Annotated in this window: 103 protein-coding genes and 1 pseudogene (2 of these 104 cut by a window edge); 22 read left to right on the top strand and 82 right to left on the bottom strand. The window is 45.1% G+C overall.

The window, feature by feature from the left end; all coding sequences use genetic code 11:
* The 9 genes from FS818_RS15430 to FS818_RS15390 form a co-directional block, all read right to left on the bottom strand.
* Positions 1 to 800: the 5' portion of a cysteine protease StiP family protein gene (locus tag FS818_RS15430; protein WP_145333052.1), read on the bottom strand. The gene continues 352 nt to the left of window position 1, outside the view; 800 of the gene's 1,152 nt are visible here — the first part of the coding sequence; the start codon lies at positions 798 to 800; its stop codon lies off the left edge, out of view.
* An 11-nt stretch (positions 801 to 811) separates the two neighbouring features.
* Positions 812 to 2,212 (bottom strand): phosphoribosyltransferase family protein, encoded by a 1,401-nt coding sequence (locus FS818_RS15425; protein WP_145333051.1) that lies wholly within the window; start codon positions 2,210 to 2,212, stop codon positions 812 to 814.
* On the bottom strand, positions 2,148 to 3,344 hold the full coding sequence (locus FS818_RS15420; RefSeq protein ID WP_260984855.1) for an HpcH/HpaI aldolase/citrate lyase family protein: 1,197 nt from the start codon (positions 3,342 to 3,344) through the stop codon (positions 2,148 to 2,150). Before FS818_RS15420 ends, FS818_RS15425 begins: the two co-directional genes overlap by 65 nt.
* 144 nt (positions 3,345 to 3,488) lie before the next feature.
* Positions 3,489 to 4,223, bottom strand: a complete 735-nt coding sequence (locus FS818_RS15415; protein ID WP_145333050.1) for a TerC family protein — start codon at positions 4,221 to 4,223, stop codon at positions 3,489 to 3,491.
* A gap of 29 nt (positions 4,224 to 4,252) precedes the next feature.
* Positions 4,253 to 5,503, bottom strand: coding sequence for a TerD family protein (locus FS818_RS15410; protein WP_145333049.1), 1,251 nt, complete (start codon positions 5,501 to 5,503; stop codon positions 4,253 to 4,255).
* 22 nt (positions 5,504 to 5,525) lie between these two features.
* The gene (locus FS818_RS15405; RefSeq protein WP_145333048.1) at positions 5,526 to 6,107 is read right to left on the bottom strand and encodes a TerD family protein; all 582 of its coding nucleotides are present in this window, start codon (positions 6,105 to 6,107) and stop codon (positions 5,526 to 5,528) included.
* Between the two features lie 120 nt (positions 6,108 to 6,227).
* The gene (locus FS818_RS15400) at positions 6,228 to 6,803 is read right to left on the bottom strand and encodes a TerD family protein (protein ID WP_090917591.1); all 576 of its coding nucleotides are present in this window, start codon (positions 6,801 to 6,803) and stop codon (positions 6,228 to 6,230) included.
* A 62-nt stretch (positions 6,804 to 6,865) separates the two neighbouring features.
* The gene (locus FS818_RS15395; RefSeq protein ID WP_145333047.1) at positions 6,866 to 7,459 is read right to left on the bottom strand and encodes a TerD family protein; all 594 of its coding nucleotides are present in this window, start codon (positions 7,457 to 7,459) and stop codon (positions 6,866 to 6,868) included.
* 39 nt (positions 7,460 to 7,498) lie between these two features.
* Positions 7,499 to 7,945, bottom strand: a complete 447-nt coding sequence (locus tag FS818_RS15390) for a tellurite resistance TerB family protein (RefSeq protein WP_090917587.1) — start codon at positions 7,943 to 7,945, stop codon at positions 7,499 to 7,501.
* 438 nt (positions 7,946 to 8,383) lie between these two features.
* Here FS818_RS15390 and FS818_RS15385 point away from each other — a divergent pair, with 438 nt between their 5' ends.
* The 4 genes from FS818_RS15385 to FS818_RS15370 all read left to right on the top strand — a co-directional run bounded on the left by FS818_RS15385 (position 8,384) and on the right by FS818_RS15370 (position 12,821).
* Entirely contained in the window at positions 8,384 to 9,673 is a 1,290-nt protein-coding gene (locus tag FS818_RS15385) for an MFS transporter (RefSeq protein ID WP_186375502.1), read from the top strand.
* 495 nt (positions 9,674 to 10,168) lie between these two features.
* Positions 10,169 to 11,011, top strand: a complete 843-nt coding sequence (gene mle, locus FS818_RS15380) for an alpha/beta fold macrolide esterase (protein WP_145333045.1) — start codon at positions 10,169 to 10,171, stop codon at positions 11,009 to 11,011.
* Positions 11,012 to 11,164: 153 nt separating this feature from the next.
* Positions 11,165 to 12,091 (top strand): DUF2268 domain-containing putative Zn-dependent protease, encoded by a 927-nt coding sequence (locus FS818_RS15375; protein WP_145333473.1) that lies wholly within the window; start codon positions 11,165 to 11,167, stop codon positions 12,089 to 12,091.
* The gene (locus FS818_RS15370) at positions 12,066 to 12,821 is read left to right on the top strand and encodes a MerR family transcriptional regulator (RefSeq protein ID WP_145333044.1); all 756 of its coding nucleotides are present in this window, start codon (positions 12,066 to 12,068) and stop codon (positions 12,819 to 12,821) included. Before FS818_RS15375 ends, FS818_RS15370 begins: the two co-directional genes overlap by 26 nt.
* 93 nt (positions 12,822 to 12,914) lie before the next feature.
* On the opposite strand, the gene FS818_RS15365 is transcribed toward FS818_RS15370, so the two are convergent.
* From FS818_RS15365 to FS818_RS15340, 6 genes are all read right to left on the bottom strand, one after another.
* Entirely contained in the window at positions 12,915 to 14,204 is a 1,290-nt protein-coding gene (locus FS818_RS15365) for a galactokinase (protein ID WP_145333043.1), read from the bottom strand.
* A gap of 506 nt (positions 14,205 to 14,710) precedes the next feature.
* Positions 14,711 to 15,199, bottom strand: coding sequence for a copper amine oxidase N-terminal domain-containing protein (locus tag FS818_RS15360; RefSeq protein ID WP_145333042.1), 489 nt, complete (start codon positions 15,197 to 15,199; stop codon positions 14,711 to 14,713).
* Between the two features lie 211 nt (positions 15,200 to 15,410).
* Positions 15,411 to 15,662, bottom strand: coding sequence for a helix-turn-helix domain-containing protein (locus tag FS818_RS15355; protein WP_145333041.1), 252 nt, complete (start codon positions 15,660 to 15,662; stop codon positions 15,411 to 15,413).
* Entirely contained in the window at positions 15,649 to 15,822 is a 174-nt protein-coding gene (locus tag FS818_RS15350; RefSeq protein ID WP_186375501.1) for a YvrJ family protein, read from the bottom strand. The genes FS818_RS15355 and FS818_RS15350 overlap by 14 nt, the downstream gene beginning before the upstream one ends.
* Complete coding sequence (locus FS818_RS15345) at positions 15,823 to 16,452, bottom strand: sigma-70 family RNA polymerase sigma factor (RefSeq protein ID WP_186375500.1); 630 nt, start codon at positions 16,450 to 16,452, stop codon at positions 15,823 to 15,825.
* Positions 16,453 to 16,709: 257 nt separating this feature from the next.
* Entirely contained in the window at positions 16,710 to 17,471 is a 762-nt protein-coding gene (locus tag FS818_RS15340) for a hypothetical protein (protein WP_145333039.1), read from the bottom strand.
* 83 nt (positions 17,472 to 17,554) lie between these two features.
* On the opposite strand from FS818_RS15340, the gene FS818_RS15335 reads away from it, so the two are divergent.
* Positions 17,555 to 18,274: a hypothetical protein gene (locus FS818_RS15335; RefSeq protein WP_145333038.1), complete on the top strand. Its 720-nt coding sequence runs from the start codon at positions 17,555 to 17,557 to the stop codon at positions 18,272 to 18,274.
* A gap of 273 nt (positions 18,275 to 18,547) precedes the next feature.
* Here FS818_RS15335 and FS818_RS15330 read toward each other — a convergent pair whose 3' ends face one another.
* The 12 genes from FS818_RS15330 to FS818_RS15270 all read right to left on the bottom strand — a co-directional run bounded on the left by FS818_RS15330 (position 18,548) and on the right by FS818_RS15270 (position 27,355).
* Positions 18,548 to 18,976: a hypothetical protein gene (locus tag FS818_RS15330; RefSeq protein ID WP_145333037.1), complete on the bottom strand. Its 429-nt coding sequence runs from the start codon at positions 18,974 to 18,976 to the stop codon at positions 18,548 to 18,550.
* A gap of 170 nt (positions 18,977 to 19,146) precedes the next feature.
* On the bottom strand, positions 19,147 to 19,632 hold the full coding sequence (locus FS818_RS15320) for a hypothetical protein (protein WP_145333036.1): 486 nt from the start codon (positions 19,630 to 19,632) through the stop codon (positions 19,147 to 19,149).
* Positions 19,633 to 19,708: 76 nt separating this feature from the next.
* Positions 19,709 to 20,083, bottom strand: a complete 375-nt coding sequence (locus FS818_RS15315) for a hypothetical protein (RefSeq protein ID WP_145333035.1) — start codon at positions 20,081 to 20,083, stop codon at positions 19,709 to 19,711.
* Between the two features lie 102 nt (positions 20,084 to 20,185).
* Positions 20,186 to 20,515 (bottom strand): hypothetical protein, encoded by a 330-nt coding sequence (locus FS818_RS15310; protein WP_145333034.1) that lies wholly within the window; start codon positions 20,513 to 20,515, stop codon positions 20,186 to 20,188.
* A gap of 19 nt (positions 20,516 to 20,534) precedes the next feature.
* Positions 20,535 to 20,897 carry a hypothetical protein gene (locus tag FS818_RS15305; RefSeq protein WP_145333033.1) on the bottom strand — a complete coding sequence of 121 codons (363 nt, stop codon included), beginning with the start codon at positions 20,895 to 20,897 and terminating at the stop codon, positions 20,535 to 20,537.
* A gap of 162 nt (positions 20,898 to 21,059) precedes the next feature.
* Entirely contained in the window at positions 21,060 to 21,695 is a 636-nt protein-coding gene (locus tag FS818_RS15300; RefSeq protein ID WP_145333032.1) for a hypothetical protein, read from the bottom strand.
* A gap of 17 nt (positions 21,696 to 21,712) precedes the next feature.
* On the bottom strand, positions 21,713 to 22,024 hold the full coding sequence (locus tag FS818_RS15295) for a hypothetical protein (protein ID WP_145333031.1): 312 nt from the start codon (positions 22,022 to 22,024) through the stop codon (positions 21,713 to 21,715).
* Between the two features lie 167 nt (positions 22,025 to 22,191).
* Entirely contained in the window at positions 22,192 to 24,630 is a 2,439-nt protein-coding gene (locus FS818_RS15290) for a DEAD/DEAH box helicase family protein (protein ID WP_145333030.1), read from the bottom strand.
* Positions 24,614 to 24,940, bottom strand: coding sequence for a nucleoside triphosphate pyrophosphohydrolase (locus tag FS818_RS15285; RefSeq protein WP_145333029.1), 327 nt, complete (start codon positions 24,938 to 24,940; stop codon positions 24,614 to 24,616). Before FS818_RS15285 ends, FS818_RS15290 begins: the two co-directional genes overlap by 17 nt.
* Positions 24,941 to 25,126: 186 nt before the next feature.
* On the bottom strand, positions 25,127 to 25,504 hold the full coding sequence (locus tag FS818_RS15280; protein ID WP_145333028.1) for a hypothetical protein: 378 nt from the start codon (positions 25,502 to 25,504) through the stop codon (positions 25,127 to 25,129).
* A 1-nt stretch (position 25,505) separates the two neighbouring features.
* A complete protein-coding gene (locus FS818_RS15275; protein WP_145333027.1) occupies positions 25,506 to 26,660 on the bottom strand; it encodes a WXG100 family type VII secretion target in 1,155 nt (384 codons plus the stop codon).
* A 176-nt stretch (positions 26,661 to 26,836) separates the two neighbouring features.
* Positions 26,837 to 27,355 carry a hypothetical protein gene (locus tag FS818_RS15270; protein WP_145333026.1) on the bottom strand — a complete coding sequence of 173 codons (519 nt, stop codon included), beginning with the start codon at positions 27,353 to 27,355 and terminating at the stop codon, positions 26,837 to 26,839.
* A 144-nt stretch (positions 27,356 to 27,499) separates the two neighbouring features.
* Here FS818_RS15270 and FS818_RS15265 point away from each other — a divergent pair, with 144 nt between their 5' ends.
* Together FS818_RS15265 and FS818_RS15260 are read left to right on the top strand one after the other, a co-directional pair.
* Positions 27,500 to 27,868, top strand: a complete 369-nt coding sequence (locus FS818_RS15265) for a helix-turn-helix domain-containing protein (RefSeq protein WP_145333025.1) — start codon at positions 27,500 to 27,502, stop codon at positions 27,866 to 27,868.
* A gap of 320 nt (positions 27,869 to 28,188) precedes the next feature.
* Entirely contained in the window at positions 28,189 to 28,632 is a 444-nt protein-coding gene (locus FS818_RS15260; protein ID WP_145333024.1) for a very short patch repair endonuclease, read from the top strand.
* A 16-nt stretch (positions 28,633 to 28,648) separates the two neighbouring features.
* Here the strand turns inward: FS818_RS15260 and FS818_RS15255 are convergent, their stop codons facing one another.
* The 5 genes and pseudogenes from FS818_RS15255 to FS818_RS15235 form a co-directional block, all read right to left on the bottom strand.
* Positions 28,649 to 29,746, bottom strand: coding sequence for a DNA cytosine methyltransferase (locus FS818_RS15255; protein WP_145333023.1), 1,098 nt, complete (start codon positions 29,744 to 29,746; stop codon positions 28,649 to 28,651).
* Positions 29,747 to 29,887: 141 nt separating this feature from the next.
* Entirely contained in the window at positions 29,888 to 30,616 is a 729-nt protein-coding gene (locus FS818_RS15250) for a hypothetical protein (RefSeq protein WP_145333022.1), read from the bottom strand.
* Positions 30,617 to 30,659: 43 nt separating this feature from the next.
* A complete protein-coding gene (locus tag FS818_RS15245; protein WP_145333021.1) occupies positions 30,660 to 32,624 on the bottom strand; it encodes a Z1 domain-containing protein in 1,965 nt (654 codons plus the stop codon).
* Positions 32,625 to 32,626: 2 nt separating this feature from the next.
* Positions 32,627 to 33,574, bottom strand: coding sequence for a restriction endonuclease PLD domain-containing protein (locus tag FS818_RS15240; protein WP_186375499.1), 948 nt, complete (start codon positions 33,572 to 33,574; stop codon positions 32,627 to 32,629).
* 165 nt (positions 33,575 to 33,739) lie between these two features.
* Positions 33,740 to 34,732 (bottom strand): annotated as a pseudogene (locus FS818_RS15235) (phospholipase D-like domain-containing protein); the annotation flags it as partial.
* A gap of 382 nt (positions 34,733 to 35,114) precedes the next feature.
* On the opposite strand from FS818_RS15235, the gene FS818_RS15230 reads away from it, so the two are divergent.
* Positions 35,115 to 35,579, top strand: coding sequence for a hypothetical protein (locus FS818_RS15230; protein WP_145333019.1), 465 nt, complete (start codon positions 35,115 to 35,117; stop codon positions 35,577 to 35,579).
* A 143-nt stretch (positions 35,580 to 35,722) separates the two neighbouring features.
* Here FS818_RS15230 and FS818_RS15225 read toward each other — a convergent pair whose 3' ends face one another.
* The 14 genes from FS818_RS15225 to FS818_RS15160 form a co-directional block, all read right to left on the bottom strand.
* Complete coding sequence (locus FS818_RS15225) at positions 35,723 to 36,007, bottom strand: DUF4183 domain-containing protein (protein WP_145333018.1); 285 nt, start codon at positions 36,005 to 36,007, stop codon at positions 35,723 to 35,725.
* 82 nt (positions 36,008 to 36,089) lie between these two features.
* Entirely contained in the window at positions 36,090 to 36,890 is an 801-nt protein-coding gene (locus FS818_RS15220) for a DUF4183 domain-containing protein (RefSeq protein ID WP_145333017.1), read from the bottom strand.
* A gap of 422 nt (positions 36,891 to 37,312) precedes the next feature.
* Complete coding sequence (locus FS818_RS15215) at positions 37,313 to 37,975, bottom strand: hypothetical protein (RefSeq protein WP_145333016.1); 663 nt, start codon at positions 37,973 to 37,975, stop codon at positions 37,313 to 37,315.
* 133 nt (positions 37,976 to 38,108) lie between these two features.
* Positions 38,109 to 39,353, bottom strand: coding sequence for a hypothetical protein (locus tag FS818_RS15210; protein WP_145333015.1), 1,245 nt, complete (start codon positions 39,351 to 39,353; stop codon positions 38,109 to 38,111).
* Positions 39,343 to 39,747, bottom strand: a complete 405-nt coding sequence (locus tag FS818_RS15205; RefSeq protein ID WP_145333014.1) for a hypothetical protein — start codon at positions 39,745 to 39,747, stop codon at positions 39,343 to 39,345. The genes FS818_RS15210 and FS818_RS15205 overlap by 11 nt, the downstream gene beginning before the upstream one ends.
* Before the next feature lie 189 nt (positions 39,748 to 39,936).
* Positions 39,937 to 40,440 (bottom strand): hypothetical protein, encoded by a 504-nt coding sequence (locus tag FS818_RS15200; RefSeq protein WP_145333013.1) that lies wholly within the window; start codon positions 40,438 to 40,440, stop codon positions 39,937 to 39,939.
* A 5-nt stretch (positions 40,441 to 40,445) separates the two neighbouring features.
* On the bottom strand, positions 40,446 to 41,636 hold the full coding sequence (locus tag FS818_RS15195) for a WXG100 family type VII secretion target (protein WP_145333012.1): 1,191 nt from the start codon (positions 41,634 to 41,636) through the stop codon (positions 40,446 to 40,448).
* A 322-nt stretch (positions 41,637 to 41,958) separates the two neighbouring features.
* Positions 41,959 to 42,435, bottom strand: a complete 477-nt coding sequence (locus FS818_RS15190) for a hypothetical protein (RefSeq protein ID WP_145333011.1) — start codon at positions 42,433 to 42,435, stop codon at positions 41,959 to 41,961.
* An 18-nt stretch (positions 42,436 to 42,453) separates the two neighbouring features.
* Complete coding sequence (locus FS818_RS15185) at positions 42,454 to 42,939, bottom strand: hypothetical protein (protein ID WP_145333010.1); 486 nt, start codon at positions 42,937 to 42,939, stop codon at positions 42,454 to 42,456.
* A 54-nt stretch (positions 42,940 to 42,993) separates the two neighbouring features.
* Complete coding sequence (locus FS818_RS15180) at positions 42,994 to 43,458, bottom strand: hypothetical protein (RefSeq protein ID WP_145333009.1); 465 nt, start codon at positions 43,456 to 43,458, stop codon at positions 42,994 to 42,996.
* A 180-nt stretch (positions 43,459 to 43,638) separates the two neighbouring features.
* Positions 43,639 to 43,878, bottom strand: a complete 240-nt coding sequence (locus FS818_RS15175) for a hypothetical protein (RefSeq protein WP_090917538.1) — start codon at positions 43,876 to 43,878, stop codon at positions 43,639 to 43,641.
* Positions 43,879 to 43,896: 18 nt separating this feature from the next.
* Positions 43,897 to 45,126: a WXG100 family type VII secretion target gene (locus tag FS818_RS15170; protein ID WP_145333008.1), complete on the bottom strand. Its 1,230-nt coding sequence runs from the start codon at positions 45,124 to 45,126 to the stop codon at positions 43,897 to 43,899.
* A gap of 219 nt (positions 45,127 to 45,345) precedes the next feature.
* Positions 45,346 to 46,800 (bottom strand): DUF2207 family protein, encoded by a 1,455-nt coding sequence (locus FS818_RS15165; protein WP_145333007.1) that lies wholly within the window; start codon positions 46,798 to 46,800, stop codon positions 45,346 to 45,348.
* A gap of 169 nt (positions 46,801 to 46,969) precedes the next feature.
* Positions 46,970 to 47,470 carry a DUF4362 domain-containing protein gene (locus FS818_RS15160; protein ID WP_145333006.1) on the bottom strand — a complete coding sequence of 167 codons (501 nt, stop codon included), beginning with the start codon at positions 47,468 to 47,470 and terminating at the stop codon, positions 46,970 to 46,972.
* A 196-nt stretch (positions 47,471 to 47,666) separates the two neighbouring features.
* On the opposite strand from FS818_RS15160, the gene FS818_RS15155 reads away from it, so the two are divergent.
* Positions 47,667 to 49,286 carry a stalk domain-containing protein gene (locus tag FS818_RS15155; RefSeq protein ID WP_186375497.1) on the top strand — a complete coding sequence of 540 codons (1,620 nt, stop codon included), beginning with the start codon at positions 47,667 to 47,669 and terminating at the stop codon, positions 49,284 to 49,286.
* A 249-nt stretch (positions 49,287 to 49,535) separates the two neighbouring features.
* Here FS818_RS15155 and FS818_RS15150 read toward each other — a convergent pair whose 3' ends face one another.
* The 13 genes from FS818_RS15150 to FS818_RS15090 form a co-directional block, all read right to left on the bottom strand.
* Positions 49,536 to 53,357: a glycoside hydrolase family 2 TIM barrel-domain containing protein gene (locus FS818_RS15150; RefSeq protein ID WP_260989884.1), complete on the bottom strand. Its 3,822-nt coding sequence runs from the start codon at positions 53,355 to 53,357 to the stop codon at positions 49,536 to 49,538.
* Positions 53,358 to 54,028: 671 nt separating this feature from the next.
* Positions 54,029 to 56,125 carry an IucA/IucC family protein gene (locus FS818_RS15145; protein ID WP_260989883.1) on the bottom strand — a complete coding sequence of 699 codons (2,097 nt, stop codon included), beginning with the start codon at positions 56,123 to 56,125 and terminating at the stop codon, positions 54,029 to 54,031.
* Complete coding sequence (locus FS818_RS15140) at positions 56,085 to 57,341, bottom strand: type III PLP-dependent enzyme (protein WP_145333004.1); 1,257 nt, start codon at positions 57,339 to 57,341, stop codon at positions 56,085 to 56,087. Before FS818_RS15140 ends, FS818_RS15145 begins: the two co-directional genes overlap by 41 nt.
* Positions 57,338 to 58,114 (bottom strand): HpcH/HpaI aldolase family protein, encoded by a 777-nt coding sequence (locus FS818_RS15135; RefSeq protein ID WP_145333003.1) that lies wholly within the window; start codon positions 58,112 to 58,114, stop codon positions 57,338 to 57,340. Before FS818_RS15135 ends, FS818_RS15140 begins: the two co-directional genes overlap by 4 nt.
* Positions 58,111 to 60,108, bottom strand: a complete 1,998-nt coding sequence (locus FS818_RS15130; protein ID WP_260989882.1) for an IucA/IucC family protein — start codon at positions 60,106 to 60,108, stop codon at positions 58,111 to 58,113. Before FS818_RS15130 ends, FS818_RS15135 begins: the two co-directional genes overlap by 4 nt.
* Entirely contained in the window at positions 60,083 to 61,816 is a 1,734-nt protein-coding gene (locus tag FS818_RS15125; protein WP_260989881.1) for an IucA/IucC family protein, read from the bottom strand. The genes FS818_RS15130 and FS818_RS15125 overlap by 26 nt, the downstream gene beginning before the upstream one ends.
* Entirely contained in the window at positions 61,773 to 63,227 is a 1,455-nt protein-coding gene (locus FS818_RS15120; protein WP_145333002.1) for an MFS transporter, read from the bottom strand. The genes FS818_RS15125 and FS818_RS15120 overlap by 44 nt, the downstream gene beginning before the upstream one ends.
* Positions 63,221 to 64,576 carry a diaminobutyrate--2-oxoglutarate transaminase gene (locus FS818_RS15115; protein ID WP_145333001.1) on the bottom strand — a complete coding sequence of 452 codons (1,356 nt, stop codon included), beginning with the start codon at positions 64,574 to 64,576 and terminating at the stop codon, positions 63,221 to 63,223. Before FS818_RS15115 ends, FS818_RS15120 begins: the two co-directional genes overlap by 7 nt.
* 72 nt (positions 64,577 to 64,648) lie before the next feature.
* On the bottom strand, positions 64,649 to 65,671 hold the full coding sequence (locus tag FS818_RS15110) for an ATP-grasp domain-containing protein (protein WP_145333000.1): 1,023 nt from the start codon (positions 65,669 to 65,671) through the stop codon (positions 64,649 to 64,651).
* A 397-nt stretch (positions 65,672 to 66,068) separates the two neighbouring features.
* Positions 66,069 to 66,893 carry an ABC transporter ATP-binding protein gene (locus tag FS818_RS15105; protein WP_145332999.1) on the bottom strand — a complete coding sequence of 275 codons (825 nt, stop codon included), beginning with the start codon at positions 66,891 to 66,893 and terminating at the stop codon, positions 66,069 to 66,071.
* A 13-nt stretch (positions 66,894 to 66,906) separates the two neighbouring features.
* Positions 66,907 to 67,950: a FecCD family ABC transporter permease gene (locus FS818_RS15100; protein ID WP_145332998.1), complete on the bottom strand. Its 1,044-nt coding sequence runs from the start codon at positions 67,948 to 67,950 to the stop codon at positions 66,907 to 66,909.
* On the bottom strand, positions 67,947 to 68,960 hold the full coding sequence (locus tag FS818_RS15095; RefSeq protein WP_145332997.1) for a FecCD family ABC transporter permease: 1,014 nt from the start codon (positions 68,958 to 68,960) through the stop codon (positions 67,947 to 67,949). The genes FS818_RS15100 and FS818_RS15095 overlap by 4 nt, the downstream gene beginning before the upstream one ends.
* A 96-nt stretch (positions 68,961 to 69,056) precedes the next feature.
* Positions 69,057 to 70,076: an ABC transporter substrate-binding protein gene (locus FS818_RS15090; RefSeq protein WP_145332996.1), complete on the bottom strand. Its 1,020-nt coding sequence runs from the start codon at positions 70,074 to 70,076 to the stop codon at positions 69,057 to 69,059.
* 478 nt (positions 70,077 to 70,554) lie between these two features.
* Between FS818_RS15090 and FS818_RS15085 the strand changes: the two genes are divergently transcribed.
* Together FS818_RS15085 and FS818_RS15080 are read left to right on the top strand one after the other, a co-directional pair.
* Entirely contained in the window at positions 70,555 to 71,130 is a 576-nt protein-coding gene (locus tag FS818_RS15085; protein ID WP_145332995.1) for a hypothetical protein, read from the top strand.
* Between the two features lie 217 nt (positions 71,131 to 71,347).
* Entirely contained in the window at positions 71,348 to 73,120 is a 1,773-nt protein-coding gene (locus FS818_RS15080) for a glycoside hydrolase family 13 protein (protein ID WP_145332994.1), read from the top strand.
* 857 nt (positions 73,121 to 73,977) lie between these two features.
* On the opposite strand, the gene FS818_RS15070 is transcribed toward FS818_RS15080, so the two are convergent.
* Genes FS818_RS15070 through FS818_RS15060 form a run of 3 tightly spaced genes read right to left on the bottom strand, consistent with a single transcriptional unit; the run spans position 73,978 to position 78,166 of the window.
* Complete coding sequence (locus FS818_RS15070; protein WP_145332992.1) at positions 73,978 to 75,351, bottom strand: class I adenylate-forming enzyme family protein; 1,374 nt, start codon at positions 75,349 to 75,351, stop codon at positions 73,978 to 73,980.
* Positions 75,348 to 76,772, bottom strand: a complete 1,425-nt coding sequence (locus tag FS818_RS15065; RefSeq protein WP_145332991.1) for a cysteine peptidase family C39 domain-containing protein — start codon at positions 76,770 to 76,772, stop codon at positions 75,348 to 75,350. The genes FS818_RS15070 and FS818_RS15065 overlap by 4 nt, the downstream gene beginning before the upstream one ends.
* Positions 76,769 to 78,166, bottom strand: a complete 1,398-nt coding sequence (locus FS818_RS15060) for an alpha/beta hydrolase (RefSeq protein WP_260984841.1) — start codon at positions 78,164 to 78,166, stop codon at positions 76,769 to 76,771. Before FS818_RS15060 ends, FS818_RS15065 begins: the two co-directional genes overlap by 4 nt.
* A 500-nt stretch (positions 78,167 to 78,666) precedes the next feature.
* Between FS818_RS15060 and FS818_RS15055 the strand changes: the two genes are divergently transcribed.
* A complete protein-coding gene (locus FS818_RS15055) occupies positions 78,667 to 80,823 on the top strand; it encodes an alpha-amylase family glycosyl hydrolase (RefSeq protein WP_145332990.1) in 2,157 nt (718 codons plus the stop codon).
* A gap of 149 nt (positions 80,824 to 80,972) precedes the next feature.
* Here FS818_RS15055 and FS818_RS15050 read toward each other — a convergent pair whose 3' ends face one another.
* The 4 genes from FS818_RS15050 to FS818_RS15035 all read right to left on the bottom strand — a co-directional run bounded on the left by FS818_RS15050 (position 80,973) and on the right by FS818_RS15035 (position 86,022).
* The gene (locus FS818_RS15050; protein WP_145332989.1) at positions 80,973 to 82,259 is read right to left on the bottom strand and encodes an MFS transporter; all 1,287 of its coding nucleotides are present in this window, start codon (positions 82,257 to 82,259) and stop codon (positions 80,973 to 80,975) included.
* A gap of 224 nt (positions 82,260 to 82,483) precedes the next feature.
* On the bottom strand, positions 82,484 to 83,320 hold the full coding sequence (locus tag FS818_RS15045) for a sugar ABC transporter permease (protein WP_145332988.1): 837 nt from the start codon (positions 83,318 to 83,320) through the stop codon (positions 82,484 to 82,486).
* The gene (locus FS818_RS15040) at positions 83,317 to 84,672 is read right to left on the bottom strand and encodes a carbohydrate ABC transporter permease (protein ID WP_145332987.1); all 1,356 of its coding nucleotides are present in this window, start codon (positions 84,670 to 84,672) and stop codon (positions 83,317 to 83,319) included. The genes FS818_RS15045 and FS818_RS15040 overlap by 4 nt, the downstream gene beginning before the upstream one ends.
* 60 nt (positions 84,673 to 84,732) lie before the next feature.
* Positions 84,733 to 86,022, bottom strand: a complete 1,290-nt coding sequence (locus FS818_RS15035) for a sugar ABC transporter substrate-binding protein (RefSeq protein WP_145332986.1) — start codon at positions 86,020 to 86,022, stop codon at positions 84,733 to 84,735.
* A gap of 449 nt (positions 86,023 to 86,471) precedes the next feature.
* Between FS818_RS15035 and FS818_RS15030 the strand changes: the two genes are divergently transcribed.
* A complete protein-coding gene (locus FS818_RS15030) occupies positions 86,472 to 87,506 on the top strand; it encodes a LacI family DNA-binding transcriptional regulator (protein ID WP_145333466.1) in 1,035 nt (344 codons plus the stop codon).
* Between the two features lie 232 nt (positions 87,507 to 87,738).
* Here the strand turns inward: FS818_RS15030 and FS818_RS15025 are convergent, their stop codons facing one another.
* Entirely contained in the window at positions 87,739 to 88,497 is a 759-nt protein-coding gene (locus tag FS818_RS15025; protein ID WP_145332985.1) for an SDR family oxidoreductase, read from the bottom strand.
* Between the two features lie 193 nt (positions 88,498 to 88,690).
* Here FS818_RS15025 and FS818_RS15020 point away from each other — a divergent pair, with 193 nt between their 5' ends.
* The 3 genes from FS818_RS15020 (at position 88,691) to FS818_RS15010 (ending at position 91,261) form a co-directional block, all read left to right on the top strand.
* The gene (locus FS818_RS15020) at positions 88,691 to 89,281 is read left to right on the top strand and encodes a TetR/AcrR family transcriptional regulator (protein WP_145332984.1); all 591 of its coding nucleotides are present in this window, start codon (positions 88,691 to 88,693) and stop codon (positions 89,279 to 89,281) included.
* 93 nt (positions 89,282 to 89,374) lie between these two features.
* A complete protein-coding gene (locus FS818_RS15015) occupies positions 89,375 to 90,412 on the top strand; it encodes a cupin domain-containing protein (RefSeq protein ID WP_145332983.1) in 1,038 nt (345 codons plus the stop codon).
* Positions 90,413 to 90,541: 129 nt separating this feature from the next.
* The gene (locus FS818_RS15010; RefSeq protein WP_186331884.1) at positions 90,542 to 91,261 is read left to right on the top strand and encodes a YoaK family protein; all 720 of its coding nucleotides are present in this window, start codon (positions 90,542 to 90,544) and stop codon (positions 91,259 to 91,261) included.
* 51 nt (positions 91,262 to 91,312) lie between these two features.
* Here FS818_RS15010 and FS818_RS15005 read toward each other — a convergent pair whose 3' ends face one another.
* The 3 genes from FS818_RS15005 to FS818_RS14995 all read right to left on the bottom strand — a co-directional run bounded on the left by FS818_RS15005 (position 91,313) and on the right by FS818_RS14995 (position 94,963).
* Entirely contained in the window at positions 91,313 to 92,452 is a 1,140-nt protein-coding gene (locus tag FS818_RS15005; protein WP_145332981.1) for a toxic anion resistance protein, read from the bottom strand.
* Positions 92,453 to 92,530: 78 nt separating this feature from the next.
* On the bottom strand, positions 92,531 to 94,219 hold the full coding sequence (locus tag FS818_RS15000; protein ID WP_145332980.1) for a vWA domain-containing protein: 1,689 nt from the start codon (positions 94,217 to 94,219) through the stop codon (positions 92,531 to 92,533).
* Positions 94,220 to 94,231: 12 nt separating this feature from the next.
* A complete protein-coding gene (locus tag FS818_RS14995; protein WP_145332979.1) occupies positions 94,232 to 94,963 on the bottom strand; it encodes a hypothetical protein in 732 nt (243 codons plus the stop codon).
* A 340-nt stretch (positions 94,964 to 95,303) separates the two neighbouring features.
* Here FS818_RS14995 and FS818_RS14990 point away from each other — a divergent pair, with 340 nt between their 5' ends.
* Positions 95,304 to 95,588, top strand: coding sequence for a hypothetical protein (locus FS818_RS14990; RefSeq protein WP_145332978.1), 285 nt, complete (start codon positions 95,304 to 95,306; stop codon positions 95,586 to 95,588).
* 286 nt (positions 95,589 to 95,874) lie between these two features.
* Here the strand turns inward: FS818_RS14990 and FS818_RS14985 are convergent, their stop codons facing one another.
* Entirely contained in the window at positions 95,875 to 98,193 is a 2,319-nt protein-coding gene (locus tag FS818_RS14985; protein WP_145332977.1) for a beta-L-arabinofuranosidase domain-containing protein, read from the bottom strand.
* A gap of 212 nt (positions 98,194 to 98,405) precedes the next feature.
* Here FS818_RS14985 and FS818_RS14980 point away from each other — a divergent pair, with 212 nt between their 5' ends.
* On the top strand, positions 98,406 to 99,173 hold the full coding sequence (locus FS818_RS14980; protein ID WP_145332976.1) for a helix-turn-helix transcriptional regulator: 768 nt from the start codon (positions 98,406 to 98,408) through the stop codon (positions 99,171 to 99,173).
* Positions 99,174 to 99,644: 471 nt separating this feature from the next.
* Entirely contained in the window at positions 99,645 to 100,160 is a 516-nt protein-coding gene (locus FS818_RS14975) for a GNAT family N-acetyltransferase (RefSeq protein WP_145332975.1), read from the top strand.
* A gap of 202 nt (positions 100,161 to 100,362) precedes the next feature.
* Here the strand turns inward: FS818_RS14975 and FS818_RS14970 are convergent, their stop codons facing one another.
* Positions 100,363 to 101,406 carry a 2,3-butanediol dehydrogenase gene (locus FS818_RS14970; RefSeq protein WP_145332974.1) on the bottom strand — a complete coding sequence of 348 codons (1,044 nt, stop codon included), beginning with the start codon at positions 101,404 to 101,406 and terminating at the stop codon, positions 100,363 to 100,365.
* A gap of 140 nt (positions 101,407 to 101,546) precedes the next feature.
* Between FS818_RS14970 and FS818_RS14965 the strand changes: the two genes are divergently transcribed.
* The gene (locus FS818_RS14965; RefSeq protein ID WP_145332973.1) at positions 101,547 to 102,452 is read left to right on the top strand and encodes a LysR family transcriptional regulator; all 906 of its coding nucleotides are present in this window, start codon (positions 101,547 to 101,549) and stop codon (positions 102,450 to 102,452) included.
* A gap of 157 nt (positions 102,453 to 102,609) precedes the next feature.
* On the opposite strand, the gene FS818_RS14960 is transcribed toward FS818_RS14965, so the two are convergent.
* The 4 genes from FS818_RS14960 to FS818_RS14945 form a co-directional block, all read right to left on the bottom strand.
* A complete protein-coding gene (locus FS818_RS14960; protein WP_145332972.1) occupies positions 102,610 to 104,364 on the bottom strand; it encodes a methyl-accepting chemotaxis protein in 1,755 nt (584 codons plus the stop codon).
* A 270-nt stretch (positions 104,365 to 104,634) separates the two neighbouring features.
* A complete protein-coding gene (locus FS818_RS14955; RefSeq protein WP_145332971.1) occupies positions 104,635 to 104,889 on the bottom strand; it encodes a hypothetical protein in 255 nt (84 codons plus the stop codon).
* Positions 104,890 to 104,903: 14 nt separating this feature from the next.
* The gene (locus FS818_RS14950; RefSeq protein WP_145332970.1) at positions 104,904 to 105,425 is read right to left on the bottom strand and encodes a hypothetical protein; all 522 of its coding nucleotides are present in this window, start codon (positions 105,423 to 105,425) and stop codon (positions 104,904 to 104,906) included.
* A 14-nt stretch (positions 105,426 to 105,439) separates the two neighbouring features.
* Positions 105,440 to 106,795, bottom strand: a complete 1,356-nt coding sequence (locus FS818_RS14945) for a WXG100 family type VII secretion target (RefSeq protein ID WP_145332969.1) — start codon at positions 106,793 to 106,795, stop codon at positions 105,440 to 105,442.
* A gap of 323 nt (positions 106,796 to 107,118) precedes the next feature.
* On the opposite strand from FS818_RS14945, the gene FS818_RS14940 reads away from it, so the two are divergent.
* Positions 107,119 to 107,733: a TetR/AcrR family transcriptional regulator gene (locus FS818_RS14940; protein WP_145332968.1), complete on the top strand. Its 615-nt coding sequence runs from the start codon at positions 107,119 to 107,121 to the stop codon at positions 107,731 to 107,733.
* 16 nt (positions 107,734 to 107,749) lie between these two features.
* Complete coding sequence (locus tag FS818_RS14935) at positions 107,750 to 108,733, top strand: alpha/beta hydrolase (RefSeq protein WP_145332967.1); 984 nt, start codon at positions 107,750 to 107,752, stop codon at positions 108,731 to 108,733.
* Between the two features lie 131 nt (positions 108,734 to 108,864).
* Here the strand turns inward: FS818_RS14935 and FS818_RS14930 are convergent, their stop codons facing one another.
* The 6 genes from FS818_RS14930 to FS818_RS14905 form a co-directional block, all read right to left on the bottom strand.
* Positions 108,865 to 110,223, bottom strand: coding sequence for an amino acid permease (locus FS818_RS14930; RefSeq protein WP_260989880.1), 1,359 nt, complete (start codon positions 110,221 to 110,223; stop codon positions 108,865 to 108,867).
* Positions 110,224 to 110,360: 137 nt separating this feature from the next.
* Positions 110,361 to 110,642 (bottom strand): hypothetical protein, encoded by a 282-nt coding sequence (locus FS818_RS14925; RefSeq protein WP_145332965.1) that lies wholly within the window; start codon positions 110,640 to 110,642, stop codon positions 110,361 to 110,363.
* Between the two features lie 199 nt (positions 110,643 to 110,841).
* Positions 110,842 to 111,300, bottom strand: coding sequence for a GNAT family N-acetyltransferase (locus tag FS818_RS14920; protein WP_145332964.1), 459 nt, complete (start codon positions 111,298 to 111,300; stop codon positions 110,842 to 110,844).
* A 154-nt stretch (positions 111,301 to 111,454) separates the two neighbouring features.
* Entirely contained in the window at positions 111,455 to 112,843 is a 1,389-nt protein-coding gene (locus FS818_RS14915; RefSeq protein WP_145332963.1) for a DUF1963 domain-containing protein, read from the bottom strand.
* 20 nt (positions 112,844 to 112,863) lie between these two features.
* A complete protein-coding gene (locus FS818_RS14910; RefSeq protein WP_145332962.1) occupies positions 112,864 to 114,045 on the bottom strand; it encodes an alanyl-tRNA editing protein in 1,182 nt (393 codons plus the stop codon).
* Positions 114,046 to 114,546: 501 nt separating this feature from the next.
* Positions 114,547 to 115,343 carry the 3' end of an alpha/beta hydrolase family protein gene (locus FS818_RS14905; protein ID WP_145332961.1) on the bottom strand. 1,351 nt of this gene lie beyond the right edge of the window, so the window shows 797 of its 2,148 coding nt (coding positions 1,352-2,148); its start codon lies beyond the right edge, outside the window — the gene reads right to left on this strand; the stop codon is at positions 114,547 to 114,549.

The raw sequence follows: 115,343 nt of genomic DNA, 5'->3' as shown, positions 1-115,343 counted from the left end.
ACATACATCGTCGACTGATCAGAAGAAGCCCACTCCTTGTACCATTTGGCTCCATGGAAGTCATTCGGTCCAATAAGATCATCCCGTAGCACAGTCCGACTCATCAAGCCCGATACGGTCGAGTTGAGACAGGCACTTGGAATCAAATAATCTTCTCGGGTGCCATAGGTATCTGAGCAATGACCGGGGTCAGCGAGTACGGCCAGATTATCATTCAACCGAATGCCATAACGTTGATCCAGGCTGTCGCAGGCATCGACCAGCACCTTGCGAATGGCACCTTTGCCTGTCCATCCGTCGATGAATTGGATTGGCATATCTACCCCATGCTGTTGCCAAATATATAAAATGGCATTCTCATCTATTCCTTTGCCACGGATAATCGAAATGCTGTAATGAGGCAAGTCCACATTATATTTCATGGAAATATAACGTTTCACCAGAATGCCAATGGGCGTTCCTGCACGAGCCAGCGAGACAAGAACGGTGTTCAATCCCCGCTTGCGTACAATAATCTCCGCTACCGTTGCGGCAGCTCTGGCTACTTTTTCCGCGGATTGTGCTAATGTCTCGTGAAATAGCTCAATATATTCATCCGAAGGGTGGTACTCCACAGGCAACATCTCTGAATAATGCACGCCCGACTGAATTGCATGTTCACGCTCTCCGGTCTCTTTTTCTAATGAAATATTACTTAGATCCTTCAACAAAAATATAACATCGGACGGGTCATAACTCCCCATGGGTTCAGGAGGTTTAATCTGCTTCTTGATTATGCTTTCCATTGCAGGTAAGTTCATCGCTTGTCTTCTCAGCCTTCCTGTGGAGCACCGCAGTACACCACATGTATTTGCTTACATCCGAGTTGTAACAACACATCAAGCATAGGCCGCATGCGTTCCTCCGGCATATGTCTTTCCATCAAAACAAAGATCTCATCATATTGCCCAGGCAATATATTGTAAATATAATTTCGGACAGCCGGATCTTCTGGAGAAGCATATCCTTCACCTGCAACAACAGCATATCCCGGGCGATTCACCGTATAGATCGGACTACGAGTCGTAGACTGATATAGAACACCGTCGCCCATTTCAGCCGCAATCCGCATCGGGATATGCATAAACTCCCCCGTTCCCATGACAAGGGTTCGTTGTCCTTTTCTTTTTTCACGTAAGATGGATGCAATCCTTGAGATGCCTTCATTCAGTATTGAATTGAGGCCGGAATGAATGCCGAATCGTCCCGAATATCTCAGGTAGGGCAGTGAACAGCGATTCCCTTCGGAATCTGCGGACACCATAGCCCAAGGCTCCAGTTCCCCTGCTACAGATATAACACTTATCAGAGATGTGGATTCAGGGATTTTCTTTTCCCCAGAGATATCAATGGTTGGCTCACCCGTGACCTGAATTTTTCCTTTTAACAAAGAGAGAGCCGTGATGGTTATTCCGAGTTCATCTTCTAATGAAGAAAATTTTTGCTCATCTGCATCCGTACGCCAATCCAGTAATGACGCAATGTAATAATGTTTACGCGGATAATTACGCTGAATATCCCGAATGATGTTTAACGTGGTGTTGCCTGTTGTAATCTCATCATCCACGAGGACTAACGGCCCACCCTCGGCAAGGGCGGAAGAGTCCATTGCATAACAGCGATGAGACATCGCATGGGAATGCTCCTCCTCGAACTGGATATCCGGCTCGATCTCGGGAAGGTATTCTCTCGTAGAGTGAATGTACGTTGCACGGTTAGCAAATAGCTCGTACATGCTGTGTCCCAAAGCTGTGGCCGTCTCGGCAAAACCAACAAAGCGAACCTCTTCAGGCAAACTCATCTGCACACCCATTAGATATTCATAAGCCTCACGGGCCTGCTCCGGATCGATTAGTCCACGGACCATTTGTTGCTTCCAATCTATAATACGCTTGTCTTCTCCGTGCGTTACATCCTCATACAATAGAACGGCCAGAGCAGCGCCGCTTAGGAGTGAAGTATATGGATTAACGGCAATATGCTTGCCCAGCAGCTTGCTGACAAAGAGAAAAGATCTCTTTTTATTCAGGCGTGCCGCCATAGAGAACAGATTTTCCAACGGGATTGCAAGCGGATTATGTGTAGCTTCAACAGAGACTTCAAACTGATCAAGAATAGGAAACGTAAGTCTGTTCGTGTTTGGGCAGGAGCCCGACAAAATGCTGCTGTTCATGTAACACCCCATATATTTGTGATCGGATCAAGATTCGTTTAGCCCAGCTTAAATGCGGTTTAATTTCGTTCATTTTATTGGTATACGTGCTTTTAAAAACACCCAGGCTCCCATCATTTCGAGCGATAATCCCCTGTGCATCCATGAATTCCTCATGCGTAACCACATACATCGCCTGAACAGGCTTGATCTGTGTCGGATGGATGATCGTTTTACCTACGATGCCGTTCTCCTTATCCATCATCACTTCACGCATAAGCCCGTCCATGGAGTTCGTAATATATTTCATTCTGAGGTTCCGACCTGTCTTGCCCAGGGATTCCTCGAATGGCGTCTGTCTTAATTGGGGTTTGAATACACGTTCACGCTGGCTAAAATACTCCCAGACCGGCCCAGATATCACATATCCCTGATCTGCACGCCCGAATAAATTGACAATATCAGCTATGCAATCACGTATCGTTGCAATGTCGTAAATCGTAAGCTCCGGGCTTCTTCTCAGTCCGAACAGGCTTGAGAAATCTGTAGCTCCGATTCGGATATTCAGCACGTATGGTGCATATTCATCCACAATCTGTTTCAGATCAATTAATGTCTGCCAACGTGTCTCACGGTAAATGACCTCCGCCGTCTCCAAAATGGGCATCGCATATAAGAGTGGATGTGAGCGATCTTTCTGCTGATTATACTGGTGAACAAGCTGCAAATAAGCGCGTCCATTCTCACAGCTAAACTTCGGCAGAACAACACCTGTTAATAACGAGATTCGTTCTCCCAACATTTCGATAAGGTGTTCCAACTGTTTAGGGGATCTCATCCGGATGAATAATAAAGGCATGTCATTGGTGTTCAATTTCCCTGCCTCCATGTAATCCGCGATAAGTCCAAGTTGCTGAGACAAACATTGTTCCGCAAATTCGACTTGCTCGTCGCCTACCGCATCTTCCAGATCAATAACGATTGTTGTGAGTCCTTCATGTTTACGTTGTAAAATATCGTCCGCGATATGCGGACGTGTGGCCGGCATGTACAAAGCAGCCCCAACAGCGTATGCCAGTATTTCTTTGGAGGTCCGGTGACTAAACGATATGGGCGAAGAAAAAAATAAAGCTTCTTCTTCCTCTGCATTCAAAAAACTAAAATATTTCAGGTTATTCTCCTCCTTGCACTTCTGACTTGAAGTCAGTCTGCATCATAAAATGAATGCTGTCGGGGTATAAAAACCAATCCCTCCAAGGTGCGGAGGGATTGGTAGTAGATGTGGCGAATTTTAAAACTAAGCCTGGCCTTGATTTTCTTTTTTCTTTCTTGCGGAACTTATCAGCATAGCTCCAACAAAGACAACAATCAGTAATGAGAAGAAGAGTACGTTAGGGATATGGAAGCCAAAAGCACTCAACATCATTTTTACAGAAATGATCGCAATAAGAATAAATGCCGCTTTTTCCAATTCAGGAAATTTGTCAATGAGTTTGAGGAACACTTGTGCAACTCCACGCATCATGAGTACCCCGATAATACCTCCGAGGAACAACACCCAAATCTGCTCACTGATACCAAATGCAGCAATAACACTATCGATACTGAAGGCAATGTCCATCAGTTCGACCATAAGTACGGTTTTCCAGAACGAGTATTGCTTTCCTTCCTGATTCTCCTCTTCCTGAGGCTTGAATAGTCCCTTGTAAGCAATGTAGAGAAGGTACAACGCCCCGAGGACCTTGACCAAGGTAATCTTGACAAGGAATGTTCCGAGCCCAATGGCAATAAACCTGAAAATATACGCACCTAAAATACCATAGAACAATGCTCGTTTCTGTTGCTCCTTAGGCAAGTGCTTAACCATTACGGCAAGTACAAGCGCGTTATCTGCGGACAAAAGCCCTTCCAGCAAGATCAAACTGCCGATAATTCCCCAACTTACGGGGTCGGAGAGTGTGGCTACGATTTCGGTCCAAGAGAAAAAATGACCGTAATTCTCACTAATACTTCTAAAGAAATCACTAAACATGAACAGAGAGCCTCCGCTAACTCAAATTGTTATTTACTGCCGGCAGTCCAGCGCATGCCCCATCCATGGGCTTCATCCAGAGCGAGGTGTCCATTATAGAACTGAACAATCCTCTCAATACTAAATGTTTCATCATTCACGTTGCTGAACATAGCGATTCCGCACATCCCTAAGGAACTTCCATATTCATTCATGCGCACGATAATATCCGGGCCGTCTTTCTGGTTAATGGTGACGACGCCATCCGCCTGTGACCAATTCGTAACCCCTTCATAAATGTAGGTGAATACGAGGAGTCGTTTGATTTCGGAAATACGTGCACCGTTAATACGCAGATTCTCTCCCGTCTTCACGGAACCTGTCCGGTCATCGCCATCCAAAGCAATATAAGGATATCGATTCAAAGAACCAAACGATTCACCTAACGCCTGGATTACCCCTTTGCTACCATCCTTCATTTCGAAAAGGCAACCCAGATCCAGATCCACGCTTTTGTTTCGCCCGAACAATCCCTTGCTCGTCTGTTGATTCCAATTCAGATTAATTAGAATCTCACCAAGTCCACCTGCATTTTTCTTCAGGTTGATGGTATCGCCCTTTTTCTTCAGCTCAATCTTGCTCAGGTTCAACTCGATCTTGGGTTGAGGCGTCGGCGGTGGAACTGGTGGAGCAGGAGGTTTAGGCACAGGCGGCTGAGGCACCGGAGGGACAGGCTGTGAAGAGGATGTGTCGTTCTCCACACTCACGCCAAAGTTACTGCATAATGCATTCAGTCCACCGGAAAAACCAGCACCTACAGCGTTGAATTTCCATTCTCCGTTATGTCGGTATAACTCGCCAATAACGATCGCCGTTTCCACGGTAAAACCACTCGCTAAATCATACCGTAACGCTTCCTGTCCGCTATTCGCATGACCAAAACGAATATAGGTGTTCTGAACTTGGCTAAAACTCTGGTTTTTGGACTCCCCTTCATAGATCGTTAGACTGAACGCAATCTTTTCAATACGGGCAGGAATTTGGCTCAGATCAAGTTCAAACTGCTTTTTATCCGATTGTTGCGGTGTATCCTTGTAGGTAATAAAACCGCCTGTTGGCTGGTTATAGAAGATAAAGTCTTCATCACCCGATACCTTTCCGCTAGCACCAAGAAGAAAAGCTGATGTGTCTAGATCAAGCGCAGGAGAAGAATCCCAGCCAATGCCCACCGTCAGCCGGGTCAGCCCGGGATTCGTTTTAGTGAGGTCCGTTTTTTGCCCTTTGACGACTGTTACAGCCATAACAGATTCACCTATCCTTCTCTTATTTCGCGTCTAGTCCATAATTCTGGCATAACGCGGCGAGACCGCCTGCAAAACCACTGCCGATCGCCTGGAATTTCCAATCTGCACCCGACCGATAAAATTCACAGAAAACGACAGCTGTCTCAGTGGAGAAGTCTTCGCCCAGGTCGTAACGTAATACCTCGCGGTCACTAGAAGCATCTACAACCCGAACAAAGGCGTTGGATACCTGACCAAAATTTTGTGCGCGTGCTTCATAATCGTAGATCGTTACTGTAATACCGATTCTCGTGATGTTTGCAGGAACCTTGCTGAAATCCACGATGATCTGCTCATCATCCCCGTCTCCCTCACCCGTACGGTTGTCTCCTGTGTGAGTCAGTGATCCTGCGCCGCCTGTTGGGTTGTTATAAAAGACAAAATCATCTGTTCCTTTGGCTTTGCCATCCTCATGAAGCAGGAAAGCGGAAGCATCCAGGTCGAAATCGACTCCGCCACTATATTTGTTGGTATCCCATCCCAGGCCCACCACAACTTTAGTCAGACCAGGGTTTGTTTTTGTAAGGTCAATCCGCTGTCCTTTAGCCAAGCTAATTGTCATCTATTCGTCCGCCCTTCTTTTCAGCAAAAGATTTTAAAAGATCTCATTGTAATGAAAAGGAAAACCGTCAGATCGACGGCTTTCCGGTATTGCTATACATGTACAGCTTGATTAACAATTCTATTGCAAGCCATAATCCCGAGTCAGTCCAACCAGACCGTCTTGGTAACCACTACCGATTGCGCTGAATTTCCACTCACCGCTATGACGGTACAACTCTCCAACGACAACACCTGTCTCGATAGAGAAATCTTCGCCCAAGTCAAAACGGATCAATTCTTCGGAATTTGCTTCGTTTACAATACGCACGTAAGCGCGTGATACTTGTCCAAAGTTCTGGCTGCGCTCCTGCGCTTCATAGATCGTAATGGTAAATGCAATTTTCTCAACATCAGCCGGAACGTTAGGCAGGTCGATTTTCACTTGCTCATCATCGCCGTCCCCTTCTCCAGTGCGGTTGTCACCTGTGTGCACAACAGAACCGTTCTCATTTTGAGGATTGTTGAAGAAAATAAAGTTTTTCTCCCCGTTTACTTTACCGTCAGCGTTAGCACAGAATACGGAGACATCGAGGTCGAAATCTTTACCGCCATCATATTTGTTTGTATCCCAGCCCAAACCTACAGTGATTTTAGCCAGTCCCGGGTTCGTTTTTGTTAAATCAATCTTTTGACCTTTAGACAAATTAATAGCCATTCAAGATTCATCTCCGCTCACTATAATTTTAGTTGCTGCATTCATTTCAGGTAATACTATTTTTACGTATAACGACGAGCAAGCTCATCGATATGTACAGCATGAGCACCTTCACCAATAGCTGAGAATTTCCATTCGCCGCCATGTCGGTACAGTTCACCACAGATGAGGGCTGTCATACCCGCATAGCTATCGGAGAGGTTAAAACGAACCAATTCTTGCGAATTGCTACCATCCAGAATACGAATATAAGCACGTTCAATCATTCCAAAATCCTGTTTACGATTAACACAATCATATATGTTCACGACGATCAGAATTTTATGAACATCAGCAGGTACGACGGAGAGGTTAATTTTGATTTGCTCATCGTCCCCTTCACCTTCGCCCGTCAAATTATCTCCGGAATGAACGACAGATCTACATAAACTCGTTTTATTATGAAAACAAACCAGATTTGTTTCTTTGGTTAACTTTCCATTTTCACCTAATAGCAAAGCTGAAGCATCACAATCGATATTGGCTTGTTTTTTTCTCCCGAAAAACCCTTTGGAGGCTACAGGGTCCCAACCCAAACCGGCGATCACATGGGTTAATCCAGCTTTACCTTTGGTTAAATCAATTTTCTGTCCCTTTACCAAGCTAATACCGGCCACTAATATTCACCTCCTTTCAACTTCTCTATCAAACAGACTCTAGAGACTAAACTCACCTGGATTCAGGCCCAGAACAGTACAAATTTCCGCCACTACTCTGCGCTCCTGATCATCAAAGTTACCATCAGCAGCACCAATGGCACTGCATACACCTACAATGACACGCCCTACTTCAGGTTTGGACTTGAACTTGGCAATCGCCTTCAATGCTTCCTGCTTCCCGATCTCAGGGGAAAATTCGAAATTATTCACATAATGATTGAATCTTTCAATCACGGTTGTCATATCAAAAACTTTCAATTCCTGACTCAGGTTAATGTAACCCGCCATTTTGTTCTTCTCCGAGGCATCGACGGACCCATCTGCAAAAGCAACCAGGGCACAACCAGCCACTACGGCATCCATGAAATCTTTGTTCTTAAATCGCTTGACTTGATCCTCTAATCCTTGCTTGGTTGAATTGAGCCAATTCTTAAAAGCACTCATATGTACCCTCCGTTAACTTCATAATAAATGCATTTATTCTAGTCAATACACTGTAAAATTCCAGTATACTGTTTACAACCTAAATGTCAGAAATCAACAGTTAAATTCTTCCTCAACTATACTCTTTTCTGTGCCAATTTTCTACAATAAAAAACAAAAACCAATCTTTTATACCAATCCATATTTTTTTCTAATATAATTCGTAATTCATTCATTTTATATACAATTTATTACAATATTCGACATCATTATTCGACAATAAATGCGCATATGAACAATATCTTTTGAAGAAAACAGGAATCATATAATCTCCAAAATTTGCAGATTTCTATCAAATAACATAAATTGGTACTAGAGAAAATCTTTAATTTAATCTATTACATGAGAATCCTATCTACACGCTACATACCAGTACCATATCTACGAACGGAGGAATATATGAAATCAAAATCAAACTACTCCAAGCTGTTCGGTGCCTTTTCCCTTACTTTTCTAGGCGATGGATTAACTCTCGCTGCCGTACCCTGGCTTGTCTCCACCCTAACAACGGATACGTTATATGCATCCATTACGATGACTGCCCTGCGGTTACCCTGGCTGATCTTTAGCCTGCCGGTTGGCGTATTGATCGACCGATATTCACGCAAACATATGCTGGTTGGAGCCAGCTTTACCCGGATGATATTTCTATTGTTCCTAACGATCTGTATCTGGGGAGGCTGGATCAGCATACCTCTGCTTGCCTTGTTTATGTTCGGGATTGGTCTAAGCCGCGTTGTCTTTGACAGCACCGTGCAGACGATCATTCCTCAGGTTGTGGAGGAGAAGAAACTGGAAAAAGCCAACGGCCAATTTACTGCCGGGCAACTGATCACCAGTGATATTCTGGGCGTAGCGTTAGGCGGCTTCATTATTACGATGCACATCGTCTACCCTTTTGCCATTGACACCGTGACGGCTATACTCTCGTTGTTACTCATTAGTGGTCTGCGCGGCAGCTTTCATCCCGCGAAATCAAACGAATCCCAAGCTCAGGAAGCATCAACGGAAACTTCTAAGCAAACGACTCAGGATAAATCGGAGCAGAAAGCTCGCCCGATGAAAAATTGGAAACGCGAGATGTGGTCCGGCATTCAGTACGTGTTTCAAGACCGTTTTCTTCGCGGCCTGGCCATCTTGTCGGTGACTATTACGTTAATGTTCTCGATGATTCTGGTGACTCAAATTTTCTTTGTACGTGAAGTATTACAGCTGGAAGCGTATGCCTTCGGCATTCTGATTTCCATTGCGACCATCGGCAGTATTCTGGGCAGTCAGGCTGTAGCTTATATGCGGAAACGCTGGAGCTCCATGCAACTCATTCTGCTCTCCATTCTGTCGATGGGCCTGCTCTATGGAGCTGTTGGTCTGACGTCCAATGCGTACGTGGTCGGTGGTCTATACTTCTGCGCAGCCTTCTTCATTGTTGTCTATAACGTAGTCCGTTCGTCGATTCTGCAGCGCTCCGTTCCAAATGAACTGCTCGGACGGGTAGGCAGTGTGTTCCGTTTCCTCTCGTTTGGTATCAGCGCCATCGGCACCTTGCTTGGCGGATTGCTCGTTCGCGTGAGCGAAACCTTTTTCGACCGTCTGTTCTCGCTGCAATTGCCTTATCTGTTACTTAGTGCGGTTTACATTCTGGCTTGCTTTCTGTTTGCTTCCAAAATGCGCAATGTACCTGAGCAGTAAAGGTTCTCCCCTAGTAATCAGAACGATACGAAGGGCACAACTGGCTGAATCGTCGGCTGTCTTTCCGTTAGGATATTGACATATTTTCGAGCAATTGACATTGGCGTTTATCCTATGCTAGTATCGCTTTAACTTATACGAACGGAGGGGTTACGTGTGTTAAACTAATTCTTCGATATTCTTTGCGCAATGAATCAAATAGTGGTTTCAGGCTATTTTGGTGTGCTCAGTAATCGAAGAATGGTTTACCAACGCGGTAACCTATCGTTTAGCTATATGTGATAGGAACAAGGGTAACTTGATTCTGATCTCGCGTAGACTGAATATGAAGAATAAGAGATGAACCTTATAATGATCTGCTTACTACCTGGATTTTAAGTCTAGTCTTCAGGTCACATGTATAGCGTTCATTCTCATTTTCTTTTTCGATTACGGTATGCACACAGGCCTATAGCCTGTGTTTTTTTATTTTATTAAAGTGTGGGAGGAATCGACATGAATGAGCGATTACTAAACATAGATGGAATTAAATTATGTTCAGAGCATTTCGGAAAACCCGGTGCCCCCGTAATTTTGTTGATTATGAGTGCCCAATCTTCCTTGATTTGGTGGGAGGACGAATTTTGCCAGCGTTTAGCAGATGCAGGACGTTTTGTCATTCGTTATGATCACCGTGATGTCGGGCGTTCAACAACGTATGAACCGGGTCAACCGGGTTACACATTCGAGGATATGGCAGATGATGCCGTGAGAGTTTTGGATGCTTACAAGGTTGAGCAGGCACATATTGTAGGAATGTCCATGGGCGGTATGTTAACTCAAATGGTTGCTCTGCGGCATCCGGAGAGAGTCCTCACCGTTACGCTTCTAGCCACGTCCAATTTTGCACCGCATCTTCCCCCGATGGAAGAAAAGATTATGGACTTTTTCTCGAATATGGGCATGATCGACTGGACTAACGAAGAATCGGTCATCCAGTTTGCCATTGAAAGATCAAGACTCCTGGTCGGTTCTAAGCATGTTTTTGATGAGGAAAACGTTAAATCGCTGGCTAAAAAAGAATTTGCGAGAAGTGATAATTCAGCGAGTATGAGCAATCACGCATTGGTGTCAGGGGGAGAATCCTATCTGGTTAGGACGAAGGAAATAAATGTACCCACTTTGATCATACATGGAACAGAAGATCCCATTATCCCTTATGAACATGGAGAGAATCTCGCCAAGGAAATTCCCGGCTCGGCTTTGCTAACCTTGTCAGGTACGGGACATGAACTTCACTATGATGATTGGAATTTAATCATGGATGCTATCTTAAAACACACTTCGACGGAGGCATAAATCTGTGCTTCGCTAAAAATGGTCATCCTCTCTTATAGACTACCTTGCAGACAAATAGAAATAAGAAGTCTTTTGGTGATCCCCTTGACTGTAACGTTACGTTATCCCGGATAATGAGTCAATCCTAATACGAAGGAGCAATGTAACATGTCCATAAACATCACTGCGTTACGTTCAGATCAGATCTACCGAAACATCATACAAGCTGCGCCATCGGAAAAATTAGAACTGTACCGTCAGGAGATGCTCAGCCCTTTTATGGCAAAATGGAACATCCAGCATATCCCTTTCCAGTCTCAAGAGCCTGGCGGATTCGATGTGATCACCATGAACAACTGGATGAATGTCGCACCTGAGGCGATTACATCTGACATAGACGAGTCTTTGACTGCCATCTCTTCGGATGTATTCTGGCAACAATGTCAGGAAGCGGTTGAGACAAGTCTGGGTTCATTTATTAAGGATGGCGTCACCCTGAAAGTCTCGGACTATCTATTTACCATTTTATTGGGTAATCCGGACAGCCCGGTGCTGCAAATAAATGAAGGCATTAGTGGAGATGGCGGCATTCCGGGTTATATTATTGCCAACCTGGTGCCAAACACCTATACCCTACCTCGTATTCCATCCGTTCTTGCCCATGAGTGCAATCATAATGTAAGATACCAGCATATCCAGTGGAATCCGGGGATCACGCTCGGAGAGATGATTGTGAGCGAGGGGCTGGCCGAGAATTTTGCCACTTCCCTATATGGGGAGGAGCTGCTTAGGCCATGGGTGACCAAAACAGATACGAACACCTTAAACACCGTCATCAAACCCAAGTTCAAAAAACAGTTAAATGTGACGGGATTTGATCATATCCATCCGTATCTTTACGGTGATGAGCTCGCAAAGATGCAGAACTTTACACCCGTGGGTGTGCCTTATGCCGCCGGTTACGCCTGCGGGTATCATCTGATTCAATATTACCTGAATAAAACAGGCCGGCCGATTACGGAAGCCACCATTACACCGGCAAGTGTTATCCTTGCCGAGACAAAGGATTTTTGGCATGAAGAAACGATATTTCACCCTTAAAGAGATCATGCGTATTACCGGCATTACCAAACGTACCTTGCACTATTACGACCAGATCCATCTGCTCAAACCGGGTAAAGTGGAGGCTAACGGCTATCGGCTCTACGATCAGGAAGCACTCGGGAAGCTACAAATGATCCTGTTGTTCAAAGAAATGAATTTTACGCTGCAGGATATCGCGTCTGTGCTGGAATTATCTATAGATGAACAGAAGGAAATGCTGAGAACCCATCGGATGACACTCGTTGAGCGAAAAGAAAAACTCGAAGCGACCATACGTCAACTCGACCAGTATGTAGATGGAACAAATATATCCCAACTGGAGCTGTTCAGCGACTCCCCTATTCAATCGATTCAGGCCCAATATGAATCCGAGGCGAGGGTGATCTACGGAGGAACACAGCAGTTCCAGGAATACGAAGCTCATATAGCAGCACTTTCTCCAGCCGAGAAGAAACAGGGCAATCAGCAATTTTCAGCAGATATGGAAGAGGTATTTCGAAAACTGGCCGCACGTCAGAGTTTGTCTCCTGCTACGGAAGAAGTACAAGACTTAGTGAGAAAATGGAAAGGTATTCTCTCTCGTTTCATGACCTGTGATGCCGAAATTCTCCGCTGTATTGCCGAGGTCTATATGACCGATCCACGATATATTGCGTATTTTCGCCAGTTCGGGGATGAGATGTTTTTGCCATTTCTTCATGAGGCCATTTGCATATCTTTGTCCTAAGAAAAAAAGCGGGCTACGTGGGATTTCTCCCCCGAGTCCGCTTTCTCTATCTTCAATCATTCGCTTAAGGCAATGCTTGATACCTGATTAAGATTAATTCAGTTCCGCATTCAAGCAGATCGAACCGTGCTGACGCACGTTAACGACAATGACTGGCGTGTCCAGCATACCGCGCATCCAGTTCATATACTCTTCTGCCTTCTCGTTTGGTACAATCGCCAGAATAACACCTGCGAATCCACCACCATGCACACGACATGCGCCATCGCCAAGGTTGCTCAGGTAATTCTCAGTCAAGGCAAGCGCCACGGAGATCTCCTGTTCACGGGAAGCCCCGCCTTGATACACGTTTTGTAACCATTTCCATGAAGAGTTACCCGATGCAGTGATCAGTGACAAGAAATCAGCAAAACGTCCTTCGCGTAAAGCGGACACCTGTCCATCCACACGTTTGTTCTCAGCCAGAAAGTGCAATGCACGTAATACCGCACGGTCTCCGGCCGCTTCACGAATCTCAGGCAATTTGGCATAAATATCTTCTTCTGAGATTTCACGCACGTATTCAGCGCCAAGTGCTTTCGCAACAGCTCTCATCTCGTTAGGTACAGAAGCATAATCTTCTGTCAGATCGGCATGGTTGCCACCTGTATTCACGATGACCAGGGAATATCCGTTTTCTTGGAAATTCCACTCCACAGGCTCAATCACAGGTTCAGCCGGATTCGCAAAATCAATCGAGATCAAACCGCCATATGCACAAGCCATCTGGTCCAGCAGGCCGGACGGTTTGTTCCAGTAGTGATTTTCCGCATATTGTCCGATTTTGGCCAGCGTTACGACATCCAGCTTGCCATCGTTATAGAAATGGTTCAGGATCGTGCAGATCAACATTTCGAAGGATGCAGAAGAACTCACACCCGAAGCCGCAAATACGTTACTGGAGATGTCCGCTTGGAATCCACCAATGTTGAACCCAAGCTCTACAAAGCCCGCCGCCATCCCACGAATCAATCCGGTAGTACCGTCATCTTCTGTGTTAGGTTTCAAGTCCGCAAGGTTGATAACATACTTTTTGTCGTATCCCTCGGAGTAAAACGTAATGACGTTGTCGCCTGTCGGCACAGCCACGGCAATGGTGTCCAGCGTAATGCTTCCCGCGAGCACTTTACCATGGTTATGATCCGTATGATTACCGCCGATCTCACTGCGGCCCGGGGAACTGAACAGATGCATATGCTCCTGCTCGCCAAAGTGCTCGCGGAACGAAGCGTCCAGCTTTTCGTAACGGGCACCCTGCTCCTCTACGTGCTGCGGTCCGTACATTTGCGCAAGCAACGCCTGTCCCTGTTTTGATTGAATGAGTTCTGTTACCTGTGTGGTCATCTCTATTCCTCCCATTTCATATGCAAGCGGCATGTAACCGCTATCCCTTATGTCGTCTAAAATCCTTCATCGGATTAGCCATCCCCATTATCTCAGCTTCTGAGCCGAAAAGGTAGGGCAGAATTGAAATTTTGGAAGCGTTTTTTGAAACATGTGTCCATTTGTAAAAATGCGTTATCCCTAACTTGAACGAGATTATGGAATATGAATCTTGATGGTGTATTTTCTTCCATATTTTCGTTGAAAAGGAGCGGATATATACATGCCGATTACAGTATGTTACTTGAGTAATATACGGGCTGAAATGCTTTAGTCTGTTTCGTTGTGTGATAAGGTGCGGTGGATTCTTCTTGCTAAAAAGAAACAAACCTTCAAGACCCTTGTTCCATAAAGGAAGAAGGCCTTCAAAGGTTTGGATTCGAATGATCGGGGTTTAATGAACAGCCGCTGTTTGCATGCATCACCCCATACGTATCTAAATTACATATATTGTCGCTGGCTTAAACTTATTGAATGCTCGACATCTGTGCCGAGATAGACACGCTTCCCTCTTTTACAACTACCTCGTTGAAAAAAGGTTCGAAGAATGAAGCAGGCACATACGTTACGCCTTTCTTAGATAGAACGGGTACAGGCAACTCCACATCTTGAGTCAGATTGATGACTTTCAGTTTTCCCGTAAACTTGGCCAGCGTACTGCCATCCTTCACGATAACGGATTGGATACGGTCTTCCACACGAATAGCTTTATCCGCTGCGATCCAGCTTACCTCATATCCCAAAGACTCTGCCGTCGCACGCAAAGGCACCAAGACGGTTCCTTTATGCTCGAAAGGCATCAGTTCCGTTTTACTCGTCTGTATCTCTTTGCCGTTCACGGTTAAGGTGTAGGCCGGTGCGGACGCCGCTGCACTGACTTTGGTTGCTGAAGCATACAGTGCTCCGGCTACGGTGACAACGCAAAGTGCGGTAGCGAACAATATCCATTTTTTCATAGCATGTCATCCCTTCTGTTTCGAGTGTCAACCTCTCTATTGTGGTTAACGTGATTGCAACAGGTTTAGTTTCATAGAAAAAATATTGTTTTGCTGATAGTCATACCACTATAACAGGGAGTAGTCCCGGTGATATGCCTTCCTTGCTATGCAGATCTCGAACCTGAAGGGCAGTCCATAATCCTTTTAATCAGATATGCTTCTACACCTTTCACTCGTTACCCAGTAGCTGTCTGCAGAACTCTGTATATGTAGGCATATCCTTCAACTTATAATTCATAATTTTGATCATTAATCCTTCAACAATGCTCTGTGACAGGTCATCACGTTCTTGAGGGCTGACCTGGTACCTCATCCGCTGGATGATTGGTTGAAAAGCATTAATAATACGAAGCAAACTTTCCTTGTCCCCACTTTGCGCTCTTTGAACTGCATCATAGAAATTAAGCTTATCTTGATTCATCTTTAATCACCGCTTTAATAACTTCTATTAGTGTACCGATGTTTGCTGAAAGCTGGTCCAGTTTTTTCTCGAAACGGGTAAATAAATATAATGTAATCATAATAGGAAATCCAACCTGACCAATGCCAGCTATGAAAGTTGCAATTAAACTACTTTCCATTTATGATCCCTCCCCCAACATAGTCGTTTTCATTTTTTTCAAAGCGGTATTTCTTGTCTTCGCTACAGCCTGCTGACTGACCTGAAGTTTAGTAGCAATTTCGTGATCTCGGTAGCCAAAACCATAATATAACGTTGTTACATGCTTTTGTTTATCCGTTAATTTCTGGTAGGCAGACTCCACATGTTCATCTGTAAAATTTCCCTTTAGAAACATCGAATACTCATCTGGCTGGGCAGTATCAGGAGAACTCTGGTAGGTACTCTTTATCTCACCGATACACACACTTGAATCATCAGAGGAAGGTTTATCATAGATCAGTACGTTTCGAGCAGCATAGCGTTGATTACGTCGCATCTGATCAATACTCATAAATTGCAACGAAGAAGTGACATAGGCAACAAACCGAATCTGAAAAAAGTACCTGCGGAAAGACTCATTCAGCGCCTCTTCTTTGTCATTCTCTCCCTTCATAGAACCCAACAATAATTTCTGGTTATTCTCCTGCTTAAAAAAATTCACGATAACCTGGTTACAAAATAATTCAGGATTTTGATTTCTGTACTCCTCAAATTTCAAATGGACTCTATCTACTGTATAATCATACGCCGCTTTCTCTAGAGTACTCATCTTGTGTGCCTCCTTTACTCTTGATATATAAGAAGGCGTGTTTAATGGATAAAAACACAACCACAACAGGAACATTTGTTCTTATTTATTATACTATATTTTTTCCCAATGCGTGCATTTGTTTCAAATAAAATAACTTTGTACTCTGATTAAATTAAACAAAAAAGACAACAACCATATGGTTGATGTCTTACTCTACTAAGAACAGCTATCCTCATGTTAGTGATAACTATTCATTTTATTTTCTCAAACATTTGTTACTCTGCGCCAGGATATTCATTAAATTTCTTAGATGTATCCAGCTTGATCGTTACCTTTTTAGTTGTTCGATCATCAGATGAAAACCATTTTTCTAAAGTATTGTACTCATTCGTTTCTAATGCTGCAGTTTCAACTGTAAAGTAATTGTTATCTTTCCAATTATACGAAATGACAGGCCAAGTTGGCATTAACATGAACTGCTCTTCAAGTTTAGGAGATGAATACCCAATCAATGTGAATGAATGAAGATCGATCGCAACAACAATTTGTTTCCTGACCAGTCCTCCCTCATCATAAGCGTAGCGTATCAGTACCTTCGTATTATCGGGAGAAAACTTATAGTCTTGAAATATTCCAGTAGGTAGGTTTAAGCTCTGATTCTTCACACCACTTGATTTCACCAAAATGGTTGAGCACTCTTTGTTTCCACAACTATACTGGAGCAAATTAACCTTTTCCGGAATGGGTACATCCAACGTGGTGAATTGAGTACGAGCGATCTCGGATTGTAGATTTTTTTCATTTAATAAATAATTTTTGTACTGAGGAATATCAGCAAGCGGCAATTTTAGTGACTTCCCCTCACTTTTGATTTCGATTTCATCAGGCAGGGAATACGCAGGAGTCCTGGTGGGTTCCGGTTCATGGCTTGTTAATTCGCTAACCGACTTAGCAGAAACATGATTTAAATAGAGCCATACTAGACTTCCAGATCCAATCATGAGCAAGAGTAAAACAATGGTTACATATTTTTTCATAATCTATTTCCTCATTTCAGGTTGTTTTATAGCCTACTTCATTCGCTTTATGAGTATTCCCAAACATAAGGAGATGAAGTAATATGGCACTTACAGACAGCTTAAAAGACAAATTGTTAAGAAACACAGGTTTTTTCGAAGGAAATAATGATTATTCAAACGTCACAGGTAATTTTGATGGACAGGGTCTATCCTTCGGGATCATTCAGTACAATTTCGGACAAGGCACCCTTCAACCTCTTTTGAAAGAGTACATTCAGAACAACGAAACCGAGTTCAAAGCAGTCTTTGGTGCTTCCAAAGCGGCTACACTAAAAGATGTCGTGAATAACAAAACAAAATCTCAACAAATCGCATGGGGAGATAGCATCTCAACAAGTGGTGGTAATGTAGTGTCTGAATGGAAGACACTGTTTGAAGCCATGGGAACCAAGTCTGCTAATCAGTCACTTCAACGCAAATATGCCCAAAGTTATTTAGATCGTGCAGTTAGCTTCGCTGGAAAATTTGGCATTATAAGCACACAAGGACTGGCTTTTCTGTTCGACCATGCCGTTCAGTCATGGAGCCTTTCTGGAGAAAGTTCGATTATTGCCGAGATTACCTCTCTTGAAAAAGCATGGAGAAATAGTGGTGAAACCACGCGTTATCCTGACAAAGATCGACTGTTTTCCGTATTAAAGGGAGTTAACGGTTCAGACCCTGTTGCTCGCAGAACCGCTATTCGAAATGGATCAGGCACTGTACATGGGAAAAGCTATAACATCTCAACCTTCGGATTATCTTACTCCACCAACTTTTGATATCAAGAACCTGACACCCCACTCGTGGGGTGTTTTTCCAATTAAATGTATTATAACTTGATTAATATGGAGGTTTTGTTTCAGTTTGGTATCAAAATCACATAGAAGAAAAGCAATATTGTAACAAAAGAAAAACGACGACCCTCTCCCGGGTTCATTCCGGAATAAGTCGCCGTTTATTTCAAGTTTATTTAGTTGGAAGAAAACAATAATTATCCCCTTTCCACTTGGACATGGGCATGTCAATGATTAGCTTCTCAATCTCCTTTTCCGTCAGATACGTATAAAAAAATTCAAAAGCTTGTCAGTGGCTTGGAACTGCTGATGCTTCTTACTATGCTGGAGATTGACCGCTGTATTCATTCCATCCATCTTTACTGCTCTATAGTAAATCTCATTATCTTCTACTGCAATATAATCGTTTGTCTCTACATTTTTTACTTTAAATAATTTTGTCCCTTTTTTATACTTGTTGGAGAACAGTTTAGGTAATTTATCACTCTCATTTGTAGAGTGTTTTTTAATTGTTCCAATTTCGATTTCCACATCAGTTGTAGGAACAGTATCAGTTGTCACCTTGTAAACTCCCTTTTGCCAAGTTACGACATCAAATGCCCAACTTTGAAGTTCATTTTGCCCTGAGTTTGAGCATGCCACAAGTAACAACATAGAAGTCAGAATGAATACAAAAGTCCTTCTCATAAAAAATCCTCCCACTACAAACTAGTGTTATCTCTTAATCCGGAAAATTATCATTATGCCAGAAGTATAGTCGTAGGAAACTGCGAAGCGGCGGGATTGAGTGAAAAGTAAAAAGGCTCGTAGCAACTCGCTGAGGAATCAATATGGGCCTACTTCGAAATTCGTGTTACCTAAAAGAAGTTCGGCTTTACATAACACCAATCAGACATTTTTGAAGTTTTCAAAGCTTTCTCCAGGTCAGACAATGTATACACCCAATCTTCCTCTATCCAAACTATCATCTGTCGGTGTCTCTCAAGAAAATGATACAGAAAGTTTAGCGTGACCTCTTCATTTTGATAAACCTCATCGATAATAAGCGTGTTAAAATATACCCGCCCATCCTCCTTCCATTCCAATTCTCTGTATTGATATGGAGCAGGTTCATCATATACATCGACTCTAATCGAATTATTTACCGTATCAAGGTCTGATAATTGTTGCTCTAAAAATGAAATACCAAAAGCACAATGTTTCAAGTTCTGTTCTGAATCTACATCTTGTATTCCAGAAACAATATGTAATCTCGCTTCCCTACAGGCTTGTTTTATATCTCTTACCAAACGATCTATCGGTATATTACTGTTCTCTTCTACTAACACAAAAGCGGATGCCATTCCTTCATTACCTCCAAACGAAAACAGCCCCTCACTCCTCTACTAAAAGTTGAGGCGGGCCTTTGATTATACTTATTTATTTGTTAAACACGATATTCCCCTGTTCACTTTCAAAAACTTTATTCTCATATATCTGCCAGCACCAATGATAATCTCCATCATGATCATCGATCAAAAAATATCCTGTTACATCTTGAATGTTAGCCATCTCAGAAAGCTGTTTCCTCATAAAATCAAGATGATACTCTCTGACATCTGCTCCATAAAATACATAAGCTGTCCAATTAATTTGCTTCTCCGGGAGTGTCCAGCCCGACTGGTACAGTGCCAATTTATCTTCTTCTAGTAAACCCTCATTACTCGCTGTGAAGTCATCCCTTATCTTTTTCACTTCGTCAACTGTATGCTCATCACACTCCAACCAACCTCTAACAGATACATACTTTCCCATGTCCAAAACTCCTTTGGGCAATAAAAATGCAATAAATATCATTACGTCCAGTATAACTCTAGTTAAGTTACGGGGCCTGGATTGAAATTCCGTGTTGTTAGATCAATCTCTCAATATCTCTATCCATTTGAATATTTCATCTTTTAAGGATTCATCACATTGTTTAAGAGCATCTTCTAACAATAGGTTAAACATCTCTTTACGGCTTCCCTTTGTCAGCCACTTATCTAATTCAATATCCTTTAGTCCTGGTGGCAACTCTTCAAAATCACTCCACCACTCCTCCATTGCATGCAATAACCACCCGATTTCGTCAGAAAATTTCGTGGCATTTTGATCTACAACTATAAAAACACACTGAATCACTGCACCTAATTGAGCATCTTGTATATAACGTGTTCGCTGATTATAACGAATTGCACTTTGTGACAAACGAATCTCCCCTTACTCACTAATTCGGTATGGTAGGTGGATAGAGTTGTTTATGCTCCAGCTCAAACCATTGCTCAATATGGTTGCATAATAGAGGAATATCTTGAATCGCCAGTTCACATATGTCCTTATACGACGCTTGAAGCACATCCCGCAGCTCCATATTTACCTGATATGTCTCGGCTTGTTTCGCATAGTATACATCAGCAGGTTCAACAACATAATTTTGATGTCTGGTTACAGGACTTACATGAATTATCCATTTCAAGTTACCTTTGAACTCCTCAATACATGGCTTTAATTGTTCATAAACCTGATCGGCATTGTGAAATCTGAAATAAAAACCAGCTGGACGCTCATACATCCGATTCGGTTTGTACATCTCTGTCCTACTCCATGCGTAAGATCCTAATTTGGCCAATGTATAAGCCATAAGTTCCTCGGGTAATAACTCATCTTTGTTTTTTAGATAAATACTCTTTGACATACTCTCCACCAACCTCTAGCAGATTCACACTTCCCCTATATCCACTTGCCATTTCTGTTATGAAGCAAAGTAATTACTCACAATTTTGGTTAGTTTATCATTTCCAAGTTCAATATTGGTCAAGTAGTCTATAAAAAATGCATGGATATGTTCTTCTTTGAATAAACTCAAATACTCGAATGCAGCTATCAACAAATCTTCCTCTGAATAGTTATGCTCTACCAGCCTTGTTATGGCGAACTGAATTACTTCGTATATGAACGTGTCACACTTCGCGTGTATTAGCATATAAAAAACAAAGTCAATCTCATCTTCGTTGTTACTCTCCAGAATATTTTTTATTTCAGAAACTTCTAATTCTGCGAGATAAAATCTGGCCTTAACTTGTCTGAAAGCGCGGAGAGCCCTTGGATCATCATTATAAAACTCTTCCCAAAATGGGATATAAGCGATCTCTTCGGGAACTCTGGCAGATGATTGATTAGACTTGTTTAAGACCGTCCATTCACCATATAACTTATATGAAACTACATCAAAAAACATCGAATCATACGGAACAACCTGCTTCGCATCATTTTCAATTCTATAGTACGTATTTCCCGAAGCCGTAGATTCTATTTCATATACGATATAGCTTTGATCCAATGATAAATTGGTTTGTAATGTTACTGTATCTTTAAGCTGAACTCTCATCGTCTCACTCCAATCCGTTATTCTTCTATGGATTGAATCGCGTATTCGATATCTTGCTTCATATCCAGGTCGGGATATTTCTTTTGCAGCTCTAGAAGAAAATGTATAAAGGTTTGACTCTGAAATTCGGCAGACAAATCTTCAAATATCTCACATAACCAATACAATTCCGTTTCTTTACTTTGCTCTAACAATGCAATCGCACTTTCCTCATTGCTTTTTAGCAAATTCACCAAGTCATGCCACATTAACTGAATTGCCGGATCATCAGGATGTAAGTTCCCTCTCTTTTGTACTAACGCATTTACTTCTCTAAGGAAATCTGCCAAGTTGCACTCTCCTTAATGGTTGCCTGGAGTTATTGGAGCAATTGTTCAGATATTGACTCAGATCAGTGTTCAATCAAGTCTTCATTATAAAAACATAAGCAGCAACGAAGCCCATTTTGTCCCCGCTTCACTGCCACTTATATCTCATCAATATATCTAATTAAAGTTTATCCCCGCTCAAAATACGCATGCAACCGATACAGACATATTTCCCGTGTCCAGCGATATAATACTTCCTTTTCTTCGGTATCCTGCACTTCTACGTTCAGCGAGAACACGCCATCTTCGAACCGAGTCATACTGCCTTTCATACCGCTCCACCTCAACATGGGCATCTCGATGATCAGCTTCTCAATTCGTTTTGCAGTTATTTCATTCCATTCCACAAGTGAAGCCTTACCTTCGTCCGAGAAGTCCTTTCGTTTCCGATACTCTTTCTCTGTCAGGTACGTATGGAAAAATTCAGCCATTTCACCCGGTGTGATTGGTTCGATCCAGTGCTCTTCGCCTCGCTCCAGCATATAGAGCAGTACGACCATTTTATAGCTTTTGTTCATCAGCGTCTTCTCTACATCCCGCAGCCAAGCCTCGTGCCGAACATAGATTTCCCCCTCAGTCGGGGATAATAATTCCGCCCAGTAAAGGAAACCGACATATGAGCCAAATTCGCTCCGGTATCCGATGCTTTTAGACTGCCCCATAAGATGAAGCTCCAGATAAGTCGGGATGTGACCAAGCTCACGTTTGACAGCCAGAAAATCCTGATGCAATTTCTCGCGGCGTGGCATCCGTTTGCGGCTTAACTCCTGAAGCAGATTCACTACCCGGGTCTCCAAATGAATGCCGCAGTTATCCGGAATCTCCGGTATAGCTACGTCCAGCGCTTTTCCACCGCGTTCCTCTTCTCCCCGTACATCAAACAGGCTAAGCTTCACATCCGCATTGCGATAATTCCCGATCAGGTCGATGATAATACAGTGTGACTTTCCTTCGGCTAACCTCAACCCGCGACCTACCTGCTGAGTAAATACGGTAAGTGACTCGGTTGGACGCACGAAGAGTAGCGTATCTACGCTTGGAATATCCGTTCCTTCATTAAATAGATCTACGGTCAGCACAACTTCGAGTTCTCCCGCACCCAGTCGCCGGATGGCTTCCTCGCGCGACATTTCCGATGTACGTGAATGTAGACTAAGCACCTTCACCCCCTGACTGCGGAAATACGCAGCCAAGTAGTCCGCTTGACGAATGGATGAACAAAAACCGATGGTTCTCGTCTGCTTGTGCCGCATCCATGCCGCATAGATCGTTTCCACATGCTCCTCTTGTAACTGAACGGACATAAGCTGTTCTTCATCATACTTGGTGCCGATTAAGCGAATTTTGGAATAGTCGGTATCATCGAATACACCGTAATACTGAAATGGCGCCAGCCACCCACGCCGGATTGCTTCGATAAAATGCATCTGGTACGCGACGTTCCCGTCACACAGTGCATATACATCCTTACCATCCAGTCGATCCGGGGTTGCCGTAATGCCAAGCAGAAACTGTGGACGGAAATACTCAATGACCTTCATATATGTCTTCGCCGCCGCATGATGGAACTCATCCACCACGATCAGATCAAAGGCATCAGCCGCAAACACATCCCGATGTCGTTGCAAACTCAGTGTATAGATCGAAGCATATACACAGTCTGCCTCTTCGTCCTTATGCTTGCCGTTAAATATCCCATGACTACGTTCTGGCATGGTCTGTTGGAACGATTTTTTCGCCTGATTCAAAATCTCTTCCCGGTGTGCTATGAACAAAATCCGCTGAAACCTTTGGGCGAAAAAGCCCGCCAAATAGGTTTTGCCAAGTCCAGTCGCCATGACCACCATGGCTCTTTCATACTGCTCCTCCATCGTGGCGTTCAATGCTTCGAGCGCATCTAACTGAGCAAATCGCGGCTGAATAGGCAAAAGAGACAAAACAGCAGACTCTTGTTCGGTCTCCTCATCCGGCAGCCTTGTACCGAACTCCGCTTCCTCCATCTCGGTGATCCGCTGGATCATCTCCGGGTTCTTCTGGTGATACTGCCGATACTCTTCTTCATATAGTGCGATGGAATCCGGGGTCACTGGCAAGGTGGTCTCGTGATAGAAACTCTGCATGAACTTCTCCAAAGCCGACTGAAACGTATACGACTCTGCCTCCGCATTCATTGCCAGATTCCATTCATAACCCGTCTTGAGCGCCGTGAATGAAAAGTTCGATGAGCCGACAATCAGCATGCCTTCTCCATGTTCATGATCAAATAAATACGCTTTCGGGTGAAAAGAAGTCCCCATGCTTCGCCAAAGTCTTGCTTCGATTCGTGAATCAACTTCACAGAGCGCCCGTAATCCTTCAGGCTGTGTGATATAAAGATAATCTCCCGCGAGCATGCGCACCTCTGCCCCGCGTTCTGCCGCTCGCTTCAAATGCGGAGCAAGTAGCTTGACGCCAGATTGCATAATAAAAGACGTCATAATATAAATCCCGGACGCATGCTGCATCCGGGTAATAAGTTCATCGGCCAGATTGTCGGTAATCAGTTTTACATTAAGCTTCGTCGACATCGATTAGATACACTCTCTCCTGAAATCCTCCACGCGCCTCGGCTTTATCTGCACGTAGCTTGTCCAGCTGCGCCGCATTAGCTCCATGCACCTCTGCCAACGCCCGGATCACTTCGAGCATATCTGCCAGTTCTTCAAGTGCTTCCTGATCACTTCCTGCACCCATGTATTCTTCCGACTCTTCACTCAGCTTTGTTCTCAATTCTTGCTTATATTCCTCTGGGTCCAGAATGCGCGTCCGACACTCCTTACCGCTGGATGTGATAATATGCGGAATCTTGTCCCGCACCAATTTGTTGTATGTAGGCATGTGGTATATCATCCTCTCTACTGTGAGAACCTTCTAGCTGTGCGCCAGAATCTCCCTTTTTGCCATTATACCATTTGCCATGGATGGTGAACGGTTGATTTTGTAAAGTGGCGGGAGCGGATGAAAAGCAAAAAAGCCCATAGCCACTCGTTTAGAAGTCGATATGGGCCTTCAATTTTAACTTATTTATTTGTTGAACACGATATTTTCCTGTTCACTTTCAATAACTTTATTATCATATATCTGCCAGCACAAATGATAATCTCCATCATGATCATCTATCAAAAAATATCCAGTTATATCCTCAATGTTAGCCATCTCAGAAAGCTGCTTTTTCATAAAATCAAGATGATACTCTCTGATATCTGCCCCGTAAAAAACATAAGCCGTCCAATTAATTTGCTTCTCCGGAAATGTCCAGCCAGACTGATACAGTTCCAATTTATCTTTATCCAGTAAACCTTCATTGTAATTCGCTGTAAAGTCATCCCGTATCTTTTTCACTTCATTAATTGTGCTCTCATCACACTCCAACCAACCTCTAACAGATACATACTTTCCCATTTCAATCCCCCAGTCCTGTTTTCACAACAATTCCCTTGTCTTCTAAATACTTTTGTATTTTGGGATGAACACCATACTTGAACCAATACTCCACTCTCAAACCATTTTCTTCAGCATACTGCATTGTAGCTTGTAGCTGTTTTTTCATTTTTTTATTGAGAAAATTATCTGGTTTATGAATAGCTGATGTCGAACGCTTTGCTTCAATTACAGCATCTGATGTGACACTATCTAACTCTCGTTCTTTCCCCTTTTCACCATATATAACTTCTTTACCACCTGTTTTCTTTCTAATGGTATCCTCATAATGAACATCCAGAGCCTGACTGTGATGACCTTTTTCTTTTAACATCCTTGCCTTATCAGATAATACTAATTTCTCAGAAGCATAACTACTACTTATACTAGCTCCTTCACCTGCACTACCAGGCTGTACTGGTGATGCTTGTATTCGCTTAATTCCTGGATTTTGATTTGAAAACCTCAATCCACTACTCGGAACTTTGTAGCCCCTTTTATACATTCCCGTAAAAGCCATCAACATATTACTGGCTTGCAGACTGGTTATAAGCAACCTGGCCCTATTCTCGGAAACGGGTTCTCCTGAGAATGGGTATACCCCGTTCTTCAATTCATTGACCTGATACTGCATGATATCCTCACCCTCAGGCTCAACATCAGGTGCAGATTTCATGTCCAGTGACCCAGTATCTCTCTCATACGCACGAAGTGTCTCTGGTGTTACATTACCGTCTTTATCCGTTGGCATCATTTTACGGAATTGCGTATTATATACCATCGTATACTCTGTTTTATCCGAATCATGGTTTGAATTAGACTCCGTTTTCTGTAATGCGATCAGCCCAGAAACTGCCCTTATACTCACCTGTTCCTGATCAGCTTGTTGGAATCTCACAGCAATAGCCTTTAGATCTTGAGAGGACTTTACCATACTTTCCAGTGCACGATCCAGTACAGAACGAGATTGCTGAAAATCATGGAAAAACCGTTCCTGTGTGGCTCCCATCCATTGAGACTCGATGAAACCGATCCGTGCGGTCAGATCACTTCGTATAGACTCCAGCTGTTGTCTTCCATGCTCAATCTGTTTGGATACATATAGTAGTTGTTCTGGTGTTACTTTGATTGTAATCATAGGGTTCTCTCCGAAATAAATAAGATTCAACTATGTTAGCAGAAGTACAAGACACATACATCCGTCCAATATCCTGATTTTTCCTTATTATAAAAAGCTTTCACTAAGTACCTGTACTCTTAGAGTCCTATTTTCAAAAAAGCTGACCACGTTACATAACACATTAAATCAATAGTTTATTTTAATTCTATATCATTCTTAAGTCGATTCTTTAACTCCTCTAGTATTTCTTCTGTTCGTTGAAGCAGCTTCTTGATGTTGTTTGGTTGTAGATTCCGATCATGGTTAAACTCTTCTATGCAAGATATATGTTGAATCGTACCGATAAACAAAGCGATATCCAGTCCGGGCGCAGTATCCGTATGCACTATATTCAAAATCTCATTCATGGTAAGCTCCTTCGATGGATGTACTACATGATACTTTTGGATATATAACGCCTTGACCATAGAAGCTAGCGCCCAATCGCAGAGGATCAGACAAGCTTGGAACTGGTTGTGACCATACATGATGTTGGCTAGTTTGATGTGATATTTTGTATGCTGGTGATAGTCCATTATGGTATTACGCACTATATAGTCATCTGGACTACGTCTGGACACAGATTCTATAAAGTCATAAGATCCTTGAAAACGTGGAGTGAAAGCTTCTTGGTGATTACAATGCGCTTCGATAATGGACCAATTTCTTGCCATTTTCATCCCTCCAATGAGTTAATACCAATATTATACAATAAAATAATACTTAAAGATATAATTTAACGATAAATATACGATCCAAATAGTCATGTTTAGCCCCCGAAATCTTGTCTACACTTTTACATAGAGGGGGTGCGTATGGTGGAAGAAAGAGAAATTTTGAATTTAGTCGGCGCTCGAATCAAGGCTCTAAGAAAAGAGAAGGGACTATCCCAGGAGGCACTTGGAGAAAAAGGTGGATTTCATTTTACATACATTGGACAAGTTGAACGTGGGGAAAAGAATGTGTCTTTGGTTAACCTCGCTAAAATCGCAGAAACACTGGAGGTAAATATAACGCAGTTATTTGGTTTCGTAAATGAGGAAATGAAACAGACCGAGTCAGAGCTGATTATACAAGAAGTGGCGGACATGCTCAGAGAAACTACCCCTAGTAATATATTGCTATCCCGCAATATAATAAGAGAGATTTTAAAAGTTTCACATGGGGCTCCATCTAAAGCAAAATAATGGCTTCGTTATTTTGCTCAGGAATTATTTCAAAATTTAGATTCGAGCGAACAATACATCACATCGCGCATCTGATAACGCAATTTGAACATACACTTCCAACGGACTCCTCTTACCATTAGTTCTTGATTTCCCAAGAGTCCCCCAACTTAGATGAACAGGGTTTAATGTTACATTAAATCGGTCTCTAGCGGTTTCCATAAATCCCCCTCTGATCTTTAGCTATCAGAATGTTCCTATGTAATTCACTGAGTTTAATTGACATAATAAGTCTCTTTCCTCCTTAAATAAAGAAATCTTTTTGAAGGGGTTTTGTTAAAATGGTCGATAATTTATCCCCCGAAAACAGAAAAAAGAATATGTCGGCAATACGTTCTACAGGAACAAAACTAGAAGATAAAGTTTCGAGAGAACTATGGAGAAAAGGCTTTCGTTTTCGCAGAAACAACACGAATCTTTATGGTAAACCGGATATCTCCATTAAGAAATACAAAATAGTTATATTTATTGATTCTTGTTTTTGGCATGGATGTGAAATTCATGGAAACATACCGAAAAGCAATCAAGAATATTGGAAAAAAAAACTAGTGCATAACAAACAACGAGATACCCAAGTTAACAGCTACTATGAAAGTATTGGTTGGAGTTTATTAAGAATCTGGGAGCATAAATTAAAAAAAGACGAATTTCAAGATACTATCAACAATATATCTTCATTTATAGAAAGTATAAAAATTAAAACAAAAAAAGATCGAGAGAAATAACTCGACCTTTAATATCCTATTTTAGTTTTAATAGAGGATTCGCTATTGAATCATCAAATGTCCAGTGCGCATCAACAAAATTATACGGAATTCCTGCAAATGTTTTAAGAATTGCCTCTACTATAATTTTAGCTCCTAGAGGAGGTACAGCCATACCAATTTGTTTTCTTACAGCCTCTTTTCCTCCTAAGAACTCATATGTGTCAGGAAATGTTTGAATCCTAGCTCTTTCTCTGTTAGTTAGTGCTCTTGGGCTATCGTAATGATACATATGTGTTCCCCCACCACCACTTCCTGTAACCGTGTAGGCAGGTCTATCTGGATGAAGCCTTTTATATATTTGGCTAATTTTCGTTCCCTTTACATTCAACCTCAAATGTTCTGGTAATCCTTGATACCAAGCATTTTCTCCAGGGGGTATATGGGTTAGCATTTCTACTACCTTAGCTTGATGTTTTGTATACTCCTGATTAGGAGCATCTAGTGGAATCGGTACCTCTTCTAATGCTTGCCTAGAAGTGACATAATTCCCTGGTCCATGAGTTGGTGCAGGAACCTTATATCTTAAGCCTAAATCTTTTCGAATACCAACAATAATAATTCGTTGTCTAGCCTGTGGTACTCCATATTCATGAAACTTATACAAATGAGGTGTAAGATTATATCCTGTTTTTTCTAGATCAGATAGAATTTTTATAAAAGTCTCTCCTTCATTAGCACTTTCAAGTCCTCCAACGTTTTCTGCTATGAACCAAAGTGGTTTATGAGCATTCAGTACCTTCACTCCATATGTGTATAAAGGGCCGAAATCACCGTTAATCCCTTTTTTCTCTCCAACATTACTATAATCATTACATGGGAAACCAAAAGAGAAAGCATCAATACTAGGCAAAGAATCAATATTAATTTCTCTTACGTCACCTTCTATAACTGAATCGGGCTCATCAGGACAAATATTGTGTCTAAACGTCCGGCATGCTTCTGAGTCGTAATCATTAGCCCATCTGTGTTCCACCTTGAATACCTCTCCATCAGGACTGATAATTTCAGCCATTTTGGCACCAAGAGATAACCCTCCAGGCCCACAGAAAAGCTCCCCTTTATTAAATATCATTCATTAAACATCTCCATATATCATAATTTTGAGTTAGTAAATATTATTATCACACGAACTTAGGTTCTACTATACATCAAGCATAGAGATAAAGCAGCCCTAAAGTAAACAGAAAAGGCTGGGAAACCCAGCCTTTTCTGCTTACTTATTTGGTTTTTTCTTAGGGTTACGAGGACTTTGAGGTTTATTTAAACCTAAACTATCTTGAATATTTCTTCTAGTACCAATTTTAATCAATAACTCTGATAGATTGTTAGCCTCTGCAACTTCACCCGTAATTTTTGGGTCTCCGGTATAGCATGGCACAAATAATCTAGTAATAAAATAGCTGAATGTGGTATTGGAATAGTTCTCCAATACATCTTTCTTTATTTTCTCAGCACCGTTTAATTCTATAGCTGGAATCATATCAAACCCGTGAATTGAAGATACCATTACGTAAGAGCAGGGTGAGAAACTAAGCATGTCTTTTACTTGTTTCTTTAATAATTTTGTATCAACTTTAACATCGGTCTTATTTTTGGAGTTAATATTTGAATCAAGCTTGTGCTGAATTAAGAGGCCTTTTTCTACCTTCAAATCTGGAAGGTTTATTGTCAAAGTCACTATTAAGTCAGCACCAATTGTTGATTCTTCAGTCCGAGGACTCAGTAGTCTATGATTAAATTCAAAATCAATTCTAGTATTCTCATCTTCAATTGGACCGAGCAAATATAGATCATTGAATAATCCAAACCATTCAGCAACTGCACCAGAGCCATGTTCCTCTTTAGTTGAAAACGACTTGAAGTTTTTTTTATATCTGCGGATTGCTTGTTCTATGTGCTTTTCAATTTTAATTATCAATGGATTATCAGGATTTAAATTCATAAATCACACCTCAATTAACGTCTGCTATCCTAAGTTTCTTCTATTAGAATACTGTAAACATGAAATATTTTTTACCGTCGGGGAATCTTAAATTTGGAACCCAGAATGGTTCTCCTTCCCATCCATTCTCAACTTTTCCATTAAATCTATACATTGTTAAAGTTGGCCCTGATGGGTCAAATCGATCTGATCCGCCAGAAAGCAACGCTCGGTAACCCCTACTGATGTCCGTTCTTCTCACTTCAATAAATCCTCTGTTATTGAACATTAATTTCATATTTTTCAAACATGTTTTTATGGCTTCATCATCCCATGAACCCACTCCGGTCTCATCAGATGCTGTAAGATTTAAGATATCGATAAGCATATCTATTGGAACCTGCATTAATTGACTAGAACCCATATAAGGTAACAACATACTATCTAAAACTGATACATTTTTTATCAGAGGAGTATAAGGGAAATATCTCTTTCCAGGCATATAGAACGCTAAGGAATCAATATAGACAACACTTGTACGAGTTGCCCTCAATAGGGAGTGAGTGGTTCGAGATAATACAATAGCTTGCATATCTGTTGGCTCAATTTGACGGGCCATTGACCATAATTGCTTATGTGACTCATGTACACCTCTGAAAATTTCTAATAAAGAGCTTGAAATATAAAACCTCATAACATCCATATCGTTCTTCCGGTAACCATACATTCTAGAATGCTGAAGTATAGTATCAACCTGTGGAGATTTACTTGTTCGTCCGTAGTAAGTCACTAACAGTCTCTTAATAGTCACACCACGACCAATTCGGTTTCCTCCAATTAAAATATTGAACGGCGAACTATAAGTAGCTGATCTAGAACCTGAAATAAGCAGTTGAACGCTTGTACTATTTATACATTCATTAATTTCTTTAATCACATCTTGAAAAGACGGCGGGTTAGCATTAGTTAGAATCATATCATCATATGCTTCTCTTAAATACTCGATTATAAGATTGCTATCCTGAGAATCCGGATCAGACATGGATCGAGTAATCCTAGTTACAAAACTATTAACAATCTGACCTATTCTTTTATGAGGGTCTTGACGTTGACTAACATGACAAACACATGAAAAAGAGTTTCCATCCCCTGCTATAAGCTTAGATGATGCAGCTACAAAAAATGAACATAGTGCCTTTCTAAGTCCGGTGGGTACGGCCTCCCAGCTTTCCTCAACATCAAGTAAGTCGGAAGTAATTATATTATCAACTTCGTTATCCGGGAAAAGTCGCATAGGTGAAAGATTTTGCTCTGTTTCAAAAAAATCCTCTCCTCCTACGTATCCATTTCCAGGCTCAAAAGTTACAGTAAATTCCGGTGCAAAATCACTCTCCGAATGTTGAAGGAAGAGGGATTGTGGAGTAGCTGTAACTTGAACGTAAACATGATTTTCAAAGTAACTTCGGATGTTGACGATAGCCTCATTAACGCCACTTAAATCCTCAGTATCGTTATTTAGTAGGGTATTAAGGCTAGCTTGATCCGCTTCATCATCAAAGATGATAGGCCTCATTCCCTCTGAACAATGCATTTCTAAGAAATCTATAAGCGATTGAAGAATGTGAGTATTCTTAGTCGCCATTAGTATTAAGCCACCTGTTTGTAGTGCTGTTTGAATTCGTTCGGGGTGAGCCATCATCCATTGATCCTTACCTAAAGCTTGCATACCTGGCAATGATTGATTAATCCTATCTAATGTTTGATCATATAACCAAACGTTATCTGATGTGAGAATTATGAATAACCTGAAGCCATTGTCTGATGCAAGTGCTGTGGACATTAGCATATTATTTGTTTTCCCACTTTGAATTTGACCAAAAAGCAGCCCCTGACAAGTTGGGGAATTAAGTGTTCCGACTTTGCCGAGTAACTCTATAGCATTATTTTTAATCTTTACGACCTCATATGGATCTAAACCATCCTGCTCTAAAATTCTTGATAGTCTTGTAACCTTTGATCCTAATATCATTTTTATCCCCTTCTCTGACTAAAATCCATATAATAAGTTTCGTCATTCATTTTATAAATGGTCACTGAGTCTCTTCCGTAACGTTCAAGATGCAATGTTTCAACTTTTACTCCCGAAGCTACTCCCAATCTTTTTCTAAAATATCTTCCTAATATACTGTTATCGTGATTAGTATGAATTGCTTTTCTTCCTTGTTGAGCGACTGTACAAACAAAACTTTCTCCATCATCCGTTATAACAGTAAATTCCACAGCCAAATCAGGGAAAAATTCAGGTTCTGCTTTATGTATTTCACTGGAGATAGGAATGTAAGCTTGATTAGGTTCTCTTCCTTCTCTCTGCCCCCAGTTCAATCCACTTCTATCATGCACTTGATTATCTCTTTTTTGGGTTAGTCTTAATATTACACTAGGACAATTTTTAGCTATCGCACCAATGGCTGATGTATCAATATCGGATATCTCAGGTTCTCTCTGATAAAGCATATTAAAATGTTCAAATATGTCGGGGTCAACACAATCCTTCAACATATGATCATCAGGAAAAGCATTCAATATTTCTCTTGGATCTACTGAGATCATTAGCTCTTGATAATCTCTAAAACCATGCCAAGTCAGGTTAGAAGAACCGGCGTAAGCTATTTCGGGTTGATCATGTTCTGCTTTCCATAGAACTGCCTTCATATGGATCGGAGGGGTTCCTTTATAATAACGAACACGTAATCTACCAGTATCTTGTACAAGTCTAATATACTCATTATGATCCCAAATAGTTATAGGTTGTTGCTTCACCATACCCAAAATCAAGTCAATTTTCACCCTGTCATATGCATGTAAAAGATGATGCACAAAAGCAGAGGAACTGTATCCAGTAATCACACAAAGACTTGATCTTCCCTCTTCATAAGGGGTTTTTAAAACTTCAGAATAAATATGAGGCCATTGTGGCATAAAATTTCCTCCTTTTAGCGGCATTAATACTTGAACTAGTATCACTCTTTAAGTATAACAGATAGACATTTTGCTAAATAGAACTTTATCCCTAGATCTTTCCTGCATAATCAAAATAATATTATATAAAAAAGTAAAGATTATTCCTCTTTTCTAACTAAACGATAGCTGTTCCAGCACTTCCTTTTGATAATCGTAAGGCTGGATATCGAGGTGGAAGTGTCCGGATGGGTCTTTTTTGCGATTAAGGGCTGCTCTCAGCTGTGCCTCATGCTCCTGATCCTCGGGGATGTACCTTGTAAATTCGCGTTCATTCCAGTAACTCTCGAAGGTTGCTTCGATCTTGCGTAGGACATCCAGGGAATCCTTCTCGGTCACCTTGAGATTCCACTCCATGCCACTGGTCAGGGCGGGGTTGGAAAGGTTCGAAGAGCCGACATAAGCGGTGGTAAATCCGGTATCGCGATGGAAAATGTACGTTTTGGCGTGCAGCCGGGTGACTTTGGTATCATACGAAATCTGGATTTCGGTGTTCGGTAATTTGCTAAGTTCGGTAATCGCCTTGAGGTCGGTTGCCTCCATATAGGTGGTTGTAATGATCCGCAGCTTGCCCCCACCTGATGTGAATTGCTGAAGTTGTTCCAACAGCAGGCGAAGCCCACTGAATTTGATAAAAGACACCAGCCAATCGATCCGGTCGGCGGTCACGATCTCTTTTTGCAACTCCAGCAGCATACTTGGTTCAGACTTGGCCCCTGTGAATAACGAGCTTTGGGCAATCGGCGTATCCGGGCGAATGATTTTGGTATCCCGAATGGCACGAATGCTGTTTAGCTTGGAATATACATGGGTCAGCACTTCCCCCTGCTCATCCAGTTGCAAGTCGTTATACTCCTCTTCTCCCAACGTGCCTTTCAGGGTCGCAATAATCTCATTGCAGGTTCTAATCTGCTCTAATACGGCCATCTTGTCTTCCGTCTGTTCCCGTATAATCTTAAGCGCTCTCCGGGTCACCGCCGCCAAATACGTGGACAGCAATTTACGCGCTTCCTCTGCGTCTAGTTTCTCGGTCCCAATATGATACACATCCGGGTCAAGTGCTGAAATCTCCTGTCTGGTGATTGTGTTGATAAGCTGTTCATATATGCCTTGTTTCATAAATGTACCTCGCGAAGGTTAGGATGGTTGTGGATATGTAGTTGCACTCTATATGTAATATCTTTAGAGTCTTCTATACTATTATCGACAAATGAAGAGAACTTTTCATTATAGTTTACGATTTTAATAATATCTATCAATATAAGGGAGCATATGGAAGCAAGTTTAAGATAGGGTGTGGATACAGTACAACGATTAAGATGCACAGGATGATATGTCAAAATACACCTATATTCCACATTTTACATGTTCATAATTTGTATATACAATGAACGACTGTTATATCAAATTTATGAATCCGCAAGTTATACCTAAGCATAGTTAGAAATAAAGAGTGCACAGACTCTATATGTCCTTTATTAAAAAAGGAGCACGAAACTTTATGAATAAAAAGAACATAGTCATTGCCCTAATCATTGGTATCCTTATATTCGTTCTTCCAGCTGTCTTTTACTTTTTCACCGGATCATCAGAAGAGTCAGCGCTGCCTGAACCTAATATCCCGACTCAAACCAAAACCGTAAATGGCATCACGGTCACGTTACTCCATGCAACGTATAACAATAGCGAGTTGCAGATTGGATATGAGATAAAGGGAGGCGGACAGTCCGAGAATGATTTGGGATATTCCTTCTATAATGAAGGTGAACCTTTCGCTGAAACTGTAAGTGGAGACATTCTAAAACTCGGAGACAAACATTATTACATTACAACAAGAACGGATCAAGTCCGTGATCTACCAGAAACATTGAATCTTACTTTTGAGATTAAAGCACGTCCGAACTCGGCCGAACAACATAACATTTCTATCCCATTTGAACTTGTGCTAGAGAAAGAAAAGAGTTAATTCATGATCCGGATTCATCCCTCAACTTCTCACGCATCCACGGGATTCTTACACCTCTTTATTCTGATCGTTAAAATAAGAAAAACGGCTCCTATCATAGATAGAAGCCGTACAATGCTTTGTTAAATCACTTTAGCCAATCCTTATGACACTACAAATTGCACGACAATTGGGGTGCCATCGTTCAATACATCACCGCCGGGGATGGTAATTGTAGTGGCGGTAACCGAGGATGTATCTGCTGTTTGCATCAGACCATTGATATACAGGTTGTAGTAATTAAATGTAGTCGGGAATCCTGTAGCAGCAGTACCTGCATCGTCGGTAAAAGTTGTCGCAGCGATTGCAAACGTTGCTCCGGTTCCTGTTCCATCCCCTATAGTCGCAGCGAATCTTAAACTGTTCTGAAATGGTGTAACAAGTGGCATGTTTCTCACCTCCTACCTGACATAGTATATGTAGTAGATTTGAGAGTAGTGAAGGCAGAGGGATGAGATGATATAACCATTTTCAATTGTTTAGGATTACCGCTGTTAATTGAACGATCTCAATGATAACTGGTGTTTCAGCAAACAGGACACCGCTTTGAGATGGAATAAATAAATTATCCGCAGTTAACACATACGAATTGCCAGGTTGTACGATTCCATTAATATAAAGATTGTAGTAACTCGTCATGCCGATCCCTGCAAATTGAGATATACTTCCTCCCTCATCATTAACAAATTCACCAGCAGCAACTGTAACCGAGTTCGACAAATCCAAATCAGTGTCAGGGAAATAAAAGTAGCGGTCGGATGTAGGAATGATCTGAATTCCGGGGACACTGCCCGGCGGGCCTTGCTCACCCGGAGGACCCGTTGGTCCTTGCACTCCGGGAGGCCCCTGCTCACCTGCCACACCCTGAGGACCAACCGGACCTTGAGCTCCCGGACTGCCCGGCTCACCGCGTTCGCCGCGAGAACCAGCAGGTCCCTGCACTCCAGGGGGGCCTTGCTCACCTGCGACACCTTGAGGGCCGACCGGACCTTGGACTCCCGTGCTTCCCTCTTCACCGCGTTCGCCGCGAGAACCAGCAGGTCCCTGCACTCCGGGAGGCCCCTGCTCACCTGCGATACCTTGAGGGCCATTCAGGCCTTGGGCTCCCGAACTCCCCGGTTCACCGCGTTCGCCGCGAGGACCAGCGACACCTTGTACTCCTGAACTGCCTGCTTCACCCTGCTCCCCCCGAGGGCCTGCCAAGCCTTGGGAACCTTGTTGTGCGATCAGTCCCTGCGTTTCAGGAAGAATGACTGTTTTGGTTTCCTCCATTTTAGCTGGGTCCGAATCAATAATGAGCTTAGAACAGGCGGAATTAACATCGCTTCTTTCAGGGATTGCAATATTTCTGTGTCTGCGGGATACTTTCTTTTGTCTAATACGCTGCTTGTAAGCACATCTTTTTCTTCCCAAAGCTTTACGTATGGCATACCTTTTCTTACGTTTTCTCGGAATATTGTTATAGCGTTTCGTTGAAGAATGTCTCTTTCGTAATGAGTGGAGAGTCGTTTTCACCTTGTTCGTATGCTTCAAAGTCGCCACACTCCTTAGGCCAGTAAACACTGTATATATGCCCTATACTATGTCTTCTGCACATGCGGAGAGTGTGCGAATAACTATGACCACAGCCCAATAAAAAAGAACTACAGCTTGTGCTATAGTCCTTCCTCTTACCTGTTTCACCCTTATTTTCTTTAATCGTACCTGGGATTCAACGCATCTCTCCAAACGTCATCTTCCACGAAATCAATATTTTTCTCCTTAAAATAAAACCGTTTCTCTTGCTCCAAATCATATAGGATTTGAGGCCAGTCCTTCTCTTCGATCACTGTCGTTTCAAAGTCTCCGACGATATTCAACCACCACTGATTTAACTCTTGGTAGCCCTGTATTCTGGCTTTTAGTTCAGCGGATACAGGATAATTGCTGATATCCAGCCTTTCGAATGTCATCTGCATCCGGCGAAGCGCCTGCGGCCATATGTCTCCTACTTCTATATGATTGATAAATAACGGCGCAGGTTTAGCGAGCCAATTCGCTTGCTGACTTAGAGTGAGATTCATGAAGTTATATTTATTGATGATCTGCATCATATCTATTAGACCGTAATAGACTTGCCTTGCCTGCTCTCCGTCCTCAACCATCTCGTTTATGATTTTGTCATCCTCCAGTATGCGGTCAAAAATACGATCATTCGTGATGATCGCACTTTTCATATCAACGATATCTTGGCGGATATTCATAGTCAGGTACTGTTCATACATCTTTTTTTCTTTGTAGAAACTGTAAGTTAGAACAAGCAAGATCACAAACGCAAGGCAACAACCGATCTTGAAAATCCGTTTTTTAAGGATCATGGCGAGATATTCTCCTTGGATTTTATAGTAAGAAGCACCTCTACGTTTATGTGGTAGAAGTGCCTTAAGTCTCTCATCGTTTTAGTTGTAAGATTTCATCTAGATCATTCCCCGGCCCATGTAACACGAACGATTACTTCGTTATCTTGTATTTGATCAGATGATATCGGCCGTCGCTAACCACGGTACGATAGACCACATTTTCGGATGCATCATATGTGAAGTTACTCTTATGCACATCATCTAAAACAAAGTATTTACTAAGCAACATTTCTCCATTATCTTTCATTAGTGTATACCGTTCTCCCCATTTGCCATTAATGGTTCCAAAGTCAATGTACTCAATATAGCCATCGTTACGATAGAAGCTCATTAAATAGTTAGCATTAAGCTCTCCTTCGTAATCATGAGAAAAAAGCTTTTTGAAGTTATGGTCGTATACCGTGAAATTGTGTTCAGTTTGGTTTTCAATTAATAGTTTACTTCCGGTTGAATGCGTAGACATGCTCATGTTTCTATCCAGCACGGTGTCCCATTTGAGTTTACCATTCAATCCATAAGCCATTAATTTCTGTCCACCATCTGAATTGGATCTAGCATATTCTATAATCAGTGTGCCGCCACTTAATTGATGATACTTCGTAGCATAGAATCCACTAAACTTTTGAGTGTTTATCGTAAATAATGGCTTTTTCAACGATGTTACATCTTTGAAAACCTCGATTTTATTCTCACCTTTAAAATGAAGTACATAACCAGAATTCAATACCTTCGTATTAAAACCTAATACCGTTTCGCTTGTCACTATCCCATTGGAATTTAATGTAATAAAACGAGATTGATCTTTAAGACTATCCGTTTGTTGCAGAACAATTCCATTTTTATACGGATAGATATTGGAGAAACCTATATCCTTCTTCTCGAATAGACGCTTTCCTTTCGCATCTAAACTGAGAATGTTAAACGTTTTTCCGCGATTCGTAGAATACTGATAGAATATACTGCCGCTTTCGTTATAGAACCAAGTATGATTTAGGGGGTAAAAATTCTTCACTTTATTTTTAATGTCATACGTCCAAGCTAGTTTCCCTGTCTTCTTATTTATCGTGTATAGGCTGAAGTTATTACCAGATACCTTGGCGGGATTTAACATCACAAGCTGAGCAGCACGATTAATAATGTCTAGTGGAGTGTAACCCAGATCAAAGCTCAGATAATTAATTTCTTTCGGAAACGTATGTATCCATTCCTGCTGTAACCCTCCGTGCTCTTCTAAGCTTAATTCGTCAAATTCTGCATACATCTGATTTGTACTGACTAAATACAATGTTAAAACTACGAAAATCGCTATTAATCTTTTGGATACTTTACCTTTCAATACGACACAGCCCTTCTCTTATTTTATGGCTACACCACTTTATATTATACGGCTTTTGACTAAGTCTCAAAATGTCATCAGCCGTGTAATACCATTCGGCATCATCAAACCACAAGTAATCTTCCGGATGATCTTTAAAATACTCCACAACAAACTTGTAAATGAATTCATAATCCTCGTATTTTATATTTTCAATGTCTACTGCCCAAAAATAATTCTCGTCCTGTGTAAGCCATGTAAAACTGTCAAGTGAATCCTCTTCGATCGCATTAACGTTATAAGTGAAATACTTCAAACCTTCTTTATTCTGTATACTTTTAAACGTGGATTCATCTACATCAGAAAGTGTCCCTTCCCCGGATGAAAAGAGTTGCCCATTGTATTTAAGTTTCACTAAAATGCAATACATATTTGCTTGCTTTATCAGCTGCCTTCTGAAAATCTTCAATAGCCTTCTCAGGGAAGTAATGTTCTATGTTTTTCAAAATAATTAAGAACGCACTTTCTCATAACCTCCTCTGATTCAGAAGCGTTAGAAGAAGCATACTATCATATCGTTTGCCTCATTGAATGTAATCAAATTTTAAGATGTTATATTAAAGTCTTCTTTTATATAAGAATGGTTAAGCAATTTGAGCTTTTCTTCTGTAAAATTTTTAAGCTGATCATGATCCAAATTAGAATTAATAAATATCAATCCATCATGTTTTCTTATTAGCGGGAAGGAGCGCTCATCTAGCAGAAGTAAATCTCCTTGATTTACTTCTGCTAATCTACCCACTAACTCAATTAGCTTCAACCAACCTTCACTAAATTTCTGTGAGTACAATTGAATATTAATCAGCATGTTAGTATCTACTTTATAGTACTTAAAATTGATATTTTGATATTCGTCAATATCGTCATTATCTAAATCAAAGTCTAGACTTAGATAATCAGATTCAATATATACATATGGATAACCTAACTTATGTTGCAACTCTTCAAACTTAGCTTTATTTCCTGTAACTTCTTTCATTATTGTAAATAACCTATGACCTAACTCTTTAACCCCGGTACTATTCTTTATATATAGTTCGTAATCCATTTTGTCTACCTCCCGAATACTTTGTTTATTACACCATCTCTTATCACTACAAGCTCATCCAAGTGTTTTAAATTAGCTTGTGGATTTGTCTGTCTTAAAAGAGTTTCTAATAATTCATCTATTTTCGCACTAGGATAGTCGTCCAGATTAAGGACAATCCTCTGCGCCTGACTCTTTGTTTTGTTCTTTATTTTTGCAGAGATACTATCTATAGGAGTATTCGAATCCGGTGAATAACAATCAAAGATTTTCCCTTCAATTATGAAGTCCGGATTCTTTCCTTTTTTGATACCAAACCCATTCCCACCAACAACTTCATCCAACATTTCAATATCATAACCCTGATCTGCTAATAAGTTAGCCGATTCATTTTGTCTTACATTTCCTCTTCCACCTTCATTATTTGCGTAGTTTCCTTTAGGTTTTCCCCCTTTTGGCATTGATGGTTCTATAAGATTATTCATGCTGTAATTTCCCTTAAGGTTACTTTTCCATGCTTCCTTCTTAGCTCCTCCTCCACCCGACCCGTGCTGGTCCTTCGAGTGTAAGGCTTTGCCAAAGATAAAATAAGAGAGAGCTTGACCGACCATCGCACCTTTAACATAACCTGACTCGTCCTCGTCGAGTTGTTTCTTCTTTTCATCCACAAACTGCTCGATGTCAGACCTTGCTGTTCCGTTGCCCCAGGCCGCATCCCAAGCAAACGCGAGTCCACGTCCAGCGTCAACTACCTTACCTAGAGTCATCGCATAAGCCAAACTGCCTAATGTGCTTAACGGATTATAGATGAGTGCTTCGGCTGTCTCGCCCAGACCTGTAACGGTGTCACCAATGGCTTTGTCCACGGCTCCAGTGAAAAAACTTGGTTTCAACTCATTGGGGATGTACAGAGCCACCTCACCTGTGCTGTCTGTCGTCCTGAAATTATTCGCAATGAAGGTAAACTCCTTCTGAATATTATCCAGCATGCCGAGTGTTGACGGGAAAACATGCTTCACCTCCATAAAATCCCAGAAGAACTTTTCTTGTGTAACCCCAGACCATTCGGATTGTAGCATATTCAGAGATTTATCCAGTTCACGGACCATTCGGTCCAAATCCAATTTACATTGCTGAACATAACGTGCCTTGGCATCCAATTCATCGGGGTGTACCTGAATCCGCAACATGCCGTTATCACCACCAAACCTGTTCATAGTCGTTATACCTAAATTTTAACAAATGGAAATTGTCTTTGGAATTGAACAGAAGGATCATTTTCTTCCTCAGCAATTCGGTAATTAGGTAACTACTCTACACAGCCAAGATTGCGCATTCAAACATAGGTTCTATAATAATGAATCACTTCTACGTGTATGTGTAGAAGTGCCTTTGCCCCGTATTATTTCAGTCGGTATTTCAATCCAATTAATGTTTCCTTGGAATGATTAGTTGGATTATGATTCAATTTATTATGGAAATCATTGAGCCTTCATACTACTCTCTCTTAATGCATTAGCAAAATTCAAGTAAGTACTTTTAAAAATCTATGGGATTCTTATAGCACCATTCATTGTCCAATGGCTTATTTTTTATTTTTTCTAAATCCTCTATTGTATAAAACCAGTTATCTTCAATCCATACTTTTGCAGACGGATATATTTTTAAAATTCCATAAAGTATCTTAAATAATAAATCTTCATTCTCATAGAAATCTTCAGATACGAATGCCTTAAAATATTGGCATTTAGAATTATCCCAATTAAAGTCTACAGTTTGAAATTTATAAGGCTCATCATACAAATTCCAAGGTATTTGCCTTGAATAGCTGTCTTCAAACGGAATGTCACTAATATATATTGAGCAAAACTTTAATTTCCCGGTTTCATCATACTTGTCATAATTGTTAGCAAAGTAGAGCCCGCAATTAATAGATATTTCTCTAATATTTTTTAATAAATCGCTTGCCGAGATACTTTCTCCTTGCCTAAATAATACAAAAGTTGAAATTCCCATTATTTCAGCCCTCTTAACTCAAATAACTTTTTCACTACACCACTTAGGGTTATACGGTCTTTGACTTAGATTAAAGATATCATCAGCCGTGTAGTACCACTCAGCATCATCAAACCACAAGTAATCTTCTGGATTATCTTTAAAATACTCCACTACAAACTTGTAAATGAATTCATAATCCTCATATTTTATATTTTCAATGTCTAATGCCCAAAAATAATTTTCGTCCTGTGTAAGCCATGTAAAACTGTCAAGTGAATCCTCTTCGATCCTATTGACGTTAAAAGTGAAGTACTTCAAACCTTCTTTATTCTGTATACTTTTAAACTTGGATTCATCTACATCAGAAAGTATTCCTTCCCCAGATAAAAAGAGCTGTCCATCATATTTAAGTTTTACTAAAATACAATACATATTTGCTTTATCAGCTGTCTTCTGAAAATCTTCAATAGCTTTCTCAGGGACGTAATGTTCTATGTTTTTCAAAATAATTAACGAACTCACTTTCTCATAACCTCCTCTAATTCAGAAGGTAACCAATCATTTGCATCCAATTTTCTAGCTTGATAGCTCCTTTTCAATATAAGGATAATTAAGTATACTCAGCAGGCTTGAAGTAATTTGATACTTATCTAACCGATTATTTACCGTTAAAGAACCATTTTCCATTCTAAGTAACTGGGTAGAACCATCTTCTAAGAATAATAGATTCCCTTCCGTATTCTTCATAAGTTTACTAATCACTTTGAACAGATGCCCGATACCCTCATTAAAAGTACGGCCAAACAATTGAATTCTAATGCATACATTCAAAGCCAGATTATAATGTTTTTGAACAAACGCGATATCAGAAACATCCTCAATCTCAATGAACGATGTAAAAAATTTACAGACAACTACGATTTCATCTTCGTTAATTTGGAGTGAACCGTTCTCCTTAACCGTTTCAGTAACATATTGATTAATCATTTCTCCTAAAGATCTATGATATAAACTGGATTTTACAAACAATTCATAGTTCATAAGCTTGCATCCGAATCAATCAATATTTTAGCAATATACACTGCATCGAAAATATAAATAACTCATACTCCATATTCATCTACCTCTCGAATTGTCCGTTCCCACCGTGTACCTCATCTAACAATTCAATATCGTATTCAAACAGGTCAGTTAGAATGGCTGTTAATGGAGACAAAATGGTTATAATTCTGGATCAAGTATATATCGTTTCTTTAATTTGTTTTGTTCATCAAACACATAGATAGTTTCACAATTAGGACAACGCCATACACTGTTTCTTGGGTTAGGTAAATCTATAATATCTGTAATATCACTTGTGATTTCATCCCACTCACGATCTGTATAAGCCCATATAGTTACATCGTCTGGTGCTTGGCTGTTCGAAAGTACATATCCACATTTGCATTGAAAAGACGCCATTTATTCCATCCCCTTTTATTAATTTTTAATAACAGATCCGTCATTTATCCAAATCTCTGTATTTCCTTTTCCTCCCGTCTTTCTATTGATTATTTCTATAATCCGTTTTGCATCTTCAACTGTATATCCAACTTCTCTACCATCTATTACAACATTTTCTCCCTGTCTATTGATTGCCTCAATGGCTTTTTTAGAAGTGGTATTTATATTTTTACTTTTAGCTGTTTTCGCTTCAATAATTACTTCATCTACATTAAAGTCAGCACCTGGAACTAAGTTCCCATCCTTCCCCTTAACATCAGCTAACTTTTCTACATTTTTCCCCTCTCGGAGCCATCTATCAGCTATTTTAAATTCATCAACGTTCTTAAACTCTTTCACTCCTGATATAGTTCCTGTCCATTTTTCAGGATTAATAACTCCATCACGTGCTCTTTGCATTAGAGTATTTTTTTCAAAATCACTCAAATGTTTAAAAGATTTAATTATTTCCTTTTGTTTCTGAACAGTGCCTGCATTCCCTTCTTTTACATTCCCCTGCTCAGTCTCTTTCTTACCTCCCCCTCCTCCACCCGATTCATGACGTTCCTTCGGGTGTAAGGCTCTGCCGAAGATAAAATAAGAGAGGGCCTGGCCGACCATCGCACCTTTAACATAACCTGACTCGTCCTCGTCGAGTTGCTTTTTCTTCTCATCCACGAACTGCTCGATGTCAGACCTTGCTGTTCCGTTGCCCCAGGCCGCATCCCAAGCAAACGCGAGTCCACGTCCAGCGTCAACTACCTTACCTAGAGTCATCGCATAAGCCAAACTGCCTAATGTGCTTAACGGATTATAGATGAGTGCTTCGGCTGTCTCGCCCAGACCTGTAACGGTGTCACCAATAGCTTTGTCCACGGCTCCAGTGAAAAAACTTGGTTTCAACTCATTGGGGATGTACAGAGCCACCTCACCTGTGTCGTCTGTCATCCTGAAATTATTCGCAATAAAGGTAAACTCCTTCTGAATATTATCCAGCATGCCGAGTGTTGACGGGAAAACATGCTTGACCTCCATAAAATCCCAGAAGAACTTTTCTTGTGTAACCCCAGACCATTCGGATTGTAGCATATTCAGAGATTTATCCAGTTCACGAACCATTCGGTCCAAATCCAATTTACATTGCTGAACATAACGTGCCTTGGCATCCAATTCATCGGGGTGTACCTGAATCCGCAACATGCCGTTATCACCACCAAACCTGATCATAGTCGTTATACCTAAATTTTAACAAATGGAAATTGTCTTTGGAATTGAACAGAAGGATCATTTTCTCTCTCAGCAATTCGGTAATTAGGTAACTACTCTAGTCAACCAAGCTTGCACATGTATGCATATCCTATTTATTTTGTTGTATTATTTCTATTCCAGCTCCCATATGAAGATTAGGCGTCTAGTGGAAGCATCTTTCCAATCCAAAATAATTAATTAATCTCCACCGCCGCCCGAGTCCCCGCCTCCGCCGGAATCTCCGCTGTCTGATCCGTGGTGATGACCGCCCCCGCTGTAGCTATCCGTATTGACCGAAGTGTGACCGCTGCTTCCACCCGAATCCGGGAATAGCGTGGCGAAGACATAATTGGTACGATCAAACGGAAATTCTGCCGCAAACATCGCCCTGAATATACCTCGCAAATGCAAAGCTAGCACCAATAGAGGTGTATGTTTTAATGTTGTTAATCCAGGTACACTGTTATCTGATGCAGGTTCACGATCCGCAAGGCGTCTGAGCTCCGGATCATGATGTTGCTGTAACACAGACCATTCTGTTTTGCGCACGCATCGTGATCCAATGCCCAGCACCAGAGCAGTCTGAATGATCTGCTCCAGCACTTCTGCAGACTCACTCAAACGCTCGACTGGAATGCCTTTTCTGTATCGTTTACGCCAGTTACGCATAGAGGCCTCCCAATCTCTCGCAGACGGGGCAACTACTCTAGCAGGTAAGAACAAACGAACAAAAATGGACAGAAAAATCATACCGTACAGCGATGAAGTAAAAGCTGAATTGCCATCGATCGCCAAGGTAAGGCTGATCATTAATCCTACGCAAGCCGCTTGATAGAGCAAACGCACATGAATTTTCCGAATAGCCAAACACCAGATCACCATCGTAACTGCCAGACCTATCACACCCGGCACAGATACAGGCTCTACAAAACACACGATACCTGTAAAGAGCATCAGAATAGGAAACATGACATAGACAAGCAATCGCAAAAGCATCGGTGTTCGAATCAGCTGTTCCCAGCCTCTCGTCTCTACGACTTGTTCCTTCCACGACTGAACGCCTTCGCTCAGCGCCTTCTCTTTAAGCTGGTAGTACTTCATGGCTTCTCTCCGCTTACTTTCCCCTTCGCTTGGTCCAGCCAAAGCATCGAGCCTCAGCCGTTGTTTACCGAAACCATAGGTAGAGAACAACCATTGTAGCAGACCCTGTTCATCCGGCGAACTGCTAGCAACCGAAGATTCCACACTGTACTCCAATGTTGTTTTGGGTCTAAGTTGAGGATTGCTTTCCCCCGGGTCATTCCGATATCGTCCTTTGGTTTTCACAACTCGCATCGACAATATGCCTTTACGTGTTAAATGGAACATGGTCGCCTGCGTGTCCTTCAACTTCAGCTGGCCCTTGCTCCGCAAATAGGCTAGAAATAACGGATCTGCTTGCTCCACTTCTTCGTCTGTAAAAGGCCCCTTGCTTAAGCGAGCCCTCACCCAGAGCAGTAACTGAACAGCAATAATGCCCAGAAGCACCCACATGATCCCTTCCATAAACTGCTTCAACCATGCCTCCTGCAAGATCGGGGCCAGCTGTCTCTGGACAAGAACCGAATGATAGAACTGAGATGAAGCTTGCCAATCTGTTAGTGCATTTCTCATGTGATGATCCCTTTCATAGGAAAAATAAAAGTTCGGTAATCTACCCTACTCTATATAAACCTGTTCATATCCCAAAAGAATCCCAACCGAGCACCTCTTTTTTATAGGTACTCCTTTTCGTGTTCATCCTTTCAGAGTCCCTCCTTTCACATTCTTCTTTCATGCTTTATCATTCTTGACTCCTCTCTTCCTCCTGCATGTTTGGAATGTAGAATACATTTTGCTTTTCACAATCGGTTAAAACGTACACTGATTCTCCTCGCTCGATTTTGGTCAGTTCCAATCCCTTGCAAGTATTCGTCGTGATCTCTTCTCTGGAGCCATACTTATCTCTTGTGGCATCATAGGTGGATTGAAACAGCGTACCGTCATAGATTAGCTCATGGATGATGGGATCGCCTTCAATCGTATACATGGTGACCCGGACATGATCCGGTTGATTCTTTTTCACATTTTGCAAAAAAGATTCCCACTTATCTCGGTTTCGCATCTGCCCCAAAAGAAAGACAACATCTCCACTTTCTGCTGCTTGCTCCCCGTTATGCGGCTCGACTATGGCAGGAAAAGGGCTTCTTTTCTCTACCGGATCGGCAGTCTGCTGCGAATCATTCGAACTACAGCCTGTTGCGAGTACAACTGCCAAACATAACATCATTACGTATTTTCCCATTGCAATCACCTCATATGTACAACGTGACCCGGGCTGGATAGGTTACATTTTTTGAAAATGAGTGTCCAAACTCTGCAACATCCCCTGCAACTTTTTTGTTGAAATCTCTTCAAAACGTGTAACCTTTATGCTAGTTCTTACGTTTATTTATCAGCACTTCCATTTTTACCATCATCCTTCCAAAAGAGGCGATCTTATGTATTCCGATAATCAAGCTAATCATGTAACAACAGAAAAAGCATCCTCTTCCTCGCTGGCCAATCCGGCCCGCACGCAACAAAGCACATCCCTTCGCCACTTCGGTAAAATTCTGGTTTCAGCTGGTGTTGTCTCTACTTTGCTCATAGCTACGCTGCCTTCGGTCTCTACTACGTACGCAGCCAAGGACGAGCAGGCTTTCACAGGGAGCGCTCCAGATCGAGCAGTCTCGGCCTTCTCTTCAGGCTCCTCCCCCGAATCCTCTGTAACTTCCAATACAGCTCAGGAACTCCACTACACTCAAGTAGCAGGAGGTTACTATTACACGGTGGCGTTAAGAAGTGACGGTTCTGTCTGGACATGGGGACGAAACCTGTTAGGAGAGCTGGGAATCAGCGACACAGTGAGATTTCGCCATACATTCAGTCCTGTCCGTATTCCGCGGTTATCCACTGTCACCGCAATCTCTAACTCCGGTGGGGGATACAGTTTAGCTGTTCAAACAGACGGAACCGTGTGGCAGTGGGGAGATGGCAGAACCCCCAGTCAAGTTCCTGGCATCACCGATGCTAGAGATGTTACCGCAGGATCTTTCATGAGTGTAGCCCTCCTTCGGGATGGTACCGTTCAATCCTGGCAGACCCCACCTCAGAAGCTTCCTAACACGATGAACGAGGAGGCGGGGAAGAAGCCCACCCTGCACCGAATCAGCGGTTTGAAAAATGTCGTGCAAACCACGCTTTCTGGTTACGATGGATATGCGTTGAAAAAAGACGGTTCTGTCTGGACATGGAAAGAAGCGGATAAAGCGGGCAGTCCCCCTTCCAAAGCAAAGCCAGTCAAAGGATTGACCAATATCACGTTCATCACGAGTAAAGGCGGGCAACTGATGGCGCTCGATTCGAAAGGTAGAGTCTGGAGACTGGATGGGCAAGGAAAACGGATTCCATATCACCACGAACTTAAAGTGAAAACGTTGGATGCAAGCTCCAATTATGTCCTTCTGGTGACTACAAAAGGCGAGGTGTACAGCTTCGGAAACACCGTAACGGGCAAACAAGGGAAAATAAAGCAGTTATCGGATATCAAAGGTGTGTCTGCCGGGTACTACCATAGTCTTGCACTTTCCTCCGATGGAAACGTCTGGGGATGGGGTGGTGACAAATATCAGGAGGCAGGTGCACCGGCCACATCACCGGGGGGCATGGTGTACATCCCTGTTCAAGCTAAGCTAGGTACAGATATCTATGTGAACGGCAAACTGTTGCAATCCGTATATCCTGCCGTAGAAACGAGCGAAACGCTCCAACTTCCGATCAAAACGATTGCGTTAGCACTTGGAGCAACATTTGAAGTGCATACCGCGGATGGATTCATAAGCCACTATACCTTAAAATATAACGATCGGATCATTACGATTAAACCGAATGAACTTCAATACACGGTATCTAGCTTGAATAAGCTTGAACCGCAGGAAGAACAGGTCATATCACTACGTGAACCCATAGGCAACTACTCTGGAGCTACCACAGCACCTTATGACATGTTACAGGGGCTTGGGCTGAACGTAACCTGGGACAGTAACACCGCCAAAGTAACGATTGATGAAGTCAAGTAGAGTAGAGTACTACAGGCAATACCAGATGCGATGCACATACGCATGTAAATCAATACTTGTAGAAAGCTTAGAATGCTGAGCATACACACGAACTGAAAAAAACCTCCTGAAATCAATGGCTGTTAAGAAGCAACATCCGAGATTTCAGGAGGGTTTATTTATTTTCGCTAGAGGTGTTTTTTATATTTATATGCTCGTATAATTCGTACGTATACGAAGCATGTGTACTTAGGTAATATGCGCTCTTCCTTATTCCTTCTCGAACCGGAACCAGCCAAAATCAAACTGACTACCTGGCAGAAAAATAAAAGTTACCTTTTGCTCCCCATATACCGGTTCTAATTCAAATGTCCGTTCCTCGTATCCTTCCGATTGGGTGAACTCCACGAGTTGATTGCTCTGTCCGTCCGCACCCGAGAAGCGGATATGAATCGTGTTTTTATCTATCGCTGAAGCGCCATAGATCACTAGTTTGGATGCACCTTCACTCGTGAAGTCCATCTGCTCAAACTCCAGCGAAACGTTATTGCCTATGCCTGCCACACGGTCGTCCTCAATCGTGAACGTATCTCCGTACAGATGATCGCAAGACGCAGCTACATTAGTTTCAAAAGTCCTGCTTTGGCGTTCAAATGAAAAGCCCTTAATATGAATCTTCTGTTGCAGCACAAAACAGATCGACGTAATGCCGCTGAGTCGTTTGGACAGACGGTACGTCTCCTCCTGGTATACATTCCATATCGATTCCTTGTCATATATAACATCGGCAATCATCACACTGCCCTCTTCACCCGGCATACCTTCCCAGATTTGAAGGAAATACGTTTCACTCGACAGCGCAAAAATGGGAATCGTGATCGTATCCGAGCCGTATGGGCCGAAGTCGATATTCCGGAAGCCCACATGAGTTTCACTGTCCCTGCTGGTAGCTACGCCACGTTCATTACCGTTGCCCACATCACCTTTGGTATAGTCGTACAGACCACCTGAGATAAATCCATATGGATCTTTGTAGGCTGTACCCAAACCTTCTGCTTTGAACTCCAGTTGGGAGATGAGTTTGGGTTTGTCTGTACCGTTGTTGCTGGTTGCACGCAGGCGGAACGCCCCGTCGCCCATAGCTGATACTCTGACCCTATGCCTTTTCTCGTCTACGTCTACACTCTGTGAACCTGGCTCGTCGCCCGTTCCAGAAGCGATCACTTCCACCTTGGCAATATTGGACACGATGCCAGCATCGTTTACAACAGACCATTGCACATCACGATAAGTGGTATCCTCCGGGTACAGTTTGGCTGTAACCATCACTTCCGGGTTAGAGGCATCAAGAATCTGTCCTGATTCACTGATGATTTCAATTTTCCGCAGAGGTATTTCCTGAGCGTTGCCCGTCAGTACCGGACGCTTTTCATTTTTCATGAATACAGGTTTCGCACCCGCTGTTATGGATTTTCGCCCCTCATCCACTACTTTAGATTCGAATGTAGCTGTTGCTCCTTCTAATCCTTCCGAAAACACCTCGATCTGGATTGTTCCTGCCTCATGGGTTGAACCGATAATCGCCATCAATTTACCGCTGAACAATCTTCTGCTTAGCCCTTTATACGGGTCATAGTCCGTGCTATCCCCGTTATCCAAACCGAGCAAACGTCCCGCACCGGACACCTTCACCTGCACACGGTTATTCGCATTGTGCACCGGATGACCTGCTTCGTCTTCAACCGAAATTTCCACAAAAATAAGGTCTTTGCCATTGGCTTGCAACTCCTGTCGATCCCCGAGCAGTCGTACTTTCTTCGCATCGGTAAAAGAACGCTGTTCATCGGTAGCAATCACCGTACCATGCTCATCATAAGCGATGGCTTTCAGCTCACCTTCCTCAAACGGTACTTTCCACCAGCCGGACAACTGGGTTCCATGGGCATGGTCGATATCATACGTTCCGATGGTTTCGCCATTGAGTTGCAATTCAATTTTGGGTGCGTTACTGCACACGCGAACATCAATGATCTGACCAGGGCTGAAATCCCAGTAAGGGAATAGATGCACCATTGGACTTTTTTTATAATCCGTCCAGGCGGCTTGATAAATGTAATACGAGTCTTTCGGAAACGTAGCCGTGTCCAGCTGTCCAAAATATGAATTCTTCGTATGATACGGCGTCGGTTCGCCGATGTAATCGAATCCTGTCCACAGGAATTGCCCCAGAGAAAACGGATGATCGCGCTCAGCGATGATGCAATACTCCGGCGATTTCGCTCCCCAACTGGTCGTGCTGTTTCCGAGTGCCGAGCACTGCTCGTCATCATCGTCCAGAACAGGTTGTTCGTATGGGAAGTGATAAATGCCCCGACTTTGCACGACCGAAGAGGTCTCACTGCCATAGATAATCCAGTCCGGATGCTCGGCATGGTGCTGGTCATAATATTTTTCCGCATAGTTGTAGCCAGCCAGCTTCACGATATCCGCACATTTCTGAGCATTTTCCCAAGGCATGTAGTTCGAACCAATCGTCACCCGTGCGTTTCCTTTCGGATCAAATTCCTGCACATACTCCATCAGCATGCGAGTCACTTCCTGGCCGCGCTCATCCGCATGGGTATCATAGATTTCGTTCCCGATACTCCACATGATCAGACTGACGTGATTCCGATCACGTCTCACCCAACTTCTTACGTCGGCATGTGCCCACTCGGTGAAAAACCTGGCATAGTCATACGGCGTCTTCGCCCGTTCCCACATATCAAATGCTTCGGACACCACCAGCATGCCCATCTCATCGGCAAGTTCCATGAACTCTTTCGCCGGCATGTTATGCGCGGTTCGAATTGCGTTGACCCCCATCTTTTTCAGCAAAACAAACCTTCTTCTCATCGCTGTCACGTTAAACGCAGACCCTAATGCGCCGAGATCATGGTGTTCGCAAACACCATTCAATTTCATTTTGACATCGTTGAGGTAGAAACCTTCGCTAGCATCCAGTCTGACCTGTTTGAATCCGATCCGCTGTGGTATAGACTCGATAACCTCCTCAGGCTGCTCTTCCGAGATCAGACGTAGTTCTGTTACGAGATCATATAAGTGGGGTACGTCCGGACTCCATAAGTTGGGATTGAGCACATTAAGCTGCTGGCTGTTTGTAAACTGAATTGGTTGTGCATGTACTTTAGCCCGTTCATGCGCTTTAGCGCGTTCATCTGCATCTCCCATTGCACTAATATCCGTACTTGTATTGGTATTCGCACTTGTAAGATTTGTACCTCGATCCGTCCCCGTAGCGGCATCCGCCACAATCTCCGCCTGAGAGAATGCAATGACCTCACCTTTATATAGAATCGTATGGATCAACTGCGCACGTTGATTCTGTTCCAGACACAGCTCTGTATCTACCTCCACCTGCCAACCATCCGGTTGCTGCCGCATAGAGACATAGATACCATCCGTTACGATGTGGTTGCGACTTCTCGTTTTCAGCCACACATTACGATAGATACCCGCCCCGGAATACCACCTGCTGTTCGGACTCTGATGCACAACTTTGACCAAAATTTCGTTAACCCCGTCCAACAACGCATTCGTAATTTCGTGCTCGAACGCAGAGTAACCATACTTCCACTCCCCAACAAACTGTCCGTTCACATATACGGATGAATCCATATATACCCCATCAAAACACAGAATCACCTGCTGCTGATCATGCTTCACATAATGAAACGTCTTACGATACCACCCGATACTGTTCTCATATAAATCCAGCGTATTATAGATCAGCCAATCATGGGGAAGCTCAACCGCCTCGAAGGAAAGCTTAGTCAGATCAATAGGCTTAGTAAGTTCAGTATCAACAGTAGGGTCAGTAGAATTGGGAAGATCGGTAAAGTTAGCAAGTTCAGTGGAATCAATAGCATTAATAGGGTCAATATGATCCGTTGGCTCAGTGTGATTAGTTTGCTCAGTAAAATTCACATCTTCAATATTTTCAGTTCCTGTATAAGGCTCCGTCAGCTTCGCAACACTTAAGTCACTTTTGGCAAATTGCCATCCCTCATTAAAAAGTCTCTTCACATTCATGTCATTTCTCACTCTCTTCTGGTTGAATAGTTATTACGTTTAACTGCCTGATTTCATTCCCATATCGAAAACCTTTTCGTTAAATGATAAAAAGATACAACTTGCTAGTTAACAGTGCACTAATTATACCATTTGTCTCATCTTTGTAACGTAATTTAATCTAACTAATCAAACAAAAAAGTGAACGTTTTCATATCTCACCTTCATTCTTTACGTCAATCTTTTCTCGCATGCTACTTTAATCTGACCTCACAATCTACGACGAAACCAACATCAAAAAAGGAAAAAAAGAAGGCAACCCGCGCACGGGCCACCTCTAAATGGCTGATACCAGTTGAAATTCTGTTTTTATTCTCACTGTATTTATGCCTCTCTAATTACGGCTCTCTAATTAAGCCTCGCTAACTTCAGCCCCTCCCCTTACCACCTGTCCTTTTTTCTAACGATCACCAGAGACGCTATTTAGGTAAAATTACACCGTTTTATGTTCTAACGATCTCAGGGAACCCTATTTGGAGAAAACGAAGCGAAAAGAGCTGAAAATCCTATGTTTTTTGCGAAATAAGCTTCCTGGTGATCGTTAGAATTCCGGTGGCCCCCATATCACTCCAATAAGCTCATCTGAGATCGTTAGCGTTGTTAAGGTATCGGAGGAACACTCCCACCCAATCCTATGCCTTGTAAAAAGGGTTCCACCCTTGGCCTTTGCCCGATGGCATCGCGCCTGGCACACCGTCCGCCTCAAGCAGCGGACGGACAACTAACTTCACAGGCCACGCCTCGCTCTCGAAGATCACGCGCTCCAGCGTGGCCCGATCCGTCTCGGGAAGCTGCACCTGGTGCAGCGCTTCCCGCCAGGCTTGCTCCGTGATCTCCCAGAACTTCGTTTCCGGGATGTGGTACACTTCGCTCATCGCCTCCATGATCGCAGCCAGATTCACCTGCGTCCCAAGGGACTGCACATAAAAAATCAGCTTCTGGATCGTCTCATTATAGAGACTGTTCGAATACCCCGGACGAATATGGTATCCAGGATCAGCAATCCCGTGCTTGTCCAAATACGGTTGATGCAAACGCACGGAGTCATGATCCCGGAATAATAGTCCCTTCACCTGATTATGTTCTAACACCAGACAGCAGTTCTGACCATGAATCTCCGGTACAACCCCCACCTTGAACAAACGCATCACGATATCATAAAATGTAGTCGCAATTCGATTGTAGAACTCCAGGACATCTTCTACTCTCAAATTCCCGCCCGCAATTTCGCTCAATAGATGATGCCCATCCAGATTGACGCCAAGTGCAGCCATTGGCACAATTTTGTAGGCATCATCCAGCAGTTCTGCGGGATAGACACGAATCTGTGCCGCCAGATGCCGCGGGTGATCGTCGAACAATCCCATCGATTCGGGCATGAAGCCCCACCAGTTCTGCTCCTCACACATGTATACCTTGTCTTTCAATGTCTCGTCACAAGCCACTGCCTGCCTTAACATCTTCTCTCCCACAAGTCCATTCAGCAGCTTAACCACCGGAAGATATCGTGCAGCACCAAGTGACAGGACACTAACAGGCAACTTGAGCATGAGTGCAGACTCAGCAGTTTGAGCCATCGACCGTAGAGATGAGGTAGCAAATACATCTCCAATCTGCACGTCAAGCACCACAACGCTGCCTTCTACGATTTCTTTCGTAAACCGCGGCAAAATGATGTGTTCCAGCTGCCAAGGATGCACGGGCATAGGCAAGTACTCGTTCATCGACAAACCTCTGCGAGAGCATTCAGCCTGGACTTCCTCTCGCTGAGCATCATAGAGCATATTCAGAATCGACAAGCCGTCCTCACATCCTTGCTGCACAGCATCCCGCTTGATCGCTACCCAGCGTAGCCGGATCACTTTCCCGAACTCAGCCGCATATGCCTTAACATCTTCGGCGCTGAATCCAATCTTTGCTTTGGAGGAAGGATGGAACGGGCGATCCCGGAGTGCTGCAATGCGCTCACTTTTCACAAACCATTCATACGCAGACTTCGGATGGTAAGCGGACAACGTCTGAACCTGATTCCAACCAAGTTCATACTGCTCTACAGCCAGGTCCAAACTTGACAGAAAATCTGCCACACCCGGTTGCTTAAATTCATCTTCGGATAATGCCCGTTGTAATACCGCACGCCCCACGGCCGCCGGAGTATCCAGCATCGCCCACCTTCCATCCGATTGTTGCTGATAGATCGGTGATCCCTGAACCCACTGAATGCCCTGCTTTACCCCATGTTCAACTAGACAAAGCACCCCTTCGGTATGCAAACCCAGACTGAAAGGCAGCGTAACTGCGGACGTATCCCGAATAGAGTCAACCTTATTGGAGTTGTTTTTATTGAAGCTATGGTTATTCATATTGTTGCCGCTGACATTGCTCGCAATGGAGTTATCCCCACTGGAGTCGATCCCAGTAAAGTTATTCTCACTGGAGCTATTCCCAGTAAAGCTATCCTTCACAGAGTTATGCTCACTTAAGTTATACTCAGTATGGGTCTGTACACCAGCTGTTTGACGCGTTGTACGATTTTTCTCGTGGCTCTTTTCCCAATGATTTTCAACCCCTTGATATAACTGTTTAAGCTGTGCGGGGGCAGTAGCAAAATCAACAAAATGATGACCTTGCAGCGGAAGTAACTGCTCAGCGAGCAGAATATTCATCAGATCGGCCATTACCTGCTGTTCAGCAGTTCGCCGACTGGAACGTTGCATTAACGTTGACATGTTCATCACCCTCCATCAAATAGTGGAATGCCGGATGCGGATGCCCCAGGAAATCATGGTGCGAGATCGTCCAGGCGTACGCACCGGATTTTTCGAACACAATCACATCGCCGACTCTTAAACAGTCAATCTCTGCATCGGAGTGCATACGATCCTTGGGCGTACATAATTCACCTACAATATGGACTCGCTCTCCTCGTACCTCGGGTCTTGTAAACTCGTGCTTCCATCGATCCGTATATACAATGTGGAAAGGATGATTATGTCCCCATGACGCAGGCAGCCGAAGATGATGTGTCCCTCCCCTTAAAATGGCAAACATCTGTCCGTGCGAACGTTTAATATCCGTCACCTCGGCTGCATAATAACCGTGATCTGCCACTAACAAGCGACCTGATTCAAAAAACAATTCTCCACCATGGGCGGCAAGACGCTTTCTGGCCTCACTCTGCTGCAAAAGAGCGGTAAACAAAGACCAGTCGAAGCCCGGACTGCCGTCATACGTCACACCAAAACCTCCGCCTGCATTGACCACGTCCACCTGCAAGTTATGTTGCTGTTGCCAGCGCTCTACCTTTTGCAAATATAGATCGATCATCTCGGCATGCAGCCTTGCGTCCATATTGTTGGACAGGGAATGGAAATGGAATCCGCATAACCGCACCGCACCCGCGCCTTCCACACGAATCAGCTCAATCGCTTCCTCCACCGCCTCTTCATCGATACCAAAAGGACTGGGACCACCGCCCATCACAATTTTGGTCTGTGGCAGCGTATTACTTCGCAAGTTAATGCGGAGCAACACACGCGCCTCGGGCTGCTGTCGCTTTTTCACAATCGCAATGATACGGCGCAACTCCAGCAGGCTTTCTACATGGATATAACTCACGTTATGCTCGATCGCCAGCTTCAGCTCGCTCTCCTTCTTGCCCGGGCCGCCAAACAGGATCGGAACTTCATGGCTCACCGCCCGAACCTTGAGCAGTTCGCCAATGGAAGCCACCTCGAAACCCTTCACGAGTGGAAGCAGCGCTTCAATAATGCGTGGATCGGGATTGGCTTTGATGGCATAAAATAACTTCGTATTCCGTGGCATCGTTTGCAACATGCCTCGTACCTGCTCCTGTATACCTGCCAGATCGTAAATGTACGCGCAGATCGGTTCATTCTTTTCGCGTTGGATCGCATCTAAGGCTTGTTGTACACTGGTTTTCATAACTGTCCACCTGCGCTTCCATAGTCATTCCGCTTTTGGGCGTAAGCCCGAAATGCCGTATTCCGGTCATCCCCCAGCACATAGATGTGCACACCACGCTCACGCCATACCGCCATATCTTCGATGCCTCTTGTGACTGTTGCATAAGGTACGCCTAATTGTTGCGCGTTCTCATACAATACGCCTATTGCTTCTCTTACATCCGGGTGATTGGTCTGCCAGGGCACACCAAGCGATTGTGATAAGTCCGCTGCACCTTCAAGCACAAAGCTCACCTGCGGATGAGATAAAATCTCCGAGCTCTGACGTACCCCTTTCACACTTTCAATCATCGGTACGATCATCACCTGCGAGTTGGCTTCCGTAATGTACTCCGTTAGCGGGAGTTTGCCGAATACACCTGCACGTCCGCTGTTCAGACTGCGCATACCCAATGGATGGTAATATGCATGATGTACAGCTTCCTTCACTTGCGAGAGCGTCTCGACATGGGGAATCACGATGCCCTGTGCCCCGCAGTCCAGTACCCTTAGAATTTCCGTGCGCTCGACCTTAGCAATCCGTACAAGTGGTGTGATGCACACCAGTTCGGCGGCTCTTATCAACTCTTCTACCGATTCCATCGACGTTGCCGTATGCTCCAGATCAATGATGACAAAATCATAATTGGCATGACCAATCATCTCGATGATGATCGGATGCGGAATCGATACAAAAAGGCCATATACCTGCTGTTTGCGAGCAATCTTTTCCTGAAGTGTGTTCACTCTCATCGATCTGCTACCTTCAGTTCAAGCATATCCTTGGCTAGCCGGAGTGGATTGTTTGTTTTGCGGAAATATAACTCTCCATCCCCATACAAACGCCTTTTCGTCATCTCTTCAATCAGGGCATCCTCTGCCAAAAGATCAAACATGTCAAACCGCTCGGCATACTCGGGATGTTGTTGCTGATAATCCATAATTACTCCGGCACACAGTTGCCAAAAAGCTTCTTCGGACAAACCATAAGGCTCCAGCGACAGCACAATATCCGTCATGCAGATAAAAAAGAACGCATCGTACGTATAGTCACGTACCTCCGACACATCGCCAGCATAGATGAACGAATATCGATTGAATTTGCGATGGGTTTCCGGTTCAGGATGCAACTTCGGTGCACGTTCCGGGTGTAGTAACCGATCCGGGACATAACGAACGCCATCATGTAAATCCTTCAGGATGATGCGTTTCGGCAACTCGTTTTCCAGCACCAAAATGATATTCTGTGCGTGGCATTCAAACGCAATTCCGTGCGCATACAACAGATGAATGACAGGCAATGTGAGTGTACGCACCAAGGCCTCTGCCCATGGCTGGACCCCATGTCGTTCGATCGCCTCCTGGATAAAAGGAACGCCGTTTCGTTGCACCAGCATAAGCGCATTCAGTGGCCAAGCCGTCTCGCCCTCATTCAGGTGAACGGATACATTTTCCCGCCAGATCGCACCCAGAGTGCCGTAAGCGCGGCCGTACTGCGTAACAGGTAATTGTTCGTAACGGAACGAAAGCCCCATGATTTCTTTTAAAATGGCAAACTGCTCGCGCTGCAACAGCTCATCTTCACGTATCAATTGACCCAGCCAGTCACTGATCAGGGGAGCGTTTTGCGTCGTATGTTGGGCAAGAATACGTGTGCTAGATGTGTTCGTAATACTTAAAGCCAGCTTGATGTAAGGTGCTTCTGGATTTTCACGATTCGAGAGGGAACGAATGGATTGTTGCGCACGATAGGCTGAGGCTGAAGTCCCCAGATATATGATGTCTCCATCCATAAGTTGTTTGGCAAATATGGACTCCACCGCGTGCTCCCATTGCCACGGATGAATCGGAATCAAAACGTAGGCATCCATACGTAGCGAAGCCGTTTTGTCCAAAATCACCTGACCGAATTGCTGCAAATCCTCCTTGGTCAGATGCTGTTCCAGCAGTGCTGCCAGATCATACCCATCGGATGTAGCCGTTTGAGCCAATTCTTTTCTCACCGCAACCCAAACGAGGGGAACGTCGGCATTGAACTCGGGGCCATAGGCAAGATTGTCTTTCAGCGAGAATCCTAACCTGGACTTGTAGCTCGGATGATACAGATGACCATCGGTCATGTGACTTTCGAGCGCATCGTAGTGACGATCCTCTGCCGGAATGCGAAGAGGCAACAAAGCCCGGCACTGACTGTCTTTGGCCATCGTTTCTTGCAACTCCTGAACCAATGCCGTCAGTTTCGCACCCTGCAAACGATTCAGCACCATCTCTTCCAAAAATAAATCCAGATCCGTGCAGGTAACACCTTCGCGCTTGATCGATCCAACCTTCACCTTCACCCTTCCAAACGAAAACTTCTGCTCTGCGTCACACGTATACACCACGGATTCACCATTTGCAGTAACACCGCAGGTCGACCACTCACTGCCGTTCACTCGACGATCCAAAATATCTTCAAACCACATCGCTTCCAGTGCCTGGCGTATGATCCTTTCCTGAACTTCCACGTACACAGGGACTGCGTTGTCATTTGGCGTTCTATGTCTTTCATCCGCTATGTTTGATTGGGGTGATTCATGTGATTCGTGTGATTTATTAGGTTCGTTTTGTTCGATTGGTTCACTAATGCTGTTCATCTTATTTGTTCCACTTGTTCCGCCTGTTTCAGTTGGGTCTGTTTCTATTCTGCCTGCTACTTTACTTCCCTTTTTTTCTTCTGCCTCATTGCCGATTTCCACGGATCTCACGTGCTTCACTCCCTAAACGTTTCATGACGTTACCTACCGGCACATAAACCGGGGTCTGACTAATGCCCGTGAGACAACTCACCAGATTTTGTTTGGCCAGAAAAGCGTCTGCAGTCAGCAAATGCTCCGCATAAGCGTTACCTGTTCGTGCCCATTCTTCCTCAAGCACCTCACGTACCTGCATCCAGAAGTATTCCTCCGATACGTTCACATCCCGAGCCAATACATGAATTAATGATCCCAGATGGTTGACGATAAAATAATACGAGGTTCGCGCCCATGCCTTCTCACGTGAATAACGTAACAACTCAGACGGTTTAGAACTTAGAACCTCCCTCTGCTCATGCCGCTGCCATCCATCCACCAACTGCTCATCCACACTGACCCCTTCCAGATCACGTACGATAAAAGCAACCGGCAAGCCCTGGTCCAGCGTCACCAACGTATTCTGCAAGTGGGCCTCAAAATGAATGCCCTTCTCTCCAGCCGCCCGCACAAGCGGCAACAGTGAACATTCCAAGTATCGTGACAGCCACTGCTCTACCTTGTCACGATCAACGACATCGGCATCATCCTGTCTACCACACAGCATGGTCACTAAGCGGGATGGTGCTCCTGGCAATGGCGACTCCACCAGACTGGACAATACATAGGTACTCGCAGCATCGAACTCAATCGGACGATAAGCAACGGTGAATAAACGGGTAAGTTCTTCGTCCTCGAACCTGCATGTCGCTACACCTGTCTCATATGCGATATGGGTATATGGCTCCGCTTCGAAACAGCCCTGTTGCCACACATAGCTGGACGCATCCAGTGTCCGCCGCATCTGCTCGGCACTGTTGGTGCGAATCATGTTGGTAATCTGCATATTGAGCGATAGCTTGATGTTGCAGTTCCAGTCCGGAATGTACACTGTACGTACCGAAGAGGTCGGGTAAGCAAGCGGCCCTGCGCTGCCTAGCAGCAGTAACTTCTCTTCACGGATATACGACTGGACCTCGTTCAGACCGGAGATGTGCGCATACTGCCACGGATGGATCGGCAAAAGCCTGTACATGTCCAGCTTTTCTTTGGAAACAGACCATTCTTGGCCTGTCAGAAGCTGTTGCAGATCGATTTTGTCCGCATGCTGCACCCATTCCTCTGCATATACCTCCTGCCTTACGGCGATATAACAGAGCTGGAACGAGGTTCGAAGTTCTGGACTATATCGCTGCACATCCTGGGCAGTGAAACCTCTGGAGTTTTTCGGAAAAGGATGAAACGGATGACCGTACAGCAGGGATTGTTCAGAAGTAATATAGTCATATATCCCGAGATCGGACGCCTGCTCCATATACAAGGTCAGGTTAGCCACACTGTTCTCCACTTTTTGAGTAAATTCACGAACACGTTCGGCACCCCGGCCTTGATCTCCACTAATTTCAGACGAAATCCAGCGCACCAGATCCCGGTAATGCACGGCTTGTCCATTACAGTTCATGCTGAGATATTCATGCTCCCCCATCGCCGAGTAGTAGGATAGCAACCCCATGACGCTTACACGGCTGGTTGGAAAAGCAATCATATACGTCAGCGTATCCGGGTTAAGCTGCACATGTTCTGCTTTTTTCGGCCCAAGCTCACGGATATAACAGTTCAGCAGCAACTTGCAGGAATGCTCATCGGCCTGTTGCTCCGCCTTGGACCGGAGTTTGTTTTCCATTTTGAACAATGAAGCCAACCTTCTTTCGAGTTATAAGTAAGACTAGAGGTAATGTCAGCAAAATGGCACAACCAAGACCTACGCATATTTCTTTAACAGCCCCCCATTTCGCTAGCTCAAGCTCTCTGCCATGTTCGGCGAGCCATTGCCAGCGCACATCGTAATACAGCGTCATGCCCATCACTGCAAACGATGAAGCCAGTCGTTCAATCGTTGTGGACAGCACCGACCCTTCATGCATGTCTTCCTCAGGTAACGCCTGCAGTCCAATTGCAGAAATGCTCATACCGGACAGGCCTACGCCAATGCCCCGGCACGCCATCAGCAACCCGATGATCCATACGGACGCCCCGATGGGAAGGAAGGCAAACGTAAGAATAGATACCGATACCAGCAATGTTCCCCAAGCGATAAACTGAAGAGACCGCCCGCGATCCAGCAGGTTTCCTCCGATCCACATGAACAGACTCGTGGAGATGGAAAGCGGAATGAACAAGGCACCGGAAAGCGCCGGAGACAGCTGAAATACCTCCTGAAAAAGCAGGGGTAGCGCAAAAATCACGCCAAACATGACACAATCCTGAATCGTGGAGATCAGAACGGTAAGAGGGAATACCCCTTTTCTCCGTAGCAACGAATAACGGATCAGCGGTTCATCACGTCCATTCTCAACCTGGATAAAACGAATAAGCATCACTACGCCAAGGACAATCAGTGTCCAGGATATCCATGGAGCTACTGCCGGGCTGGCGTACACCTGTACGCCCAGACTGAGTGCACCCACTGCGCTAACAAGCCGTAGCACACTGGATGGATGCCACTTTTTCCTGCGAGCCGGGGTGTAGGCTTGAATCACTCGTCCACAGCCGATCAGTGAAAAAACAGCCAAGGGTACATTCAACCAGAACAGCATCTCCAGCCGTCCATACTGAATGATAAATCCGCCAAGAGTAGGCCCAGCCGCAGGAGCAAGCATCAGCAGCAGTCCCCATGCACCCGTAATGCGCCCCCGAACCTCCGGGCCGTAGACATCAAACAGCAACACAAGGGATAAAGGAATCATCAGGCCAGCAGCCACACCATGCATGAACCTTACAATCAGCAGCACTTCAATGTAAGAATGGAGCAAGGCACCGAGCACAGAAAATACCCCGTAAATGCAGATACCCAGCATGTACGTCCGCTTGCGTCCCAACCGGTCTACGATCAGGGAAGCCAGTGGCATCGTTAATGTCATGGCGAGCATATACAGGGCAATGATCCACCCGCCCGCCGTGGCGGAAATGTCATAATATTCGATAAAATACGGAAGCAAGAGGTTAAAGGCACTATTAGTAAGCACAAGCGTGAAGGCTCCCAGCAGAATGGCAAGTAAAACCGCATGCCGCCGAAGCAACGATACACTCAGCATAAAGTTGTCGTTAGTGCAATGGCGTCCGATACCGATTGCTCAAAGATCGCTAGTACTTCGCCTGCTTCCTTCTCCGTAATATTCAGGGGCGGCAAGAAACGAACAACCGCAGAATGACGTCCGCCGACTTCCACAATGAGTCCGTTACGGAAACATTGTTGCTGAATGACAGACGCTAGCTCACCATGCTGCAGATAATGTCCAAGACGATCCTTGCCCCCTTGCGGGTTAACCACTTCAACACCGATCATGAGCCCTCGGCCACGAACATCACCAATCTCGGCAAAACGGCTTTTCATCGCTTGTAACCTTGCCATGAACTGCTCACTACGCAGGTGCACGTTCTGCATCACATTATGCTCCCGGATATAACGGAGCGTGGCTAGACCGGCTGCCATGGCCAGCTGATTGCCACGAAATGTGCCCGTATGCGCACCGGGTTTCCACTGATCCAGCTCCTCCTTATAGATCACAACCGACATGGGAAGACTTCCACCTACGGCTTTCGAGCAAATAATGACATCAGGCACGATGCCCGCATGTTCAAACGAAAACATCCGACCCGTACGTGCAATACCCGTCTGCACTTCGTCAATAATGAGCGGAATATTTCGTTCCGCAGTGATTCGGCGTAACTCTTTCAGCCACTCAATATCCGCAGGAATCGCACCACCCTCGCCCTGTACCGTTTCTACGATCACTCCGCACGGTGCAGCTATTCCGCTCTCGCAATCATCCAGTAAATTCTCAATATACTGTGCACTTAATCGGGCAGTCATGCCTTCACCAATGCCAAACGGACAACGATATTCATAGGGAAATGGCAAGAAATGCACATCCGGCAGGAGACTTTGCAGGTTTTCTTTTTTACTCAAATTACCGCTCATGGACATCGTCGCTTGGGTTGAACCGTGATATCCGCCTTGGAAAGCCAGAATGGACTTCCCGCCTGTAGCATGCTTCACCAGCTTAATTGCGGCTTCGACCGCATCCGCTCCCGTTGGGCCGCAGAACTGAATTTTGGATGTATTCCGCATCTCTTCGGGCAGTAAAGAGAATATCTCTTGCATAAACGAAAGCTTAAGTGGTGTGGCCAAATCGAGTGTATGTAATGGAATCTGCTGATCCAGAACATCTCGAATAGCGCCAACGACTGATTCATGGTTATGTCCAAGCGCGAGTGTCCCCGCACCTGCCAAGCAATCGTAATACTCACGGCCTTCCGTATCCGTGATCTTGATGCCTTGAGCTTTGCTGATGACGAGCGGGAAATGCCGTGGGTACGCTCGTGCGTTGGACTCCTTTTCGTTCTGCAGCTTCAGGTATTCCGTCTGAACCTCTACTGACATAACTCTCTAACGCCCCTTATCGTCGATTCAGGCCCAGATGCCTGTTCATTCGTTATTGAATCGTGCTAACCGCTAACTCTGACTGAGATATTCCAAATATTGACGCACAACGTCTCTTGTCGTGCCGCCATGTGGATATACATGGTGAGTCAGATCTGGCAGGGCGTTGACCTCCAGAATGCCTCCCTGTTCCGTTGTAATGGGTACTCGGATGTCCTTGCAACGAACATCTATACCTGCAACGTCAATCTGGAGCGCTTGGGCTGCCTGTATCATCATGCGGGCATTATCAGGGTGAATGTCATCCGTGCAATCCCTGTAAAATTCACTGATCTTTCCGGCCGCCGAATTACGGAGATCATACAGCTCAATCTCCTGATCCACGGGGGCCACATCATTCAAAGCAAGTCCTTGCTTACGCAACGTATCCAGCAAATGAGTATTTTCTAGGTCAATCGCGGGGAAAGCTTCGTACGCACCGATCTCTGTGTCCTGGATGCGGTTCCGGTTCAGCATTTCAATCAGTCCACGGACAGATGAACTGCCGTTGCCCGTCACATACACAGGACGGTATTGGTTAACCGCCGCTACCTGTTCGTTGATAATTAACACCCGGTAGTCGGTTCCAATGACATATTGTTGTAGCAGGATGCTACTGCCGTATTGGGTTGCGAGCTGAATTGCCGCTTCCAACTCAGTAGCGGTGCGTACATCCAGCGTAACCCCCTGACTGCTGCTCGAATCCAGCGGTTTGACTACGATGGAACTGTATTGATGAAGGAAAATTTCGGCCTCTTCTCCCATACCTGCTACAACGATATGAGGGGGAACGGGCATCCCCTGTTCATGCAGGATCAGATTACATGCCTGTTTATTCTTGGCAAGCAACCCTGCGATCAGCGGTAGCCGGTGAGTTCTCGTTTTGTTAATGATGATCTGTTTGTGCTCCAGGGACAGTTTTAGAAAATCCTCACAACCATCCACCAGCAACTCGCACCCGATCCCCATCTCTCTTGCTTTGTTCAGAATCAGCCGATTCTGTAGATTCTCAAAACCTTCTGGAAATACGGAACTTTTGGAACGAAGTAAATTCATATCCGACCTTCCTATCGGTTGATTTTATTGATAATGATTATCAGTATCATGCAAAATCTATTTTATGGTAATTATTCACCTGTTGTCAATATGAAACTTTTAAGGAAAAAATATCTTTATTTCTGAAAAGTATTGGCTTTGTAATCGTGGAGTACTGCATACATAGGCATAACAAACGAGGCAAGCCCTGGAGTTTCCAAATCCTCTGCTTGCCTGTTTTGTTATCCCCATGACGATATAATGATGGTACTGAGGAATATTTAAAGGGTGGATGATCGTAGAAATATGACGTATACACCTATGTTCAGTGACGATCTAGGCTTTTCAAAAAGGCCTAGAAAACCTGCCAATTCAGCACTCTGGGTACCAAACAGATGGTGCTTGAAACTCCTGTTCATCAAGCCATCTGTGTATAACGTTGCTGCGTTTCATGCAGCTTCCTGCCTCTTCCGTGCGGGATACAGGTTGGCGTACCGAATAACGGGTCTACAGCAATATCACACTCCATCTGAAACACGTTTCGCACAAGGTCACGAGTGATAATATCCTCCGGTTTACCCTCTGCATAGATGGACTTGTTGTGCACCGCAACGATATGATGTGCGTATCGGCAGGCCAGATTCAGGTCGTGAAGCACCATCACGATGGTACGCCCCTCCCTTTCATTTAATTCAAACAGCAGATCGAGAATATCAATCTGATGTGTCATATCCAGATACGTCGTAGGCTCATCCAGCAGCAATGTTTCCGTACCTTGTGCCAAGGTCATCGCGATCCATGCCCGTTGACGCTGACCACCGGATAACGCATCAACAGGGCGATCTGCAAGTTCTGTCAGATGTGTAGACGCAAGAGCCAGTTCAACCATGCGCTCATCCTCACGCGACCATTGTTTAAGCCATGTCTGATGAGGATAGCGTCCTTGGCGAACCAGCTGATTCACGGTCAAACCTTCCGGTGCCGTTGGTCCTTGAGGCAGAATAGACATGCGTCTTGAGATTTCTTTGGTGGGTAGCTTTGCAATCTCTTCACCATCCAGCAACACGGTGCCTGAACTGGACTTCAACAGTCTAGCCATCGTACGTAGCAATGTCGATTTTCCGCAACCATTACTGCCGATCAGGACGGTAATCTCTCCCTTCGGAATGGTCAGGTTCAGGTTTTCTATAATCGGATCTGCTCCATAGGAGATGGTAAGCTGCTTGGCTTCCAGAATACTCACGGCTCTCTCCCCCTCAATAATGGTTTCGATTCTTAAATAATAGATACAGGAAAAACGGTGCTCCAATACCTGCGGTAAATACGCCTGCAGGGATATCCAGCGGCAGAAACGCCGTTCGGGCAATGAGATCGGCTATACATACCAATAAAGCACCTACAAAGCCGGATACCAGCAGCAAGCTGCCAAACATCCGCCCTACCAGTTTTCGTGCAATATGCGGGGCAATCAAACCAACAAAACCGATCGTGCCGGCGACAGAAACAGCGATCCCGGCTAACAGCACACTGCACAATAACAAGGCAGATCGATGCCACTGCACCGTCACGCCAAGCCCTGTGGCAAGGTCATCTCCGAACTCCTGTGCATTCAGACTGCGGCCAAACCACAGGGCAAGAGGCAGGACGATGACAATCACAGGTAATATCGTCTGAATATCTGTCCATGTGGCTCCATAGATGCTGCCAGTTAGCCAGATATAAGCCTGACTTGCTGTATAAAAGGGGCTTAGAATCAACATAAAGGTCGTGCCAGCGCCCGTTATAGCCGATACGCCTATACCGATCAGCACCAGCCGGATCGGACTCACTCCTTTTTTCCAGGCAAGGATATAAATGATGAATGCTGTTACCATTGCACCCATGACCGCAAAGAGTGGCAGTAGCTTAATGCTTACGGTCCCACCCAGTAATGTTACAAAGCCTACGGCTGCTACCGCAGCACCGCCAGTTATGCCAATGACATCAGGTGAGGCAAGTGGATTTCGGATAATTCCCTGGAGCAGTGCACCCGACATCCCCAGTGCGGCCCCGACAAGCAGAGATAACAATACCCGTGGAAGCCGAAGTGTCAGCACGACGAAATCATGCTCTCCCGCATTCAGTCCAAAGATGGTGCGAAGGACGTCCAGTGGAGATATAAAGTCACTGCCTAAGCTTGTTCCGACTACCCCTGCTACCAGAAACAGAATGAGGCATACAATGATGACAACCATCGACTTACGTTCCACTTGCATGGAGACTGTGTCCTTTTTATTCCGATATGTCAGCATCTTCCTCATATTTTCGTCACCCCCTTACGGGCGATATAAATGAAGAAGGGTCCGCCGATCAATGCGGTCATTACACCCAGCGGAACTTCCTGCGGCATAATGACAAGCCTTGCTACGACGTCAGCTGACATTAACAATATCGCTCCACCCAAGAAGCAATACGGGACAAGCCAGCGGTAGTCATTGCCAACAAAAGCACGCATGATATGTGGTACGACGAGACCCACCAAACCTATGGAACCGGCAACTGCTACAGAACCTCCCGCGAGTACTACCGTAACGATTCCCATCATTACTTTCACCAGAAGTACGTTTTGTCCCATGCCTTTTGCTATGTCATCCCCTGTTAACAATAGATTGATAGCTCGGCCCATAAATAACGACACCAGTGCGGCTGCCGCCATATAAGGTAGAACCGGATAGAGCATATCCAGCGTTCGACCGCTTACCGAACCGGCAAGCCAGAACAGTACATCCTGCAGTCCCGTGCCGTCCAGCACAAGAATCGCTTGCGTAAAAGAGGCAAACAAGGCTGAAATAGCGGTACCCGCTAATACAATTTTGATGGGCGTCAGGCCATCACGCCCCAGTGAACCCAGACCATATACAATAGTTGCCGATATGGCTGCCCCGGCAAACCCAAACCACATCATCGTCGTTAAAGAAGACACGGACAATACGACAACAGCAATAACAATAAAGAAAATCGCACCTGCGTTGATCCCGAACACACTCGGGGATGCGAGAGGATTACGCGTCAGCGCCTGCATCAGTCCACCTGCAACAGCCAGACTTGCCCCTACAACGGCCGCGATAATCGTTCGTGGCAATCGCTCTGTCAGTAGCACCACATGCTCCACTGACGTTTCATCATAGGACTGAACCGCATCCCACAACATATGAAACGTAATCGGCGTTCGTCCCAAAATCATGCTGGCGGTTGCAGCGAGTAACATAAGAATGAACAATCCCAACAATCCGTATATTTTGGCACTCGCCTTGGTAAAAAGAGGAAACATACTCTCACTCTCTCATCTATGAAGTGAAACAAGACCTGCCTGCCCATACACTTTGCTAACGAAAGTTCTGGTGCATGGCAGATCCTGATCCGGTTATTATTTATTCAGGTTGAACAGCTTGTATAGATCGTCCAGCATCATGTTGGCTGATGTATATCCGCCTGCCATGTTCCAGGCCACCTCATCGACCTGGTAGAGCTGATTGTTTTTCACAGCGTCAAGGTTTTTCCAGAGCGGACTGCTTGTCCAATCTTTATAATTCTTCTCGATCGCAGCCGTATCCGTACCTGAATTGAAATTAAAAATCATGTCTGCATTCATATCCGGAATGGCCTCCTTGGATGTAAGTTCAACACCCCATTTATCTGCATCGTGGCCCGCTGGTCTTGTAAATCCAAGTTCCTTCAGGATCTTACCTGCATATCCCATGTAGAAAATGCGAACCTGATCCGCTCTGAAGTTGGTAATGGTTGCCTCAATCGGCAGACGGTCACCCATTTTCTCTTTGAAATCCGCTACACGCGTCTCCCAATCGGCAAGCAGTTTATTCGATGCCTCGGTTTTGTTCATGGCTTCCCCGGCAATCTTCAATGTTTCTTTCCAATCGAACAGCGTTTCGGTCACGACCGTTGGTGCGATCTGGGACAACTGATCATAGATCTCTTCATCTCTGATTTTGGTAGCAATAATGAGGTCAGGCTTCAACTTGTTGATTTCTTCCAGATTCGGCTGGGATTCCAGACCTACTTGCGGTACACCATCCAAGTCTTTACGCAGATATTCATAAACAGGCTGCTGAACCCATGATTCCACGACACCTGCCGGTTTCACGCCAAGTGCTACCACAACATCATTCGCACCTTGGAACAGTGTCACGATCCGTTGCAGAGTTCCCGTGATTTTGGTTTCCCCCATGGCATGTTTGATCACCCGAGTCTCGCCTGTAGCTTTGACCGCTTGATCTCCATCCGTGCTACCTTCAGCACTTTTACCACTTGTTGCCGAGCTTGCTGTATTGGTTGTACCCGCACTTCCCCCTGAAGCACAGCCAGCCAGAAGCGAAATCATAAGAATAAGTGCTGCATAAATATATAACTTTTTGCTGAATCGAAACATGGAATCCGTCTCCCCTTTTCACTCTAAATGATATTGAATCTCATTATCAATTGTATTGTAATAGAGTTGGGTGATTTAGACAAGCACATATTTGGAAAAATATTCACGACTAGTAGCCAGCTTCTTTTATTCTATAAACGTTGCTGTAAAAGCATATTTGAGGTGAATGCATATAATATTAATCGATATTATCAAACGTTGGTGTAACCACTTATGTCAATTGTCACCTACTTCTTCTGGGCTAAATGCAACTTGAACTATCCTTCTATTTCATGATGTGACGATATCCAAGAATATTAATATTTATACATTATATTCTTATATTTATGAATAATCCGACCATACTTTGTACTTTTCGTACTAGAGCCGGTTCATTTAACTCATCACTTATTCCTAAATTATTCCTGTAAATGAAACTCTTCTTATGTTAGATTATCCCTTGGAATAAAATCGCATATAGAGACAGGGGACGGACATTATGAAAAAACATTGGATTCTTTCGATTCTGATGAGTATGGTATTGATCGGCGGCATAGTTCTTCCAACAGGGCATTACGCTGCGGCTGCAGACAATTCCACTGTGATTTCGGACGAGGTAAATACGGAAGAGACAATCAATCAGGAAGAACAGGAACTTACGGCAGATGATCAAGATTTTCTGGATTATTTGGATGCCTTGGAGGCAGCAGCTGTTTATGAAACAAAAGCTATGAGCGCCATAGGCGGAAACACATACATCACCTCCTCCAATCGGAAATCTTTCTTTTTGACGTTAAACAACACAGCTGTCCCGAATTACACGAAATATGTTTCCATGCTGAAGCAGATCAAACCGGAGAATACGGAGTTGAAAAAAATCCATGACAAATTGATCAGAGGCAGCTACGCACAACTGGAAGGTTATCAGTTGTTCAAAAAGGCTGTGTCCAAAACAACAGTAAACCGCACGTTCCTCAAGCAGGGTAATGACAAGATTGCTACCGGCAAAAAGAGTATCGAGCAGTACCTCAAAGAAGTTAAGACATACGGAGAACAACTGGGATTCGAGATGTAGCACACTCGGCTCCATAATTAATTGATAATTAAGGAAAAAAGTGTTTTCTTTTGCAATAAAAATTCGTATAATAACCGTATAATCAAAAGGCTATGCTGCCGAAAGGTACAACCTCGTGAACATGAGAGGTTGTGCCTTTTTTGCGTTTTCTACGCGTTTTCCACGGCATTCTCTAGCCCCTATTTTGCATTTAACCATGTGCCAAGGAGTGATATCTATGATTTTAGAAGCCATTTATCATCGTCCCAAACTGAACTGGTCTTATGCGTATAATCGAACAACCATGCATCTTCGCTTGCGGTCCAAACGAGGAGATTTGGATGCCGTCATTGCGATTACCGGGGATAAATATGCCTGGGATCGGACGATCACACATATTCCTATGCGAATTTTCGCCCGGGATGAAATGTTTGACTACTGGGAAGCCGAGACATCTCCGCCTTACCGCAGACTTCGTTATGCTTTTCAGCTAATCCAGGGGGAAGATTCCGTGTGGATGACAGAGCGAGGATTTGAGCAGGCATTGCCGGATCATCCGCTGGAAATGTTTGATTTTCCGTTCATGAATCCGGTTGATATTTTCGAACCGCCTGCATGGGTTAAAGATGCTGTATTTTATCAAATTTTCCCCGAACGTTTTGCGAATGGTGACCCATCTCTAACGCCAGCAAATGCTGAGTCTTGGGGCGGTACGCCTACGCCTACCAATTTCTTTGGCGGAGACCTGCAAGGTGTGATGGACCATCTGGACCATCTTCGTAAACTCGGGATCACAGCCATCTATTTCTGTCCATTGTTCGAGGCCACGACCAACCATAAATACAACACCGCCGATTATCTGAAGGTTGATCCTCAGTTTGGTACGAATGAACAATTGAGAATGCTAGTGGACGCATGCCATGCTCGCGGTATACGAGTCGTTCTGGATGCTGTATTTAACCATTCGGGAAGAGAGTTTCCTCCTTTTGTCGACGTAATGAAAAATGGGGCTGATTCTCCTTATGCAGACTGGTTCTACATCAAGGATTGGCCTCCACGGGTTGAGGATGGCATTCCAACCTACGAAACCTTTGCCTTCGAACCGCTTATGCCAAAGCTCAACACGGAGCACCCGGATGTCAAAGCTTATCTGCTTGAGGTTGCACGCTACTGGATCGAAGAGATGGATATTGACGGTTGGCGCCTGGATGTAGCCAACGAGGTGGATCACCAGTTCTGGCGTGAATTCCGTCAGACGGTCAAAGCGATCAAGCCCGATGCTTACCTGCTCGGTGAAATCTGGCATGATTCATTAATGTGGTTGCAAGGCGACCAGTTCGATGCCGTCATGAATTACCCTTTTACCAACTCCGTACTGGATTATGCCGTGCATGGCAAGCTGGATGGACTCGAATTCGCCAACGAGATTGGCAAACTGCTTGCTGCGTACTCCCAACCCGTTACCGAAGCCGCGTTTAACCTGCTGGGTAGCCACGATACCCCGCGGTTACTGACGTTATGTGATGGGGATATACGCAAAATGAAATTGGCTGTCACGTTGCTTTTCTCCTATCCGGGCGCACCTTGCGTCTATTATGGGGATGAGATTGGACTGGATGGTGGATATGACCCGGGTTGCCGCAAATGTATGGAGTGGGACGAGAGCAAACAGAACCGGGAACTGCTTGAATTTTTCATCCATACGATTGAGGTACGTAAGAAACATGCAGCTTTGCGCAGCACGGGGTTAAAGATTATGTATGCCGAAGCAGGTGACCCTTGCCTTGCTATGGAACGTGTGGATTCGGAAACGGGAGAACGTATGTTACTGGTGATCAATGCCAGTAACGAGCCTCGTACACTGGAGCTTGGATGGGGAGATCATAATGTATGGCGTGACTTGTACACTGCGGCTTCGGTTGAGGCAAGACAGAACAAGTTAACCCTGGATCTCGAAGCATACGGCTTCTCCTTGTTGCAATGTGAGGTGAAACAGCCAGCAGAAGCATGATTTTGGTAAAGGGCTTTTCAGATATCTGCCATTAATCTCACTGTGTTTCTGTGCACTTAACTGCTGGCAACATGCTGTGAGTCATCCCATGCTTCCCTTTCCTTTACTTGATAATGTAGGCATGGATATTGAAGGGCTACATGTGAAAGGGAAGATTCCGAAGGGCTGAACGTGAATAACGTCCGGCCCTTCTTGGTATAAAAAAGCACACTATTACGTCTAGCAGCGCCATATGCTCTTTTTCTGTATTTCTGTATTTCTGTATTTCTGCTTGTCTGTTTTCCTGCTTTCCTCCCTCCCTTATGTTGTTTCCTGACTCTAACGATCACAGATGACCTTATTTGCCCAATTTCAGCGCTTTTGGAATTCTAACGATCACGATGGACCTTATTTCATTAAAAAACCTCCATAATTGCACTTTTCACAGTGAAATCTGCCAAATAAGGCTTCTGGTGATCGTTAGCGCTTGAAAAGCCCTTATTCGCTACGAATAAGGTTTCTGGTGATCGTTAGAATATTACGTTGGACTTTCCTCAGACTTGGTTTTTCATTTTTGAAAATTTGGGATATACGGATAAATGGTGGGTTGGGTTGGGTTGGGTTGGGTTGGGTTGGGTTGGGTTGGGTTGGGTTGGGTTGGGTTGGGTTGGGTTGGGTTGGGACGCTTCTCCTGTATAACAAAAAAACGCACATCCAATCGGATTCATGCGTTCACCATTTTATCAATTCTGTTTGTTGGATTCGTCAATCTTATTAAAACTCTAGATTCTGTCAGCTTGCGCCTATTGCTTATTGAATCAAGACCAATCAAACGATTTAGCGTGCAACCTGAGCCTGATCATCCTCTGATAAAACAGTTATGCCTGATCCAGCGGCTTGCATACCGGCTTTCTGACCTTTTTCATACGGGAGCTGACGAGTGCTTCTTCTGTGATCACAATTTTCTGCGGAATTTTGTATGCGGGTAGTTTGTCTTGGCAATAAGTCCATATAGCCCTGCGAAGCTCTTTCAGCGAACTAGGGCCCGCGAGTCGCACTGTCGCTTTCACCTGCTGGCCTGTTATCCCGCTCACTTCTCCCGTAACTACCGCCGCTTCAATGCCTTCCATCTCTTCAAGCACACTCTCCACCTCAGCAGGGTACACTTTCCAGCCACCTACGTTAATAATCTCGGAACGACGACCCAGGATGCGGATATATCCTCTCTCCACCACTGCCTCATCTCCTGTTCGCAACCAACCGTCTTCTGTAAAAGGAGACGGAGCATTCAGGTAACCCATCATCGCCGTTGCGGTATAAATCTGCAGCTCCCCATCTACAACACGACACTTCACCTCTTCATCCTGAATGGAAAATAACAGCGAACCCGGTTCTTTAGAACGTGTTGGTAAAATCCCCAATTCGGACATGCCGTAAGCTTGAATCGTCCTGATCCTCGGAAAGCGCCGAGTCCAGGCATCCAAAACCGACTCAGGCATTACTTCCGAGCCATAAGAGACCACTTCCAGGCTAGAAAGGTCGTAATGCTCATCTTGTTTTCCCAGAAGCAGCAGATTCATAAAAGTCGGGGATACGGGCAGCGCCTGTACACGATGTTTCTGAATGGTACGGCACACTTCATCCGGAGTACGATTCGCCACAATACATAAGCAGCCTCCGCTGGATAGCGATTGTAGCATGGTATTCACCCCGCCGATGTGATCAAACATCATGAAGGGGATGGTACGTAGCGGACGCACCTGCCGTCGAAAGACCTGTAACAACCGATCAGCCCGGTGAACCGTCGCCTTACTCACTCCCGTAGATCCCGAGGAGAACAGAACCAAGCCGCCAATCTGCTCCAGTCGCAATTCAGTCAAAATGGCTGGCATCGCTTCTTCTCCATGAGTCTCGCGTATCTGTCTCACCAAAAGCTTTCCTGAGTTTACCCCCAAGCGCACAGCTACATGTGCAAGCTTTACGTACTCGTCCCGTTTCGCTTCGACCAAATTACGATCGATCGGAAGCACGATGCACCCTGCTCCAAGCAATGCCAGCATTGCCGATGCTGCATAGGGAGAATAGTCCTCTTCCAAAGTGACAACTTGCCCCGATATCCCCTCTTTTGCGATCCATTCTCCCATGAGAAAAATCTGACGAACCAGCCAGTCGTAACTGTACTCTTGATCCTCCCAAATAAACGCCGGTTGCTGCCCGTGAGCGGCAAAGCGCTCTAGCAAAAAATCAATCACCTCACACCCTCCCCATCATTGCCCAAGGTCTGCTGCTGTGCTAGATAATTCACCAGCGAGCCTACCGTCCGATACGGACTTTCAGGTAAGGAAGCAGCCGCAATCTCGGCGAGAGCGTTCCCCACGCCTTTTCCCCAATGCTCTTCAATGCCCTGCTCCACCACGGCTAGTAAAGACACCAGTTCCAGTGAATTCAGTCGTCCATCCCGACCATATAGTGGTGCATTACCGCCCTCTTCCAAGGCAATGAATGTGTTATGATACGCATTCAGCTCCCGGCAGCTATCCAGTACAATGCGCAGCAGAGCTGCCTTGTGTTCGTTTGCGTTGTCTATATCTGTTTGGGATTGCCGCGGATATGTGGAAGCTTGAGGCAGTGCTTTTCTTAACGACGAATACCAGTTGTATTCATCTGCGGCTAGCTCTTGCACTACACCTGACAACTGAGCTTGCCATCCTTCACGCTGCTTCAACCTTGCCACCTGAAGCAAACTATTGGCCTTTTCCCATCGGAGAATGATGTTCTCATATTCCTTGGCGTACTGGTCAAGCGGCGCACCCAGCCACTCAGCAGACTCCTTGAGCACATCCCGGAAATAATATCGGCTCCACCGCATATCAAAAAGCAGACTCGATATTCGGGCTTCGCTCTCTGCATTCCCTCCTGCATTTCCTTCCAGTGCATCGATCAGACTGGTAGATACAGCATGTCCAAAATAAAAACGCCGTGCTCCCTCCATGACCGTTCTACCTGTCAAAAATTCATATACCTGAGTAGCCAATGCTTGGGCCAGCATCTCCCGGTACCCCTGCGAATCCAGCAGGACTTTGGCCTGAATATCCGTTGTTCCGTAGGTTCGTAGCGTCTCCTTCCGTTTAACCTCCGCAAGTTCAGGGATCGTCTGATGCCCTCTCCAAAAATCTTGAAAAGCTGCATGTTCCACTTTGCCTTTAAACTTGTAAAACACAGGGTCGTAGACATACATATGGTCTTCATCCATGCCATACACGGCAAGCCAATGATCCATCAGGTAGTGTCGTGAGCCTTGTTTTACATGTTTGTTAATATACTCAGGGTTGTGATAATCGTCGCAATACGGCAGATGATAGCTGGTGCCCGTCGCCAAAAAAAGTCTGCCCGTTTCAAGGTGCCGCCGGATCTGAACTTTTCCTTCCTCAAAGCTGCCCAGCTCCCGCTGGTCATTGATCTTCCAGATCGGTTCCTCATAATCCAGCTTGTGAAAATAAGTCTTCACCAAGCCGTTATCTTCGCATGATGGCAGCGTATATAATCGGCTGGCAGCCAGCATGGCAAGACTTGAAACGGAGCCCTGCCGTTCAAGCACTTCATGAATCAAGGGGAAATTGCATGGATAATAGTAAGGGATGTCCAGTGTTGGAGCGAAGGAATGGATTATCATTTGAGGAAGCCTCCTATTTCTACTTTGGCAGATGCACTGCCCCAAGCCTGAATATGATAGTGGAGAGACATGTCTTCGGTTGCACGAAATACGCGATTGGCTATGGGATTGCCTTCCTGATCCGTCTCGAATTGCCGGAAACCACGGGTAAAACGGAAAGAGAAGCCACTGTCTCGCGGAAGATGATAACAGCCTTCATAGTGACCATCACCTGCATGCATAAGCTTCATGCCCATCCCGCCGTAGATGAATTCTTCCCATGGCTCCGAAGACCTGAAAGTTGGTGTAAGCTTTGCCTGCATACAGACCTCTACAACGGGGGTTAGTTCAGATATAACTCTATAATCTCGTGTAGCCGTTAAATCACCCGATTCCAGCGTAATCGTAGCACTCCCTATGGCATGAGGAATCAGCGTACCATCTGCAAGAACCTGAAGAACTTCGGGATGGTTTGAAACATACTCTCCGCTTAACAAGGTCTGACTCAGACCGTTATCACACTGGAACCGCGCCTGAACCTTCACCTTCATCCCACCTTTCAGTCCGATGACATCTCTGCCATACAGTTCTAGTGAAGTCGGTTGTCCTTCTTGGCCGAACATGTACAACAGGGGGAATCGCACTCGCGCTCCCCAATCCGCTTCCTGATGGCAAGCGTCTACCTGTTCGAAGTAAGCCAGCTTTTTTGCATCTGCTCCCCGATCCAGCATCTTCTGTACAACCCTTCTCACCTGTTCAGGCAAGAACAGTCCTTCGGTGTCTCCGATATCCACCCACATGTTCACATCCGGAATGGTATCCGGCAGTCGATACAAGTTTTTCTCCCGCAGTCCATTTTCAGCTTGTACATCCAATTGTGCATCCACAAAGTACGGAGACATCATGATCAGCTTGCCAAACACATTGGGATGACGCATCCCGATATGCAAGGTGCATAATGCAGCTGCCGAGGAACCGAGTAATCCCGTGTTATCTCTATCCCTTTTTGTCCGGTATCGCTGATCAATCATCGGTTTAAGCTCATCAATAATAAATTGCTCGTATTCGATTCCAGAGCCTCCTATGCCGATCGCTTCCTGTTCAGCGTCAACGTAGTGGTAGAACTCGTTGCGGGTAACCGGACGAACGTGGGCAATGGCAACAATAATGATGGGTTCAATCCGGCCAGTAGAGATGAGTTCATCTGCTACCAGGTCAAGCTGCCACGTTTCGTTTCCCGGACTGGATGGCCCAAAAGCCCGCTGTCCTGCATGAACGTACAACACCGGGTAATGCCGTTCAATCTGCTCCTCGTAACCTGACGGAAGATATACGTAAATGTTTCTCTTATTGCCGAGCTGCGATGCCTGAATGTTTTTCAGACACGCTATAACCGATCCTGTGCTCACTGCCATCAACCGCCTCTCTCTTCCTTTTCCCTCAGGACAAACTAACTAAGCAAACCTCCCCCGGATTCTGCTGTGAATCTCAGGTGAATACAAACAACCCCGCCTCAGGAGAGACGGGGTTGTCCCGGATAGGTCAGCCGAATTACAAGCTGATCCGGAAAGCATAGCCCTTAATTTAATTGAATCTGCGAATAGTTTAAATCGAGCGGGATACTTTTGTAAATATAAAAATAGAAAAAAAACACTCATAAAAAAGTTATTGACATAAAAACCAAATTTTCTTAAGATAGCGTTGTGATCATAACTCGAGGGCTATGCTTTTAAACCCCAGCGGTTTAGGACAACCCCGGTAACTCCCCAAGGAGATACCGGGGTTGTCTGCGTTTGCGCCCGGAAGGAGGAATGCAAACAATTCAGTGAATCAACCTGTACTATTGTAAGCGCTATAATTCAAAGTCCGTTGGTTGTTTATCAAAAACTACTACATTCACGAAGGGTGGATTACCATGTTTCAAATGGCCAAACGCGCATTTCTTAGCACCACACTGACCCTCGGCTTGCTTGCCGGCAGCGCACTGCCGTTCTTGCCAGCTTCCGCTGTATACGCCGATCCGGACACCGCTGTGACCAACAAACAGAGCTTCAGTACGGATGTGATTTACCAAGTATTTACGGATCGCTTTTTGGACGGCAATCCCTCCAACAACCCCACCGGAGCCGCTTATGATGCCACATGCAGCAACTTGAAGCTGTACTGCGGCGGAGACTGGCAAGGGTTAATCAACAAAATCAACGATAACTATTTCAGTGATCTGGGTGTCACAGCGTTGTGGATCTCCCAGCCTGTCGAAAATATTTTTGCAACGATCAACTACAGCGGTGTAACCAACACAGCCTACCACGGCTACTGGGCTCGGGACTTCAAAAAGACCAATCCATACTTTGGCACGATGGCGGATTTTCAGAACCTGGTTACGACGGCTCATGCCAAAGGAATCAAGATTGTCATTGACTTTGCACCGAACCACACCTCTCCAGCGATGGAAACCGACACCTCTTTTGCCGAAAATGGCAGACTGTACGATAACGGTACACTGGTAGGCGGTTATACCAATGATACCAACGGATATTTCCATCACAATGGCGGCTCCGACTTCTCTTCCCTGGAGAACGGCATCTACAAAAACTTATATGACCTGGCCGACTTCAACCACAATAATGCGACCATCGACAAATACTTCAAAGATGCCATCAAACTGTGGCTTGATATGGGTGTTGACGGCATTCGGGTGGACGCGGTGAAACATATGCCTCTCGGCTGGCAAAAGAGCTGGATGTCCTCCATCTACGCACACAAACCCGTGTTCACTTTTGGAGAATGGTTCCTGGGATCGGCTGCATCCGATGCAGATAACACGGACTTTGCTAACAAGTCTGGTATGAGCCTGCTCGACTTCCGCTTCAACTCTGCTGTGCGTAATGTGTTCCGTGATAACACGTCCAACATGTACGCTCTGGATTCCATGATTAACAGTACAGCTACGGACTACAACCAAGTGAACGATCAGGTGACGTTTATCGACAACCATGATATGGATCGTTTCAAAACAAGTGCGGTCAACAATCGCCGCCTGGAACAGGCTTTGGCCTTCACATTGACTTCACGTGGTGTACCTGCCATCTACTATGGTACTGAACAGTATCTGACGGGGAATGGCGATCCGGATAACCGGACCAAAATGCCTTCGTTCTCCAAATCCACTACAGCTTTTAACGTCATCAGCAAACTCGCACCTCTGCGCAAATCCAATCCGGCCATTGCCTACGGTTCCACGCAGCAGCGCTGGATTAACAATGATGTATATGTTTATGAGCGCAAATTCGGCAAGAGTGTAGCCGTTGTCGCGGTAAACCGCAACCTTTCCACATCGGCAAGCATTGCAGGATTGAGTACTTCCCTGCCTACAGGCTCATACACGGATGTACTTGGCGGGGTGCTGAACGGAAATAACATCACATCCACGAACGGCAGTATTAACAACTTCACCCTTGCTGCGGGCGCAACGGCAGTATGGCAATACACAACAGCCGAAACGACACCAACTATCGGTCATGTCGGTCCGGTTATGGGGAAACCCGGTAATGTGGTGACAATCGATGGCCGTGGATTCGGCTCGACGAAAGGCACGGTCTACTTCGGCACCACAGCGGTTACCGGGGCAGCGATTACATCTTGGGAAGATACACAGATTAAAGTAACCATCCCTTCCGTAGCCGCTGGAAACTATGCAGTCAAGGTTGCGGCAAGCGGGGTAAACAGCAATGCTTATAACAACTTCACCATCCTGACTGGCGATCAGGTCACGGTTCGCTTCGTCGTAAACAATGCGTCCACAACGCTTGGACAGAACCTCTATTTGACAGGCAATGTGGCTGAACTGGGTAATTGGAGCACCGGTTCGACTGCCATTGGACCCGCATTCAATCAGGTCATTCATCAATACCCAACCTGGTACTATGATGTCAGCGTACCGGCAGGCAAACAGCTGGAGTTCAAATTTTTCAAGAAAAACGGTTCAACGGTTACATGGGAAAATGGTTCTAACCACACATTCACTACACCGGCGAGCGGAACAGCCACCGTTACGGTGAACTGGCAGTAAGAACTTCATATCATTGAAAACACAAGCTAACCCGGAATACGCAAATGTAGCGTATGTTCCGGGTTTTTGCTATGCGATCGGATCAGTGACAGAGGATGTTTCGTTAAGATCTTGTTGAAAGAACCGCCTGTCTTCATTTGTATGAATGTCTAAGTATAGGTTCGAATAGACTTCAAGGTTGTGATGGCAACGATTCCTGTTGCAAGCAACATCATACCTACGCCTTCCAATACGGCGGCGGCACCCCAGTGATCCGCGAAGATCGAGACTACCGTCAGGCCCAGAATCGGCGCTGTACTCGTAATGGTGCCGACGACACCATAAACGCTACCCTGCATCTCATCTGGCACGGCGGTGCGAAGCATAATCTGGGTGAGCATCGTGCAACAGGCAAACATGGCTCCTCCACCTATGATAAGCGGCAAGGCCACGAGAGGCGAGGATACATTCGCCAGAAGCATATAAACAGGCCCTAACACAAGTAAGCCGATAAAGACCCAGCGCCCGCGATGTTTCAATCTTTTTCCCGAAGCAATCAATGCCCCTGATCCAATCATATACCCCAGAGGAATGCAGGTCTCGATCAAACCAAATTGAACTGGATTCGCCTTCCATACGTTAACAGCCATCACCTGAATGAGCATCATGGCTGACATAAAAAAGAGAAGTAGCAGCGGATTGAGTAAAACAATAGAACGAATGAGTCGACTCTGATAGATGTAAGCAAACGAACTGCGCCACGCTTGTGCAAAAGATTTCGGGTCACCACTGGCACGCATCACCTGTGGAAAACGCCCTGCCAGCAGGACACAGATTGCAGACAATAGGAAAGTTGCCCCCGTAATCAGGATGGCGACAAAACCGCCGAACGCAGCTACAGCGACCCCGGCTGCCGCCAAACCACTGATACGAGCCAGATTGTCCACCAGATGAATGGTACCCGTTGCCTGCTGGATGTGTTCTTTACCCACGATGCTGGCAGCGGAAGCATGAAATGCTGGGGCCTGAAACAGACTGGAAAACATCGATAATGAGAGCAACAACAGCAATACAGGAAAAGGTACATGCCAGCTGAACAGGCTAACTGCAACCAGCAAAGCGATCACACCGCGAAACACGTCTGAAGCCAGCATCAGCTTTCTTCGATCCAGCCGATCGGCCACCGTACCCGCTACTGATCCAAATAGAAAACTGACCACCATATTGCAGATCTGCACAGCAGCCATGCTCTTAGCACTGCCCGTTGTCTGAAGTACCCACAGACTGATGGCAATACTATTAAAACAGTCCCCAAAAACAGATATGCCATACCCGTACAGGATTCTGCGGAACGTCCTGTTACGCCATAGGGTGCGCGGAGCTTCACTGCTCTGCAGAGTAGCTTGTCCCCCTGGATAGACTGTAGCTTCAGGCTCACTGGAAGGGTTCATGCCCATACATCACGTTCCTCCTTTTTCTTCATTAGAAGCCCTAAACAAGCAAGCCTTAATCAGAACCCTGAATTAGACAGCCTTGATTTAATTCCTTGTACACCTAAGCACAAGCAGACACTTCCGAAGCGTGGCCAGTCGACGAAGACATGACGTTGCGTTGCGGAAGTGCCTGGTCGAATTGTCGCAAGTGCGGCTCATCTTGCCATTACTGAGGCCGTAGAGAGATGTTAACCTTTGGATGCCCCTGTTGTCAGACCCTGAACGAGGAAACGCTGCAGGAATACAAACAGCAGGGTAATTGGAATAGCAATCAGTACGGCTCCTGCAGCAAACATCGTGAAGTTACTGTCCTGATACCGGTTTACGAGATCCCACATTCCTACAGCCAGAGTCCAATTTTCTTTGGTACGCAGCACGAGCCGGGCAAAAATAAAATCCATCCATGCCCCCGTGAAGCTGGTTAAGGCGACGTATGTAAGCATCGGCTTGGATAACGGAAGAATGATGCTGGTGAACACACGCAGATGACTGGCACCATCGATACGAGCTGCTTCATCCAGACTGCGCGGGATGGTGTCAAAGAAACCTTTGACGATGAATCCGCCCAGCACTGCGCCTGAGGAATAAACCAGAATAAGCGCAGCATGCGTGTCAAGCAGTTTGATTTGCAGCAAAATAATATAGATGGCAATCATGCTCATGAAACTTGGAAACATGCCCAGAATGAGCATGGTGGACAGAATCGTTTTACGCCCCCGAAAACGGAACCGGGATAACGCGTACATGCCCAGCGTCACCATTAATGTAGAGAAAATCATCGTGAAGAAGGCGATTTTCAGCGTATTCATATACCATCTGCCGTACATAAAGGACGGATTGTTAAACAGCTCTCCATAGTGAGAAAGAGTGAAACTTTCCGGCCATAAGCGTTCACTGAACAATGCCGCGCCGGGACGCAGGGACGACAGAAAAATCCACAGCACAGGATAAACGGATACGACGGCAATGATCAGCAAAAGCACGTAACTGAGCGTCAGACGAATCGGATTGTTGCGTTTCTTCATTGGATCATGTCCTCCTCCTTGAATGATTTGGAGCGGCGGAAATTCCAGATGGAGAAGGTAGCGATAATCAGGAAGATGATGATGCCTACCGCAGAAGCCATATTGAATTTATTATTGTCGAGCGTGAGTTTGTAGAGCCAGGTCACCAGCAAATCCGTTGCCCCAGCATACTGATAGTCTCCGCGAAGCGGGTTACCGTTCGTTAACAGGAAAATGACGTTGAAGTTGTTGAAGTTCCCGGCAAACTGCATAATCAGCACCGGTGTCGTGGCAAATAAAATGAACGGCATCGTAATAATTTTGAACTTCTGGAACGCGGAAGCGCCGTCCACTTCGGCTGCCTCATACAGATCACGCGGAATAGCGGTAAGCACACCCAAAATGAGCACCATGCTGACCGGAATACCGATCCACATGTTGACGACAATGACAGTAACTTTGGCCCAGAACGGGTCCGTCAGCCAAGGCAAGCCTTCCAGTCCGAACGCTCGCATATACGTATTGATCGGTCCAAACTGACCGTTGAACAGATTGCGCATCAATAGTAGCGAGATAATCTGTGGAATGGCATAAGGCAAAATAAAAATGGTACGCCACAACTTTTTGAAGCGAATGCCTTTCTGTTCAATTAACAAAGCTACAAGCACGCCGCCGAAGTACGTCGTTACTGTCGCCAAGACTGCCCAGATGACTGTCCAGGTGAGCACCCCGTAGAACGTCTGGCTCCAGGATTTGAGCTGGATCAGATCCGTAAATATTTTGAACCCTACCCAGTCCACCAGCTTGGCTGGTGGAATATGATCCGGTGCGGCATAGTTCGTAAACGCAATCGTAACGGTGAACAGAATCGGCATGATTGTAAAAAACAGAATACCGAGTGCCGGGATGGACAGGAACAGATACGGAAAATTTTTGTCCATCACATTACGCATCGTTGCCGCGGCTCCCAGCGTAGGTTTCCCCTGCTCTCTTGCAAGTCCGGTCATATACGCATCCCGGATGTTCAGAATGTAAACAAGCACAAACACAAAAAAGACCAAGAGCACAATAATTCCGTCAAGCAACAAAAAGATGGAATGGTCGCCCTTTTGAAGCACCGTTGAACCATTCACTTTCACAAAACGCTGTGTGTTCTCCCCCAGTGTCCATATCCCCCATACCGCTTGGGACAGCCGAGGAAGCAGGTATGCAAGCCCTGCTCCCTCCAGCAGCAATAGAACAATGCCTTTAATCCACTGCCTATTGTATAACTGTCCGAGACCTTGCAGTATGATGGAGCATATGGATGCCGTCATCCGGTGCTGCTTTTCCCTATTGGGCTGGGCTGACACCGGGACATGCGGTTGTCGCATATGCTCCCTCCTCTCCGTTTGGTATCATTCATCGTTCATCGTGTCATCGCTGTTTTGTCATTATTGCGTGGTTGCCAGGCTCTCCTTAATCTGTTTCACAGCATTGTCGAGTGAAGCTTTCACATCCTTGCCGCTGTCCCAAATATCTGTAATGGCTGACGAAATCGGTCCCCATACACTGTCCATGGCTGGAAGGGAAGGCATCGGTGTCGAGTTGTTGAATTGTTCAAGGAAGGCTTTGTTGATCGGATCTTCCTGTACTTTGGCGTCTGCCGCCACATTTTTGTTCGCTGGAAGCGTACCGTTCATGTCAAAGTTCTCCATCTGGGCTTCTTCGTTCGAGAGGAATGCAGCGAGCAACTTGGAAGCATTAGGATACTGGGTAAACGCATTGACGTAATAGGCTTTCACACCCGAGAAGGAGGTCATCGGCTTGCCGTCAATAGCAGGGAGGGGAGCGACCCCAAAATCGACTCCGGCGTTGCGATAGTCGGCAATGGTCCAAGGTCCGTTAATATCCATGGCCAGCTTGCCGCTGGAGAACAGTCCTTTTTTGATATCGTAGTTCACATCGCCCATCTTGAGCGGCAGCACTTGAGCCTTCAGCTTTTGGAGGAATTCTCCCCCTTTCTGCGCTCCTTCGTTGTTCAAACCGAGGTCACTGCTATCCATCCCGTTGTCCCCAAAGATATATCCACCCTGAGACGCCAGGAAGGCGTAGTTATAATAGAATTGTTGTAATTCCCACATCAGCGCATATTGATTGGATTTGGCATTGTTAAACGTTTTGGCAAAATCGATAATTTCGTCAAAGTTTTTCGGTGCTTCGGGGTACAAGGCTTTGTTGTAAAAGAGGGCATACGTTTCGACGCTGTACGGATATCCGTATAAAATGTCTTTGAACGTCACCGCTTTCAGCGCATTCTCGCTGGTATTGGCTGTGGTTTCAGCTTCGAAGATATCGTTAGGCAGAATAAGTCCTGCTTCCGAGGCGCTGCCAATCTTGTCATGCGGGAACACAACGACATCCGCGGCAAGCCCGGCAGGACCGTCCGTCGTTAACTTGGTTACTTGATCTGTTGGCGGCAGCTCCTCCATTTTGACCGTGACACCATATTTTTCTTCGAATTTTTTGACTCGTTGCTCAATAAAGCTACTCTGGTTTTTATCCTCCCAGATGACCAGTGTTGCACCCTCCTCTGGCTGGAGATTCTCTGCAGTCAGCTGCACCGTATCCTCTGGATTATCACTTGGCGCTGCCGGAGTAGAACTTCCTCCTCCTCCGGTTGAACATGCGGCTAGTGTAAAAGCCATTCCGATGGACAGAACTGTGCCTTGCCATTTTCTCATGTGAAATGTCCCCTTTCCCTCTGTGTAGTTCAAGAAATTTTTGCGCTTTTCACCCTTTAAACGCCGTATCTAGTCAGGATTTTATGTTCCATGTGAATCGTTGTACAAACGTTTGCTCAAAACGGAACACAAGGTCACTGAAACATTCGATATGTAGGGCTAAACAAGTTAAAAGTATGTAAATCCAATGATGTAAGCGCTATAATATATACCACATCATACAATATCAAACTTTATTTGCACAAACGTTTGCACAAGCTATATTCCTTTAAATTTAACCATATCCTGAATTTTGTTCACAGTAATTTCCTATTTCCTCGATCTAACTCTTTCTTCCTTTATTTTGCTCTACTTACATTCCGGGTTAACGAGTTAACAATTGATTTCTGGTACCCTTTGCATTACCATAGGAGAATGTTGAAATGATTGAATCAGAAGGGGTTTTTTACATGATTACGATCAAGGATATTGCCAAATTGGCGGGTGTTTCCCCTTCTACAGTGTCACGGGTGATTTCAGGCCATCCCAGAATCAGTACGGAAACATCTCTTAAAGTTAAACAAATTATGAAAGAACTTAATTATCATCCCAATATGATGGCTAAGAGCCTTGTATCCAAAACAACGCAGACGCTTGGAATTATGCTCCCCCGTCCTGCGGAGGAACTTTTTCAAAATTATTTCTTTGGAGAGTTGTTGCGCGGCATTATTACCCATGCGACTCGTAACAACTATGAGTTACTGCTGTCCACCGAGACGTCCTCCGATGATGAATTACAGGCCATTTCACGTCTCGTGCATGGGCGCAGGGTCGACGGTATTCTGTTGCTCGGTTCCAAACGGGACGATCCCATCATCTCTTTTCTCGAAGAGGAAAAATTCCCGTTTGTGCTCATTGGCCGAAGTGAGACACATCCGAATGCACCTATGGTCGACAACGATAATGTGCAGACCGCGTATGATGCAACGCAACATCTTATTGCACAGGGACACACACGCATCGGCTTTGTGAGCGGTCCGCCGGATATTACGTTATCGCATGATCGCATGCGTGGGTATCGGAACGCTCTTGAAGAATCCGGGTTAATGCCAACGAACGACTGGATCGTGGAGGGTGAATTCCTGCAGGAAAGCGGCTTCCGGGCAATGTCCCTTTTTATGTCGCTACCCGACAGGCCTACCGCCATTGTAGTTATCGACGACAATGTCGCTTTCGGTGTGTTAAGAGCACTCGCGGAGCTGGGATATCGAGTGCCCGAGGATATCAGTGTGGTCAGTTTTAACAATATCGCGTTGTCCGAACTTGCTTCACCTCCGCTCAGTTCCATTGATATTGGCACATACCAGCTCGGGTATACCGCAGTTCAGGTTTTACTCAAGATTCTTGGCAACGAGCCTCTCGCTCAGAATCCGGTTATTATCCCGCACCGCCTGATTGTACGTGAGTCCTCCCTATATTTGAAGGCAAAGCCCTTCCTGAGTTAAGCGCTCTACCTTATTTTTTTGCAAAGTGCAAACGTTTGTCCTTATTAAAAACTCAGGTATGATATGTGATGAGCACAGATGCCAAATAAGCCGCATTTCTGCGGCTTTTCCTTTGCTTTCAATGACTAATTTTTTTGCTATATTTTTTCCACTCTATTTTCTTCACTTTATTTCCCTGTCCTTGTTAAGCGGCAGAACTATCCTGTACTCCAAGGCACGATCTGCCAACAAATTAATACGAACTCCAGCCTGCATCAGCCGTAATGACAGTACCATTTACAAAACTGGACTCGTCTGATCCAAGGAACAGAGCCACTTTGGCAATCTCCTCACTCGTTCCTACCCGTGGATTGATGGCCATCCCCTGCTGCTGCCGTCCCGCACCGAAAGGGTTAATGTCCGTCATGGTTGTCCCGATGTTCGTCGCAACGGCTCCTGGTGCAATCGCATTACAACGAATGCCTTGCTCGGCATACATGTATCCTGTATTTTTGGTAAACCCCACTACAGCATGTTTGGATGCCGTATATGCGGCTCCGGCCCGTCCACCATGCAAGCCACCAGCTGAAGCAACATTGACGATAACTCCTTGCTTCTTCTCCAGGAAAATCGGCAGTACTTTGCGTGTAGTGCGCATCACACTTGTTGTGTTCACGGCAAAAACCTTCTCCCACCGCTCATCGCTAATATCCGCAGCTGGCTCCATCCCATCCATGATCCCCGCATTGTTGACCAGAATGTCCACTGTCCCGTATTTACTCACCGTTTGATCAATCAGTTGCTGGACATCTTCCTCCTTCGCTACATTAGCCAGAAGAACAAAGGCTTCTCCACCGTTTGCCTGAATCTCTTGAACGACAGCCTCAGCTGCTTCCTCGTTGATATCGGAAACAACGACCTTGGCTCCTTCTTGCGCATACAATGTGGCAATGGCTTTGCCCATTCCCGATCCTGCACCTGTGACAATGGCCACTTTATTTTCAAGTTTCATTTGTTTATACCTCCTACGATGTATTCGCTTACATAAAGATAACAAACAAATGTTCATTATCTCTTATCTTTAGTATAATAAGTCATAGCTTTTCGATACAATCAGTAAAAAACGTTCCAAATGTACGTTAAACAACAGGCTCTCACCTGTTTGTATATTATCTTTTGATAAATATCACCCGGGAGGAATTCCAATGCCTGAAACATCAGACGCGATGGATCGACGAATCCGTAAATCCAAAGCCGCCCTGAAGGAGGCACTGCTTCATTTGATGCAGAAGCAAAATTTCAAGGAAATCTCTATTTCGGATATTGTGCAGCAAGCTGATCTGAATCGGGGTACCTTTTACAGACATTATCAATACAAGGAAGATCTGTTCAACGAAATCCTGCATGATGTGACTCAGGATCTGGTGACTTCATTTCGCAAGCCTTACGAGGGGATGGAGGATTTTCAAGTGGGGCAAATGCCCTCTTCCGCCATTGCCATCTTCGAACATGTGCATCAGCACGCCCAATTTTACACTCTCGTCGTGCAATCGGAAGCTTCATCCAGCTTTCAGCGTATGATCTGTGATGTGCTGCGGGATCTGTCTTTGCAGGATCTGACTCATACTTTCCCGCCCCATATTAACCCGGAACTGCTCGCAAGTTATCAGTCTCATGCCATATTCGGCATGATCATGGAGTGGATCAGACAGGATTTCAAGCACAGCCCTACTTATATGGCAGAAGAGTTGTTCAAAATTATTCATTTTACGCCCGCACATCGATTAAAAAAATGAATAATTTCTCAAAATATGGGTATAATATTATAGTTATATTCAATTATTTACACATTGTCTAGTGGATTCAAATTTGAGGCAGGAGGAATGATGATGAAATCTTTCAAGTATCGTCTTGAGCAAAAAGAACCCCGTACCGGTCCCGGCGGCATCACTCGCGGAGCCTCGGTTCACGACTTCCCCGCATCCATCGGCATTGCAGGAGTATCCATGCGCCTGGAACCAGGCGGCATGCGCGAACTGCACTGGCATGCGAATGCGGCCGAGTGGGCTTATGTAATCAGCGGCTCCTGCCGCACCACCGTTATCCATCCGGACGGACATGCGTATACCGATACCTTTGAACCCGGAGATGTATGGTACTTTCCGCGTGGATACGGTCACTCCATACAGGGTCTCGGGCCGGACGAATGCCACTTCATTTTGATTTTTGACAATGGGGATTTCTCGGAGGATCATACGTTCAGCATTACTGATTTTCTGACTCAGACGCCAGACGCCATTGTTGCCCAGAACCTCGGGATTACAATGGAACAAGCTGCCAAACTGAATCAGGGCGAAGCCTATTTTGCCAAAGGCCCGGTACCCGATGACAGTTCCTCCTCTGCGACTTATCGCCGCAACTCGGAACTGACCACGCCGCATCGTTATCCCTTGCATGCCAAACAGCCACGCCGCGCCCCAGGCGGCGGTACGCAGCGTACGGTAACCGTTGAAGACTTTCCGATCTCCACCACGATGGCGGGCTCTCTGATCGAGCTTCAACCCGGCGCCCTGCGGGAATTGCACTGGCACCCCAATGCGGATGAGTGGCAGTACTATATCAGCGGCACTGCCGAAATGACCGTGTTTCTCGCCGAAGGACAAGCCGTCACTGAACAGTTCGAAGCTGGAGATGTTGGATACGCCCCGATGGGTGCGGGTCACTACATCAAAAACACGGGTGATGATGTCTGCCGTGTACTCATTGGATTCAACAGTGGACACTATGAAGCCATTGATCTGAGTGAGTGGATCTCAGGCAATCCGGTAGACGTGCTCTCCACGAATCTCGGCATGTCTCCTGAGGAAGCAGAACAGCTCCCTGACGATACGTTGTTTATTGCACCGGATCAGAACAAGGGGAAATAACGAAGAAGGCTATACGTAAGTGTTGCAAGGTTCATTCCCGGAGATTAGCTCAGTTAAGGGAATGACAACGTAAACTTAAGCGAGAATAAGCGAACCTGATGTTTACCTGAAAATGGAGGACAGATGCCTATGCATTCCGTACATGACTTGTCTTCCCCGAAAGTGAACAACGAGAGTATCGGACGCACGGTAGAACGTTTGGAGCCGGGATTTTCCCGGCTTTTGTTATCGTCCGTTCTTGTACTGCTTGCCGGTTTCATCGATTCCATTGGGTATTTGGGGCTGGGTAAAGTGTATTTATCCTTCATGAGCGGCAACAGCACCAAGCTGGGCATCGCTCTTTTTGAGGCAGATTATGCGTTATGGGCAACGACAGGGACTGTCGTTCTTTTATTTATTGCAGGAGCGTTTGTCGGCACTTTCATTACAGAGTCATGGGGGAAATGGCATCTGACCCTTATATTGAGCGTGGAGTGTGTATTGTTTCTCTTCGCAATCCTGTTGTCGCTCCTGTTCCACACGCAATATATTATATTCCCGATCGCCATGGCGATGGGCATGCAAAATACAATGCATCAGATGGTGGCCCATGCAGATGTAGGCAAAGGCTTTGTTTCGGGTACGCTGTTTGGTATCGGTCAGGCCTTGGCCAAAGCTGTACGCGGCAAAGCTCCCGCATCCGAGTGGGCTGTGCTGGCACTATCCTGGTTTATTTTTGTCATTGGCGCCGCACTTGGCGCCTGGATGCTCGTGAATAGCGGTCTGCTCCTATCCCTCGTTGCAGTGCTGTTGTTTCTAATCCTGGTTATCCCCTATGTTGTTTATATGCAACGTCTAAAAAACGGTTGACCCGAACTAAAGGGCCAACCGTTTTGTGTTTTATGATATAAAATATGATAACTACAGACCAAGCTTCTGTCCTTTTTCCAATCGCTGAATCTGCTGTTCCCCGGTCTCCGCCAGTTCACGGAACTGACCAATCGTCTCGCGCATTCTTGGCAAGGCCTCTTGTTTGTAGACCGAAATCGAGTCCAGGGCAGACAGCACATCCGTGAAAGCCTGCTTCATCGTATCCACCGAGATACTTGCTTCGTAAGCCTGCTTCTGGATGGCCGTGCCCTGATCCTTCAGCATTTTGGATGTACCGGCGATCAGATCGTTGGTGGTACGGTTAAGCAACTCGATTTTCTGCAAGACAATCTTCTGATTGTATAACGCACTGGCAACGGTGACTGCAATTTTCAGCGCGGAGATCGTCACATTTTTCGCCCGATCCACACCACGAATTAACTCTTTGTTGTTGCGAATGACCACTTCAATCGCCATGATCCCCTGCTGGTTAACGACCAGCATCTGTTGCAGATCCATGACACGCTGACGGAGCGGGAACAATACTTCTTCGGTAATAAAACGCACCTTCTCAGGGTCTTCCCCGCGAACCTTGGCTGTTTCAATCTGTGTATCAATGGATTCATCCATCAACATGCCAAGCTGAATCTCCTTCTGCAGCCGCTTGGTCAGTTCGCGCAGGCTCTGCTGCTCGATCTCAAGCGTGGTGTTGTCGTTACGCAGCGTGGCGCGGCCCTTGTCGAGTGAAACGACAATATCGGCGATGACGGCGTCGGCTTTCTGGTATTTGAGGAAATACGCGCGTAGCGGGTTGAACAGCTTGCCCAGAAAGCCTGTTTTGGCGAAATCGACCACGCTCGGGTCGAGATCCTTCAGTTGCATGTGCAGCTCGGTCAAGCCTTTGGCAACCTGACCGCCCTCGTCTCCCGTCTTGGACAGATGTCCAACGGAGACTTGAAGCAACGCGTTTTTCTCGGAAGAGGATCGCATCGTGTTCATACCAAAGCCGTCAATGGATTGCAAAATTTCTTTGCGCTTCTCCAGAGATTCAAGGTCCAGGTTCATAATCATATCCACATTCGAAGTTGCTACCTGTTGCAGTTCCGCCACCTCGGCGGGCACCGGTTTGATCTCTTCTTCAATCACCTTCTGAATTTCCTTCTGGCTCGGTATTTCCATCGTAAACGACATTCGCAGTTCCCCCTTTTAGTTACATCCGTCCTTACGTCTGAACATTAAAATAACTTACATATGCACGTTAAAATTGACTTACATCTGTACGTTGAACAGGTTTCCGATTTTGTAGACAACATCGTCGGTGTCCGCGTTAATGCTCGCTGCCTCGTTAATGCTGGAGATGCTCTCCAGCGCTTTGATGTCGGCGTTATATCCAATCGTGTAGATCGGTACTTTGTACGTCTCCACCAGATCTCGGATATCTTTGAGCGAATGTCCTTCGTTCGTCTCACCATCACTGAGGACAAAGATCAGCGGTTTCACGTTAGGGTTGGCCGCTTTGTAATCCTCCAGCATCTTCATTGCAACCACGATGCCGTCGAATGTCGCTGTTCCTCCGCTCGCTTGCAGGCTATCCACCGTTCCGACAAACATGGATTGCTGGTTCGTATCATACTTAGCAATCGGCAGATTGACCGTCACGTCGCTGGAATACGAGACCAGTCCGATGCTATTGTCGGTACCAAGGTACTTCTGGCCTTTGCGCAAAGATTCTTTGAGCCGGTTAAGCGGTTCCCCCGCCATACTCCCGGATACGTCCGTTACAAACACGGCGGCGATTGGATTACTGCCATTCTTCTTCTCTTTCCAGACTTTTTGCGCGGACAGCAATGTTCCACCATCCACCGCAGCCAGCTCCGATTTGTAATTTTGCAGACCGTTAAAGCCGAACTCTTCTGCCTTTTTCTGATACTGATCCTGCGTGACAAAATCGGCAAACTTCTGGATGATCTCCTGTTTGTTCTGTGGCAATTGCCCAAGGGCATACAGCGGGCTGTCATGCCTTACGCCAAATGGGGTAAACACATATCCACTCTTGAGATCGGCCGTATTCACATAAGTCTGATATTCCAGTACAAAAGCATCCAGTCTGCCCGACTTGGCCGCTTCCCGCATCTGAATCGTGGTGGACGCCGTGAAGGGTACATTCGCCTGGAACTTCTCAAAGCCTTGGATTGCTTTCTCGCCCAGCGGATTGGCGCTGTCATACGTATTTAATGCGGTAACCAGGAAATTCAGTCCCGTAGAACTCGCAAACGGATCGGTATATCCCATCGTCAGCTCATTATTGGCAATAGCTTCGGTTATCGTTTTGACGTTCACAGAGCCGTAAGTGTTCACCAGTGCATCATATTTGGCTTTGGAGATGACGATTCCCGGTACGTTGCCAACAAGCCGCTTCGAGATGAGCTTCGTCTTCACTCCGCTGGCTTCCACCATCTCACCCCATAGTTCATTGGACGGGGTAAAGGCATCGGGCACATATTTGCCGGACTTGATATAATCCGTGGCTGTACCCGAAGCAATGTTGCGGATTTTGACCGATACCTGTTTGCCTCCGGCCGTGATATTCGCTTGGTTAAATGCCTCTGCGACCTCAGTTAACCATCCATCCACGCCGTTACCCGATTTCTCGGTGGAGGAGAAGATTTCAACGAAATCATTGGTCGTGTTCTCTACTGTAACCGGGAATTTTGAAATGTCCGGGAGGGATTCTGCAACATCAACCGGATCGAGGTCAATCTGTCCTTTCACCGGTTCTGCGGTAGCTGGTGCAATGTCCGCGTAAAGTTTGCCAAGTTCCTTACCTGCATTTTCGGTCGTGACCTGTGTGGTAGACTTGCCAAAGTTCGATGTCAGTGTGATTCCGCCATAAACGAGACCGAACACGAGTATGAGCATAATAATCGATATGAGAAAAAACTTTCCCTTCTTTGCCATAGGTGCAACCCCTCACTGTCTATATAATTTGGTGTGCTTGATTAACTGATCAATCTCCTGCATACAAGGCATCTGCTCAATATCTCCGGCTTCGAAACTGTCCAGACGCGAAATCTCCAGCAACAGCTGATCCAGCTTTAATAAAATCTCTTCGTTCGTGTGAAGCGAGTCCTTCACATAGGTCAGGTAATCGTTGTACACTTTCGTTTTCTCTTGAAAAAGCTTCTGCGGAATCGCAGGGGATTTGGCTTTCATCATGCTGGCATAATCGGCTTCGTCGAAGACATTCAGTCGATTCAGAATGCTGCGGATGTTCAGGTATAACAGCTTCTCTACCTCTTCCGTGACCGAAGCGAATTTCTTAAAGCTCAGCTCGCCGGGATCAAACCGTTGATGAAGCACGTTCATCAGGGTTTCTTTTTTCTTTTTCATCCGGTTCAGTTGGGACAGCCCCAGCGTAATATCTTCTTCAAGGATTTTGATGCGTCTGTAAAAAGATAAAGCCTCCACATAATCTTCATGGGTTTCGATCTGTCTCACGGGTAAAACGACCGGCTGTTTGAACAATAATGTGTAGCTGCCATAGAAAAGTGCGAGTACGCTTCCGAACAACAGCGTCACGGAAAGCGCGGTCTGGAATGCACTCTCTCCGAATCCAAGTCCAGCAAACCCCGGGGAGAAGGCCAGAACATTCACGGCCACGATGCCGATGATGAGCCCAAACAATTGTATGTACCTGGTCATGGTCGATCCTATGGCCTCCTTTCATGTTAGATATTAGGATTACATGTCGTATATTCCCTGTCTCTCATCTTCTTATTGTACATGATGTGAACGCTCTCAGGTGGATAGGATTGGAAAAATGGCAGGGGATATTTACGCTAGTATTAGCTTTCTATAAAGTAGATGTTTGACTTGAAGTTTGAGTGATCTTTGAGTGAATTTGAAAGATCCTCGAGTGATCTTCGAGTGATTTTTGACTGATTGTTGAATGATTCCTGCCTGATATTTAAAAGAACAACCGGGCAGGTATGGGTGCTCCATAAGCTATCATGTCGGAGCAGTACTCTTCATAGTAATATACGTGGATAGAGCTTATCCCATTATTCTTTTCACGGACAAAACAGAACGAGCTTCGCAACTTGCAGATGAGAAGAACTGCTGGACAACCAGAAACTACGGAGGTTCGTTAGTGGTAAATGAAATGTTATCCGGTAATACGTGGAAAATCAGGTTACGTGTCATTTTTTATATAGACTTGTCTTGGCGGGCTGGAGTAGGATGGGGTGCGAGAAAGAGATTTCGCGAGAGAATTGCACGCCAAAAAGACGAAACGGCGAATATCTCCATTTCGTCTTTTGTAAGTTAATATTCGTCACATCCGAATCCCACCTACTCACTACTCAATAGGCTAACGATCACAGATGACGCTATTTGGCGTTTTTTAGCTCAGCCCAGAATGTAACGATCATGAGAAACGTTATTTTCACATTTGAGATGCGATTTCATTGATTTTAGTCCGTTTTGGCTGAAATAACGTCGCTGGTGATCGTTAGATTTCTCAACATGCCTGAATCGACCAAATAAGCTCCGTACGGATCGTTAGAATTTAGAGCTTTGTGCTGGGACGTCCATCAGGCTTCTTCCTCAGACGCTCACACGAAAAAATCGAGTCTGCTGCGTGTTGTGCGAACCTCTGTCACTTTTCCCGCACAGCCCCTGTCCCCGATAGCCTGAAATGTTACGGTTACACTCTCCTTGCCTCTGGTGACTTCTTCCGGGATCTCATAGCTGGCACGGAATACCTCTCCGATCTTGTTCATATGAATGCGTTGCTCACCGACAACAATACCATCCACCCAAATACTAAATTGCCTTTCATATCGGATTCCCTCTCGGTCAAAATGTAGATAGTCCCCGCCCCAATAGGCTACGTACAAATGATTCAGGGCATCCGAGTCTACAGCCAAGCGGTAGCTGAATGCTGCTCCGTTCACGCCGTATGCCTCACGCCACATATACAACTTATTGCGGCCGTCTGTACCGGAGCCGTTATACTGCTCTCCGCGGCAGTTACTCTCCATTTGATGCCCGATCTCATCCTGCTGGCCGTCTGGTTGCACGCTGTCGATGGTGATATCATTCAACGCTTTCTCCAGCGCATCCCCTTCATCATTCAACGCCCAATACACTGTGTAAAATTCATGATGCACATCATAGAACGGGATCATCTTCACAGCTTCTCCGGTGGACGTCACTTCCTCACTAAGTTCAAATGTAAGTGTGCCTTTATCGACAACCTTGATCCACTGGCTCACATCCTCTTCTTCCGTTTGGATCACGGGCACGGGAGCTGTTTTTGGATTCAGCGCAGTTTCGTCGATAATGGTATCCTCGGGTAGCCCTTCGTTACCCAGCGCACCGGCAAGCACAATCGGGCCATACTGGAACGCCACCTTGAGGGCATCATCCCGGGCTGTATATTTACGCAGTGCCATCGGCAGCGTAATGGTGATGACATCGCCCGCCGACCAGGTGCGGTCGATGGACAAGTAGCCGGGTTCCAGACGTGTATACGACTGGGCCGAATCCCCGTTTACGGTTGCCGTCATCGGCTCCTGGAGCCAGGACGGCACGCGTAGTCTTAGACAAGCCGAGGCGCCGCCTTCGGTGATTGTCAGGGTTGCTTTTTCCGAATAGGGGAAGTCGGTTTCCAGCTTTAAGTTTAGTCCCTGTGATGCCCACTCCAGCTCGGAAGCGATGTACAGGTTCACATACAAGTCCTGCTCATCCTCATAATAGATCGCCTCAGCATACTTGCCCGGGTTCTCCATGCCTGATCCGGTACAGCACCACCAAGCCGTATCGCGTGTGCCGTAGATTTTGTAATGTCCTTGAAGAGTTGAGGCAAAATAGGTTTTATTGCCCGTAGTCGGGTCTTGCGTGCCAAGGATATGGTTATAGACCGCGTTCTCATAATAGTCCATATAAGCACTGTCCGGGTTCCAGGCAAACAGTTGCTTCGTCAGATGCATCATGTTGTGGGTACAGCAGCTCTCCCCGGTTTTGATGCCGAGGCTCTCCATGCCCTTTGCTTCATAATGCTCGGATATGCTCGTCGCGCCAAAGACATAAGAACGATGCTGCACGGTCGTATTCCAGAAAAATTGTGCCGCTGTCCGGTACGACGTCTGTGCAGGATCTTGGTTGTAGATCTCGGCTGCGCCGATGACTTTGGGAATCTGGGTATTGGCATGCCTTCCTTGCAGCTCATCCCGCTCCTGCTCTAGCGGCTCCAGAATGAGTTGGTGTGTAAACTGCCGAGCAGCCTTCAGATAGGCTGCGTTTCCTGTAATCCCATATAGTTGGGCAAACACTTCGTTCATCCCGCCATGCTCACATAGCAGCATCGTCTGGATCTGCTCCTCGGTCATGGAGTTTAGTCCATCCACTGCCCAATCCGCAAAACGTGTAACCACCTCAAGCGCCTGCTCATTGCCCGTCATTTGATAAGCGTCAATCAGACCGCGATAGATTTTATGCACGCTGTACCACGGAACCCAATATTCACCGATGTTGAATCCACCGATATGTTCCGCACGAAAAGCAATGCGGAAAGCCTCCTCAGACAAACCTCCAATATACCCGCTACCCGTCGTCTGTTGAATTGCCGCCAGTTCACTCACAGCATAATCGAGCGTGTGCTTTAAGGTGGAATTCCCCGTCGCCTGATACGTCACCGCGAGAGCCGACATGTAGTGTCCGAGGGAATGTCCGCTAATCGAGCGTGCCTCCCAGCCTGCATAACGTTGCTTGCGTGGTGTTAACCCGTGGGCTTCATAACATGGAGCCAGAAAGCGGTCGATCTCCAGTGATAACAAGTAGCGTTCTCCGATATGCTGTGACGTTTGAAATGGACCTTCCAGCAAGTTAACCTGTGCGGGGCCCAGAAATCCTTTTCTCGTATCGATCATGCGGCTCGCTCCTTTGGTATATGTAATAACCTCATATGGTTTCTTTTCTTCTCAGTAGGCTGGATTTAGAGACAAAGGATAAAATCCGTGTTGTATTTAGGCCAGAACTTATCTCCGCCATCTAGATTCCACCCTTGAATGTCCTCATATTATCAAATAAACTACAGTTACAGCAGACTCAGAATCCAAGAAAAGGTGGATAAATCCGTCCTATGTCAAAACCAGTGGAGCACTATTTATGCGGAAAATTCATATCCGAGGGCAACTGGAGCCATATGCGTCGAAGCATGCCGGTGCATGAGATCATTTTGATGCTGGAAGGTGAAATGTATATTGCGGAGGAGGACAAACGATACGTCGTTCGTGCGGATGATCTTTTATTTTTAAAGGCGGGTCGGACTCATTATGGTTACCAGATCAGTGATGCACCTGTGAGCTTCTACTGGATGCATTACGGGACAGCACCTGGTTTATTCTGTGACTTTCCAACTCATTCGACCATTCAGGTTCCTTCTATGGCAAATCAGATGTTCAAACAGTTGCTTCATGTGTCCTCCTTCTCGTCCGAAGAGGCGGATGCTGCTTCGCTATTACTTCTCAAAGAAATGGAACGTAATCTGCGCACAGACTATCGCCCGCATAACGCCGTGGTGGATCATATCTGTAAATGGGTCGATATCCATCTGCATCTGAATATCACGGTGAGTGAGATTGCGGAGCACTTTAATTTCAACAAGGACTATATTTCCAAAATGGTGAAACGGGAAAAAGGGATCGGACTCAAAACGTATATCCTCACCGAACGCATGCATCGTGCCAAACGACTGTTGCTCAATACCAATGCCAGTGTGAAGGAGATTGCTGCCCAATGCGGCTTTCGTGACTATAAGCTGTTTCTGCGCACCTTCAAGCAACACGAGGCAAGTACGCCAACCGAATATCGCAATCATCTATACAGCACGCAGCTCAATCGTTTATAAGCGCCTGCATAGAACTGGATAGAAGCGAACAGCCTGTCAGTAATGGTTAATATAGATGATGCTTGACGAGATCATTCACACATAAGCACTTTAACCCTTGGGCACTTGGGCACTTAAGTCCGTGCTTGGGCTTGGGCCAAATTTTAACGATCACCAGGAAGCTTATTTAACTCAGAATAGATTGATTGAAAATCTAACGATCACCAGTAACGTTATCGGTCTAAAAAACAGCCTTTGGGGTTGAAAAACGGGTGATTTTCCCAAGATAAGCTCTCTGGTGATCGTTAGAATTTCTTACCGCTTAAAAAGCGGCAAATAGCGTCTCTGGTGATCGTTAGATTTTTTTCTTAAAGATATAGAAATGTTGAAATCTCTTATAGAAGATTCTAATATAGAGGATTGAATCCCCTGTGTTATAATGCAAGGAAATACTATTCCCTACTTTACTCATAAGAAAAGGAGAATTTAAACATGACGACGGCTGCCATAACGATTCATCCCGCTTCCCCAGCTGAACATGTTGAGATTGTTGACATTCTGGTTGCCAGTTACGCGGAATACCAGAGTTCTTTTGAGCAATCGGATCGTTGGGAAGCCTACCTGAAAGATATCCGCGAATCTGTGGACAATCCATATTTGACTGAATTATGGGTAGCCAAGATCGAAGATCGAATTGTCGGTACCGTTCAGTTGTTTGAAACGGCACATAAAGCCTATCCCAATTTTGAACTGCCGATTGATTATCCATTTGTCCGTCTGCTAGGTGTTGATCCCGAGTGGAGAGGACATGGCATTGCGCGCGAGCTGCTTCAGCGGTGTGTGGAATCCACGAAGGAGCTGGGCAAAAACGCAGTTTATCTCTATACCGGTGGTCAGATGGTTAATGCTATCCGGTTATATGAACGTTTTGGCTTTATCGAAGATCCGGAGTTCAGTTCCGTAGCGGGCGGTGGGCAGGCAATCTGCTATCGTTACGAGATAAGATAAGGGCTTAAAGGACGACATCGTAGTGCGGAATTACTAGGCTTGTCAAAAGTAATCTTGCATTCTGGAGAATGTTATGTCTCTTTATCCCATAAATATAAAACAAAGGGCTGTTCCTCCTGCCATCTGTAGATGACAAGTGGAACAGCCTTCTCGTTTAAATCTGATATCATAACGTTACAAGAGTAGCATCTTGAACCTGAGCTTAACCGCCAATCTCAATCAGAATCTTCGCATGGCTCTTGTCGCTCATCAACAGTTCAAGCCCGTCCTGCACAACATCATGCAGCTTAATTTTTTTGGTGATTACCTGCTTCACATCGAGTGCGCCTTCTGCAATGAGTGAGATGACCTCAGGGAAGATGTGTCGGTACGCTAGTGTAGCCGTCAGATTCGCTTCTTTTACCAGCATGTCGAAGAAGTTTACGTGAAGCGGGTTCGGAATTGCGGCGATCACCACAACTTCTCCACCTTTTTTAATCACGGACACAGCACTGTCCATCGTCGGTTGCACGCCAGCTGCTTCATATGCAACATCAATCCCGCCAGATTGTTGCGTAATGACTTGTGTTGCATCCACCTTACTGCTATTTACCGGAATTGCGCCAAGTTTAGCCGCCAGTTCCAGACGATCTTCGAATACATCGACAGCGTACACTTCAGATGCCCCAGCTGCTTTGGCTGACAAGATGGTCAGCAAACCAATCGGCCCAGCTCCGTATACAGCAACCTTATTTCCCACTTTCAGCTTGCTGTGACGTACGGCATGAAAAGCAACCGCAGTTGGTTCAACAAGTGCCCCTTCTTCAAAGGATACTTGATCCGGGATCGGATGCACCATATATGCTTCCACGACTACATATTCGGCAAAACCGCCATCCCCGTTCAATCCGACAAAACCAAATTGAGTACACTGATTGTATCTACCTTGAATACAGTACTCACACGTTCCACAATGGTAGAGAGGTTCTACCACCACGCGATCACCCACACTGATACCGCTTACATGATCACCTAGAGCACTTACTGTTCCTGCAAACTCATGCCCCAGTGTCAGCGGCGCTTTTTGTCCTGAAAGCGGATGATTCTCTCCCTCTTGAATACCTACACCATGATGATACGCGTGTAAGTCACTGCCACAAATTCCGGCATACTCCACTTTGATCTGAACCTGTCCTGACTTCGCAACAGGAACCTCACGATCTTCCACACGCACGTCTTTATGACCATACCAGACTGCTGCCTTCATCCTGTACATCCCCTTTTTATCTAAACTGTTAATAAAAGATTGTCCTGCTTGTCTATATATTATATCCTTGTTCACTCATTATTCATATTTATAGATACTTATGTTAACATTACTTATACTAATGTTAAAGGGATGGTCGCATGAATCTGGAACAGCTTGAATATGTTGTTGAAATCGCCAAAACGCAATCATTCTCTGCCGCATCAGAGCATCTTCATGTCACGCAATCTGCGATCAGTCAATCGGTTCAACGTCTGGAAAAAGAGTTGGGGTTGGTTCTATTCGAGCGATCCAGACAGGGCACTCATCCCACACCGGAGGGTAAACAATTTATCGCCAAAGCACTGGACATTTTACAGCGAATCGATGAATTAAAATCGCTAAATGCAACGACATCTACGCTAACCGGTGATCTTCACGTAGCTACTTTCCCGAGTGTTATGCCTTACCTGGTGCAATCGGTTGCCGATATGAAACGGGATCATCCACAATTGAGGTTATCAATTGAAGAGAAGGGTTCAATGGAAATCATTGAGGACATTCGGAGCAATAAAACTCATCTGGGCTTTATCGCCATATACGCAAAACAGCTGCGCGAATTGGATGGGTTGCATTTTACACCGATGTATTCAAGCAAGCTTATTGTATGCACCCATCAACTGTCTGAACTGGCCAAGCACACACGTGTGACGCCTGAGCAACTAAAAGACTATAACCTTGCGTTATATCGGGACGGTTTCATAGAAGATTTTCTACAAGAATTCACCTACGAATATGGGCCCTTATCCATCTTATTCAAGACCAATAATTCGGAGGCCATCAGCACCGTGTTAACCAATAATATTGCCGCGACTATTGGGCATGATTTTTCCTTTCATCAACATCCGCTTTGGAAGGAAGGATTAATTAAGATGGTGGAGATTACCGAGATTCAGCAACCTAAGATGCAGATCGGCTTCGTGCAGACGGAATTCAGGGAGGCTGCAGTTGCGGCAGAACAGTTTGCCCGGCGCTTCAAACAAGCGATTGAATTGGGGCATCTGTGACTGTGATGTCTCTGCAGAGCTGCCATATGTCTTTGGCAAAAAAAGTGCTCTACCATTTGGCAGGGCACTTTTGCTTGTATTCACTCTTAATTCATGTTTCCTTGAATTCATGTTCCTTTTACTATGGTTTCCTTGTTTGTCTCGTACTTCCTTTCGACTACACCTTGACCTTTTTCACTGCTTCACTCATCTCATGCGTCTGCTGTTCCAGCATCGTAGACGTTTCCGCCACCTTACGGAACATCGCCGATTGATCCTGCATCAAACGGTATATCTCATCCGAGTGATCCGACACACCTGCGGAAATCTGTGAAATCGTGTTGACCGAAGCTGCCGCCTCTTCCGATCCGGCCGTAATTTCTTCAGCCGCTGCAGAAACCTCCTGAATGCGCTGGGTAACCAGTTGGAACGCATCCACGACTTGTGAGAATGCCTGCTCCGCTTCCGTTGTAAATATGACGCCCTGACCAATCTCCTGAGCAGTAACCCCCATTCGGGAACCAATCTGCTGTGACTCCAGTTCAATACGAAGTAATAAGTCCGAGATTCGTTCCATAGACGAACTGGAGGCTTCCGCAAGTTTCCTCACCTCTTCTGCCACAACAGCAAAACCCTTCCCATGCTCACCCGCATGTGCAGCTTCAATGGAAGCATTTAGCGCGAGCAGTTTGGTTTGACTTGCGAAGTCACGTACCGTATGCAGCGCACCACCAATTTCAGCAGAATAGTTGTTTAACACCTGCACCATCGCGGTAACCTCTCCAGATACTGCGGAGATGTTTTCCATCTGTTTCTTCATCACCGTCATGCGCTGTTGCCCCGATTCCGCCGTAGTCAGCGCCATTGTTGCTGCATCCGATACCACATTGGAGGATTCAGATATATCGTTGATGCCTTTTGCAATCTCTTCCATGGCATGTGCGCTGTCACTTGCACTTTGCTTCTGCGTATGCGCACCTTGTCTAATTTCCTCAACAGCACGATCGACTGTTTTGCTCATGGCAAGCATTTCTTCGGTACTCCGATTAAACTCTTTCGTGGATTCGGATAACAATTCGGTTGTTGAAGCTACCCCTCCAACCATGTCACTTACTATTTTATTTAAATTCCCAGACATATGTATCATCGCCTGATACGTTGTTCCGATCTCATCTTTGCTCTTCAAACGATAGGCTGTCAAAATACGATTGGCTTCGGCAAGCTCGCCCTGTGCCATCTTTTCTACACTCGATTTCAGCGGATGTAAAGGGCGCAGTCCTTTAACGATAAACCACATGACTATAGCAATACCTGCAAGTGTAGCGAGCAGCAGGATTACATATAACGGCAGACTTGATTTCAAAATATCTGTTTCGATCCCTCCGATAACAGAAATCCCTGTATCGATACCAATCACACCCGCAAGAGCACCGTTGCTATTCAGAATCGGAGCATAGGAAGAAATATAATCACCATACTCTGGATTGTTAATGATCGGCGAACTTGCTGTTTCCCCTTGCAGCAACTTCTGCACCGCATCTGCAGGAATGTCCGTCACTTCGTTGATTGCTGAAGCTTTATCCGCATCTTTCATGCCGTCCACCATCATAAGAGGGCTTCCCTTATCGTCAATTTTGACGAAATACACATACATAGCACCTATACGCACACGGAAATCGTCCAGTTCATCCCGAATACGGAGATACTCCTCGTTCTCCTTAGGGTCCTTGGCAAAATCCGCATATTTTGCTGTATCCAGCTGCTTCACATAACTCTCGGCAATCTGAATATTGTAACTCGTGATGGCCCCCTGCGCAGCCAGTTTCACATTAGCGATCTGCGTCAACATACTTCCCGCTGCTATAATCGTAATGACCAGTGTAACAATAGCCGCAATGCGCACAACCAGACGTTTCCTGAAAAAACCGATCATTTGCTCCCTCTTCCTCCCCACGAACCCAAGCCTTTTTGACTAGGCCCTACCCAAAAAACATATGTTTGAAGCACTAAGTATGGGAAAATAGTATACGAATATGTCGAAATACGCAAGAAAATATTGGGTTTACATAAAAACGCTATCATTGCTGTGTTAGCTTTGGTATAGGGGACTTTATAAAGGGTCGTGAAGTGAGGTGTTCTGATGGAGTTCAGACAAAGAAAACCTCCAACATGGTAGTTGAAGGTCTGTTGTTAATTGGAACGATTAAATAACATATACTGTTGAACCTATTGGTATATCTGCCGGATTGATCGAGTTACCTAAGCATATGCCCACCATTTTGTTATCATTTGGTGAGTTGGATATTTGAACCGAAACAACTCTCAGATTCAGCATTTCATGCTCAGAAATTTGCAACACAATATCGTCACCAATCTTGTCTATAGATGTAAGGACAGGTTCTTTTCCAACGATAACGGTTCCGTTTCCATGGGATTCAAAAACATCGCCCACCTCCATTATAAAAATCAATTCTATCCCGAAACTTCCTTCACAAAATGCACCTCTGGTTCTTTAATAATGATTATACTAAACCCTTTTTCAGAAAAGATAAGCCCCCCGCTAATATCCTGATAAGATTCCCTATCGAATTTTAATTTTTGTTTGATTTTCTGTAAATCAGATGATTCATCTATATATAAATATAGCTTATTAATAATTAAACTTTGATCATCAATGTGCATTTCAATTTTATTTAAATCACCTGCTGGTCGTTCAATATTTCTAACTTTCCATATTTTCACCCCGACCTGTTGACCTTCTTCTATCTTTACCATCCCAAACAACCCAGCCAGTTCCTGAAAGTTCGGATTACCTCCTCGAAAAATATCAATTATCTCTGTTACTAATTCATCCAAAGAATCTTCCCTAAATTTCTTTCTCATTAATTCTGGCGAATCATCAAAAAGCCAAGAGGCGATGTCGTTAAATTCATCATTGTCTGAATCCAATACCCCAATAATACTAGGCTTACTATACAGAAAATTCTTATTCAAAATTTATCACCATCCTAATGTCGTTTATAGTCTCCTCCGATTCTCCCTGCGATCTTATCATAAAATATCTCCCATGCTTCATCCATTCTTCCCTCTTTATATAGTTTATTGAAACCAACATCTGTTCTTAATTCCTCTTGCACTAATCGATACACCATTCGAACAGATTGGCCATCAACTTTCCAGCCTTCAATTCCTTTTACCATACTAAAAGTCTTTCCATTGGGAGTCACCGCTCTCATCTCTAGCATATCAAAGTCTACGGCTACCATTATATCTTCTAAACTAAATGGTCCATTGTTTGGATGATTATGTGTAAATACAGCCTCCTTCCCTCTGTCTCTATAATTACTAATATCTATTGATTTCTCAGTACCAATAACTGTATCCCCAACTAAATTACCATTTTTGTCGAAAAACTGCCCATGCTCCTTGGATTCATGTCTGAACCTACTCTCTACCTCTTCTACCTTTTTATAATTGTATTTACCCAGACCCTTTTCCTTCTCCACATACTCAGAGAACTTAGAGGATTCCCGGGCCTTTTTGCTCTCCGCAATATTGTCTACCACCTGCAGACGAGGATCTTTAAATCCGTTAAAACCACCCGTCATCTGGCCAGTTCCCGGCCGCTGGTTCAAAATACTAACCTTGGTACCGCCTCCTGACGAGGTCAGTAGATTATGCGGTTTGATCATCTTGGCGGTGAGACCACCGCCGACCATCATGCCTCCCATGCCCATCATATTAGCCCAATGTTCGCTGGACCAGGCATTCGTGGGGAATATCGCTTCACGGATTGTACCATGGATGCCAAATGTCAGCCAATTGGCCGTATCATTCGGAGAATCGAATGCTTTATCCGCTCTATCCATGTAACCTTCCACCAGACCACTTGGGATCCCAAACGTCCAATAGTCCAGAAATCCGCCGACACTGTCGTAACGCTTCTGGTAGCGGTCATCTGCAGCCTGCATAAAACCAGTACCCAGCTCTTTTAAACTATCCACCGATTTTTGAAAAGCATTACGATTGTCTACAGCGGGAGCCCGGCATTCATCCGGTGGAGGCGGCATACAATTGGCATCATGGGATTGCACTGTCTGCTGATCCGCCAGTCTGAATTTCTCCGCATGTCCTTCGAGCGTTTTGGCAATCGAGAGGGATAGTGAACTGAAATTGTCCATCACTCGTTGCGCTGCGATGAAATCAGCATAAAATCGTTCCTTGGTGCTCCCGTTCCACTGCCTCTCAATTTCGAACAGCTGTTGTTTCAAGACGTGATTCATCTGAGCAATCTGACTTTGGGCTGTCGCGAACTGTTTTGAAACGGACAATAGCTGTTCCGGGGTTACTTTAATCGTTGTCATGGTGTACCTCGTTATCGATATCGTTCTAATTATGTATTTCGTTGTTACACGAAAATTCTGTGTTTCATATATGCCAGTTCATCCACCAGCACATGGGATTCAGTATAACTGGATTGAAATTCTTTTCGTAGAGACTGCTGTCTTAATCTTTTAGTTCCTATTACCCCCAGTACGCCCTATTTGCAACAGTATTTGTGACCTATATTCCCCCCTACTACACTGATTCAAAACTTACTATTGCCCTATAAGATAGATTCGGCTATATTATTAATTAATTGATCAGTTAATTAATTAAATCGTAGATAAGAGAAAGGAGAATTTTTGTGGCTAGAACTGTGAATGAAGAGAAACGGCTTGAGCGACGTAAACGCATCTTGGAAGAAGCTGTGGTTTTGTTTGCGGAAAACGGATATTCGAATACCACAACAGCTCTTATCGCCAAAAAAATTGGTGTGACTTCTGGAACCATATTTCAGTACTTTCCAAACAAAGAAGCTTTGTTCCATGCGGCTGTCCTGGAACCGCTTGAAGATATCCAGAAGAAATCGCTAGCTCTGTTGCAACAAAACGGAACGCCGGCTGAATTAATTAAAAATATGGTCAAAGACCAATTCAACCATATCTACTCCTATGCCAATGAGTTACGACTAGTTCAGTCTGTACTGGGACAACGAATCAGGTTCCCCGAACTTACTCAGAAAGTTCTGGACAGCATAAAAGTAATGACGGACACCATTGAAGCTGTTTATGCAAAGGGACAAGCCCTGGGGGAATTCAACCCAAGCTACTCACCAGCAATGATCTCACGAAGTTATATCTCATTCTTAAATGGAGTAGCATTAACGCTCGGAGAAGATATTGTTCATCACCCGGAATGGGATAACCTGAAAGGTCATGCCTATTATCTGTTCGCCCCCGTACAACACAGCACGAACTAACACTGGAGGAAATAAAATGAATCAACAACAACCGTCGATCGAACTCGATTCGACATTTAAAGATCGCATTAAAAAACATAAGAAACTATTATGGAGCCTGGGTATTGCGCTTGTACTTATCTTAACTGTTGTGTTCTTCATTTCTTATAAAGTCGTAGACATCCTGTTACACCATCCACGAGACACCAATGTCAGCTATGAATTGAACATGGATAAAACACCCTATGAGGTCATAGAATTCAAAAGTTTAAAAAATGATAACACGATAAGAGGTACCTTCTTCCCGGCAAGCGTTTCATCAGGCAAAGCAAGTAACAAAACGCTTATTGTCGTGCATGGTTATACAAGCAATCGCCTCGTGAAGGGACGCACTCCGAAATTGGCAGAGCATTTTATTCCGAAAGGTTATAATATTTTGGCCTTTGATCTTAGCGCACAAGGTAAATCCCATGGCGAGATGATTACGCTCGGTCTGCGTGAGAAATATGACCTGCTTGCAGCTGTTGATTATTTGAAATCCAGAGGCGAGGTAGGCGAGCATATTGGGGTCATTGGCTTCTCTATGGGAGCTGCTACTTCCCTGCTAGCCGCAAGTGAAAGTGATGATATTGAAGCTGTCGTGGCAGATAGTCCGTTTCGTAATGCCGGTTTATTTTTAAGAGAGGGGCTACCTGTATTCTCCGGTTTACCTGCATTCCCATTCGGTTATACTTCCACATGGATGGCTAATTGGGCATTCGACGTTGATCTTGATTCTGTATCGCCTATGGATGCAGTCAAGAAGATGCAAAATAAGCCGGTCATGCTTATTCACGGTACTGGGGATCAACAGATCAGTTATACCAATTCAGAAATGATCTATGAGAACTTGAAGGATAACCCTGATGCAGAGGTATGGTATCCGGCCAATACGGAACACATTGATGCTATTAATCATTATCCAACGGAGTATTTTGCAAGAGTGGACCGTTTTATGGATAAGTATGTAGGTAATAAATAAATCTGTTAAAATCCGCGGTATAATCAGACATCATCTATTTTTAAGAAACTGCATGAATATGCTTACCAAAAAAGGTACAGACATCTCAACAATACGAGATCATCTGTACCTTCTTTTTATACTAAGCCTCTTTAAGCTGATTTGTTATTGATCTTGCGGAATCGAATCAAAGACCAGATTATCAGCAATGCAAGTACACCGAGACAGATGCTAATACTGAACCGGTTGCCTTCATCAAACACAAACATGACAGCAATAACACCGAGTATCAGAACAACCGCTCCGGTGATGTAAGGGAAGCCCCATACCTTGAATGTAGGCTGAACCGGATACTGCTTACGTAATTTGAGCTGAGAAGCAGCGATACAGATCCAGACCAGAATCACGACAAACCCCGGAACGGCAAGCAACACTCTAAACAGCTGATCTTGGGCAAACAGTCCTAACATGGAACCTGCCAGCAGAACAACGGTACACACCAACAAGGTATTAATCGGGCTACCGTTGCGGTTGGTTTTGGCGAGTGCTTTGGGAGCCTCCCCGCCGACAGCCATCGAATGCATCATACGAGATGCACCGTAGATGCCCGAGTTCGCTGCGGATAGCACCGCAGTCACCAGAATAAAATTCATAATATGTGCGGCCCCCGGCAAACCCGTAGACGCCAGCACCTGTACAAACGGACTGCTCTCCGGCCCGATCTCGTTCCAGGGAATCAAACCACAGATCACCAGAATCGGCAACGTAAAGAACAAAATGATTCGGAACATGAAATTGCCCACGATCTTGGGCATCACCTTCTCCGCGTTTTCCGTTTCCGTCAAGGTCAGGCCAATTAGCTCCGATCCTCCATACGAGAACATAACCACAAGCAGTGCAGAGAAGATCGATGTCAATCCGTTCGGGAAGAACCCACCCGCCTGCGTGTAATTTTGCAAATAAGGTGTGTTGTCACTTGGAATAATACCGAAGATCAGCCCCGCACCAAGCACGATAAAAATAATAATCATCGCAATTTTGATCCCGGCCAGCCAAAACTCAAATTCCCCGAACACACCCACACTAAGCATATTCACGAGTATAATGAATGCGGCACATGCCAGACTGAGCATCCATAATGGTACGTCCGCGAACCAATATTGCAGGAAACTGCCTGCAGCGATGACTTCGATGACACACACCGATAACCACAGGAAGCAGTACATCCATCCCATAATAAACGAAACCCTGCTCCCGAATGCTTCCTGCACGAAATCTTTCATATTCCTATTCTTGTATACCGTAGCCATCTCGGCCATCGCAGCCATAACCACAAGTAACAGCAGTCCGGCAAAAATGTACGTCACAATGACGCCAGGGCCCGCGAGCCCAATCGTACCTGCACTGCCTTTAAAAATTCCTGTCCCAATGACACCCCCCATCGCCATAAAGGTGATGTGTCTAGGTTTTAATTTTTTTTGTAATGATTCTTCCTTCTGAGTCTGAGCCAATTGAAATCCTCCTGAGGTACAAAAACGTCTGTAATCCTTGTCTATTTTTTGAGCAATATAAAGTCCAGTATACCCTATCCATGATGAAACAGCCCACCCATTCTGTATGGCCAATTCATCCCAAACATATGACATGCCTAAGATTTATACCCTTTAAGCGTACAAAGTAATCGGTATGTTGCCCATGTTACCAAACTATATCCCACCCCGTACATCAGCCATGCATCCAGATTGGAAGTGAACGTTCCCCAGTCACTGGTTATATACAACAATGGTAACAAGAGAGATACACCCAATGCGATCACCCTATTGCACCATTTTATCGAGTACCAGCAGACGCCCAGAATAAGAGCGATTAATGGACACAATACGAATACAACGAACAATGGATTCATTCCTTCAATCCACCAGTAAAGCATTCTCCTGCACTCTCCTTCTTTGGTGCGTCACAGCGTTCAAAGCCCGAATTCTAGTTTACCACTTTATGCATGCTATGAACTGTATCAAATGTTTCATTTTTTTCCTCGAAATCATAATCACTTCAACACATAAATAAACGTAAAAACCAGCCCCTCTATATTAGAGAGACTGGTTTCCATACGAATGACTATAAATAATTCATCCAATAACTTTCGTCATGAATTTACTGTTTGGGTCTGGAACATAATCAGCAAACGGATCGCAATATTCAAAACCAAAGTCTTCATACAACTTGCGTGCCGGAATAAAAGAATCCATCGAACCCGTTTCCAGACTGACTCGCTGATATCCGCGAGATTTGGCCTCTTCAATAATATGAGCCAACATATGGCGAGCTACCCCTTTGCGTAAATGAGCGGAAGCCGTACGCATTGATTTCAGTTCACCATGTTCAGCGTTCAGTTCCTTCATCGCTCCGCAACCAAGTAACTCATCGCCTTCCCATGCACACCAAAACGTGATCTCCGGTTTTTTAAGTCCATCCAGATTCAGAGCATGTATACTTTCCGGCGGTGAATCTGCTGCCATACCTAGCAAATGCTCCGCGATTAGTGCTTTTACCTGATCCCCGCTCAAATCATCCACTCTAATTTCCATCATTTCCACTCCTGCCGACATTTTGTAATGTACTTAATTCTCTACGAAGTTAATAGATAATTATATCTTACAACCATGTCAGGTTTCATGACAAGAGTAGGTTGTTGCTAGAAAAGTAACCAGGCAAATGGGTTTGATAGGATTGATAACAACATCATGATTGCTGATACGATACGGCTGTCATTTGGCACGGCTCACACGCAAACATGTAATACACACCTTCGCCATTCTCCTGAATCATCTCACCGTCCAGCTGTCCGATTGCTTTCATCGTAGCTGAGCAGGCCGGACATGCAGGATAGTCTGCGTCCTGCACCCAACCAGGATGACCTCCAACCTGGGATAGTGAGGGCTCCATGGCCCATTCACTGCCATGAAAAGGCTGCCGCGGTTCCGTCGCAATATGAAACAGACGATGCTGTACCTGTTGCTGTATCCCTGCCAGCCTTTCTCCCGCGCCAGCAAAGCTACCTACCTCTAAAACACTTGAGCCAATTCCCAAAATATCTACGCTCATCTCTTCCACATCAATATCACCCAATCCATCAGGCTTCACATTATGCTTGCTCCAGATGGCATTCCCTTCTGCATCCATCTCCATGTAAACCACACTGTAACTGCTACACACCAAGCAAGTCTGCACATCCAGTTGTGGAAACTTCCAGTCCACTGACTGAAGCGCAGGATGTTTTACATGTAAATTCATTAAGCTGATCAATGAACTACCACACCACGGACAAAAATTGGAGTTTGGCACAAGCAATGATATCGGAACACCATCAAGGTTCTTGCTCTGGCTTCCCGCTACATCACTGCCTCCTACTTCATACATTGAATAACTCGGGGTGATAAACAATTCTCTGCGTTGACCATCTTCGGTTAACTCCCAACCCGCCTGCAACGTGTAACACTCAGGTGCAACATACAGTTCACTAGCCCAATCCGGCGCAGACTGCTTCCACTGCCAGAACTGCTGCACAACAGTTTCGTCACCAATATAGGCCAGCATCATCAGGAGATGATTGCGATTCCCCTCATCGTTGTTCACCTGCTGAATTAGATGATTCCGCGTCTCACCAGAGGCGCTTTTGAACAGAACAGCTGGATAAACGATATCCCTCTCCAAAAGTTCAGGAATTTCCGCTGTCAGAGGCAGATCATGATAACAAACAAGATACAGCAAGATATCTTTACCGCCATCCTCGTCATCTGAGCGGATCAAGTCCATGGCATAAAGCTTCATCTCATGTTGTTGCTCTCCCGAAAGGGACAGATACACTTGTTCCATGGAGTATTTATACGGTACATATCGAATAAGTTCGTTATATGTCCGAGGTTCATGCATGATTTTCAGAATCTGCACCGCATCCGTAATGCCCTCATACAGATCGACATCACGGCGATTCGCTTCAATATAACGCTGGTGTGCCTCTCGTTCCATTTCCTGCTTGCAAGGCATACAGTACCCACCTGTTTTAGCTGCTGTTGCTGGTAAAATCATGTTGTCGCATCCTTCGCTTACACACGGAATACGTTCTGTCATGCTTCCGCCTCCTTCAACCTTTAGGAATGGTGGCCAAGTTGCTCCTTGGTGAATTCGTAAAACGCAAGCGCATCCTCACTGCTCGCAAATCCTGCCTGAGCTATTTTCTCACTGCCGCCGCCTTTGCCTTGGTAAGCCCCGAGATTTCCTTTGAAAAACGGCCCGCACGCCCATTCCGGCGGCTGTCCGTTCTGTGCCAGTACAACCTTCGCTTCCGAGATGCTGGCAAACAGCACCAAACCTTCATGCTCTTCCGTAAGTTTGGTAGCAAGGCTTTGCATGTCCTTGAGTGATTTGTCCTCGAAAATCCGGGCAATGACCAGTCCTTCCCGTGCGGCAAGCAGTTCCTGTGCGTAGTAAGCGTCATTGGTGGATTTCACAGCATTCAGCTCGCTTTGCAGCTGCTTCTGCTCCTGTTCCATTTTCTCAACACGCTCCAAAAGTTCGTCACGGCTCGTCTTTAATTTGGTCGTAATGCCGTTCAACACCTGTTGAATTGCCGTGAATTCGTTCAAAGCTCTCGTACCGCATTTAAAATAAATTCGTGTGTTGCTCTTGATCTTCTCCGTTTTCAGCAGTTTAATGATTCCGATCTCACCTGTGGCCGCCACATGTGTACCACCGCAGGCATTGTACTCCACACCCTCAATCTCCACGATTCGAATGTCCTCCGTTACCGTCGGTTGCTTCACTAAAGGCAATCGCGCGGCTTCTTCGGCGGTAACCCATGAAGCACGAACCGGAGCATTGCGAACAATCTGCCGATTCACCTCTTGCTCGACTTCAGCCAGCTGTTCCGGGCTGAGGCTCTCTGTAGCCACATCAATCGTTGCGTAGTCCGTGCCCAGGTGAAAACTGAGTGTCATGGCATCCGTCAGTTTTAGTGTAATTGCCGATAACAAATGCTGGCCCGTATGTTGCTGCATGTGGTCAAATCTTCGTTCCCAATCCAGCTCACAGTGCACTTCATCCTGCTCCGGGGAACGCTCCAGCTTATGCCATACTTCTCCGTCTTCCAAGTTCACATCCAGAACAGCGGCACCGCCAATCTGTCCCAGATCACACGGTTGTCCGCCTCCATGCGGATAAAATGCCGTCTCGGCGAGCGTAACGTATACGCCATCTTCTTTCGTCACTCGATTGGTAATATGTGTATGCCACTCGCGTGTGTAAGCAGCATCATAGTATATTTTTTGAGTCATTGAATGGATTCGTTCCCTTCTCGTTCAAGTAAGTTACATCTACTCTCAGATTACACTATTTCCCATAGCTAACGCCAATTTCGGTTAACTCTAATCACTTGTAGTATCACAAAAAAGACCGTTCTGTAAGCCAAGCCCACAGAGCGGTCTATATTTTATCCAACGTTTAATTTGAAAACGTTCGATATGGATGTCCCTATCGATTACACAGGAACGGAGATGGCAGACAAATGCTCGCTTGTAGACACCAAGAACAAAGCAGACAGAAAGGACCTGGAGAAGCGGAGCTAAAAGCTTTCTGAAAGAAAGCTACATCGAAAGCATAAGCTTCGCATTTATCACCGGATTGTTCCCTTCAGGGAATCAATCAAAATAATCGGGGGATAAGGGCGATCGTAAGGTTTTCTGGCTGCGGCGTTCCCGTGTGTCTACCACAACCAGCATAGTCAGTCATCGGAGTGGTCAGTGTAATCTAAGGCTACGCCATATCTTTTTTTCACATTAAACCAAGTTCCAGAAGAGAACGGTATTCGCCACCGTCACCATCGTAAACAGCAACGTATTAACAAATGCCGCGAGCCATACATTGTTTGTTTTCTCAAACAATTTGCGTGCGTATACGGCAGCGATAATCAGACATGGCACCAGCGCGAACAACAGAATGCCGTTCAGTGCTTGAGTTGGATACAGCGCCACACCTGTCATAAAGTCTTTGCCATACTGTGCCAGCATCCACAATACCAGTCCGCCGACGTTCAGTACAATCGCCAGGAACATTCCTCCTCGTTTACCGCGGGTGTTGGCATTGAGCGCAACAGCACTTACAAAGTAATAGATCAGGAAGAGCGGAGCATAACGCAAGGCAGTCACGAAATGTGCCTGTTCAAACGTACGTACCGCAAATGTCCAGATGCGGAAGTCCGTTCCGAAGATCGCCTGCACCGCGAACAACAGTGCATACCCGATTACAATCGCGAGTACAGCTGTCACAAGGCTGGCGATAATTGTGCCAATGTTCAGGCTAATGCCGTAATCACTGAAACGAGTGCCTGCATCCTTTTTGGAGAAATAGTGGAATGCAAAGGTCACCAGAATCATAATCAACGCCGATACCAATGCCCAGTATACGATCTGGTTCGTTGTTGGTTCATTGAAGTATGTGCCTGTAACGACAATTTTGTTTGCATAGTTGAATACAATCCACATTACCAGAGATACAACGGCGAGCAATATACTGCCTACGCCCATGTTTTTCATCCGGCGGCTTGCAGCATAATCATTCTTTTTGCTGCCAGCCA

It is taken from the genome of Paenibacillus xylanexedens (assembly GCF_007680605.1).
GTDB classification, from domain to species: Bacteria; Bacillota; Bacilli; order Paenibacillales; family Paenibacillaceae; genus Paenibacillus; species Paenibacillus xylanexedens_B.
The sequence above is the reverse complement of the archived record's forward strand: the minus strand, read 5'-3'. Positions and strand labels throughout refer to the sequence as shown.

What these genes read in the sequence shown, in the direction of transcription:
- FS818_RS15290 (WP_145333030.1), bottom strand. Translation starts at nt 24,630, where the DNA reads ATGTCGACGAAGCTTAATGTAAAACTGATTACCGACAATCTGGCCGAT.
- FS818_RS15215 (WP_145333016.1), bottom strand. Translation starts at nt 37,975, where the DNA reads ATGATCCTTAAAAAACGGATTTTCAAGATCGGTTGTTGCCTTGCGTTT.
- FS818_RS15335 (WP_145333038.1), top strand. Translation starts at nt 17,555, where the DNA reads ATGGCACTTACAGACAGCTTAAAAGACAAATTGTTAAGAAACACAGGT.
- FS818_RS14955 (WP_145332971.1), bottom strand. Translation starts at nt 104,889, where the DNA reads ATGGAGGTGGGCGATGTTTTTGAATCCCATGGAAACGGAACCGTTATC.
- FS818_RS15220 (WP_145333017.1), bottom strand. Translation starts at nt 36,890, where the DNA reads ATGGAGGAAACCAAAACAGTCATTCTTCCTGAAACGCAGGGACTGATC.
- FS818_RS15045 (WP_145332988.1), bottom strand. Translation starts at nt 83,320, where the DNA reads ATGAAGAAACGCAACAATCCGATTCGTCTGACGCTCAGTTACGTGCTT.
- FS818_RS15260 (WP_145333024.1), top strand. Translation starts at nt 28,189, where the DNA reads ATGGTCGATAATTTATCCCCCGAAAACAGAAAAAAGAATATGTCGGCA.
- FS818_RS15360 (WP_145333042.1), bottom strand. Translation starts at nt 15,199, where the DNA reads ATGAAAAAATGGATATTGTTCGCTACCGCACTTTGCGTTGTCACCGTA.
- FS818_RS15155 (WP_186375497.1), top strand. Translation starts at nt 47,667, where the DNA reads ATGTATTCCGATAATCAAGCTAATCATGTAACAACAGAAAAAGCATCC.
- FS818_RS15425 (WP_145333051.1), bottom strand. Translation starts at nt 2,212, where the DNA reads ATGAACAGCAGCATTTTGTCGGGCTCCTGCCCAAACACGAACAGACTT.
- FS818_RS15400 (WP_090917591.1), bottom strand. Translation starts at nt 6,803, where the DNA reads ATGGCTATTAATTTGTCTAAAGGTCAAAAGATTGATTTAACAAAAACG.
- FS818_RS14995 (WP_145332979.1), bottom strand. Translation starts at nt 94,963, where the DNA reads ATGACCAGGTACATACAATTGTTTGGGCTCATCATCGGCATCGTGGCC.
- FS818_RS15090 (WP_145332996.1), bottom strand. Translation starts at nt 70,076, where the DNA reads ATGTTTCGATTCAGCAAAAAGTTATATATTTATGCAGCACTTATTCTT.
- FS818_RS15275 (WP_145333027.1), bottom strand. Translation starts at nt 26,660, where the DNA reads ATGATTACAATCAAAGTAACACCAGAACAACTACTATATGTATCCAAA.
- FS818_RS15345 (WP_186375500.1), bottom strand. Translation starts at nt 16,452, where the DNA reads ATGAGTACTCTAGAGAAAGCGGCGTATGATTATACAGTAGATAGAGTC.
- FS818_RS15280 (WP_145333028.1), bottom strand. Translation starts at nt 25,504, where the DNA reads ATGGGAAAGTATGTATCTGTTAGAGGTTGGTTGGAGTGTGATGAGAGC.
- FS818_RS15020 (WP_145332984.1), top strand. Translation starts at nt 88,691, where the DNA reads ATGCCTGAAACATCAGACGCGATGGATCGACGAATCCGTAAATCCAAA.
- FS818_RS15340 (WP_145333039.1), bottom strand. Translation starts at nt 17,471, where the DNA reads ATGAAAAAATATGTAACCATTGTTTTACTCTTGCTCATGATTGGATCT.
- FS818_RS15035 (WP_145332986.1), bottom strand. Translation starts at nt 86,022, where the DNA reads ATGAGAAAATGGCAAGGCACAGTTCTGTCCATCGGAATGGCTTTTACA.
- FS818_RS15200 (WP_145333013.1), bottom strand. Translation starts at nt 40,440, where the DNA reads ATGGATTACGAACTATATATAAAGAATAGTACCGGGGTTAAAGAGTTA.
- FS818_RS15245 (WP_145333021.1), bottom strand. Translation starts at nt 32,624, where the DNA reads ATGATATTAGGATCAAAGGTTACAAGACTATCAAGAATTTTAGAGCAG.
- FS818_RS15285 (WP_145333029.1), bottom strand. Translation starts at nt 24,940, where the DNA reads ATGCCTACATACAACAAATTGGTGCGGGACAAGATTCCGCATATTATC.
- FS818_RS15005 (WP_145332981.1), bottom strand. Translation starts at nt 92,452, where the DNA reads ATGTCGTTTACGATGGAAATACCGAGCCAGAAGGAAATTCAGAAGGTG.
- FS818_RS15390 (WP_090917587.1), bottom strand. Translation starts at nt 7,945, where the DNA reads ATGAGTGCTTTTAAGAATTGGCTCAATTCAACCAAGCAAGGATTAGAG.
- FS818_RS15050 (WP_145332989.1), bottom strand. Translation starts at nt 82,259, where the DNA reads ATGGGCATGAACCCTTCCAGTGAGCCTGAAGCTACAGTCTATCCAGGG.
- FS818_RS15180 (WP_145333009.1), bottom strand. Translation starts at nt 43,458, where the DNA reads ATGAACTATGAATTGTTTGTAAAATCCAGTTTATATCATAGATCTTTA.
- FS818_RS15225 (WP_145333018.1), bottom strand. Translation starts at nt 36,007, where the DNA reads ATGCCACTTGTTACACCATTTCAGAACAGTTTAAGATTCGCTGCGACT.
- FS818_RS14910 (WP_145332962.1), bottom strand. Translation starts at nt 114,045, where the DNA reads ATGACTCAAAAAATATACTATGATGCTGCTTACACACGCGAGTGGCAT.
- FS818_RS14945 (WP_145332969.1), bottom strand. Translation starts at nt 106,795, where the DNA reads ATGACAACGATTAAAGTAACCCCGGAACAGCTATTGTCCGTTTCAAAA.
- mle (WP_145333045.1), top strand. Translation starts at nt 10,169, where the DNA reads ATGAATGAGCGATTACTAAACATAGATGGAATTAAATTATGTTCAGAG.
- FS818_RS15010 (WP_186331884.1), top strand. Translation starts at nt 90,542, where the DNA reads ATGCATTCCGTACATGACTTGTCTTCCCCGAAAGTGAACAACGAGAGT.
- FS818_RS15165 (WP_145333007.1), bottom strand. Translation starts at nt 46,800, where the DNA reads ATGAGAAATGCACTAACAGATTGGCAAGCTTCATCTCAGTTCTATCAT.
- FS818_RS15350 (WP_186375501.1), bottom strand. Translation starts at nt 15,822, where the DNA reads ATGGAAAGTAGTTTAATTGCAACTTTCATAGCTGGCATTGGTCAGGTT.
- FS818_RS15095 (WP_145332997.1), bottom strand. Translation starts at nt 68,960, where the DNA reads ATGTTTCCTCTTTTTACCAAGGCGAGTGCCAAAATATACGGATTGTTG.
- FS818_RS15195 (WP_145333012.1), bottom strand. Translation starts at nt 41,636, where the DNA reads ATGAACAGGTTTGGTGGTGATAACGGCATGTTGCGGATTCAGGTACAC.
- FS818_RS15315 (WP_145333035.1), bottom strand. Translation starts at nt 20,083, where the DNA reads ATGGGAAAGTATGTATCTGTTAGAGGTTGGTTGGAGTGTGATGAGCAT.
- FS818_RS15240 (WP_186375499.1), bottom strand. Translation starts at nt 33,574, where the DNA reads ATGCCACAATGGCCTCATATTTATTCTGAAGTTTTAAAAACCCCTTAT.
- FS818_RS15000 (WP_145332980.1), bottom strand. Translation starts at nt 94,219, where the DNA reads ATGGCAAAGAAGGGAAAGTTTTTTCTCATATCGATTATTATGCTCATA.
- FS818_RS14935 (WP_145332967.1), top strand. Translation starts at nt 107,750, where the DNA reads ATGAATCAACAACAACCGTCGATCGAACTCGATTCGACATTTAAAGAT.
- FS818_RS14985 (WP_145332977.1), bottom strand. Translation starts at nt 98,193, where the DNA reads ATGATCGATACGAGAAAAGGATTTCTGGGCCCCGCACAGGTTAACTTG.
- FS818_RS15100 (WP_145332998.1), bottom strand. Translation starts at nt 67,950, where the DNA reads ATGAGGAAGATGCTGACATATCGGAATAAAAAGGACACAGTCTCCATG.
- FS818_RS15250 (WP_145333022.1), bottom strand. Translation starts at nt 30,616, where the DNA reads ATGAATTTAAATCCTGATAATCCATTGATAATTAAAATTGAAAAGCAC.
- FS818_RS14920 (WP_145332964.1), bottom strand. Translation starts at nt 111,300, where the DNA reads ATGGAAATTAGAGTGGATGATTTGAGCGGGGATCAGGTAAAAGCACTA.
- FS818_RS15160 (WP_145333006.1), bottom strand. Translation starts at nt 47,470, where the DNA reads ATGGGAAAATACGTAATGATGTTATGTTTGGCAGTTGTACTCGCAACA.
- FS818_RS15170 (WP_145333008.1), bottom strand. Translation starts at nt 45,126, where the DNA reads ATGATCAGGTTTGGTGGTGATAACGGCATGTTGCGGATTCAGGTACAC.
- FS818_RS15125 (WP_260989881.1), bottom strand. Translation starts at nt 61,816, where the DNA reads ATGGAAAACAAACTCCGGTCCAAGGCGGAGCAACAGGCCGATGAGCAT.
- FS818_RS15175 (WP_090917538.1), bottom strand. Translation starts at nt 43,878, where the DNA reads ATGGCGTCTTTTCAATGCAAATGTGGATATGTACTTTCGAACAGCCAA.
- FS818_RS15145 (WP_260989883.1), bottom strand. Translation starts at nt 56,125, where the DNA reads ATGTCAACGTTAATGCAACGTTCCAGTCGGCGAACTGCTGAACAGCAG.
- FS818_RS15190 (WP_145333011.1), bottom strand. Translation starts at nt 42,435, where the DNA reads ATGGGAATTTCAACTTTTGTATTATTTAGGCAAGGAGAAAGTATCTCG.
- FS818_RS15305 (WP_145333033.1), bottom strand. Translation starts at nt 20,897, where the DNA reads ATGTACAAACCGAATCGGATGTATGAGCGTCCAGCTGGTTTTTATTTC.
- FS818_RS15080 (WP_145332994.1), top strand. Translation starts at nt 71,348, where the DNA reads ATGATTTTAGAAGCCATTTATCATCGTCCCAAACTGAACTGGTCTTAT.
- FS818_RS15030 (WP_145333466.1), top strand. Translation starts at nt 86,472, where the DNA reads ATGATTACGATCAAGGATATTGCCAAATTGGCGGGTGTTTCCCCTTCT.
- FS818_RS15270 (WP_145333026.1), bottom strand. Translation starts at nt 27,355, where the DNA reads ATGGCAAGAAATTGGTCCATTATCGAAGCGCATTGTAATCACCAAGAA.
- FS818_RS15110 (WP_145333000.1), bottom strand. Translation starts at nt 65,671, where the DNA reads ATGAATTTACTTCGTTCCAAAAGTTCCGTATTTCCAGAAGGTTTTGAG.
- FS818_RS15120 (WP_145333002.1), bottom strand. Translation starts at nt 63,227, where the DNA reads ATGCTGAGTGTATCGTTGCTTCGGCGGCATGCGGTTTTACTTGCCATT.
- FS818_RS15255 (WP_145333023.1), bottom strand. Translation starts at nt 29,746, where the DNA reads ATGATATTTAATAAAGGGGAGCTTTTCTGTGGGCCTGGAGGGTTATCT.
- FS818_RS15135 (WP_145333003.1), bottom strand. Translation starts at nt 58,114, where the DNA reads ATGAGAGTGAACACACTTCAGGAAAAGATTGCTCGCAAACAGCAGGTA.
- FS818_RS15150 (WP_260989884.1), bottom strand. Translation starts at nt 53,357, where the DNA reads ATGAATGTGAAGAGACTTTTTAATGAGGGATGGCAATTTGCCAAAAGT.
- FS818_RS15410 (WP_145333049.1), bottom strand. Translation starts at nt 5,503, where the DNA reads ATGGCTGTAACAGTCGTCAAAGGGCAAAAAACGGACCTCACTAAAACG.
- FS818_RS15300 (WP_145333032.1), bottom strand. Translation starts at nt 21,695, where the DNA reads ATGAGAGTTCAGCTTAAAGATACAGTAACATTACAAACCAATTTATCA.
- FS818_RS15385 (WP_186375502.1), top strand. Translation starts at nt 8,384, where the DNA reads ATGAAATCAAAATCAAACTACTCCAAGCTGTTCGGTGCCTTTTCCCTT.
- FS818_RS15365 (WP_145333043.1), bottom strand. Translation starts at nt 14,204, where the DNA reads ATGACCACACAGGTAACAGAACTCATTCAATCAAAACAGGGACAGGCG.
- FS818_RS15065 (WP_145332991.1), bottom strand. Translation starts at nt 76,772, where the DNA reads ATGATAATCCATTCCTTCGCTCCAACACTGGACATCCCTTACTATTAT.
- FS818_RS14965 (WP_145332973.1), top strand. Translation starts at nt 101,547, where the DNA reads ATGAATCTGGAACAGCTTGAATATGTTGTTGAAATCGCCAAAACGCAA.
- FS818_RS14975 (WP_145332975.1), top strand. Translation starts at nt 99,645, where the DNA reads ATGACGACGGCTGCCATAACGATTCATCCCGCTTCCCCAGCTGAACAT.
- FS818_RS15085 (WP_145332995.1), top strand. Translation starts at nt 70,555, where the DNA reads ATGAAAAAACATTGGATTCTTTCGATTCTGATGAGTATGGTATTGATC.
- FS818_RS14915 (WP_145332963.1), bottom strand. Translation starts at nt 112,843, where the DNA reads ATGACAGAACGTATTCCGTGTGTAAGCGAAGGATGCGACAACATGATT.
- FS818_RS14980 (WP_145332976.1), top strand. Translation starts at nt 98,406, where the DNA reads ATGTCAAAACCAGTGGAGCACTATTTATGCGGAAAATTCATATCCGAG.
- FS818_RS15055 (WP_145332990.1), top strand. Translation starts at nt 78,667, where the DNA reads ATGTTTCAAATGGCCAAACGCGCATTTCTTAGCACCACACTGACCCTC.
- FS818_RS15230 (WP_145333019.1), top strand. Translation starts at nt 35,115, where the DNA reads ATGAATAAAAAGAACATAGTCATTGCCCTAATCATTGGTATCCTTATA.
- FS818_RS15370 (WP_145333044.1), top strand. Translation starts at nt 12,066, where the DNA reads ATGAAGAAACGATATTTCACCCTTAAAGAGATCATGCGTATTACCGGC.
- FS818_RS15060 (WP_260984841.1), bottom strand. Translation starts at nt 78,166, where the DNA reads ATGGCAGTGAGCACAGGATCGGTTATAGCGTGTCTGAAAAACATTCAG.
- FS818_RS15115 (WP_145333001.1), bottom strand. Translation starts at nt 64,576, where the DNA reads ATGTCAGTAGAGGTTCAGACGGAATACCTGAAGCTGCAGAACGAAAAG.
- FS818_RS15320 (WP_145333036.1), bottom strand. Translation starts at nt 19,632, where the DNA reads ATGGCATCCGCTTTTGTGTTAGTAGAAGAGAACAGTAATATACCGATA.
- FS818_RS15140 (WP_145333004.1), bottom strand. Translation starts at nt 57,341, where the DNA reads ATGAAAACCAGTGTACAACAAGCCTTAGATGCGATCCAACGCGAAAAG.
- FS818_RS15025 (WP_145332985.1), bottom strand. Translation starts at nt 88,497, where the DNA reads ATGAAACTTGAAAATAAAGTGGCCATTGTCACAGGTGCAGGATCGGGA.
- FS818_RS15330 (WP_145333037.1), bottom strand. Translation starts at nt 18,976, where the DNA reads ATGAGAAGGACTTTTGTATTCATTCTGACTTCTATGTTGTTACTTGTG.
- FS818_RS15355 (WP_145333041.1), bottom strand. Translation starts at nt 15,662, where the DNA reads ATGAATCAAGATAAGCTTAATTTCTATGATGCAGTTCAAAGAGCGCAA.
- FS818_RS15015 (WP_145332983.1), top strand. Translation starts at nt 89,375, where the DNA reads ATGAAATCTTTCAAGTATCGTCTTGAGCAAAAAGAACCCCGTACCGGT.
- FS818_RS14925 (WP_145332965.1), bottom strand. Translation starts at nt 110,642, where the DNA reads ATGCTTTACTGGTGGATTGAAGGAATGAATCCATTGTTCGTTGTATTC.
- FS818_RS15415 (WP_145333050.1), bottom strand. Translation starts at nt 4,223, where the DNA reads ATGTTTAGTGATTTCTTTAGAAGTATTAGTGAGAATTACGGTCATTTT.
- FS818_RS15405 (WP_145333048.1), bottom strand. Translation starts at nt 6,107, where the DNA reads ATGACAATTAGCTTGGCTAAAGGACAGCGGATTGACCTTACAAAAACA.
- FS818_RS14970 (WP_145332974.1), bottom strand. Translation starts at nt 101,406, where the DNA reads ATGAAGGCAGCAGTCTGGTATGGTCATAAAGACGTGCGTGTGGAAGAT.
- FS818_RS14960 (WP_145332972.1), bottom strand. Translation starts at nt 104,364, where the DNA reads ATGATCGGTTTTTTCAGGAAACGTCTGGTTGTGCGCATTGCGGCTATT.
- FS818_RS15040 (WP_145332987.1), bottom strand. Translation starts at nt 84,672, where the DNA reads ATGCGACAACCGCATGTCCCGGTGTCAGCCCAGCCCAATAGGGAAAAG.